The sequence below is a fragment of the Streptomyces sp. NPDC048825 genome, assembly GCF_043198355.1.
Taxonomy (GTDB): domain Bacteria; phylum Actinomycetota; class Actinomycetes; order Streptomycetales; family Streptomycetaceae; genus Streptomyces; species Streptomyces xiangluensis.
Window position 1 is genome coordinate 108406 of record NZ_JBICUR010000013.1, and the last position, 115343, is coordinate 223748.

General features: G+C 70.0%; 90 protein-coding genes, 2 tRNA genes and 2 pseudogenes (2 of these 94 only partly in view). 47 read left to right on the forward strand and 47 right to left on the reverse strand.

Annotated elements, in window-relative coordinates:
* Window positions 1-2530 carry the 3' portion of a BTAD domain-containing putative transcriptional regulator gene (locus ACGFNK_RS29155; RefSeq protein ID WP_393420600.1) on the forward strand. It extends 665 nt beyond the left edge of the window, so only the last 2530 of its 3195 coding nucleotides appear in the window; the start codon falls outside the window, past its left edge; it ends in the stop codon at window positions 2528-2530.
* Window positions 2531-2618: 88 nt separating this feature from the next.
* On the opposite strand, the gene ACGFNK_RS29160 is transcribed toward ACGFNK_RS29155, so the two are convergent.
* Both ACGFNK_RS29160 and ACGFNK_RS29165 read right to left on the reverse strand, forming a co-directional pair.
* Window positions 2619-3434, reverse strand: a complete 816-nt coding sequence (locus tag ACGFNK_RS29160; protein ID WP_393420602.1) for an ABC transporter permease — start codon at window positions 3432-3434, stop codon at window positions 2619-2621.
* A 47-nt stretch (window positions 3435-3481) separates the two neighbouring features.
* The gene (locus ACGFNK_RS29165; RefSeq protein ID WP_386354423.1) at window positions 3482-4441 is read right to left on the reverse strand and encodes an ATP-binding cassette domain-containing protein; all 960 of its coding nucleotides are present in this window, start codon (window positions 4439-4441) and stop codon (window positions 3482-3484) included.
* A 395-nt stretch (window positions 4442-4836) separates the two neighbouring features.
* Here ACGFNK_RS29165 and ACGFNK_RS29170 point away from each other — a divergent pair, with 395 nt between their 5' ends.
* Window positions 4837-5238, forward strand: a complete 402-nt coding sequence (locus tag ACGFNK_RS29170; protein ID WP_393420604.1) for a DUF4234 domain-containing protein — start codon at window positions 4837-4839, stop codon at window positions 5236-5238.
* A 186-nt stretch (window positions 5239-5424) separates the two neighbouring features.
* On the opposite strand, the gene ACGFNK_RS29175 is transcribed toward ACGFNK_RS29170, so the two are convergent.
* The 18 genes from ACGFNK_RS29175 to ACGFNK_RS29260 all read right to left on the reverse strand — a co-directional run bounded on the left by ACGFNK_RS29175 (window position 5425) and on the right by ACGFNK_RS29260 (window position 21622).
* A complete protein-coding gene (locus ACGFNK_RS29175) occupies window positions 5425-5880 on the reverse strand; it encodes a pyridoxamine 5'-phosphate oxidase family protein (RefSeq protein WP_393420605.1) in 456 nt (151 codons plus the stop codon).
* Between the two features lie 48 nt (window positions 5881-5928).
* Window positions 5929-7422 carry an MFS transporter gene (locus ACGFNK_RS29180; protein WP_393420607.1) on the reverse strand — a complete coding sequence of 498 codons (1494 nt, stop codon included), beginning with the start codon at window positions 7420-7422 and terminating at the stop codon, window positions 5929-5931.
* A gap of 97 nt (window positions 7423-7519) precedes the next feature.
* Window positions 7520-8005, reverse strand: coding sequence for a MarR family winged helix-turn-helix transcriptional regulator (locus tag ACGFNK_RS29185; protein ID WP_386354375.1), 486 nt, complete (start codon window positions 8003-8005; stop codon window positions 7520-7522).
* Window positions 8006-8297: 292 nt separating this feature from the next.
* Window positions 8298-8546, reverse strand: a complete 249-nt coding sequence (locus ACGFNK_RS29190) for a hypothetical protein (RefSeq protein WP_393420609.1) — start codon at window positions 8544-8546, stop codon at window positions 8298-8300.
* Between the two features lie 87 nt (window positions 8547-8633).
* A complete protein-coding gene (gene lanKC / locus ACGFNK_RS29195) occupies window positions 8634-11357 on the reverse strand; it encodes a class III lanthionine synthetase LanKC (protein WP_393420611.1) in 2724 nt (907 codons plus the stop codon).
* 46 nt (window positions 11358-11403) lie between these two features.
* On the reverse strand, window positions 11404-13050 hold the full coding sequence (gene mpaP, locus ACGFNK_RS29200) for a daptide biosynthesis intramembrane metalloprotease (protein WP_393420613.1): 1647 nt from the start codon (window positions 13048-13050) through the stop codon (window positions 11404-11406).
* 168 nt (window positions 13051-13218) lie between these two features.
* Window positions 13219-13959 carry an ABC transporter permease gene (locus tag ACGFNK_RS29205; RefSeq protein WP_393420615.1) on the reverse strand — a complete coding sequence of 247 codons (741 nt, stop codon included), beginning with the start codon at window positions 13957-13959 and terminating at the stop codon, window positions 13219-13221.
* Window positions 13952-14749 carry an ABC transporter ATP-binding protein gene (locus ACGFNK_RS29210; protein WP_393420617.1) on the reverse strand — a complete coding sequence of 266 codons (798 nt, stop codon included), beginning with the start codon at window positions 14747-14749 and terminating at the stop codon, window positions 13952-13954. Before ACGFNK_RS29210 ends, ACGFNK_RS29205 begins: the two co-directional genes overlap by 8 nt.
* Before the next feature lie 155 nt (window positions 14750-14904).
* Complete coding sequence (locus ACGFNK_RS29215; protein WP_393420619.1) at window positions 14905-15048, reverse strand: daptide-type RiPP; 144 nt, start codon at window positions 15046-15048, stop codon at window positions 14905-14907.
* A 62-nt stretch (window positions 15049-15110) separates the two neighbouring features.
* Window positions 15111-15254, reverse strand: a complete 144-nt coding sequence (locus tag ACGFNK_RS29220) for a daptide-type RiPP (protein WP_393420619.1) — start codon at window positions 15252-15254, stop codon at window positions 15111-15113.
* A 51-nt stretch (window positions 15255-15305) separates the two neighbouring features.
* A complete protein-coding gene (locus tag ACGFNK_RS29225) occupies window positions 15306-15452 on the reverse strand; it encodes a daptide-type RiPP (protein ID WP_393420621.1) in 147 nt (48 codons plus the stop codon).
* Between the two features lie 118 nt (window positions 15453-15570).
* Window positions 15571-15717, reverse strand: a complete 147-nt coding sequence (locus tag ACGFNK_RS29230; protein ID WP_393420623.1) for a daptide-type RiPP — start codon at window positions 15715-15717, stop codon at window positions 15571-15573.
* A gap of 100 nt (window positions 15718-15817) precedes the next feature.
* Complete coding sequence (gene mpaC, locus ACGFNK_RS29235; protein WP_393420625.1) at window positions 15818-17020, reverse strand: daptide-type RiPP biosynthesis dehydogenase; 1203 nt, start codon at window positions 17018-17020, stop codon at window positions 15818-15820.
* Window positions 17017-18318 carry a daptide-type RiPP biosynthesis aminotransferase gene (mpaD, locus tag ACGFNK_RS29240; protein ID WP_393420627.1) on the reverse strand — a complete coding sequence of 434 codons (1302 nt, stop codon included), beginning with the start codon at window positions 18316-18318 and terminating at the stop codon, window positions 17017-17019. Before mpaD ends, mpaC begins: the two co-directional genes overlap by 4 nt.
* Complete coding sequence (gene mpaM / locus ACGFNK_RS29245) at window positions 18318-19142, reverse strand: daptide-type RiPP biosynthesis methyltransferase (RefSeq protein ID WP_393420629.1); 825 nt, start codon at window positions 19140-19142, stop codon at window positions 18318-18320. The genes mpaD and mpaM overlap by 1 nt, the downstream gene beginning before the upstream one ends.
* Complete coding sequence (gene mpaB / locus ACGFNK_RS29250; RefSeq protein ID WP_393420631.1) at window positions 19142-20212, reverse strand: daptide biosynthesis RiPP recognition protein; 1071 nt, start codon at window positions 20210-20212, stop codon at window positions 19142-19144. Before mpaB ends, mpaM begins: the two co-directional genes overlap by 1 nt.
* A 135-nt stretch (window positions 20213-20347) precedes the next feature.
* Window positions 20348-21346 carry an LLM class flavin-dependent oxidoreductase gene (locus ACGFNK_RS29255; RefSeq protein ID WP_393420633.1) on the reverse strand — a complete coding sequence of 333 codons (999 nt, stop codon included), beginning with the start codon at window positions 21344-21346 and terminating at the stop codon, window positions 20348-20350.
* 66 nt (window positions 21347-21412) lie between these two features.
* Window positions 21413-21622, reverse strand: a complete 210-nt coding sequence (locus ACGFNK_RS29260; protein WP_393420635.1) for a hypothetical protein — start codon at window positions 21620-21622, stop codon at window positions 21413-21415.
* 288 nt (window positions 21623-21910) lie between these two features.
* Between ACGFNK_RS29260 and ACGFNK_RS29265 the strand changes: the two genes are divergently transcribed.
* Window positions 21911-22927, forward strand: coding sequence for a helix-turn-helix transcriptional regulator (locus tag ACGFNK_RS29265; RefSeq protein ID WP_393420637.1), 1017 nt, complete (start codon window positions 21911-21913; stop codon window positions 22925-22927).
* Window positions 22928-23022: 95 nt separating this feature from the next.
* Here ACGFNK_RS29265 and ACGFNK_RS29270 read toward each other — a convergent pair whose 3' ends face one another.
* Complete coding sequence (locus ACGFNK_RS29270) at window positions 23023-23205, reverse strand: hypothetical protein (RefSeq protein WP_393420639.1); 183 nt, start codon at window positions 23203-23205, stop codon at window positions 23023-23025.
* A gap of 426 nt (window positions 23206-23631) precedes the next feature.
* On the opposite strand from ACGFNK_RS29270, the pseudogene ACGFNK_RS29275 reads away from it, so the two are divergent.
* Window positions 23632-24034, forward strand: a pseudogene (locus ACGFNK_RS29275) (site-specific integrase); the annotation flags it as partial.
* 105 nt (window positions 24035-24139) lie between these two features.
* Here ACGFNK_RS29275 and ACGFNK_RS29280 read toward each other — a convergent pair.
* Window positions 24140-24213 (reverse strand) — tRNA-Pro (locus ACGFNK_RS29280).
* Window positions 24214-24435: 222 nt separating this feature from the next.
* The gene (locus tag ACGFNK_RS29285) at window positions 24436-25362 is read right to left on the reverse strand and encodes a metallophosphoesterase (protein ID WP_393420641.1); all 927 of its coding nucleotides are present in this window, start codon (window positions 25360-25362) and stop codon (window positions 24436-24438) included.
* Window positions 25363-25482: 120 nt separating this feature from the next.
* Between ACGFNK_RS29285 and ACGFNK_RS29290 the strand changes: the two genes are divergently transcribed.
* The gene (locus tag ACGFNK_RS29290; RefSeq protein WP_386347278.1) at window positions 25483-25947 is read left to right on the forward strand and encodes a GatB/YqeY domain-containing protein; all 465 of its coding nucleotides are present in this window, start codon (window positions 25483-25485) and stop codon (window positions 25945-25947) included.
* Window positions 25948-26071: 124 nt separating this feature from the next.
* Here ACGFNK_RS29290 and ACGFNK_RS29295 read toward each other — a convergent pair whose 3' ends face one another.
* Window positions 26072-28330: a transglycosylase domain-containing protein gene (locus ACGFNK_RS29295; RefSeq protein WP_393420643.1), complete on the reverse strand. Its 2259-nt coding sequence runs from the start codon at window positions 28328-28330 to the stop codon at window positions 26072-26074.
* Between the two features lie 45 nt (window positions 28331-28375).
* Here ACGFNK_RS29295 and ACGFNK_RS29300 point away from each other — a divergent pair.
* From ACGFNK_RS29300 to wblA, 3 genes and pseudogenes are all read left to right on the forward strand, one after another.
* Window positions 28376-28756: pseudogene (locus ACGFNK_RS29300) on the forward strand (transposase); the annotation flags it as partial.
* 49 nt (window positions 28757-28805) lie between these two features.
* Entirely contained in the window at window positions 28806-29114 is a 309-nt protein-coding gene (locus tag ACGFNK_RS29305; RefSeq protein ID WP_393420645.1) for a hypothetical protein, read from the forward strand.
* A 420-nt stretch (window positions 29115-29534) separates the two neighbouring features.
* Window positions 29535-29873 (forward strand): transcriptional regulator WblA, encoded by a 339-nt coding sequence (wblA, locus tag ACGFNK_RS29310; RefSeq protein ID WP_033321758.1) that lies wholly within the window; start codon window positions 29535-29537, stop codon window positions 29871-29873.
* A gap of 156 nt (window positions 29874-30029) precedes the next feature.
* Here wblA and ACGFNK_RS29315 read toward each other — a convergent pair whose 3' ends face one another.
* Entirely contained in the window at window positions 30030-31334 is a 1305-nt protein-coding gene (locus tag ACGFNK_RS29315; RefSeq protein WP_393420647.1) for an ArsA family ATPase, read from the reverse strand.
* Complete coding sequence (locus tag ACGFNK_RS29320) at window positions 31331-32308, reverse strand: ArsA family ATPase (RefSeq protein WP_393420649.1); 978 nt, start codon at window positions 32306-32308, stop codon at window positions 31331-31333. Before ACGFNK_RS29320 ends, ACGFNK_RS29315 begins: the two co-directional genes overlap by 4 nt.
* A 164-nt stretch (window positions 32309-32472) precedes the next feature.
* Here ACGFNK_RS29320 and ACGFNK_RS29325 point away from each other — a divergent pair, with 164 nt between their 5' ends.
* The 4 genes from ACGFNK_RS29325 to ACGFNK_RS29340 all read left to right on the forward strand — a co-directional run bounded on the left by ACGFNK_RS29325 (window position 32473) and on the right by ACGFNK_RS29340 (window position 34950).
* Window positions 32473-32631 (forward strand): hypothetical protein, encoded by a 159-nt coding sequence (locus ACGFNK_RS29325; RefSeq protein WP_344391265.1) that lies wholly within the window; start codon window positions 32473-32475, stop codon window positions 32629-32631.
* Window positions 32628-33095: a RidA family protein gene (locus ACGFNK_RS29330; RefSeq protein ID WP_393420651.1), complete on the forward strand. Its 468-nt coding sequence runs from the start codon at window positions 32628-32630 to the stop codon at window positions 33093-33095. Before ACGFNK_RS29325 ends, ACGFNK_RS29330 begins: the two co-directional genes overlap by 4 nt.
* Window positions 33096-33253: 158 nt before the next feature.
* On the forward strand, window positions 33254-34123 hold the full coding sequence (locus ACGFNK_RS29335) for an NUDIX hydrolase (protein WP_393420653.1): 870 nt from the start codon (window positions 33254-33256) through the stop codon (window positions 34121-34123).
* Window positions 34120-34950 (forward strand): MBL fold metallo-hydrolase, encoded by an 831-nt coding sequence (locus ACGFNK_RS29340; protein WP_393420655.1) that lies wholly within the window; start codon window positions 34120-34122, stop codon window positions 34948-34950. The genes ACGFNK_RS29335 and ACGFNK_RS29340 overlap by 4 nt, the downstream gene beginning before the upstream one ends.
* Before the next feature lie 320 nt (window positions 34951-35270).
* On the opposite strand, the gene ACGFNK_RS29345 is transcribed toward ACGFNK_RS29340, so the two are convergent.
* Entirely contained in the window at window positions 35271-35945 is a 675-nt protein-coding gene (locus tag ACGFNK_RS29345; protein ID WP_006382668.1) for a Crp/Fnr family transcriptional regulator, read from the reverse strand.
* Window positions 35946-36196: 251 nt separating this feature from the next.
* Here ACGFNK_RS29345 and nth point away from each other — a divergent pair, with 251 nt between their 5' ends.
* The 3 genes from nth (at window position 36197) to ACGFNK_RS29360 (ending at window position 39359) form a co-directional block, all read left to right on the forward strand.
* On the forward strand, window positions 36197-37315 hold the full coding sequence (gene nth / locus ACGFNK_RS29350) for an endonuclease III (protein WP_393420657.1): 1119 nt from the start codon (window positions 36197-36199) through the stop codon (window positions 37313-37315).
* 52 nt (window positions 37316-37367) lie between these two features.
* A complete protein-coding gene (locus ACGFNK_RS29355; RefSeq protein ID WP_393420659.1) occupies window positions 37368-38063 on the forward strand; it encodes an NUDIX hydrolase in 696 nt (231 codons plus the stop codon).
* Window positions 38064-38159: 96 nt separating this feature from the next.
* The gene (locus ACGFNK_RS29360) at window positions 38160-39359 is read left to right on the forward strand and encodes a MarP family serine protease (RefSeq protein ID WP_393420661.1); all 1200 of its coding nucleotides are present in this window, start codon (window positions 38160-38162) and stop codon (window positions 39357-39359) included.
* Between the two features lie 21 nt (window positions 39360-39380).
* On the opposite strand, the gene ACGFNK_RS29365 is transcribed toward ACGFNK_RS29360, so the two are convergent.
* The 6 genes from ACGFNK_RS29365 to ACGFNK_RS29390 form a co-directional block, all read right to left on the reverse strand.
* Window positions 39381-39560, reverse strand: a complete 180-nt coding sequence (locus tag ACGFNK_RS29365) for a hypothetical protein (protein ID WP_386347300.1) — start codon at window positions 39558-39560, stop codon at window positions 39381-39383.
* Between the two features lie 339 nt (window positions 39561-39899).
* The gene (locus ACGFNK_RS29370; protein ID WP_393420663.1) at window positions 39900-40865 is read right to left on the reverse strand and encodes an alpha/beta fold hydrolase; all 966 of its coding nucleotides are present in this window, start codon (window positions 40863-40865) and stop codon (window positions 39900-39902) included.
* On the reverse strand, window positions 40862-41350 hold the full coding sequence (locus ACGFNK_RS29375; RefSeq protein WP_393420665.1) for a phage holin family protein: 489 nt from the start codon (window positions 41348-41350) through the stop codon (window positions 40862-40864). Before ACGFNK_RS29375 ends, ACGFNK_RS29370 begins: the two co-directional genes overlap by 4 nt.
* A 123-nt stretch (window positions 41351-41473) precedes the next feature.
* A complete protein-coding gene (gene nhaA / locus ACGFNK_RS29380) occupies window positions 41474-42877 on the reverse strand; it encodes a Na+/H+ antiporter NhaA (RefSeq protein WP_393420667.1) in 1404 nt (467 codons plus the stop codon).
* Window positions 42878-43081: 204 nt separating this feature from the next.
* A complete protein-coding gene (acs, locus tag ACGFNK_RS29385) occupies window positions 43082-45079 on the reverse strand; it encodes an acetate--CoA ligase (RefSeq protein WP_393420865.1) in 1998 nt (665 codons plus the stop codon).
* A gap of 174 nt (window positions 45080-45253) precedes the next feature.
* A complete protein-coding gene (locus ACGFNK_RS29390; RefSeq protein ID WP_393420669.1) occupies window positions 45254-47671 on the reverse strand; it encodes a bifunctional SulP family inorganic anion transporter/carbonic anhydrase in 2418 nt (805 codons plus the stop codon).
* 293 nt (window positions 47672-47964) lie between these two features.
* Here ACGFNK_RS29390 and ACGFNK_RS29395 point away from each other — a divergent pair, with 293 nt between their 5' ends.
* Window positions 47965-49251 (forward strand): hypothetical protein, encoded by a 1287-nt coding sequence (locus ACGFNK_RS29395; protein ID WP_393420671.1) that lies wholly within the window; start codon window positions 47965-47967, stop codon window positions 49249-49251.
* A gap of 24 nt (window positions 49252-49275) precedes the next feature.
* On the opposite strand, the gene ACGFNK_RS29400 is transcribed toward ACGFNK_RS29395, so the two are convergent.
* On the reverse strand, window positions 49276-50256 hold the full coding sequence (locus ACGFNK_RS29400) for an ATP-binding protein (protein ID WP_393420673.1): 981 nt from the start codon (window positions 50254-50256) through the stop codon (window positions 49276-49278).
* A 101-nt stretch (window positions 50257-50357) separates the two neighbouring features.
* On the opposite strand from ACGFNK_RS29400, the gene ACGFNK_RS29405 reads away from it, so the two are divergent.
* Complete coding sequence (locus ACGFNK_RS29405) at window positions 50358-51182, forward strand: oxidoreductase (protein ID WP_393420675.1); 825 nt, start codon at window positions 50358-50360, stop codon at window positions 51180-51182.
* A gap of 426 nt (window positions 51183-51608) precedes the next feature.
* On the opposite strand, the gene ACGFNK_RS29410 is transcribed toward ACGFNK_RS29405, so the two are convergent.
* Window positions 51609-52433, reverse strand: coding sequence for an HAD family hydrolase (locus tag ACGFNK_RS29410; protein ID WP_386347316.1), 825 nt, complete (start codon window positions 52431-52433; stop codon window positions 51609-51611).
* A 571-nt stretch (window positions 52434-53004) separates the two neighbouring features.
* Here ACGFNK_RS29410 and ssd point away from each other — a divergent pair.
* The 7 genes from ssd (at window position 53005) to ACGFNK_RS29445 (ending at window position 58554) form a co-directional block, all read left to right on the forward strand.
* Window positions 53005-54108: a septum site-determining protein Ssd gene (gene ssd / locus ACGFNK_RS29415; RefSeq protein WP_393420677.1), complete on the forward strand. Its 1104-nt coding sequence runs from the start codon at window positions 53005-53007 to the stop codon at window positions 54106-54108.
* A 371-nt stretch (window positions 54109-54479) separates the two neighbouring features.
* Complete coding sequence (locus tag ACGFNK_RS29420) at window positions 54480-55682, forward strand: TadA family conjugal transfer-associated ATPase (protein ID WP_393420867.1); 1203 nt, start codon at window positions 54480-54482, stop codon at window positions 55680-55682.
* Between the two features lie 32 nt (window positions 55683-55714).
* Complete coding sequence (locus ACGFNK_RS29425; RefSeq protein WP_393420869.1) at window positions 55715-56569, forward strand: type II secretion system F family protein; 855 nt, start codon at window positions 55715-55717, stop codon at window positions 56567-56569.
* Entirely contained in the window at window positions 56566-57339 is a 774-nt protein-coding gene (locus ACGFNK_RS29430; protein WP_393420679.1) for a type II secretion system F family protein, read from the forward strand. Before ACGFNK_RS29425 ends, ACGFNK_RS29430 begins: the two co-directional genes overlap by 4 nt.
* A gap of 108 nt (window positions 57340-57447) precedes the next feature.
* Window positions 57448-57708, forward strand: coding sequence for a DUF4244 domain-containing protein (locus ACGFNK_RS29435; protein ID WP_393420681.1), 261 nt, complete (start codon window positions 57448-57450; stop codon window positions 57706-57708).
* Entirely contained in the window at window positions 57695-58105 is a 411-nt protein-coding gene (locus tag ACGFNK_RS29440; RefSeq protein WP_393420683.1) for a TadE family type IV pilus minor pilin, read from the forward strand. Before ACGFNK_RS29435 ends, ACGFNK_RS29440 begins: the two co-directional genes overlap by 14 nt.
* Before the next feature lie 77 nt (window positions 58106-58182).
* Complete coding sequence (locus ACGFNK_RS29445) at window positions 58183-58554, forward strand: Rv3654c family TadE-like protein (protein ID WP_393420685.1); 372 nt, start codon at window positions 58183-58185, stop codon at window positions 58552-58554.
* A gap of 203 nt (window positions 58555-58757) precedes the next feature.
* On the opposite strand, the gene ACGFNK_RS29450 is transcribed toward ACGFNK_RS29445, so the two are convergent.
* A complete protein-coding gene (locus ACGFNK_RS29450; RefSeq protein WP_393420687.1) occupies window positions 58758-61265 on the reverse strand; it encodes a DEAD/DEAH box helicase in 2508 nt (835 codons plus the stop codon).
* 80 nt (window positions 61266-61345) lie between these two features.
* Between ACGFNK_RS29450 and bldG the strand changes: the two genes are divergently transcribed.
* From bldG to ACGFNK_RS29505, 11 genes are all read left to right on the forward strand, one after another.
* Window positions 61346-61687 carry an anti-sigma factor antagonist BldG gene (gene bldG, locus ACGFNK_RS29455; protein WP_003975386.1) on the forward strand — a complete coding sequence of 114 codons (342 nt, stop codon included), beginning with the start codon at window positions 61346-61348 and terminating at the stop codon, window positions 61685-61687.
* A 143-nt stretch (window positions 61688-61830) separates the two neighbouring features.
* A complete protein-coding gene (locus tag ACGFNK_RS29460) occupies window positions 61831-62271 on the forward strand; it encodes an ATP-binding protein (RefSeq protein WP_393420689.1) in 441 nt (146 codons plus the stop codon).
* Between the two features lie 321 nt (window positions 62272-62592).
* On the forward strand, window positions 62593-64998 hold the full coding sequence (locus tag ACGFNK_RS29465) for a sodium-translocating pyrophosphatase (RefSeq protein WP_393420691.1): 2406 nt from the start codon (window positions 62593-62595) through the stop codon (window positions 64996-64998).
* A gap of 216 nt (window positions 64999-65214) precedes the next feature.
* Window positions 65215-65808, forward strand: a complete 594-nt coding sequence (locus tag ACGFNK_RS29470) for a small secreted protein (protein WP_393420693.1) — start codon at window positions 65215-65217, stop codon at window positions 65806-65808.
* A 136-nt stretch (window positions 65809-65944) separates the two neighbouring features.
* Complete coding sequence (locus tag ACGFNK_RS29475) at window positions 65945-67462, forward strand: methyltransferase (RefSeq protein WP_393420695.1); 1518 nt, start codon at window positions 65945-65947, stop codon at window positions 67460-67462.
* 222 nt (window positions 67463-67684) lie between these two features.
* Window positions 67685-67882: a hypothetical protein gene (locus ACGFNK_RS29480; protein ID WP_393420697.1), complete on the forward strand. Its 198-nt coding sequence runs from the start codon at window positions 67685-67687 to the stop codon at window positions 67880-67882.
* A 341-nt stretch (window positions 67883-68223) separates the two neighbouring features.
* Window positions 68224-71043: a type I DNA topoisomerase gene (topA, locus tag ACGFNK_RS29485; RefSeq protein ID WP_393420699.1), complete on the forward strand. Its 2820-nt coding sequence runs from the start codon at window positions 68224-68226 to the stop codon at window positions 71041-71043.
* A 77-nt stretch (window positions 71044-71120) separates the two neighbouring features.
* Window positions 71121-74303 (forward strand): dTMP kinase, encoded by a 3183-nt coding sequence (gene tmk / locus ACGFNK_RS29490; RefSeq protein ID WP_393420701.1) that lies wholly within the window; start codon window positions 71121-71123, stop codon window positions 74301-74303.
* 85 nt (window positions 74304-74388) lie between these two features.
* Entirely contained in the window at window positions 74389-75594 is a 1206-nt protein-coding gene (locus ACGFNK_RS29495) for a DNA polymerase III subunit delta' (protein WP_393420703.1), read from the forward strand.
* Between the two features lie 143 nt (window positions 75595-75737).
* Complete coding sequence (locus ACGFNK_RS29500; protein ID WP_393420705.1) at window positions 75738-77369, forward strand: alpha/beta hydrolase; 1632 nt, start codon at window positions 75738-75740, stop codon at window positions 77367-77369.
* 102 nt (window positions 77370-77471) lie between these two features.
* A tRNA-Thr gene (locus tag ACGFNK_RS29505) sits at window positions 77472-77548 on the forward strand.
* Between the two features lie 128 nt (window positions 77549-77676).
* Here the strand turns inward: ACGFNK_RS29505 and ACGFNK_RS29510 are convergent.
* The 8 genes from ACGFNK_RS29510 to ACGFNK_RS29545 all read right to left on the reverse strand — a co-directional run bounded on the left by ACGFNK_RS29510 (window position 77677) and on the right by ACGFNK_RS29545 (window position 91413).
* A complete protein-coding gene (locus ACGFNK_RS29510; RefSeq protein ID WP_393420707.1) occupies window positions 77677-78435 on the reverse strand; it encodes a hypothetical protein in 759 nt (252 codons plus the stop codon).
* A gap of 273 nt (window positions 78436-78708) precedes the next feature.
* A complete protein-coding gene (locus ACGFNK_RS29515) occupies window positions 78709-79467 on the reverse strand; it encodes a hypothetical protein (protein ID WP_393420709.1) in 759 nt (252 codons plus the stop codon).
* A gap of 7 nt (window positions 79468-79474) precedes the next feature.
* Window positions 79475-84238, reverse strand: a complete 4764-nt coding sequence (locus ACGFNK_RS29520) for a putative T7SS-secreted protein (protein ID WP_393420711.1) — start codon at window positions 84236-84238, stop codon at window positions 79475-79477.
* 2 nt (window positions 84239-84240) lie between these two features.
* Complete coding sequence (locus ACGFNK_RS29525) at window positions 84241-84897, reverse strand: hypothetical protein (RefSeq protein ID WP_393420713.1); 657 nt, start codon at window positions 84895-84897, stop codon at window positions 84241-84243.
* Window positions 84887-85309, reverse strand: coding sequence for a hypothetical protein (locus ACGFNK_RS29530; protein ID WP_393420870.1), 423 nt, complete (start codon window positions 85307-85309; stop codon window positions 84887-84889). The genes ACGFNK_RS29525 and ACGFNK_RS29530 overlap by 11 nt, the downstream gene beginning before the upstream one ends.
* A gap of 425 nt (window positions 85310-85734) precedes the next feature.
* Window positions 85735-87855 (reverse strand): non-reducing end alpha-L-arabinofuranosidase family hydrolase, encoded by a 2121-nt coding sequence (locus tag ACGFNK_RS29535; RefSeq protein ID WP_393420715.1) that lies wholly within the window; start codon window positions 87853-87855, stop codon window positions 85735-85737.
* 597 nt (window positions 87856-88452) lie between these two features.
* On the reverse strand, window positions 88453-90015 hold the full coding sequence (locus ACGFNK_RS29540; protein ID WP_393420717.1) for a sigma-70 family RNA polymerase sigma factor: 1563 nt from the start codon (window positions 90013-90015) through the stop codon (window positions 88453-88455).
* Between the two features lie 564 nt (window positions 90016-90579).
* A complete protein-coding gene (locus ACGFNK_RS29545) occupies window positions 90580-91413 on the reverse strand; it encodes a ketose-bisphosphate aldolase (RefSeq protein WP_393420719.1) in 834 nt (277 codons plus the stop codon).
* A 124-nt stretch (window positions 91414-91537) separates the two neighbouring features.
* Between ACGFNK_RS29545 and ACGFNK_RS29550 the strand changes: the two genes are divergently transcribed.
* Window positions 91538-92326, forward strand: coding sequence for a DeoR/GlpR family DNA-binding transcription regulator (locus ACGFNK_RS29550; RefSeq protein WP_393420721.1), 789 nt, complete (start codon window positions 91538-91540; stop codon window positions 92324-92326).
* A 206-nt stretch (window positions 92327-92532) separates the two neighbouring features.
* Here ACGFNK_RS29550 and ACGFNK_RS29555 read toward each other — a convergent pair whose 3' ends face one another.
* The 3 genes from ACGFNK_RS29555 to ACGFNK_RS29565 are packed head-to-tail and all read right to left on the reverse strand — an operon-like array spanning window position 92533 to window position 95679.
* Window positions 92533-93453, reverse strand: coding sequence for a carbohydrate ABC transporter permease (locus ACGFNK_RS29555; RefSeq protein ID WP_393420723.1), 921 nt, complete (start codon window positions 93451-93453; stop codon window positions 92533-92535).
* Complete coding sequence (locus tag ACGFNK_RS29560; RefSeq protein WP_393420725.1) at window positions 93453-94424, reverse strand: carbohydrate ABC transporter permease; 972 nt, start codon at window positions 94422-94424, stop codon at window positions 93453-93455. The genes ACGFNK_RS29555 and ACGFNK_RS29560 overlap by 1 nt, the downstream gene beginning before the upstream one ends.
* A gap of 4 nt (window positions 94425-94428) precedes the next feature.
* A complete protein-coding gene (locus ACGFNK_RS29565; protein ID WP_393420727.1) occupies window positions 94429-95679 on the reverse strand; it encodes an extracellular solute-binding protein in 1251 nt (416 codons plus the stop codon).
* A 165-nt stretch (window positions 95680-95844) separates the two neighbouring features.
* On the opposite strand from ACGFNK_RS29565, the gene ACGFNK_RS29570 reads away from it, so the two are divergent.
* The 11 genes from ACGFNK_RS29570 to ACGFNK_RS29620 all read left to right on the forward strand — a co-directional run.
* Window positions 95845-96744: an SIS domain-containing protein gene (locus ACGFNK_RS29570; RefSeq protein ID WP_386347402.1), complete on the forward strand. Its 900-nt coding sequence runs from the start codon at window positions 95845-95847 to the stop codon at window positions 96742-96744.
* Window positions 96745-97059: 315 nt separating this feature from the next.
* On the forward strand, window positions 97060-100095 hold the full coding sequence (locus tag ACGFNK_RS29575; protein WP_393420729.1) for a TIM-barrel domain-containing protein: 3036 nt from the start codon (window positions 97060-97062) through the stop codon (window positions 100093-100095).
* A gap of 130 nt (window positions 100096-100225) precedes the next feature.
* On the forward strand, window positions 100226-102097 hold the full coding sequence (locus tag ACGFNK_RS29580; RefSeq protein WP_393420731.1) for a glycoside hydrolase domain-containing protein: 1872 nt from the start codon (window positions 100226-100228) through the stop codon (window positions 102095-102097).
* Between the two features lie 44 nt (window positions 102098-102141).
* Window positions 102142-105762, forward strand: a complete 3621-nt coding sequence (locus ACGFNK_RS29585) for a beta-galactosidase (RefSeq protein WP_393420733.1) — start codon at window positions 102142-102144, stop codon at window positions 105760-105762.
* The gene (locus ACGFNK_RS29590) at window positions 105762-107771 is read left to right on the forward strand and encodes a glycoside hydrolase family 31 protein (protein WP_393420735.1); all 2010 of its coding nucleotides are present in this window, start codon (window positions 105762-105764) and stop codon (window positions 107769-107771) included. Before ACGFNK_RS29585 ends, ACGFNK_RS29590 begins: the two co-directional genes overlap by 1 nt.
* 8 nt (window positions 107772-107779) lie before the next feature.
* The gene (locus ACGFNK_RS29595; protein WP_393420737.1) at window positions 107780-109000 is read left to right on the forward strand and encodes an SGNH/GDSL hydrolase family protein; all 1221 of its coding nucleotides are present in this window, start codon (window positions 107780-107782) and stop codon (window positions 108998-109000) included.
* A 9-nt stretch (window positions 109001-109009) separates the two neighbouring features.
* Window positions 109010-111163, forward strand: coding sequence for a GDSL-type esterase/lipase family protein (locus ACGFNK_RS29600; RefSeq protein ID WP_393420739.1), 2154 nt, complete (start codon window positions 109010-109012; stop codon window positions 111161-111163).
* A gap of 12 nt (window positions 111164-111175) precedes the next feature.
* Entirely contained in the window at window positions 111176-112624 is a 1449-nt protein-coding gene (locus tag ACGFNK_RS29605) for an alpha-L-fucosidase (RefSeq protein ID WP_393420741.1), read from the forward strand.
* A gap of 5 nt (window positions 112625-112629) precedes the next feature.
* On the forward strand, window positions 112630-113574 hold the full coding sequence (locus ACGFNK_RS29610) for a hypothetical protein (RefSeq protein WP_393420743.1): 945 nt from the start codon (window positions 112630-112632) through the stop codon (window positions 113572-113574).
* Complete coding sequence (locus tag ACGFNK_RS29615) at window positions 113571-114467, forward strand: beta-glucosidase (protein WP_393420745.1); 897 nt, start codon at window positions 113571-113573, stop codon at window positions 114465-114467. The genes ACGFNK_RS29610 and ACGFNK_RS29615 overlap by 4 nt, the downstream gene beginning before the upstream one ends.
* Window positions 114468-114557: 90 nt before the next feature.
* Window positions 114558-115343, forward strand: the beginning of a protein-coding gene (locus ACGFNK_RS29620; protein WP_393420747.1) for an alpha-N-acetylglucosaminidase TIM-barrel domain-containing protein. Its footprint extends 2337 nt past the window's final position; only the first 786 of its 3123 coding nucleotides appear in the window; it begins with the start codon at window positions 114558-114560; its stop codon lies beyond the right edge, outside the window.

Sequence of the window (115343 nt, forward strand, 5' to 3'; positions counted from 1 at the left end):
CGACGACGAGTTAGGCATCGATCCGTCGGGCGAGTTACGGGAGATCCATCTGGCCCTCCTGCGAGGAGAGTTGAAGACGCCCGCCGAGCGGGCCGAGGCCACCCCGAGCCGCCTCCCGGCCCGGCTCACCAGCTTCGTCGGCCGTGACGGTGAACTGGACCGGCTCGCCGGGCAGTTGGCCCGCGGCCGGCTCGTCACCATCGTCGGACCCGGCGGCGCGGGCAAGACCCGGCTCTCCCTCGAAGCGGCCACCTGGGACCGCGCCCACGCGCGCGGCCGGGTCTGGTTCGTGCCGCTCGCCGGTGTGAGCGCACCGGACCAGCTGGCCGACGCGGTCCTCGGCGCCCTCGGCTCCACCGACGGCCGCCTCTACGACGCCGGCCAGGGGCAGCGGGCCACCCCGGTCGAGCGCATGGCCGGGCTCATCGGCAGCGGCGACGCCCTGCTCCTGCTCGACAACTGCGAGCACCTCGTCGAGGCGGCCGCGGAACTCACCGCCGAACTCCTCGACCAGATCCCGGAGTTGCGGATCCTCGCCACCAGCCGCGAGGCCCTCGCCATCACCGGCGAGTCCCTGTGCCACCTCGGCCCGCTCGACATGCCGATGGGATCACCGGAGCCCACCGAGGCCGCGCAGTCGCCCGCCGTCCGCCTCTTCGTCGACCGGGCCGTCGGCGTCCGCCCGGACTTCACGCTCGACGACTCGACCCTCGACGCCGTGGTCGAGGTCTGCCGACGGCTCGACGGCATGCCGCTCGCCCTCGAACTGGCCGCGGCGAAGCTCCGCTCGATGAGCGTCGAGCAGATCGCGCGCCGCCTCGACGACCGCTTCCGCCTCCTCTCCTCAGGCAGCCGCACCGCCCTGCCCCGCCAGCGCACCCTGCTCGCGCTCGTCGAGTGGAGCTGGGACCTGCTCGACGAACCCGAGCGGATCCTCGCCCGCAGACTGTCGGTGTTCCCGGGCGGCGCGACCGTCCTCGCGCTCGAAGCGGTCTGCGCGGACCCGTCGCTCCCGGCCGCCGACATCCCGTACGTCCTGGACGCCCTGGTGGAGAAATCGCTGGTCGACGCCGTCGACGAAGGGGCGGACGAGCCGCGCTACCGGATGCTTGAGACGGTACGCGCGTACGCCGCGAGGCAGCTCGCCGACGCCGAGCCCGGGGACGCCGTCACCAAGCGCTATGCCGCGTACTTCCTGGCCCTCGCGGAAGAACACGAACCCCGCCTTCGTACCGGCGAACAGCTGCGCGCGATCGAGGTCTTCGACGCCGAACACGACAACCTCGTCCTCGCGCTGCGCTCGGTCGTCGACGCCCGGGACGGGGACCTGGCAGCACGCTTCGCCGGGGCGATGTTCTGGTACTGGGGGGTCAGGGGGATGAGCACCCAGCTCGACACATATATGGCGGAGGTCGCCGGGCCGGATTCCGTACAGGTACGGGATTCCGTACGGGCAGGGGATTCCGTAGGGGCACGGGATTCCGTACGGGCAGGGGGGCGCGAACGTCCGGCCGCGGACGGCGAGTCGGCGACGGCACGTGAGTTCCACCCGGCCGCACTGCTCCTTCGGATGTCCCAGGTCTCCCTCCCCACGAGCGCATCAGGACCGGGCAGAACCGCGGACCAGGACCCCCTCGACTCGCCCGACCCCTGGGTGCGGGCCAGCGCCCACCTGGCACGGGACTTCGCCCTCACCGAACAGGGCGACCTGGTCACCGGGGCCGAGTCCCGGATCGAGGCCCTGCGCGGCTTCGAGGAGGTGGGCGACCGCTGGGGGCTCGTGATGAGCCTGCTCCCGATCGGCCGCGACCACTCCCTGCGCGGCGAGTACCCCCAGGCCATCGCCACCTTCGAACGGACTGTGGCACTCAGCTCCGAACTCGGCACCGAGGACTACCTCTACATCAGCAAGGCCAGACTCGCCCGCGAACGCCGGCGCAGCGGCGACCTGGAGGGCGCCTTCCGCGATCTGCACGCCGCACACCGGCAGGCCCGCGAGCGCGGACAGCTGCGCCTGGAGGCCAACATCCTCGTGGGCCTGGCCAATGTGCACCGCAGGGCCGGTGACCTGGTGCAGTCCGACGCGACCCTCGACCGTCTCGAGGCGCTGAGCGCCCGGCGCCCTTCCCTCAGAGAACTGGCCCGCGACCTGATCGTCAGCACCCGCATGGAAAACCGTCTCGCCGAGGGGGACGCCGTGCAGGCCAGGGCCCTGCTGCCGGAGGCGGCCGGCGCCCTGTTCAGCCAGGGCGCGGGCGCAGCGCTCGCCTGGGTGGCCGAACTGCTCGGCGGACTACGGGCATTGGAGGGCGATCCCGAAGCCGGCGCCAGATCGCTCGGCATGAGCCAGGTGATGCGCGGCGCCTTCGACTGGGGCGAGCCGGAGTGGCGCGAGCTGGTCGACCGCATCGTGGCGACGCTGGGTGAGGAGGGCTTCAAGAAGGCGTTCGAGGAGGGGGCTGCGTACTCCCGCGAGGACGCGCTGCGGTGGCTGGAGGCAGAGACCCTGCGGGCGGTGTCACGGATGTGACGAGGTGCGCGCGGTCATGCGGACAGCCGGACGGGGTCCGCAGCACTGTGGGTGCGGACCCCGCCCGGCCGGGCTTGTCACCGGAGGATCATCCGGCGTTCTTGCGGTAGGCGCGCAGGGCCAGCGGGAAGAAGACCGCGATCACGCCGGCCATCCAGGCGAGGCTGCCGGCCAGGGGACCGGCGACCTCGCCGCCGTTGAGCAGGCCGCGGACCGCGTCGGACACCAGGGAGACGGGGTTGACGTCGGACCAGGCCTGGAGCCAGCCGGCCATGCTGTCGGTGGGGATGAAGACGTTGCTGGCGAAGGTGAGCGGCAGGATCAGGATGGTCATCAGGCCCTGCACGGAGGCGGGGTTCTTGATCAGCATGCCGAGGAACACCGAGAGCCAGGAGAAACTGAGGGCGAAGCCGATCAGCAGGGCGAGCGCGGCGAGTGAGGCGATCGGACCGGTCTCGAAGCGGTACCCCATGACCAGGGCGAGGACGACCAGGGTGCCCAGGCAGACGACATAGCGGACGATGTCCGCCAGCACAGCGCCGATCAGAGGGCTGGATCGGGCGATCGGCATGCTGCGGAACCGGTCGAAGATCCCTGTACTGGCGTCCGCGCTGAGCGAGGCGCCGATGCCGACGCTGGCCTGGAAGACGGCCATGACCATGACGCCCGGGGTGATGAGCTGCAGGTAACCGTCGATGTCGCCGCCGGACATGGCGTCCCCGAAGAGGTAGGCGAACATCAGCAGGCTGATGATCGGGGTGAGGATCACATCGACCAGCTGGATGGGCGACTTCATGAACTTGGTGACGCCGCGGCCGGCGAGGGCGAGGCTGTGCCGGGCGGTCTGCGCGAGGCTGATACGGCTGGGGAGCTCGGCGTGGGCGCTGAGGGTCTGGGTGCTCATGACGGGGTCCTCTCGGGAAAGTCTGCGCGGAACGGGGGAGCTGGGGATCAGACGGCGACTGGCTGTTCGTCGGTGACGGCAGGCGCGTGTCCGGTCAGGGCGAGGAAGACCTCGTCCAGGCTGGGCAGCCGCAGGCCGAGCTCGTCGGCGGTGATGCCGGCGCCGTCCAGGCGACGGGCGACCGCGGCGACGAGCAGCGGGTCGTCGACCGGGACGGTCAGCACGCCGGAGTCCTGCACGGGGGAGTGGCCGGACAACTCGGCGACCAGCTGCGCGACCCGCGGCACATCGGCGGCCATGGCGGGCCGGACCTGGAGGATCTGGCCGCCGACGCGGCGCTTGAGCTCACCGGGCCGGCCTTCGGCGACCTTGCGGCCCTTGTCGAAGACGGTGATGGAGTCGGCGAGCTGGTCGGCCTCTTCGAGGTACTGCGTGGTCAGCAGCACCGTGGAGCCGTCCGCGACCAACTTCCGTACGACATCCCAGACTTCCTGCCGGGCGTGCGGGTCAAGGCCGGTGGTGGGCTCGTCCAGGTAGAGCACCTGGGGCCGGCCGACCAAGGAGGCGGCCAGGTCCAGACGCCGCCGCATGCCGCCGGAGAAGGTGGCGATCGGCTTGCGGGCCGCCTCGGTCAGGGAGAAGTTCTCCAGGAGCTTGGCGGCCCGCGCCTTCGCATCACGCCGGGACAGGCCGAGCAGCCGCCCGATGAGCACCAGGTTCTCGGCGCCGGACAGGGTCTCGTCCACGGAGGCATACTGACCGGTCAGCCCGATCAACTGCCGGACCTTGACCGGGTCCTTGACGATGTCGTGGCCGCCGATGGTGGCGTGTCCGGCGTCGGGGCGCAGCAGCGTCGCCAGGATGCGCACGGTGGTGGTCTTGCCGGCACCGTTGGGGCCCAGGACGCCGACGACCTTGCCGGCCGGGACCTCCAGGTCGACGCCGTCCAGGGCGGTGAAGTCGCCGTACTTCTTGACCAGTCCCTCGGCCCGGATCGCGTACGCCATGTTCAACAACTCCTCGTCAGGTCCTTCGTCGTTCTCGATGACCACGACGATGCCGGGCCCCGCTGACAGCCCGCGGCCCGCACGCTGACAGCGGTCGCCGACAGCTGTCAGGCGGTATCAGAGGACTCGGTGAACAGGCCCGGCACGCGCTTCCTCAGGAGCGTGTGCCGGGCCGAATGAGCCGGTGGTGATCACCAGAGACACAGGAAGGGCCTGATCCTCAATGAGGATCAGGCCCTTGACCCAACCGAGACCGTTCTCGCGGCTGTCAGGGAATGGCTCCCTGCTGCTGACGCACGACGCGCACGACGCGCGCGACGCGCACGACGCGCGCGACGCGCACGACGCGCGCGTTGCGGCTGGTCGTGATGCACTGGCTTTATGGGAGGTGTGTCATGTCTGGTCGTGCCGGCAAGACCCGCAACATCTTTCTCGTTTGGCTGATCTGGCCGCTGATCACGCTGGGCATCTACCACCTGGTCTGGTATTACAAGGTGAATCGCGAAGCTCGGGACTTTGATGAGCGGATCGAGGTCAATCCGGTGTTGGCTCTTCTGGCCCTCACGGTCGGATGGCTGGTGATCGTTCCCCCGTTCGTATCGGTCTACAACACCGGTCTGCGCATTGCCCGTATGCAGCAGTCGGCGGGGATGCAACGGACCTGCAACCCCTGGATCGGGGTCATCCTCATGATCGTCGCCGGTCTGTACCCGCTCTACTACCAACACGAGCTGAACCAGATCTGGGCCCATTATCAGATCCCAGCAGAGGGCGAACAGGTGCCTCTTGCGGCTTGACGTGTGCAGAAACACGGCTCTGGAAGGGCGTTCAGTACGGAGCGTATGCCCAGGTTGCCGTGCCGGTCGCGGCCGCCGGTGGTGATGGCGGCGGAGGCGAAGCCGTCGTAGTGGGGGCAGATACGGAGCCCCGCTCAGCCCTGCGCGACATCGATCCCTCCGCGATCCGGCGAACGTACTGAGTCCTCAGTCCTGCGCGGGGATGTCCAGGGCGGTCCCGTACAGGCGGGAGACCCGGATCAGGATCACCACGCGCCGGTCGGGCAGCGGCTGCTCGCCGGGGGCCGCCCCGTCGGCCGGGTCCACTATTTCCGCCTCGCCCTCCGCCACGGCGAACGACCAGATGTCCGGACCGCTGACGTGCAGTGAGGTGTGCGGGTCGCGGCGCAGCTGGCGGACCTTGAGGCGGTCGGCGGTGGAGGAGACGCGCAGTACGTGGTCCTCGGCGTTCCAGTCGTAGAGGACGGTCGACAGGTGCGGGTGGCCGGTGCTCCTGACGCTCGCGAGTACGCCGAACTGCTGCTGCCGCAGCAGCTGGGAGAGCTCCTGGTCGGTAAGCACTCGGGGGGCCGGGCCGTCGTTCTTGGTGGTGCCGGTGGTCTCGGTGCCGGTGGTGGTCTCGGTGGCGGTGTTCTCGCTCATGGGGATCAGCCTTTCGGCGGTCGGGGTGTGGGTGGGGGTGAGGGCTGGTCAGACGGCTGCGGTGTGGGCGGGAGCCGGCGTGTCGGTGGCCGCCTCCTGGGCGGCCTGGCGCTCGGGGCGGCGCAGCATCGTGAAGGCGACGGCGAAGGCGATGACCAGCAGCCCCGCGCCCACCGCGAAGGCGAGCCGGTAGCCGCCGGTCAGTGCCTCGGCCGTCGTCCGGCCCTCCGTCGCGAGGCTCTCGGTGCGGGAGGCGGCCAGGGTGGACAGGACCGCGACGCCCAGTGCCATGCCGATCTGCTGGGTGGTGTTGAACAGGCCGGACGCGAGACCGGCGTCCTCCTCGTTCGCGCCGGACATACCGAGTGTGGTCAGCGCCGGCAGCGCGAGGCCGAAGCCCGCGGCGAGCAGCATGACCGGAAGGAGGTCGACGGCGTAACTGGCCTGCACGGGGACGCGGGCGAGGAGGGCGAGGACGCCGATGAGGAGCACGATGCCCGCCAGCAGGACGTTGCGCTCACCGAAGCGGCCGTTGAGACGCGCGGAGACTCCCAGGGAGACGGCACCGATGACGGCGGCTGCCGGGAGCATCGCGAGGCCGGTCTCGGCGGCGCCGTATCCGAGCACCTTCTGGAGGTACAGGGCGACGAGGATCTGGAAGGAGAAGAGCGCGGCGACCATCAGGATCTGGACCAGGTTGGCGGCGGAGACGCTGCGTGAGCGGAAGATCCGCAGCGGCATCAGCGGGTTCTTCGCGGTGGCCTGACGGACGAGGAACGCGGCGAGCAGTACGGCGGCGAGGGCGCCCAAGCCGAGGGTGCGGCCCGAGGTCCAGCCGTACTCCTCGACCTTGACGACGGTGTAGATGCCGAGCATCAGACCGGCGGTGACCACAACCGCGCCGAAGACGTCCGCGCCCGCCCTGAGGCCCAGACCGACGTCACCGGGCAGGACGCGGACGGCGATCGCGAGGGCGGCGATGCCGATCGGCAGGTTGATGAAGAAGATCCAGTGCCAGTTGAGCGCGTCGGTGAGTACGCCGCCGAGGACCTGGCCGATGGACGCGCCCGCCGCGCCGGTGAAGCTGAAGACGGCGATGGCCTTGGCGCGCTCCCTGGGCTCGGTGAACAGCGTCACGAGGATGCCCAGGCTGACGGCGGAGGCCATGGCGCTGCCGATGCCCTGGAGGAAGCGGGCGGCGATCAGTACGGCGGGTGAGGTGGCCACGCCGGCCAGCAGCGAGGCGGCGGTGAAGACAGCGGTGCCGGCCAGGAACATGCGCCTGCGACTGATCAGGTCGCCGAGCCGGCCGGCCAGCAGGAGCAGGCTGCCGAACGCGATGAGGTAGGCGTTGACGACCCAACTGAGGCCGGCGGGAGTGAACCCCAGGTCGTTCTGGATGGCCGGCATCGCCACGGTCACGATGGAGCCATCGAGGATGATCATCAGCATCCCGGCGGCGATGACGCCGAGGGCGAGCCGGCGTGAGCGAAGGGCGGCGGGAGAAGCGGGCGACGACGCGGAGTCGGATGCGGCAAACATGCGATCTCTCCTGTCAGTTGAGGCGACAGGAGAGACCGTAACAGATAGTTTCGTTGCAGACTATTTTTTTCGGGATTGCTTTGACCCCGCTCCCCGCCTACCTGGACTGGCGCGCCCGGCGGGCGGTGCGCGGGGCCTCGACAGGAGTCGCCAGACCGTCGTCGACCAGGCGATTCAGGGCCCGCAGGAGAGCCTCCCTGTCCCCCTCGGGAAGCGTGACCAGGGCGTCGCGATGTACTTGGTCGACGATCTTCTGGCTCTGCCTGGCGACGCGGGCACCCTCGTCGGTGACGGCGATGATCCGGGCCCGCCGGTCCGTACTGGAGGGGCGGCGCTCGGCCAGACCCGCCTTCTCCAGGGCGTCCACCGTCACCACCATCGTGGTCTTGTCCATGTCGCCGATCTCGGCGAGCTGGACCTGGGTGCGCTCCTCCTCCAGGGCGTGGACGAGCACACAGTGCATGCGGGCGGTCAGGCCGATCTCGGCGAGGGCGGCGGACATCTTGCTCCGCAGGACGTGACTGGTGCGGTCGAGGAGGAATGACAGGTCCGGTTCGATGCGCGCGGGCGTCATGGCGGTCATACCTGCCAGCGTAGAGCAGATCGATCCGAGGCGGATTATCCAGAAGAGACCTTAATGGCCGCTTGACGAGATCTCCCGGCTCGTCGGCCTTTCCGGTACGGCTGTGACCGAGGAGGTCTACCGGAAGCGGATCCGGCCCGTGGTCCAGACCGGCGCCGTGGTCGTGGACGGCATCTTCAAGTGGGATCCGGAGCGGTAGTCACGCAGACAAAACAGGTCAGGCACCTACTCACGTGAGTAGGTGCCTGACCTGTCGTTCAGGACACCGTACGCTTGCCCGGCACGTCGGGGCTCAGCCGCGGATCCAGCCCCGCATGGGGGGAGTGGAGAGGGCCTCGTCCACCGTACGCAGGGCCTGGGGTTCCGGAGTGTCGCTCGGAGCCGTGACGGCCAAGGTGGCGGTGCTCGTCGTCGTGCTGGTCGGTCTCACCACCCAGTTCCCGGGCAGTACGGAGACGAGGCGGACGACCGCGGTCTCCGGTGCCGCCGAGGGCAGAGCCTCCTCCGTCTTGCGGATGCTGACCAGTAACTGCGTGGGCATGAGAACTCCGGGGTCGGGCTGTGCCGGCGCACGGCCGGTGACACAGCGGTCAATGGTGGGACGGGGGTGGCGGAGGCGCCGGAGCGGTCACCGGCTGGCCACGGCCGGGATCGCGTCCGGCCCGGTGAGCTCGGACGGAGCGCCCGGCGTCAACGGTACGCAGGGCAGGGCGCCGGTTCCGGTGCGGGCCGCGGTCAGTGCGGCCAGGACTCCCGCGGAGCCGGTGGCGAGGTCCGTGGACAGCCGGAGCAGGTGGTCGCCGAGGAAACCGGTGGCCCCGCCCTCCTGCTCCACCGCGAACAGGTCCAGGCCGGCGGTCAGGGCACGGATCGCCCGTCGGGTCGCGTCCGAGCCGTCGTCGGTGTGGACCAGAGCCGCGAGCGCGCCCGCCTTGCCGGTGAACAGGCCGCAGGCCGGATGGAACTCCGAGGTCAGATCGGTCAGCAGGGCGTCCTGCACGGCGGTGAGCCTCGGGTCCCGGCGATGGGCCAGGAAGGCATGGACCGCGATGGCCTGGCCCGCTCCACCGTACGCCAGTTGGTGCCCGTGCCAGGGTGCCGGCGGCGGGGTCTTCGGCCCGCCGGGCAGCCGGCCGGAGATCAGCAGGTCGTGGGTGAGGGCCGCATGGGCGGCGTCGAGCAGGTCGTGGTCCGGGCCGTGGGCGGTGAGAAGGAAGAGTGCCTCGCCCGAACCGCCGCGCAGCAGACCGGGACGTCGGCCGGACGCCGGATCGAGCGATACCTCTGACGATGCGTCAGCGGTGAGCCGGGCGGTCAGTTCGTCGGCGAGCCGGTGTGCCTCCCGGGCCAGGGAGTCGTCGCCGCGGCGGTCGGCGAGGTGGAGCAGCGCCATGCCGAGCCCTGCCGTGCCGGCCGCGAGGCTGTGGTCGGGGCTGCCGTCCCGGTGGTGTTCGCGGGGTCGGGCGAGGGCGCGATCCAGCAGTTCGGCGGCCTCGTCGGGGCGGCCCAGGTCGTGCAGGACACAGGCGATTCCGGCCAGCCCGTCGTAGAGCCCGGGGCGGGCGGTGTCCAACCGGCGGGCGGCTCCGGCCAGCCAGTCGACGTGCGGCTCGGGCACTTCGACCCCCGCGCCGTGCAGCGCCCACAGCACTCCCGCCGCGCCGTTGGCGATGTTCAGACCGCCGTCCGGATGGCTGAACTGGTCGGCGTCACCGGGGAAGAGACGATCCGTCCGCTCGGGCGTGGCGGAGGCAAGCACGCCCGCACTGATCCGCCCGACGGAAACCAGCGGGCCGTCCACGGGTGCCGCAGATCCCGCAGACAGCCCGGACTTCCCGAGTGTCGCGAGGGCCGCGGGCGCCGATGCTGCGAATGCTCCGGACTCCCTGCGTGGGGCCGCTGCCGCGGGTGCCACGGGTGTCCCGAATACCCTGGTCTCAGGGCTCAGATCCGCGCGCACCTGCGCTCCGAACGCCTCCGGCACCGGAAAGTTTTCCATGATCCGGGCGATCAGTTCCTCGGCCCTCTGGGGTGCCCACGACAGCAGCGCCGTCAGGGGGAGGAAGGTGCTGAGGCGGAGGCAGCCGAGAGCGTAGCGGTCGACGGCCGGACCGGTGGTGCCTGCGGGGGCGGCGAAACCGGGGGCGCCGATGGCCTGACCGGTGTGGCCGCCGACGGGGCGGGTGGTCTCCAGGTCGATGAAGGCGACACTGCCGTCGGGGCGTATCAGGACGTTGTTGGGGTGCAGGTCACCGAAGACCAGGTCGCGTTCGTGCATGGAGGTGACGGCGGCCTCGATCTGGTCGAGGACGTCCAGCGCCCAGCGCGTGTACTCGGCGACGGGCATCGCGGTCTGCCTCGCGGTCACGGCGTGGACCAGCGGATTGCGGGCGGTCACCTCCTTGCCGAGCGGCTCGCCGTCCACGTACTCCCGCGTCAGGAACCAGTGTTCGTTGCCCTTGCGCCAGTCCAGGACGCGCGGGAACGCGGGGAGTCCGTCGAGTGCGGCCAGCGCGTCGTGCTCATGGCGGAGCCGGGCGACCGCGTCGGCGCCGGTGTCGTCCAGGCCGGCGTGCGGCCGGCCCTCCTTGACGAGCACCGGCCGGCCGTCGCGGGTGTCGGTGGCCCGGTAGACGCCGCCGCCGTTGGAGAAGTGCAGCGCCTGCGTGATCTTGAAGGGGAAGGAGCCGAGCCCGCCGCCCTTGTTGCGGTCGGCCAGTGCCTGCGCGATGAACGGCGGCAGCCGCACCCACGCCGGGGGACGGAAGGCGGGGCCGCGTACGTCGGGGACGAGGTTGCCGTCCGGGTCCTCGATGCAGGGGACGGACTCGCCCGACGGGCCGCGGCCCATACGGAGCGTGAAGCCGCCGTAGCGGACGTACAGCGGACCGCGGCGCCAGCGCAGGTCGCTGAGGATGGCGGGACCCGGACGGCCGCCGACAAGGGCGTCCAACTCCTCCAGCACACAGTGGAGTTCGGCGTCGTCCTGGGGGTAGACGGTGATGAACTTGCCGCTGCTCCCCCGGTCCCCGTACTTGCTGTTGCGCAGCATCAGCATCCCGGGGCTGGTGAGGAACTTGAACAGCAGCGACCGCCGGAAGCAGTAGTCGCGGACGGCGTCCAGCACCTCGGGCGCGCTGTCGGTGGTCGCCGAGACGTGGATCTTCCAGCCCTGTGTGGGGAGTTGGGGATCCGCGGGCGTCAGTACGGTCCACTCGCCCATGGCCGTACGCGTCCAGCCGGCGGGCGGTTCGGCCGCCGCGAGGGGGAAGACCTCCTCACCGGTGACGGCGGCGGGGCGGTCGTAGAAGGGGGTGCCCGGCGGGCAGTGGGCAACATGGCGCAGGGACATGGCGGGGTCCTCCGGGGCGGCGTACCAGAAGTCGGGGAGTGGAAGTTCAGGGGAGAAGCGGGCCGAGGTAGGAGACCGCGAACCACTTCCACAGCGGGTGGTCTCCGGCCCGCACCTCGGCGATGCCGGTCCCGTCGGGACCGCTCGCGGCGGGCGTCGTGGCGCCGCGCTCCAGTGGGTACGCCCGCATCGCGAGCCACGGGCGGTCGTTGTCGACCGGGAGCATCGCGGTCAGCGGCGCCAGTGTCTTGTGACCGACGGGCTCGCCGAGCCGGGCCGTGCCGACCTCGGGGCGGCTGAACAGGCCCGAGCGGCGCAGGGTCACCGGGGTGCCCTCCTCGAGCTCGAAGCCGGCACCGCCCTCGGGGACCAGCAGGCTGAGGCTGCCGTCGCTGTTGGTGGTGTAGCCGGCCGAGACGGTGGCGGGAACCTGGACGAGCGTGGCGGCGAGGCCGAGCGAAACCGCCGCGAGCAGTCCGGCGGCTGCGATGCGGAGCGGACGGGCGCCCGCCCGGAGAGCGTCCTTGACCAGGGTGGCGGTGCCCTTGCCGAGCCGCCACAGCAGGTATCCGAGACCGCATACCATCAGCACCGATCCGGCGATGCCCAGCCGCTGGAGGATCGAGGACCACAGGGTCAGGGCGGTCGACACCAGGTACAGCGGGAAGAGCAGGCAGGCGATCCCGTATGGAACGGCCCAGCGGCGCCCGGACAGTTCACGCCCGTAGTCACGGCCGCCGAACAGCAGCCGGGCGACGAACCGGCGGGCGTCGGTCATGGCCTTCTCCCGCAGGTGGGATATGTCGAGGTGGCTCATCAGCGCGATGTAGCCGTCCAGCTTCACCAGCGGCAGCAGATTGACCGCGCAGGTCATGTAGTTGACGAGGGCGACGAGCAGCAGGGTGTCGCGCGGCGGTCCGGCGGGCACGAGGAGCGCTGCGAGGGCGGCGGACCCGGCGGCCACGGCCTGTACGGCGATGCCGGCGAGGGCGACCTGGACGCGCTGGCGGGGGCTGGGCAGCCGCCAGCCGTCGGACACGTCGCAGAAGAAGGCCGGCGACATGTAGAAGAGCATGAAGCCCATCCGGCTGGGCCGGCCGCCGTGGTGGGTGAGGACCGCGCCGTGCGCGATCTCGTGGACGGCGGTGGTGAGCAGGACGCCGAGCATCACCGCGGCGTACGACCACAGCGGCATCGGGCGGCTGAGGGCCGCTCCGAGGGTGGGACCGGAAGCGGCGAGGGCCAGAACACCGAGCAGGATGACGGCCGCCGCACCGGCGAGGACCGCGCGGTGGGCGAGCGGCCGGATCAGCGGGGTGAGACGGCGGAGCATTCGCTCCGGCTTGAGCAGGGTGAACTGGATGGTCAGCGGCCCGGCGAAGCGGACCCGGCGCACGCGCTGGGCGGGCCTGCCGTCGTCGAGCAGTTGGGAGTCGGCGAGGTTGCGGATCGCGCGGTCGACGTGGTCCGGCGTCCAGGGCCGGCCGAGGTCGGCGGCGAGCTGGTCGTGGTCGCGACTGCCGTCGAGGAGGCGGACCAGCCGGGCCAGGTTCTCGCTGGTGCGGAAGTGCTGGTGCTCGCCGCGCTGGATCACCCAGGGGGCGCCGTCGGTGAGCGGCTCGTGCACGGCGACGTCGCCGGCGGTACGGGGCCGCTCCAGGTCGGGTGCGGCGGCGGTCTTGGTTGCGGGCATGGTGGGAGCACCTCGGATCGGCGGACGGCGGACACGGCAGCGGCGGACACGCCACGGGCGGCGGACCGGCGGGCGGCCACACACGGGAGGCGGGCGGCACGCGCGGCGGGCCCGGCGAGGGAGACCGGCCGCGGCACCGGCGTGCGATGTCCGCGCGGTGGCGGACGGTCAGGCGATGTCGCGGGTACGGACCAGGCGGCGGCCGACGAAGAAGGCGGCGGCCAGCCAGGCGGCGATCACGGCGTACGCGATGGGCAGCGAGAGCAGGTCGGGCTTCACGTCGCGGTAGACCGAGCTCATCGCGATGGTGAGCAGGTACTTGGCCGCGTCGGGCGCGATGCGCTGCAGCCCCGGGTCGACGAGGAGGGTGAGGCCGAGCAGCGTGACCACGGCAGCGGTCTGGTTGCGTACGATCCAGCCGACGAGCGCGCCCCAGGGGCCGGCCAGCGTGCAGCAGGCGAAGACTCCGAAGAGGATCAGGGCGGTCTCGCCGTCCGCGGCGGCCTCGAAGCCGAACGGCCTCGGGGCGAGGTAGACGCTGGCGGTGCCGAGCGCCGCGGCGAACAGGCCGAACAGGGCGCCGGCGCCGGTCGCGACGATCAGCTTGGCGCTGAAGAGGCGGGTCCGTGAGCCGGCCAGCAGGACGGAGCGGACCATCGTCCCGGAGCCGTAGTCGCGGGTGACGGCGACTGCCCCGAAGACGGCGGCCAGCAGGAACATCATCATCCAGGCGCGAGCGACGTCCTGGCCGACGGCGAGAGCGCTGGAGCCGGACGCGAGGGCCGTCTCGCCTTCGGAGACGTATCCGAAGGTGGTGATCAGGCAGAGCCACGCGCCGGCGAGCGGCAGGTACCACCAGAGGCGTCCGGTCAGGGCCTTGCGGGCTTCACCGGCGACGAGGTTACGCACGGGACGTGATCCTTTCCGGAGTGCGGGCCGCGGTCGGAGCCGCGGTGGTGGAGGTGCGGGACGCAGGGGCCGTAGCGGCGGGGTCGACCAGCTCGAAGAAGCGGTCCTCCAGGCGGGTGGCGCCGTAACCGGTGAGGTCGGCGAGTGTGCCCGCGTACCGCAGCGTGCGCTGCATGATCACCACGTCGTCGACGGTCTGCTCCAACTCGGCGAGCTGGTGGCTGGAGACCAGGACCGTGCGGCCCTCTCCGGCCAGGGCGCGCAGGGTGTCGCGCAGCCAGCGGATGCCGTCCGGGTCCAGACCGTTGGCCGGCTCGTCGAGGACGAGCACCTCGGGGTCGGCGAGCAGCGCGGCGGCCAGGGCCAGGCGCTGGCGCATACCGGTCGAGCACCCCTTGACCGGACGGGTTGCGGCGTCGGCGATCCCGGTGATCTCCATGACCTCGTCGGCGCGGGTGGCGGGGAGCCCGAGCACGGTGCACCAGATGCGGAGTTCGCCGCGAACGGTGGCGCCGGGGATGCCGCCCATGCCGTCCATGCTGACGCCGACCCGGTGGGCCGCGTCGGGCAGTTCGGCGTACGGCTTGCCGAGGATGGTGGCGGTACCGGTGGTCGGGGTGGCCAGTCCCAGGAGCATCCGCAGGGTGGTGGTCTTGCCGGCTCCGTTGCGGCCCAGCAGACCGGTGACGCGACCGGCGCGGATGTCGACGCTCAGGTCGTCGACCGCGGTGACGCCCTTGTATGTCTTGGTGAGGCCGCTCAGCGAGACGGCGGTGTCATTCGTGGTCATCGCTGCCGCTCCTGTCATGTCGGGTCATGTGGTGCTCCGGAAGTTCTGGTGGTGCGTGGGGGGAGGGGTCAGGGCCGAGGGCCGGGCCCCGGCCGGGAGTTCTCCCGGCCGGGCCCGATCCACTCGATCCGTCCCGGCGGGTGCCGGGGGGTGGATCAGGTGGCGATGGTGACCGTGCTGATCGCGATGCCGATGGAGACGCCCTCCCAGAAGCCCGGGGCCTCGAGGGCCTCCAGCTCCTGCAGGCCGAGCTCCAGGCTGTCCGTGTCGACCGCGACGGTCTCGAACTTCTCGTTCATGGTGATTTCCCTTCGTCGGGTGGTGCGTTGAGGTGAGGTGAGGAGCCGGTGATCCGGGTGGATCAGGTGGCGATGGTGACCGTGCTGATCGCGATGCCGATGGAGACGCCCTCCCAGAAACCGGGGGCCTCGAGGGCCTCCAGCTCCTGCAGGCCGAGCTCCAGGCTGTCCGTGTCGACCGCGACGGTCTCGAACTTCTCGTTCATGGCGATTTCCTTTCGTAGATGGGGTTTGGGTGGCCGGCTGATCCGGGTGGATCAGGTGGCGACGATGGAGACGATGGAGATGCCGACGACGACGCCACCGGTGGTCCACCAGCCCGGGGCCTCCATGGCCTCCAGCTCCTGCAGGCCGAGCTCCAGGTTGTCCAGGTCGTTCGTGACGTTCTCGAAGCGCTCGTTCATGGCGGCTTCCTCTCGTGAGGGGTGGTGTGTTGTGGGGTTGGGCGCTGACCAGGTGGGACCGGTCGGATCCGGTGAGGACCAGGTGGGACCGGTCGGATCCGGTGAGGACCAGGTGGGATCAGGTGAGGACCACGGAGACGAGGGACACGCCGACGACGACACCGCCGGTGGTCCACCAGCCCGGGGCCTCCATGACCTCGAGCTCCTGCAGACCGAGCTCCAGGCTGTCCGCGTCGACGGCCGCGTTCTCGAACTTCTCGTTCATGACATTTCTCCTTCGTCGGGTCGGCTGAGTGCCGAGAGGTGGTGCGTTCCCCGCGCCGGGCCGGCGCGGAAGTCTGTGTGGTGGAGCGGGTCGGGCCGGCTCAGGCGGCCGCGTTGAGCAGGGCGCTCACGTCCGCTGCCCGCAGCCCGCCGAGCATCGGGAGCCCGGCACCCCAGGTGCGTACCGTCCGGCGGGCCACCGTTTCGAGCAGCGGCGGCGTGAGGGTGAGGTTCCGTGCCACGCCCCAGCGGTCCATCAGGGCGGTGATGCCTGCCGCCGGCTCGGCGGGCAGCGGGTCGCCGCTGCTGTCGGCCGAGCGCAGCAGGTCCCAGATCCGCCGTAGGCGGGGGGCGGAGCCGAGCCGGGTGTCTCCGGCGAGGACCGCCTGCCACAGGTGCGGCAGGAGGGCCGCCACCGCGGTCATCTTGCGGGTGCCGAGCGCGCTGGACAGCTCGTTCGCGATCATCCAGCCCTCGGTGCTGAACAGGTCGCGGCCGTACGAGAGCCAGGTGGACTGGGTGAGTCCGCTGAGCCGGGCGAGGTCCGTCCGCAGTACGGCGTCGGGGGTGTGTCCCGCCGCGAGCTGCCGGGCGGCCTCGCCGCCCAGCCGGGCCAGTTGGACCGCCGCCGTCTCCGCGAGGGCGTCCTCGACCGGACGGTCCAGGAGGTTGCCGACGTAGGGTCCGACGGTGCGGAAGAGGGCTTCCAGCACGCCTTCGACCAGGAGTTCCGCCGGCAGTGTCTCGGTTGCCGCGGGATCGAGCAGGGCCGCGTCCGGTGCCAGCGCGTCGCTCATCACGAGCCGTTTGCCGCTGTTGTGCGGGAGGCAGGCGACCCGGCTGAGTTCGGCGCCGGTGCCGATGGTGGTGGGCACCGCCAGCAGGGGCCGGGCCCGGCGGGTGCGCGGGTCGAGGGTCAGCAGTCCGCTGCGGCCGGTGGTGCGCAGGTCGGCACGGGCCCGCGGGTCCTCGTGAGCGACCGCGAGCAACTTCGCCCGGTCGATCACGGATCCTCCGCCGACGACGGCGATCAGGTCGGCGTCGGCGGTGGCGTCGGCCAGGGCGAGGATCTCGTCCGGGCCGCCGTCACCTTCGGGGACGATGCGCCGGATGGTGTGGCCCGCCCGGTCCAGTTCCTCGGTCACCAGGGCGGTGACAGGGCTCTCGGTAACGGCCGGGTCGAGCAGCAGGGCGGTGTCGGCGGAACCGACGGTCCCCCGGGCGTCCTCGAAGTCGTCCAGCCAGTCGGCGAGTCCCGCGGAGCCGATCAGCAGCCGGGTGGAACCGGACCAGGCGATGTTCACCGGATGCCTCCCGCGAACTGCTCGACACCGGTGCGCACGGCCTCGATCAGTTCCTGGATCTCGGCGTCGGTCGCAGTGAGCGGCGGCATGAGCTGCACACCGTGGATGCCCGCGTGGACGATCGCGCCCGCTTTGCGGATGGCGGCGATCTGGCCGAGGACCTCTGCCTGCGGCAGGACTTCGCCGTCGGCGGTACGGATCCGCAGGGACCGGAAGAGCCCGAGGCCGTCGGCGGAGTCGAACAGAGGGTGCTCGGCGACGAGCCGGTCCAGAGCAGCGCCGAGGACCTCGGCCGCACGCCGGCCGTGGGCCACCGCGTCCAGCCGTCGCATCTCCTCGATGGTGGCGAGGATCGCGGCACAGGTCACCGGGGTGCCCGCCTGCGTCTCGCCGTGGGTGAGCGTGGCGTCCTCGTCGCGGAAGACGTCGGCGATCTCGCGGGAGACGACCACGGCCGCGGCGGCGCAGGTCCCGTTGGTCAGTCCCTTGGAGGTGACCAGCAGATCGGGTCGTCGGCTCCAGCGCTGGGAGGCGAACATGTCTCCGGTGCGGCCGAATCCGGTGGCGACCTCGTCGGCGGCGAGCAGGAACCCGTACTGGTCACGCAGTCTCAGCAGGGTGTCGAGGTACTCGTCCGTGAGGGGTACGGCTCCGCTGCCGAGCACCGGCTCGACCACGACGGCGGCCACCTGTCCGCCCTGGGCGCGCATCAACTTCTCGATGTCGCCAGGGTCGTTGGGGGTGACGTGACGGACCAGGCGCTGGTCGACGCCGTACACCTGCTGGCCGAGGTTCTCCCCGGTGAGGGCGAACCCGCCGAAGGTGAGGCCGTGGTAGCTGCCCCTGAGCCCGACGACGAGCTTGCGGGAGGGCTGCCCCCGGAGGGCGTGGTAGTGCCGGGCCGTCTTCATGACCAGGTCGTTGGCGGCGCCCCCGGAGGTCGAGAACAGCACCCGGGCGAAGTGGTCGGAGCCGCAGAGTTCGACCAGGGCCTCGGCGGCGCGCCGGGCGTAGGTGTGCTCGTAACGGAAGATGCTCAGGTACGAGGCGTCGCGGAGGGCTTCGTAGGCGGCGCGGGCGATGTTCTCGTTGCCGTGGCCGAGGTTGGCGTTCCACAACCCGGAGTCGCCGTCGAGGAGTTCGGTTCCGTCGGCGAAGCGCACGCGCATGCCCTGTGCGGAGACGGCACAGATGCTCTCGTCGTCGTGGGCGGACGGGGGGAGGAGGGAGGTCCACAGCGCGGGGTGGGTCTGCGCGCCGGTCCTTTCCGCCGGGGTCGTCATGGTCGTCTCGGTCATCACAGGGCCTCCGCTTCGAGCAGGACGTCGTGGTGGCGTCCGCCGCCGGGGACGGGGGTGAGGGAGCGGACGGCGTAACCGGCCTGCTCCAGCTCGGCGATGAGCTGCGGTGCCGGCAGGACACCGATGGTGGTGGTGGCGACAGTGACGGAGCCCTCGGCGGGCGGCTCGGCCGGGATCATGGTGACCGCGCGGGTGCTGGCTCCGGCGGTCCACTGCTCGATCATGCGGTAGGTACGGCCGCTGTGGCCCTCGGCGAGGATCTCGGACTCGTCCGTGCCGTCGGAAGCCGGATCGACCTCGACCGTGGTGAGCAGGAAGCGTCCCCCGGGGGCGAGGTGCTCCCGTACGCAGTGGTAGAGGCCGGGGCGGGCGTCAGGCGGCAGCAGCGAGATCGAGGTGGTGCCGAGGACGACGGCTCCGAAACGGTGGCCGAGGGCGAAGTCGCTCATGTCGGCCTGGACCGGCGTGCAGCGCTCGCGCAGCGAGGGCGGGGCGGCGGCCAGCCGTTCACGGAGCAGCCCGATCATGTCGCCGGACAGTTCCAGGGCGGTGACCTCGCGGCCGAGGCCGAGGAAGGGGAAGGTCAGCCGGCCGGAGCCGGCCGCCAGATCCAGTACCGGGCCGGGCAGCCGGCGCAGGGCCGCGAGGAGTTCGCGCACCTCGTGCGGGGTGGTGCCGGCGATGTCGTGGTAGATGGGGGCGCCCGCCTCGTCGTACAGGTCGCACAGGACGGCCCGTTCTCCGAGTTCGGCGACGGCCCCGGCGGCGCGGCCAGTGAGCGGGGTGCCCGCGAGGGCGGGGCTGAGCAGCATGGCGCCCATCAGACGATCACCTTCTCGGAGACGGTTCGAGGCTCCGCGGATTCGGTGAGGGGCAGTCCGATGCCGGCGAAGTAGGCGGCGACGGCGTCGACGGCGTCCGGGGCGGCGTACCGGGCGGCCTCCTGCGCGGAGCCCGTGACCAGCAGTGCCTCGGCGGCGAGGGCCGCGTCGGGGGAGAGGGCGACGGTGCGGCGGTCCACGGTGTGGTGGATCAGGGCGCGTTCGTCGTTCCAGAGGAGCAGCGGGGCGGTGGCGGACTGGTCGAGGGGGTCGGCGACGTCGTTCAGCGCGGAGAGCATGCGGCCGCCGAATCCGGAGACGCGGGGCTGTTCCATGCCGCGGGTCACGGCCTCCCTGATGGCGCCCACGGCTGCCAGATAGCGGCCGATCCGGGGCCGGGCGGCCAGCCGCTCCGTACGGGAGGCACTGTCCGGCAGTGCGCCAAGGGCGTCGGCGGACTCCCGCCAGGCACGGTGCAGTTCGTCGCGCGGGGTACCGACGGGCCCGAGCGGGGCGCCGCTGGGAGAGACGCTGACGGTGCCGTCGGCGGCGACGTACAGCCGCAGGCCGGGGCCGTCGCCCTCGTGTTCGCCGCCCAGCGCGGAGAGGTCCCCGAGCTGTACCGCGGGATGGGTGAGAAATTCGGAGAACTCACCCTCGTTCAGGGCCCGTTCGGCGTCGTCGAGGTATGCCTGGAAGTCGGCCTCCTCGGCGATCCGGACCAGCGTTGGGCCCAGCACCGAGAGATACGGGGTGATCGAGTAGGCCTGCACCTGGAGGTAGAAGTCGGGGTGCAACCCCGCCTCCGCGCCGGGCTCGCCGAGCGAGCCCTGCCAGGTGATGACCTCCGCACCGGTCGCCTCGTGACGCACGGGCTCGGCGCTCGGCTCGTCACCCGGGACGAGGACCATGGTGCCGGGACCGGCCACACCCGAACCGAGCAGGGCGTCGAGGTGGGCTGCGTCCTCCAGGACGACGGTCGAGGTGTACGGCGGACGGGGGGCGAGGGCGGCCACGGGGCGTCCCGTGCCCCACTGCAAGGCGTGGGCCTTGACGGATCTATATGTCATGAGCATGCCTAACGTGAGAGCGTGACGAGCCGACGGCAGGAGGCTGCCTGCGAAGTTCGGGTGGTGAGGCGCGTGCTTGCGAAGTCAGGTGGCGGAGACGTGCCCGCAAGTGGAAGGGCCGGGCGTGCCGCGACGTCAGACGGCCAGGCCGAGCAGGGTCAGCAGGGTGCGCAGCTCCTTGGTGGCAGCCTGCGGCCCGAAGAGTTGGGCCACACCGGTGACATTGAGGACGATCTCGTCGACCCCCGCCTTCCGGTAGGCGTCGAACTTGGCCAGCAGCTCGTCCGGTCCGCCGTACAGGAAGGCGTCGCCGACGACCAGGGCCTTGCCCTGCACGGCTTCGTCGGCGCCGGGCGGGCCGGTGCCCTCCGGTACGTCGTCCGGCAGGTCCACACCGCCGCGCCGGAGCATGTCGCGGTAGTGCTGTGCGCGCAGATGGTTCCGGTTCGAGGCGAGGGCGAGCTGTACGGGGTCGCGGTCGGGGGCGGCCAGGGCGACGGGCACCATGGCCACCACGCGGGGAAAGGGCCGGCCGGCCTTCTCCGCGCTCTCGCGCACCGCGGGCACGATGTGGTCCCGCAGATAGCGGGCGGGCGTCAGCCAGGTGATGGCCGCGTCGGCCACCTCGCCCGCCACCCGGGCCATACCGGGGCGCAGCACACCGACTCCGAGTTCGACCTTCGGCCCGGGCACGGCCCGTAGCACCGCCTCCTGATGCACGTACTCGCCGTCCAGCACCTCCAGGCTCCCCGTCAGTGCGGAGCGTACGGCGGTCAGGTACTCGCGGGCCGCGGTGAGCGGACTCCGGTACGGGGCGCCGAGCAGGGCCTGTTGCACACTCGGGGCCCCGGGACCGTACCCCGCCAGGACCGGTTCGCCGGTCATCAGGGAGAGTGACCGTGCCTGGAGCGCGGCCTCGGTGGGGTGCCGCAGGGGCATCAAGGTCACTCCGAGTCCCGCCGGCACCCGGAACCCCGCACCGGCGGCGTGGGCGAATCCCTGGTGGGACTCGGTGGCGAGGCTCTGCCCCTGCCACAGCCGGTGGGCGCCGGTCCAGTGCACGAGTCCCGCGAACGGCAGCATCTGCTCGGGTCTGCTCGGGACGAACGGTACGAGGACCGAGTAGGCGGTCATCGGGAGTTCCCTCCTTGTTCCTTGGCCAAGGCCTTGGCTGACGGACGGGCGACGTCGCTTGCTCGGCTAGTTCCAGTCGTGGATCAGGCGGGTGGTCGACACCACCTCGTTCAGGATCAGCCTGGGGAGGGATGACAGGTCGGGATGGGCGGAACCGGTGGTCGGAGCGGCGGTGGAAGCCACCTGGGCCGCAGGCCCGGCCGCCTGGGCGGTGCCGGCGCCGGCGAGGCCGAGCAGGGCAGCGGCGACGAGCGAGGTGGCGAAGCGCTTCTTCATGACGGTTCCCCCTGGTCGAGACGTGTGGAGCTGGAATCCGGCCCGGTCCGGCCGGGATTCCGGTGAGCTTCCGGGGTGTTCCCGGCGGCTCCTTGTGACCACAACTCTGCCGTTTGGGAAGCCCGAGTTGGAGGGGTCTTGCGCGCAGCTTGCTGCGCGCGGCGGTGTCACTTGATGCGCATGTTCTGCCACCAGTCTGAACGGACATGTCGATCTACATGGTTTTTCTCCGGTTGGCCAGGTAGATCTATGAAAGCGACTGACCACCGTAGGTCCTTGGGGGGAGCCATGCCGCACACGAGTCTTGAGTTTCTGGGCGTCAGACCGGAGGAGGAGGCGTTCTACCGCATGCTGCTGCGGACAGGGGGCGCCGGCCTGAAAGAGCTGGCCGAGCACTGTTCCTCGGACGAAGAATCGATGCAGTCACTGCAGAAGCGGGCCCTCGAACTCGGGCTCGCCACCCTTGCCGACGGCCTGCTGCGCCCCGTCGCTCCGGCCAAGGCGATCGAGGCCCTCATCGAGCACCGGGTGGCCCTGGCCCGGGAGGAACTGGAGAACTCGGCGGCCGAGAACGACATCGTCGCCTCCCTGCTCGCCGAGCGGAACGCGGCACAGGCGAGCGACTCCGTCGCCGGAACCGACCGGCCCACGATGGAGCGCCTGGAGGGAATCGACCGGGTCCGTGCCGCAATCGACGAACTGACCTTCTTCACCCGCTCGGAGAGCCTGACCACCTGGCCGAGCGGGCTGATCCCCCCTCAGGTCGTCGCGACGTCCCGGCCGGCGGACGAACGCATCCTGCGCCGCGGCATACGGATGCGGAGTCTGATCGGGTCCGCCGCGCTGGACGACCCCGGCACCATGGCGTACCTGCGTGAACTGACCGCCAAGGGAGCGGAGGTCCGGATCTCCCGGCTCCCGCTGGAGCGTGTCCTGATCTTCGACCGGGCCGCCGCGCTCACCCCGATCGACCCGGCCGACAGCAGCCGCGGTGCCCTGCTCGCCCGGGAACCGGGGCTCGTAGCCACGCTGGTCTCGCTCTTCGAGCGGATGTGGGGCCAGGCCCATGAACCTCCGCCGCCGTCGGGCGGGGGCGGGCTGGAGCCCGCCGACGACCGCCCCGGCGAGATCGAGCGCAGGATACTGGAATCACTGTGCACAGCGGACAAGGATGAGACCGGGGCCCGTGACGTCGGCATCTCGGTCCGTACGTACCGCAAGTATGTGGCGTCCCTGATGCAGCAGTTGGGCGCGTCAAATCGCTTCCAGGCCGCGCTGCTCGCCCGCGAACGCAGCTGGATCTGAGCCCGCCCGGAACTGACACGACGGGGGTCGGAGCACCGTGAAGCAGGTGCTCCGACCCCCGTCGGACGAATGCTGTCGCGCCTACCGCCTACCGCCTACCGTCTGGCGGCCCGCGCCAGCGAACGGGCACTGACCAGCGCCCCAAGAGCGAACGCGGACACCATCACGATCTTCGTCGTACCGTCGAAGATCACGAGAGAACAGGCGAGAGCGATCAGCAGGCCGGTCAGCCCGGCCAGCGGATTCCTCGTACTCCCGCCCGTGGATTTCTGGGCCATCGTGCCGGCTCCTTCTGCAAGGGGGATTGGTCATATCACTGTCCCAGGCCTCCTCCCCCACTCGCCCCGAACGACGTGCAGCTTCCTGCGAGCCACCTCGCAGCATCCTGCGAACCCGATGCCGAGCAGGCGGGAATCACCAGGCCGGGGCGGCCTGGAGGCACAGGACTGTTGGTGGCGGCCACCGGTCCGGTTCAGCCCTGTCGGCATACGGGCGTGTGCCTGCCGCTGAAAGCAGTCCCGCACGATCTGCCCTCACGCGTCTCACTGCACCGGATGGCCGACCTCGCCCCGCGTGTGCTGCTGCTCTCGCACGGGCCGAGCCTCGCCGACCCCGGTGCGACATTCGCCACCGCACCGCACCGCACCGCACCGAACCGCACCGCGTCGCGCCCAGCGCCTCGTCGACGACCCGGCCGGAGCCGTCGGCTGGACTTCGACCCGCCGCAGCCTCCACACATCGCCGTCTGGCGGTCGGTCCGGCGGAGCGGAGACACCAAGACCCGGAAGCCCCGTCGCACGCTTGCTCTGCCGATGCGTTGCGTCGAAGCCCTCTGGCAGCGATTCGAAGAACAGGGCTGGGACCGGCTCGCCGCCGACGACAAGTGGGAGGAACACCGGCTCGCCGTCCCCTCACCTGTGGGCAAGCCGCTTGACGCGGCCAACGTCCGCCGGGCCTTCCGACAGGCGCTCAAGGACGTCGACGGGATCAGCTGACGAGTGGACGTCTCGGGAGCTCCGGCACAGCCTCGTGTCTCTGCTCTCCGACCGGGGCGTCCCGCTGGAGGAGATCTCCCGGCTCTTCGGGCACTCCGGGACCGCCATGACCTAGGGGGTCTACTGGAGAGTCACGCAGGAATCGATAGTCACGCAGCAACGCCAGAGGGCCCAGTGCAACTTGCACACTGGGCCCTCTGATCTGCATTTTCAGCTGTCGGGGTGGCGGGATTTGAACCCACGACCTCTTCGTCCCGAACGAAGCGCGCTGCCAAGCTGCGCTACACCCCGATGTCGCTTTGAGCAGGCCACTTCAAGTGGGCTGTGTCGTGGCGACGTCGTTTACTTTAGCCCACCGGTGGCTGGAGGCGAAATCCGGTTTTCCGGGGGCCGGCGGTGTGGGCCCGGGCGGGTCAGCAAGAGCCAGTGCAGTGCTGCCGGTGCTGCCGCCAGGGAGCGCCGTGTGGCCGAGCTGGTTCCAGGGATCTCCCGGCTTCGGGTCGGGAGAGCACTTCAATCCCGCCCCGTAAGCGTCAGCAACGTAGCCTCCGGCGGGCAAGCGAACCGTGCCGGCGTGTAGCGATTCGTGCCGCAGCCCGCCGAGACGTGCAGGTACGCCGTCCGCCCGGCGGACGTATGCGTGGACAGGCCCTTCACCCGGTCCGTGTCCAGGTCGCAGTTGGTGACGAAGGCGCCGTAGAAGGGGAGGCAGATCTGGCCGCCGTGGGTGTGGCCGGCCAGGATCAGGGGGTAGCCGTCCGCGGTGAAGGCGTCTACGACGCGCAGGTACGGGGCGTGGGCGATGCCCATCGAGAAGTCGGCCGACTCGGAGGGGCCGCCGGCCACGCGCGCGTACCGGTCGCGTTTGATGTGCGGGTCGTCCAGGCCGGTCAGCTCGATCTCCAGGCCGTCGATCTTCAGCGAACCCCGGACGTTCGTCAGGTTCAGCCAGCCTGCCGCGTCGAAGCCGTCGCGCAGGTCCTCCCACGGGTTGTGGATGGCGCCTACGACGGGCGGGTTGCCGTTGAGCCCGTGCCGTCCCTGTGCCTTTTCCAGCAAGTACCGGGCGGGGTTGCGGGGTTTGGGCCCGTAGTAGTCGTTCGAGCCGAAGACGTACGCGCCCGGGAACTCCATCAGCGGACCCAGCGCGTCCAGCACCTCCGGCACGCCCTCCGTGTCGGACAGGTTGTCGCCGGTGTTGACGACGAAGTCGGGGCGCAGTCCGGCCAGGGAGCGCAGCCAGCGCTGCTTCTTGCGCTGGCCGCTCACCATGTGGATGTCGGAGACCTGGAGGACGCGGAGCGGGCGCATGCCCGGCGGCAGCACTGGCACCGTCACCCGCCGCAGGCGGAAGGACCGGGCCTCGAAACCCACCGAGTAGAGCAGACCGGCGGCGCCGGCCGCCGTGATTCCCAGGGGTACTCCGTATCGCGCGCGCATGGGCCCATCGTCTCAGACGGCGCGCACGGCCGAAGCCGACCGGCCCGCGCCGGGCAACCCAAGACGTGCCGCGGGAAATCAACAGGCCGCTGTCGCACCACACCTGCGACAATCGACCCCATGACCAAGCTCAAGTCGAAGCTGCAGGAAGACCTCAATGCCGCGATCAAGGAGCGCGACGAGCTCCGCTCCTCGACGCTCCGGCTGACCCTCGCCGCGATCACGAAGGAGGAGGTCGCGGGCAAGCAGAAGCGCGAGCTCTCCGACGACGAGGTGCAGAAGGTGATCGCCAAGGAGGCGAAGAAGCGCCGTGAGGCGGCCGAGGCCTTCGCGCAGGGTGGTCGCGCCGAGTCGGCCGAGCGGGAGAAGGCGGAGGGCGAAATCCTCGCCGACTACCTGCCCAAGCAGCTGTCCGACGACGAGCTCCAGCAGATCGTTGCCCAGGCGGTCGAAGAGGCGAAGGCGGCCGGCGCGGAGGGCCCGCGCGCCATGGGCCAGGTCATGAAGATCGTGAACCCGAAGGTGGCGGGCCAGGCCGAGGGCGGCCGCGTCGCCGCCGCGGTCAAGAAGCTGCTCGCGGGCTGAGGGCTGAGGCCCGCACAGCTATTTCGCGGATACGCGGATACGCGGATACGCGGATACGACGGTGGGGGCGCCCCTTTCTGCAAGGGGCGCCCCCACCGTCGTACGGCATCAACTGCCTGGTGTCTTACGGGAAGCGACCGCCGTTCCCGTTCCCACCGTTCCCGTTCCCGCCGATCGTCCACTCCTCCGGGATCGAGAAGGACGGGTCGGGGATGTCACCGATGCCGCCGTCCTCGTTCCCACCGTTGCCGTTCCCGTTCCCGGGGTCGTCGTTGTCATCGTCGTCCCGGCGGTCCTTGTCCTCCTTGGGAGGGTCGGGGATGTTGACCAGGTTGAAGCCCGGGGACTCCTTGCCCTCGAGGGCGCCGGACATGGCGTCCTTCCAGATCGGGCCGGGCACCTGGCCGCCGTAGACCTTTTCGTGCCAGACGCCGCCGATCGTGATGTTCGACATCTTGACGGCCTGGGTTGCGCTGCCGACCCAGACGGCGCCGGACATGTTCGGCGTGTAGCCGACGAACCAGGCGTTCCTGCGCTCGTCGGTCGTACCCGTCTTACCCGCGTTGGCACGGTCGGTGAGGCCGGCCTGCTGTCCCGTACCGGAGTCGACCACGCCGCTCAGCAGCGTGTTGATGGTGTCCGCGGTGGTCTCGGACATCGCCCGGCTGCACGTCGACTTCGGCACCGCCAGCGACTTGGTCTCGCCGCCTATCCTCCGGTTGATCGACTCGATGGCGATCGGCGTGCAGTACGTACCGCGGTTGGCGAAGGTCGCGTACGCGCTCGACATCGTCAGCGGCGAGATACCGGTGGAGCCCAGGGTGAGGGACGCGGGCCGCTCAGGCAGCTTGTCGCCGTTGCCCTGCACCACGCCCATCTTGTCGAGGATCTTGGTCACCGGGCACATGCCGATGTCCTCGAGCATCTGCACGAAGTAGGTGTTGACGGATTTCTCCATCGCCTCCTTCAGGCGGTACGGACCGACCTCGGACTCGTCCTCGTTCTCCACCTTGGCGCCGTCCGTGTTCCGCCACGGACTCGAGTCACAGGTCTCCACCGTTTCCGGATACGGCATTTCGTACGGTGCCGGGTACGACTGGATCGGCGGGGTGCCCTCCTCGAGGGCGGCCGCGGCCAGGAACGGCTTGAAGGTCGAACCGGTCGGGAAGCCGAAGTTCGAGCCGCCCCTGCCCTGCTCGACCGAGTAGTTGATCTCGGTCTCGTTCTTGCCGTAGCCGTACGGCTTCGACTGGCCCATGCCGAGGATCTTGCCGGTGCCCGGCTCGACCAGCGTGGCTGCCGTGGCGACCTTGTCCGACTTCTTGACGTGGCTCTTGATCGAGGCCTGCACCGATTCCTGGGCCTGCGGGTCGAGCGTCGTACGGATCGTCAGGCCGCCCTGGTTCCAGACCTTTGCGCGGGCCTTCTTGGTCTTGCCGAAGACCTTGTCGTTCAGCACCAGTTCGCGGACGTAGTCACAGAAGAAGCTCGCGCCCTTGACCGCCGTGATGCAGCCGTTGTTCGGCTTGCTGACCTTCAGGCCGAGCGGCTTCTCCTTGGCCTCGTCGGCCTCCGCCTGGGAGACGTTGCCCAGGTCGGCCATGCGCTGGAGGACCACGTTGCGCCGCTGTATGGCCTCTTGCTCGTCGTTGACCGGGTCGTAGCGGGTCGGCGACTGGACGACGCCGGCGAGCAGTGCGGCCTGCTCCAGCTTCAGGTCCTTGGCGGACGTGGAGAAGTAGCGCTGGGCCGCGGCCTCGACGCCGTAGGCCTGCTGGCCGAAGAACGTGATGTTCAGGTAGTTCTCGAGGATCTTCTTCTTCCCGAGCTCTTCCTCTACCTGAATCGCGTGCTTCAGTTCCTTGATCTTGCGGCCGAGGGTCTGCTGCGTGGCCTGGGCGACCAGCGTCGGGTCGTCGCCGGCCTCCTCCACGAAGACGTTCTTCACGTACTGCTGCGTGAGCGTGGACGCGCCCTGGGACACTTCGCCGCTCTGCGCGTTCCGGTTGAGCGCGCGCAGGACGCCCTTGAGGTCCACCGCGCCGTGCTTGTAGAAGCGGGAGTCCTCGATGGCGACGATCGCCTGCTGCATGTACGGCGAGATGTCCTTGAGCTCGACCACGGTGCGGTCGCGCGAGTAGACCGTGGCGATCCGCCCGCCCTGGTTGTCCAGGATCGTGGTGCGCTGACTCAGTGGCGGACGCTTGAGGTTGGCGGGGATCTCGTCGAAACCTTCCACCGAGCCCTTGGCCGCCAGCCCCAGCGCACCGGCCGCGGGCAGGGCGATGCCCGCCGCGACGGCTCCCGCGAGCACGCTGACACCTAGGAACTTGGCGGCCTGCTGAATTGGAGACAGGCCGCCACCCGAGCGCTTGTTTGCCATGAGGGCAGCCTAATCCCTAACTAAGGGCGTCCCGAGGGGCAGGTGCTTCTGGGGACGTTCGAGTGCCGGACCGTGACATCTGAGGGCAGCCGGGCGGGTGACGCCCGCGGTTTGAAGGCTTACGCCGGCGCCTCGCCCGTCACCAGAGCCTCAGGGAAGAAGTCGTCCATCACCCGGCGGTGGGTGAAAAACGACCGGCTCAACCACTCCGGCTACCTGCGGGCCTTCTCCTCGCTGAGGGCGTCCGTCGGTGCCAACGCCCATTACCGGCGACGACGCGAGCACGGCGACTGGCACGCAGCCGCCCAACGCAACCTCTTCTACCGCATGATCGGCCAGCTTTACCACTGCCTTCAGAAGCGTGAACTCTTCGATGAGCAGTCGGCGTTCCCCGTGCCGTCGCCGGCAGAGGCAGCAGCCGCGTGACCAGTGAAGACGCCTTGCTCGCGGTGGCACGGAAGCCGATCATTCGCCCATGAGACCCGAAGTGCAGACGTTCGTCGCCAACGGCCCGCTTCCTGACTGGGACGCGAGCGAAGAAGAGATCGACAGACGCGACCAGCAGCTCAACGCGATCCCGAAGCCGGTCACGGGAGAGGAAGCCCAGGCGCTCGTCTCCTGCTTCGGCCCGGACGACTGCTATGGCGTCGCCTGGACGCTCCTCCACCTCATCGAGACCGGTCCGAACCCCGTGCTCACCACCCAGCCCGCACCCGACGCCAACGAGTGGCACCAGCGGCTCTACGACCGCGCCGTGAACGGAGGACTCATCCTGAGAACTTGACGGCATAGCAACGTGAGGTGTCCACGTTCTCATTCGCCGGACACGCGTATAGGCCTTGGCCTAAGCTGCTCACAACTGTCACAGCAGCAGGGCTACGTATCAATACGGCTGGCGACCCCGAATCGTTCCAGTCGATTCCCAACTTTTTTGTTGGGCTCGTGCCCGAATCCGCCTCATGTGTCACTTGGCGTCCGTTGTGACGCAGCTCAACTGTCCTGGTTTGCCAGGAAGGTTACGTATGCCGTCAGGTCACTCCGTTGGGTGATCTGCCGCGTACCCATAGTCCATTCGGGCCATTCAAGATTGGGCCCGCAGGGGCTGGTTGACTGTGCCCACCTTCCGTAACGTCCTCAACTGGCGGCGGTGAATATGCCGCTGCCGCCGTGGGGGAGCCTCGATTCGGGAGAGGACGGCGCCGGTATGGGCTGGGTAACCGACTGGAGTGCGCAGGCGGCCTGTCGCACTACCGATCCGGACGAACTGTTCGTTCAAGGAGCAGCGCAGAACAGGGCGAAGGCAGTGTGCACCGGATGTCCGGTGCGCACGGAATGTCTTGCCGATGCGCTGGACAACCGCGTCGAGTTCGGCGTGTGGGGAGGGATGACGGAGCGGGAGCGCCGCGCACTGCTGCGCAGGCGGCCAACCGTCACCTCCTGGCGCAGGCTGCTCGAGACAGCGCGTACTGAGTACGAGCGGGGGGCGGGCATTCTGCCCCTCGACGAGGAAGAGGTGTACGAGCACTACGCGGCGGTGGGCTGACCGCTCGCCGCGGCCGCACACCACACAGACGCACCGTACAAAGCCGTATACGACTGCCGTACGGCCTTACACGACGCCGTCTGCGACCAGGGCCCGCGCGGTCCGTACACAGCAGGGGTCCACGCGACCCCGAGAGGCTCACGCAGCTCCGGCCGGCTAGGCACCGGCCGCGAGCCGGTCCCCGATGTCCCGCAGCCCTGCGAGGTCGTGCACATCGCCGGGCAGCGCGGCCACTTCTGCCACTGCCACCTCGGGGTGGAGCGCGGTGAAGCGGTCACGCGTGCGCTGTTCGCGGAAGAGCAGCCGCATGCGCTCGGCGTGCAACCTCAGCAGGCCCGCGGTGAGTTGCTCGACGGTTCGGGCCGTCCCTGCTCCTTCGGCGTCGATCCGGTCCGCGGCGGGGGAGCCTGCGTCGGGTGCGGGAGCCTCGGGAACGGCGGAAGCGGGAGATTCTGAACTGCCATACGTGTCGGGAGAGTTACGAACTCCAGCTTTCCCACCCTCCTGATCGACAATGCGGGCTTCCGCAAGATTTTCCGCGGCGGCGAGCGCCCGCTCGGCGGACAGCTGGGTGGCGCCGCTGCTGTGCACCCGGTTCAGCACCAGACCCGCGAGTGGCATGGCCTCGGCGGCCAGCCGTTCCACGAAGTACGCGGCCTCGCGCAGCGCGTCGCGCTCCGGGGCCGCCACCACCAGGAAGGCCGTGCCGGGCGCCTGGAGGAGCTTGTACGTGGCGTCCGCGCGCGTACGGAAACCACCGAAGGTGGTGTCCATCGCGGCCACGAACGTCTGGACGTCCTTGAGGAGCTGGCCGCCGAGCAGCTTGCCCAGGGTGCCGGTCATCATCGACATCCCGACGTTCAGGAACTTCATCCCGGCCCGGCCGCCCAGCTTCGCCGGCGCGGTCAGCAGCCGGATCAGCCTGCCGTCCAGGAAGGACCCGAGCCGTTTCGGGGCGTCCAGGAAGTCGAGCGCCGAGCGGGAGGGAGGCGTGTCGACGACGATCAGGTCCCATTCGTCGCGGGCCCGCAGCTGGCCCAGCTTCTCCATCGCCATGTACTCCTGCGTGCCCGCGAAGCCCGCCGAGAGCGACTGGTAGAAGGGGTTGCCCAGGATCGCGGCGGCCCGCTCGGGGTCCGCATGCGCCTCGACGATCTCGTCGAAGGTGCGCTTCATGTCGAGCATCATCGCGTGCAGTTCGCCGTCCGCGGAGTCGTCGATGCCCTTCACCCGGCGCGGGGTGTTGTCGAGCGCGTCGATGCCCATCGACTGGGCGAGCCTGCGCGCCGGGTCGATGGTGAGGACGACCACCTTCCGGCCGCGCTCGGCGGCACGCAGCCCGAGGGCCGCCGCGGTGGTCGTCTTGCCGACGCCGCCCGCCCCGCAGCAGACCACGATGCGGGTCTTCGGGTCGTCGAGCAGCGTGTCGATGTCCAGGACGCGGACCGGGTCCAAGCTCATGAGATCCCCTGCCGGCGCAGTTCGGTGGCGAGTTGGTACAGGCCCGCGAGGTCCAGTCCCTCGGCGAGCAGCGGGAGTTCGTGCAGCGGGAGGCCCAGCTCCTGGAGTGCGGCCCGCTGCTCACGCTCCAGTGCGTACCGCTCGGCGTACTCGTCCGCCTGGGTGAGCAGCGGTTCCACGAGCCGCTCGGCGACCCCGCCGCGGCGGGCGCCGCCGAGTCCGGCAGCGGAGAGCGACCTGGCGATGGCCGCACGCGGCGCCTCGCGGGTGAGTTCCAGGTCGGCCTCGTCGAGGGCCGTGGGCCGCACCATGTTCACGATGATCCGGCCCACCGGGAGCTTCGCGGCGCGCAGTTCGGAGATGCCGTCGACGGTTTCCTGGACGGGCATCTCCTCCAGGAGGGCCACCAAGTGCACGGCCGTCTCACGGGACTTGAGGACCCGCATGACGGCCTGGGCCTGATTGTGTATCGGGCCCATCTTGGCGAGGCCCGCCACCTCGTCGTTCACGTTCAGGAAGCGGGTGATGCGGCCCGTCGGCGGGGCGTCCATGACGACGTAGTCGTACACGAACCTTCCGGTCTTGTCCTTCCTGCGGACTGCCTCACACGCCTTCCCGGTGAGGAGTACGTCCCTGAGGCCGGGCGCGATCGTCGTCGCGAAGTCGATGGCGCCGAGCTTCTTGAGGGCCCGTCCGGCGCCCCCCAGTTTGTAGAACATCTGGAGGTAGTCGAGAAGCGCCAGCTCGGGGTCTATGGCGAGGGCGAACACCTCCCCGCCCCCGGGTGCGACGGCGATCTTCCGTTCCTCATAGGGCAGCGCCTCCGTCTCGAAGAGTTGCGCGATGCCCTGCCTGCCCTCGACCTCGACCAGGAGGGTGCGCTTGCCCTCCGTGGCGAGGGCGAGCGCTAGGGCTGCGGCGACCGTCGTCTTGCCGGTACCGCCCTTGCCGCTGACGACCTGGAGCCTGCTCACATCTTCGAGCCTAACCAGTCGGCGGCCGGGCTACGCAGGTGGCTGTGGACAACGGGTGGCGGAGGCTGTGGAGAACGTGCGGGGAGGCCGGGTGCACGGTGCAGCGGGGGGCAGGGTGCAAGGCGCGCGGAACGCCGTGCGTGGCAGCGGATACAGTCGGCCACATGACCAAGTGGGAATACGTGACTGTGCCGCTGCTCGTCCACGCCACGAAGCAGATTCTGGACACCTGGGGCGAGGACGGCTGGGAGCTCGTCCAGGTGGTGCCCGGGCCGAACCCCGAGCAGCTGGTGGCCTACCTGAAGCGCGAGAAGCAGGCATGAGCGCCGTCGAGTCCAAGCTGGCCGAACTCGGGCTGACCCTGCCCGAGGTGGTGCCGCCGCTGGCCGCGTACCAGCCTGCCGTGCAGACCGGGGTGTACGTCTACACATCCGGCCAACTCCCCATGGTGGACGGCAAGCTCGCGGCCACCGGCAAGGTTGGTGCGGAGGTCACTCCGGAGGCGGCCAAGGAGCTGGCCGCCACCTGTGCGCTGAACGCCCTGGCCGCGGTCAAGTCGATCGCGGGTGACCTCGACCGTGTCGCGCGCGTGGTGAAGGTCGTCGGCTTCGTGGCCTCGGCCGCCGACTTCACGGGCCAGCCCGCCGTCGTGAACGGCGCGAGCGAGCTGCTGGGCGCGGTCCTGGGCGACAAGGGCGTACACGCGCGGAGCGCGGTCGGGGTGGCGGTGCTGCCGCTGGACTCGCCGGTCGAGGTCGAGATCCAGGTGGAGCTGACGGAGGCGTAGTCCGGTCCTCTGGGGGCCTGACGGAGGCGTAAGCGGGCTCGGGGGCGCCGGTCGGTCGACGATCGGGCTCCCCAAGGGCATTGGTTCCTCCGGGCGGCCCCCGGAGCAGCCGATTGTTGCCTCTCGAACATCAGCTCTCTACGGGATAGCCTCCGCGCATGGCGAATGGGCAGTGGTATCCACCGGAGTGGCCGGACCGTATCCGTGCGCTCACGGAGGGCAGGCTCACACCGGTCGTCCCCAAGCGGGCGGCCACCGTCATGCTGCTCAAGGACACCGACGGCGCCCCCGTCGTGCACATGCTGCGCAGACGCGCCTCCATGGCCTTCGCCGGAGGCGCGTACGCGTATCCCGGGGGCGGCGTGGATCCCAGGGACGACGACCGGCAGATTCGCTGGACGGGTCCCACGCGCGCGTGGTGGGCGTCCCGGCTCGGCGTCGACGAGACCTCCGCCCAGGCGATCGTCTGCGCGGCGGTGCGCGAGACGTACGAGGAGGCGGGCGTGCTGCTCGCCGGCCCCACGCCGGACTCCGTGGTCGGTGACACCACGGGCGACGACTGGGAGGCGGACCGTGAGGCCCTGGTCGCCCGGGACGTCTCCTTCGCCGAGTTCCTGGACCGCAGGGGGCTCGTGCTGCGATCCGACCTCCTGGGGGCGTGGACGCGCTGGATCACCCCGGAGTTCGAACCGCGCCGCTATGACACGTGGTTCTTCGTGGCCGCCCTCCCGGAGGGCCAGCGCACCCGCAACGCCTCCACGGAGGCCGACCGCACCGTCTGGATCCGCCCCGGGGAGGCGGCGGACGCGTACGACAAGGGCGACCTCCTGATGATGCCGCCCACCATCGCGACGCTGCGCCAGCTCCGCTCGTACGACACCGCCGCCGAGGCCCTCGCCGCCGCACCCGGGCGCGATCTGGCCCCCGTCCTGGCCCAGGCCCGCCTGGAGGACAGCGAGCTGGTGCTCTCCTGGCCGGGACACGACGAGTTCACCAAGCACATCCCGACCGGTGGAGCCCCCGCATGACGGACGCAGCAGCCCTTCCCGGCCAGCCGCGGGGCGGGGTTCTCGACGGCCCCGCCACCGAGCGTGCGATCAACGTCCTCGCCCCGAACGCGTCCCCGATGACGCTCGACGGGACGAACACGTGGATCCTCTCCGAGCCGGACTCCGAGCTCGCGGTGGTGATCGACCCGGGGCCCTTGGACGACGTACACCTGCGCAATGTCGTGGACACCGCCGAGAAGGCGGGAAAGCGGGTCGCGCTGACCCTGCTGACGCACGGGCACCCCGACCATGCCGAGGGGGCCACGCGGTTCGCGGAGCTGGCCGGCACGAAGGTGCGGGCTCTCGACCCCGCGCTGCGGCTCGGCGACGAGGGCCTGGCGGCCGGAGACGTGGTCAGGACGGGTGGCCTGGAGCTGCGCGTCGTACCGACCCCCGGCCACACCGCCGACTCGCTCTGCTTCCATCTGCCCGCCGACCGGGCCGTCCTGACCGGCGACACGATCCTCGGCCGGGGCACCACGGTCGTCGCCCACCCCGACGGCCGCCTCGGCGACTATCTGGACACGCTGCGTCGACTGAGGTCCCTGACGGTCGACGACGGCGTACACACGGTGCTGCCGGGGCACGGCCCCGTCCTCGACGACGCCCAGGGCGCCGTCGAGTACTACCTTGCCCACCGCGCCCACCGCCTCGCCCAGATCGAGACAGCGGTCGAGGACGGCTACCGCACCCCGAGCGAGGTCGTGGCCCACGTCTACGCCGACGTGGACCGCTCCCTGTGGCCGGCGGCAGAACTGTCGGTACGGGCACAGCTGGACTATCTGCGGGAGCACGGCCTGATCTAGGCCCGCCTGCCGCTGCGGGCGGGCCACCCGCGTCCCGTCCCGTTCCGCACGTGGCCGACCGGGGTGCGCCCCTTCAGGGGCGCGGGGCTGTGACATATGCGGCTCCGCCGCGGGGCGCGACCAGCCACAACGGCCCCGCAGCCGCAACACGACTGTCACTCCCCACCCCCCTGGCGGGGTCCCGGGGCGCAGCCCCAGGGATGGGACGGGTAGGGGCGGCGGGGGCGAGAAACATCCAGGCACGTCTCCCGCTGGCGACAACAAAAGGGTCCCGCCCTCCGAAAGGCGGGACCCCATCGACGTACGGCCAAGACCAGGCGTCAGCGCGACCGCTTGGCCAGCCGCTCCACATCCAGCAGGATCACCGCACGCGCCTCCAGACGGAGCCACCCACGACCGGCGAAGTCGGCGAGCGCCTTGTTGACCGTCTCACGGGAGGCGCCGACCAGCTGGGCGAGCTCCTCCTGGGTGAGGTCGTGCACCACATGGATGCCCTCTTCGGACTGCACGCCGAAGCGGCGCGAGAGGTCGAGCAGGGCACGCGCGACACGGCCGGGAACGTCCGAGAAGACCAGGTCGGACATCTGGTCGTTCGTCTTGCGCAGGCGCCGCGCGACGGCGCGCAGCAGGGCGGCGGCCACCTCGGGCCGCGCGTTCAGCCACGGCTGGAGGTCGCCGTGGCCCAGGCCCAGCAGCTTGACCTCGGTCAGCGCCGTGGCGGTCGCCGTACGCGGACCGGGGTCGAACAGCGACAGCTCGCCGATGAGCTCGCCGGGGCCGAGGACGGCGAGCATGTTCTCGCGGCCGTCGGGGGACGTGCGGTGGAGCTTGACCTTGCCCTCGGTGACCACATACAGGCGGTCACCCGGGTCACCCTCATGGAAGAGCGCGTCGCCGCGCGCGAGGGTCACCTCACTCATGGAGGCGCGGAGCTCCGCGGCCTGCTCGTCATCGAGCGCCGCGAAGAGCGGGGCGCGCCGCAGAACGTCGTCCACGAGTTCTCTCCTTGTCGACCTGCTCAGGGGATCTTGCTCCCCCGTGTACCAGGGGACGGTGTTCCCCATATTGCCGGACGGTCCAAACAGTGTGATCAGTCACAAGTCTGCCGCACGTACGTCCCGGGCAGTGTGGCAGGGGCCCAATTGGTGGCCGATCCCGGAGGGCCGGGGCGGATGTCAGTGGGGGGCTTTAGGCTGGCCGGGTGTCCAAATCGCCGGTGAGAGCACAGGCCAAGGGAGCTGGACGGGTGGCAGTACGTCGCGATTCCGCTGTGGGCGAACAGAGCCCCGACGGGACGAAGAAAACGGCAAAGGCGGCACATCCGGCACCGGTCGAGCGGACGTCGGGGGTCGCGAAGAAGGCGACGGCTCCGACGAAGAGGGCTTCAGCTACGGCGAAGAAGGCCGCGCCCGCCAAGAAAGCCGCCCATGCGGCGACCAAGGCCCCTGCCAAGAAGGCTGCCGTCACCAAGAAAGCGGCCGCCGCAAAGAAGGCCGCCCCTGTGAAGAGGACCACAAAGAAGGCCGCTCCGACCGAAGCACCCGCGGTCACCCCTGGCCGTAACGAATCCCGTACTGCCCTGGTCCGTCGCGCCCGCCGTATCAACCGCGAGCTCGCCGAGATCTACCCGTACGCCCACCCGGAGCTGGACTTCGAGAACCCCTTCCAGCTCGTACTCGCCACCGTGCTCTCGGCCCAGACGACCGACCTGCGGGTGAACCAGACGACGCCGACGCTCTTCGCCAAGTACCCCACCCCGGAGGACCTGGCCGCCGCGAACCCCGAGGAGGTCGAGGAGATCCTGCGGCCGTGCGGGTTCTTCCGGGCCAAGACCAAGTCGGTGATAGGGCTCTCCAAGGCTCTGCGGGACGACTTCGGGGGCGAGGTCCCCGGACGCCTGGAGGACCTCGTCAAGCTCCCCGGAGTGGGCCGCAAGACCGCCTTCGTGGTGCTCGGCAACGCCTTCGGGCGGCCGGGAATCACCGTGGACACCCACTTCCAGCGGCTCGTCCGCCGCTGGCAGTGGACCGACGAGAAGGAACCGGACAAGATCGAGGCGGCCATCGGCCTGCTCTTCCCCAAGAGCGACTGGACGGACCTCTCCCACCACGTGATCTGGCACGGCCGCCGTATCTGCCACGCCCGCAAACCCGCCTGCGGTGCCTGCCCCATCGCCCCGCTCTGCCCGGCGTACGGAGAGGGCGAGACAGATCCGGAGAAGGCAAAGAAGCTCCTGAAGTACGAGAAGGGCGGCTTCCCGGGCCAGCGCCTCAAGCCACCGCAGGCGTACTTGGACGCCGGCGGCCTCCCCGCGCCGCCGCTGGGGGCGCCCGTGCCGAGCGCGTCCGCAGCGGATCAGGCATGACGGAACGATCAGGTGGGCCACGGGCGTTGAGATCAGCAGAACGGGGGTGTCGATGACGCACGCGAGCGATATGCACAACGGCCGATTGAGCCTGAGCAAGGACGGCCTGCCCGGCTGGCTGGACACGGTGGTGCACGCCGTCGAGACGGTGGAGCCGCTCCAGCTGAGCCGCTTCCTGCCGCCGGCGAACGGCGCGGGCCGCCAGTCCGCCGTACTGATCCTGTTCGGCGAAGGGGAGCGCGGCCCCGAGCTGCTGCTCATGGAGCGGGCCAGTTCGCTCAGATCGCATGCGGGGCAGCCGTCGTTCCCCGGTGGCGCCCTCGACCCCGAGGACGGCGACCCGAAGGCCGACGGGCCGCTCCGGGCCGCTCTCCGCGAGGCCGAGGAGGAGACCGGGCTCGACCCGCGCGGCGTCCAGCTCTTCGGCGTACTGCCCGCGCTCTACATCCCGGTGAGCGGCTTCGTGGTCACCCCGGTGCTGGGCTGGTGGCGCGAGCCGACCCCGGTGTGTGTCGTCGATCCGAACGAGACGGCCCGGGTCTTCACGGTCCCCGTGGCGGATCTCACGGATCCCGCCAACCGCGCCACGACCGTCCACCCCAGCGGCCACCGAGGTCCGGCATTCCTGGTCGAATCCGCCCTCGTCTGGGGCTTCACGGCCGGCATCATCGACCGCCTCCTGCACTACTCGGGCTGGGAACGACCTTGGGACCGCGATAAGCAGGTCCCGCTGGACTGGCGCGCATGACAGGGTGGCGTTCGTGCTGTGTCTTCCCGGGGGACGACCCCCGGACCCCCGGCCGGGCTATGGCGAACGCGAAGTGACAAGGCGAGGCTTGAATCAGTGAACGTGCTGGACATCCTGCTGTTGGTCGCCGCCGTGTGGTTCGCGATCGTGGGTTATCGCCAGGGGTTCGTCGTCGGCATCCTGTCGGTAATCGGCTTCCTGGGCGGCGGTCTCGTCGCCGTCTATCTGCTGCCCGTCATCTGGGACGCCCTGACCGATGACGCGGAGGTGGGCACCACGGCCGCCGTTGTCGCGGTGGTCGTCGTGATCGTCTGCGCCTCCGTCGGCCAGGCACTCACCACCCACCTGGGCAACAAGCTGCGCCGGTACATCACCTGGTCCCCGGCCCGCGCCCTGGACGCCACTGGCGGCGCCCTCGTCAACGTCGTGGCGATGCTGCTGGTCGCCTGGCTGATCGGCTCGGCCCTCGCCGGTACGACACTGCCGACGCTCGGCAAGGAGGTCCGTAACTCCAAGGTGCTGCTCGGCGTGTCGCGGGCCCTGCCCGCACAGGCCAGCACCTGGTTCGCCGACTTCTCCTCGGTTCTCGCGCAGAACGGCTTCCCGCAGGTCTTCAGCCCGTTCTCGAACGAGCCCATCAACGAAGTGCAGGCCCCCGACCCGGCCCTCGCCAACAGCCCGGTCGCCGCCCGCGCCCAGCGTTCCATCGTCAAGGTCACCGGTACCGCCCAGAGCTGCGGCAAGGTCCTCGAAGGCACCGGCTTCGTCTTCGACCAGCGCCGCGTGATGACGAACGCGCACGTGGTGGGCGGCGTCGACGAGCCGTACGTCCAAATAGGCGGCGAGGGCAAGCGGTACGCCGGGAAGGTGGTGCTCTACGACTGGGAGCGCGACATCGCCGTACTCGACGTGCCCGATCTGCGCGCGCCCGCCCTCCAGTTCACGTCCCAGGACGCCGCGGGCGGCGACAGCGCGATCGTGGCGGGCTTCCCGGAGAACGGCCCGTACACGGTCGGCTCCGCGCGCGTACGCGGCCGCATCACGGCCAACGGCCCCGACATCTATCACCGGGACACCGTGCGCCGCGACGTCTACTCGCTCTACGCGACCGTGCGCCAGGGCAACTCCGGCGGCCCGCTGCTCACCCCGGACGGCAAGGTGTACGGAGTGGTCTTCGCGAAGTCCCTCGACGACCCGCAGACGGGGTACGCGCTCACCGCGGACGAGGTCCAGGAGGACATCGCCAAGGGCCGCACCGCCGTCCAGCAGGTGGACAGCGACAGCTGCGCGCTGTGACCGGGTGTGTCGCGAGCGGGGTCAGCCGCGCGGATGGCGCAGGCGCGCCGAGACCCAGCGGGCCCGGCGCCTCAGAATGTGCGGGATGCCCAACCGGGGGTCCGTGCCCTGCATCTGCGGGGCGCCCCTCTGGTGGGAGCTCAGCCCACCGGCCGAGCGGCGGTTGCGTGCTGCGTCACTGTAGTCGTGCGTCCAGCCCATACCCCGACGTCTGCCCCTGCCCCAAGGTCGATAACCGCCCCCATGGCCCCCAATTGGCCTATGCGCCAGGCATTGGCCGTTCGTAGGACAAGCGTTCCCGTGAGGGCCTCGGCGGTCCGGCTCGAAGCGGACTTACCGGGGTCCGGCGCGATGCGGCGCCCCGAGGGGCCGCAGGCCCCCAAGGGGCGCCGGGCAGTGACATATGCGGCTCCGCCGCGATGGGGGTCCCCCGCTCGAGCGAAGCCGAGAGTGGGGGAGCGACCAGCCACGACGGACCGCAGCTTCCAACCGCTCTTCCAGCGGAGCGCTTGGCTTCAAACCTCATGTCCAGCCGAGCGCTCAGCGATCCGGCTCGGGGTCCTTGAGCCAGTTGATGAGTTCCGTGGAGAACGCCACCGGGTCCTCCTCGTGCGGAAAGTGCCCCAGCCCGTCGAACAGCCGCCAGCGGTACGGGGCTTCGACGTACACCCCGGAGCCCGCCGCGCTGCGCGTGCGCATCACCGGATCGAGCGAGCCGTGCAGATGCAGCGTCGGCACCCGCACCGGCCGTTTCATCCGGCGGTTGAACTGGATGCCGTCCGGCCGCGCCAGCGAACGCACCATCCAGCGGTACGGCTCGACCGAGCAGTGCGCCGTCGACGGGATGCGCATCGCCTGCCGGTACATCTCCACGGCCTCGTCGTCCGGCAGTCGCGGACCGGACCAGTCCCGTACGAGACGGCCCACCAAGGCGGCCTCGTCGGCGACGAGTTGGCGCTCCGGGATCCAGGGCCGCTGAAAGCCCCAGATGTACGAGCCCGCCCTGGTCTGCTTCATGTCCGAGAGCATCGCCGTGCGCCAGCGCCGGGGATGCGGCATCGAGGCGACCGCGAGCCGGCGCACCAGCTTGGGGCGCATCAGGGCCGCCGTCCACGCCAGGTAGCCGCCGAGGTCATGCCCGACCAGGGCCGCGTCGGGCTCGCCGAGGGACCGTACGACCCCGGTGATGTCCAGCGCGAGGTTCGCCGGGTCGTAGCCGCGGGGCGTACGGTCGCTGCCGCCGACGCCCCGCAGGTCCATCGCGACCGCGCGGAAGCCCGCGTCGGCGAGCGCGACCAGTTGATGTCGCCAGGTCCACCAGAACTGCGGGAAGCCGTGCAGCATCAGGACCAGTGGCCCGTCGCCCAGCTCGGCGATGTGGAAACGCGCGCCGTTGGCGGCGACGTCCCGGTGACGCACCTCTTTCCCGCCGGGCACGTCGAGCCGTACGACCGAGGTGGACAGCGCCGAGGGCGATTGCCCCGCAGGGATGGAGGAGCCCGTCATGAGGACGAGCGTGCCACAGCCTTGACGCCCTCACCGACCCGGTCGGCCTCGGTCACCTGACGGGGGTGCGGCTTCGCGTTCTGCAGGACGGACGCGCTCTCCCTGACCGAGGCCGCTGTCTTCTGCGTGCCCTTGCCCTTCTTCGCCTTCTTCGCGAAGACGACGCCGATCAGTGCGAGCACACCGGCGACCAGCACGTTCGCGGCGAACGACAGCAGGAAGCAGACCGCGAGGTTCCAGTCGCTCCAGGTGCGGATCCCGTACGCCAGCGCGAAGCTCAGCATCGGCAGGGAGAAGATCAGCACCGCCCCGGCGGCCGCGAAGGCGCCACCGCCCACCGCACCGCGTTTGACGTCGCGCTTGAGCTGGGCCTTCGCCAGCGCGATCTCGTCGTGCACCAGCGCGGACATCTCGGTCGTCGCCGAGGCGAACAGCTGGCCGATGCTGCGTTCGGCGCCGACCGGGCTGCCGTCGGGTGCGCTCATCGCGTTCTCCCTGTTCTCTTGGGACGTTCTCTTGGTGCGTTCTCTTGGTGCGTTCTCTTGGGCCTCTCGGCCCCTGGGCTCTTGCGCTCTTCGGCACTTGAGGCGTTTTGCGTGTGTGTCAGATCATGCCGGACCGTTGTTCTCCTCGCTTGCCCCGGCCGTGACTTCGGCAAGCCTGCGATGTTCGGCGGCCTTCCGCTCGTAGATGTCGGCCATCCGCAGGTGGTACTCCGGGTTGTCCTGCTCGTAGATGTCGGGGATGCCGTCGAGGTCCTCGTCCAGTTCCTCGGCCTCGCACAGCTTGCGGTACTTGGCGTTCCGTACCTTCAGCAGGACGCTCGCGAGAACGGCCGCGATCAGGGAGCCTGTCAGGACGGCGGCCTTGACCTCATCGGTGAGCACCTCGTCGCCCTCGAAGGCGAGCTCCCCGATGAGCAGCGAGACAGTGAAGCCGATGCCCGCGAGGGAGGCCACCGCGAAGACGTCCGGCCAGGCCAGGTCCTCGGAGAGTTCCGCCCGGGTGAAGCGGGCCGCCAGCCATGTACCGCCGAAGATGCCGACCGCCTTGCCGACGACCAGTCCGAGCACGACACCCAGCGTCTCCGGCCGCGTGAACACCTCCCCGATCGCGTCGCCCGACACCGCGACCCCCGCGCTGAACAGCGCGAACAGCGGCACGGCGAGACCCGCCGACAAGGGGCGTACGAGATGCTCGATGTGCTCGCCGGGGGAGTGAGCCTCGTCCTCATGGGTCGTGCAGCGCAGCATCAGGCCCAGCGCGACACCGGCGATGGTGGCGTGGATGCCGCTGTTGTACATCAGCCCCCAGATGACCAGGGCGAGTGGGACGTACACATACCAGCCGCGTACGCCCTTCCTGAGCAGCAGCCAGAAGACGGCGAGGCCGACGACGGCGCCGCCGAGGGCCGCGAAGTCCAGGTCGTCGGTGAAGAACACCGCGATGATCAGGATCGCGAAGAGGTCGTCGACGACCGCGAGGGTGAGCAGAAAGGCGCGCAGGGCGCTCGGCAGGGACGTACCGATGACGGCGAGGACGGCGAGCGCGAAGGCGATGTCGGTCGCGGTCGGCACGGCCCAGCCGGCGAGCGAGCCCCCGCCGGTGACGCCGACCAGCGTGTAGACGAGCGCGGGCACGGCCATGCCGCAGAGCGCGGCGACGACCGGGAGTACGGCGGCCCTGGGGTCCTTGAGATCGCCGGCGACCAGCTCGCGCTTGAGCTCGATACCGGCGACGAAGAAGAAGACCGCGAGCAGTCCGTCGGCGGCCCAGTGCCCGACGGAGAGGTCGAGTCCGAGCGAAGCGGGCCCGAGATGGAAGTCGCGGACGGACTCGTAACTCTCCTTCACGCCGGAGTTCGCCCAGACCAGCGCGGCGATCGCGGCGAGGAGCAGGAGCACTCCGCCGAGGGTTTCGGTGCGCAGGGCGTCCGCGACGAAGTTCCGCTCGGGGAGCGAGAGCCGTCCGAGGACCTTGCGGCCTTTGGTGGCGGTGGTGGGAGCGGGCACGTGGTTCGGACCTCCGGTCGGTAGGCAGGGCAGAGCACATGCCGACCAGACTTCCCGGCGCACCTCAGGTTTGTTGTCGCGTTGTTGACGCTTTCCTTAGCTTACGTAAGAAGGGCACCCGGCGCGCTGCCGGGTGCCCTTCTCGTCGTACGGACGACGCTCAGGCCGTACGTACGACTGTGACTGTCTTTGTCCGTACGACCGTCAGTCCTCGCTGGCCGCCGACGGGAGCTTCGTCTGGATCAGGTCCATCACCGTGGAGTCGGTGAGCGTGGTGACATCACCGAGCTCGCGGTTCTCGGCGACGTCGCGCAGCAGACGGCGCATGATCTTGCCCGAGCGGGTCTTGGGCAGCTCGGCCACCGGCAGGATCCGCTTGGGCTTGGCGATCGGGCCGAGGGCCTTGCTGACATGGCTGCGCAGGTCGCCCACCAGGTCCGCGGTCTCCGCGGCCGAGCCGCGCAGGATCACGAAGGCCACGATCGCCTGGCCGGTGGTCTCGTCCGCCGCGCCCACGACCGCCGCCTCGGCGACAGAGGGGTGCGAGACGAGCGCCGACTCGACCTCGGTGGTGGAGATGTTGTGCCCGGAGACGAGCATCACATCGTCGACCCGGCCGAGCAGCCAGATGTCGCCGTCCTCGTCCTTCTTGGCGCCGTCACCGGCGAAGTACCTGCCCTCGAACCGCGACCAGTAAGTGTCGAGAAACCGCTGGTCATCGCCCCAGATGGTGCGCAGCATCGACGGCCACGGCTCGGTGAGGACGAGATAGCCGCCGCCTCCGTCCGGCACTTCGTTCGCCTCGTCGTCGACGACCGTCGCGGAGATGCCGGGCAGCGGGCGCTGCGCGGAGCCGGGCTTGGCCTCCGTCACACCCGGGAGCGGCGAGATCATCATCGAGCCGGTCTCGGTCTGCCACCAGGTGTCCACGACCGGGCACTTGTCGGCGCCGATGTGCTTGCGGTACCAGATCCACGCCTCGGGGTTGATCGGTTCGCCCACCGACCCCAGCACGCGAAGGCTGGACAGGTCGAACTTCGCGGGGATGTCGTCGCCCCACTTCATGAACATGCGGATCACGGTGGGCGCGGTGTACAGGATCGTCACGCCGTACTTCTGCACGATCTCCCAGAACCGCCCCTGGTGCGGGGTGTCCGGCGTGCCCTCGTACATCACCTGCGTCGCGCCGTTCGCCAGCGGTCCGTACGTGATGTAGGAGTGGCCCGTCACCCACCCGATGTCGGCCGTGCACCAGTAGACGTCGCTCTCCGGCTTGAGGTCGAAGACGGCGTGGTGGGTGTACGCGGTCTGCGTGAGGTAGCCGCCGGAGGTGTGCAGGATGCCCTTGGGCTTACCCGTCGTCCCCGAGGTGTAGAGGATGAACAGCGGCTGCTCGGCGTCGAACGCCTCGGGCGTGTGCTCCGCCGGCTGCTTCTGGGTGATCTCGTGCCACCAGATGTCGCGGCCCTCGGTCCAGTCGACCTCCTGGCCCGTACGGCGCACGACCAGCACCTTGTCGACGCCGTCGACCCGGGCGACCGCCTCGTCGACGGCCGGCTTGAGCGCGGAGGGCTTGCCGCGGCGGTAGCCACCGTCCGCGGTGATGACCAGCTTCGCGCTGGCGTCCTCGATACGGGTGGCGATGGCGTCGGCCGAGAAGCCGCCGAAGACGACCGAGTGGGCGGCGCCGATGCGGGCGCAGGCCAGCATCGCGACGACGGCTTCGGGAATCATCGGCAGGTAGATGGCGACCCGGTCGCCCTTCTCGACTCCGATCTCCGTAAGGGCGTTGGCGGCCCTGGAGACCTCGTCCTTCAGCTCGGCGTAGGTGATGGCCTTGCTGTCGCCGGGCTCGCCCTCGAAGTGGATCGCGACCCGGTCACCGTGCCCGGCCTCCACATGGCGGTCGACGCAGTTGTACGCGACGTTCAGCTTTCCGTCCGCGAACCATTTGGCAAAGGGCGGATTCGACCAGTCCAGCGTCTCGGTCGGCTCGGTGGCCCAGGTCAGCCGGCGCGCCTGCTCGGCCCAGAAACCGAGCCGGTCAGCCTTGGCCTGCTCGTACGCCTCCGCAGTGACGTTGGCGTTCGCGGCCAGGTCGGCGGGCGGCGCGAACCTGCGCTCCTCACGAAGCAGGTTGGCCAGGCTTTCGTTGCTCACGACATCTCCCTTTCCCAGGGTGTCCGTTGTGTCCCAGGCCAGCTCATCAGACGCGGACCCCTGGTGACAAGGGCCGTCGCCGAAATTGGTTTAGACCTGTTGGGGGCAGTGGTGGCCCCCGCGCACGGGGGGCCACACGTTCTCACGGACGGGGGAGCCTTGCGGTTCAGGCTCCCAGGTGGGGGAGCCTGGTCGGGATGGGGCGTTTGCGGGCGGTCAAGGGCTGTTTGCGGGGTGGGTCGAGGCCCCGACTTCGTACAGCGCTCTCGCCTCGACCCGGTCGAAGACCTTGCCGCCGGACTGGGATTCAGGCTCGGCTTCGGAACGGTCGCCGGGCACCGGTCGGCTGTCGGCTGCCTGCTGGTTGTCGGGCGCGTCCGTCAGCAGATACGCCTGGGCCTCGCCCACGTGGAAGTACATCCCGTGCAGTTCGAGCGCGCCCTCCCGCAGAGCTCGTGCCACGGACTCGTGGGCCTGCAGATGCTCCAACTGCTGCACCACGTTGGTCAGGCAGAGCTGCTCGACGGCGTCGGCGGGCGCCCGTCCGGCGATCCGCACCCGCGGCCGGTCCTTCGCGGCCATCTCCTCCAGGCTCGGCAGCCCATGCCGCAGCCACCGCTTCAACGGCGTCCGCGCACCGGTGGGTTCGGTGTGCAGCAGCGCCTGCATCGCCCCGCAGCCGGAGTGCCCGCACACGGTGATGGATCTCACCTTCAGCACCTCCACCGCATACTCGATCGCGGCCGCCACCGAGTCGTCACCGCTCTCCTCGCCGGGCGGCGGCACGAGATTGCCGACATTGCGTACGACGAAGAGGTCGCCGGGGCCGCTGGAGGTGATCATCGAGGTGACCAGCCGGGAGTCGGCGCAGGTCAGGAAGAGCTGCGAGGGCCGCTGCCCCTCCCGTGCGAGCCGGGCCAGCTCGCCGCGCACCAGGGGAGCGGTGTTGCGCTGGAACGCGCTGATGCCACTGGCCAGTTCGCCGGCGCCCCCGTCCGACGGCGCGGTCCGTGACGGCTGCTCGCACTGGTGGTTGCGCCAGGGCGTCCAGGGCCGGCAGTGGCACTGGGCGGCGCCCGCGGGTTCGGTGATCCGCGTGCCTCCCCGCCCGGTCAGCTCCACCGACCCGCCCTGCGCGGTGTGCGAACTCTGCCAGTCATGCAGTGACTCGTACGCCGCGTGGTCCATGAACGAACCGTCCAACTCCACGACCGCATCGGCCCCTTGGGGCACCAGATGCAGCGCCCGGCTGAGCCGCGGCACGGCGAGAAACGTCAACTGCCCGCGTACGCGAACATGGTGGACGCCGTCCTGGTCCTCCTCGTGGGTGATGCGCGTACGGGTCAGCCGGTGCAGCGCGACGGCCACCGCCATGGCGACGCCGATCCCCACGCCTTCGAGGACGCCGAACAACACCACGCCCGCCGTCGTGGCCGCGTACACCGGGATCTCGCGGTGGCGGGTGACGGTGCGAATGTGGGTGAGCGACACCATCTGTACGCCGACCGCTGCCACCAGCGCGGCGAGCGCGGCGAGCGGGATGAGGTCCAGTACGGGCACCAGCAGCAGTGCGGCGACCACGATCCACAGGCCGTGCAGCATCGTGGAGTTGCGGCTCACGGCGCCCGTCTGGACGTTGGCCGCGCTGCGCACCGCGACGCCCGTGACGGGCAGCCCGCCCAGCGCCCCGGAGACGATGTTCGCCGAGCCCTGGCCCCGCAGCTCCCGGTCGAGGTCCGCGCGCGGGATGCGCGGCCCCTCCTTGCGGGCGGCGGCCAGCTTGTCCACGGCCACCGCGGAGAGCAGCGACTCCACGCTGCCGACCAGTGCGACGGTCAGCACGGCCGCGGCGATGCCCAGTACGGGCCCTTCCGGCAACCCGGCGAGGGTGTGGCTGCTCCAGGAGGGCAGGTCGACCCGGGGCAGCCGCAGCCCGGCGACCGCTGCTGCGGCCGTGGCCACCGCGACCGCGGCGAGCGCCGCCGGTACCGTACGGACAACTCGGCCCGCCCGCCCGGGAACGCGCGGCCACAGCAGTAGTACGGCCAGCGTCAGGGCGCTCGTCGACAGCGCCGCCAGATGCGGCTCGGCCAACTGGGCGGGCAGCTCGCGGACGTTGTCCACGACGGAGCTGTGCGGTGAGCCGCCGAGCACGATGTGCAACTGGGCGACGGCGATGGTGATGCCGATGCCGGCGAGCATGCCATGCACGATCGCGGGGCTCACGGCGAGCGCCGAGCGCGCCACCCGCAGGAAGCCCAGGCCGAGTTGGGTGAGCCCGGCGAGTACGGTGATGGCGCAGGTCGTACGCCAGCCGTACTGCTGGATGAGGTCGGCGGTTACCACCGTGAGTCCGGCAGCGGGCCCGCTCACCTGGAGTGGTGCGCCGCCGAGCCGGCCCGCCAGGAGCCCGCCGGCCGCGGCGGCGACGAGGCCCGCCTGCAAGGGCGCCCCGGTCGCCAGGGCGATGCCGAGGGACAGCGGCAGGGCGATCAGGAAAACGGCGATCGAGGCGGACAGGTCGGCGACCGCGATCCGGGGACCGCGGCGGCGGGGCGAGGGCGGGCTGTGAGGCCGCCCCTCGTCGGGCAGATGCGAAGAGTCGTCGCTTCGGGTGGTGGTGCAAGTAGACATGGGGTTCCCGTCTCCTCCGGGGCTACGCGGTCGCAAAAGGGCTTCTGGGTGCGGCCGTGGGTCACGGCGTGACAGCGGCGGGATTTTTCAACTCTCAGTAAATGAATGGTAATGGAGAGTAAAGGCCTCGTGGGGGAAACTAGAGCAAATGGGCTATTGATTCACTCTGGCGAGTTAATGAGTACATTCATCGGCTTGTCGCACTAATTCCTTCCGATCTCCGTGCGACCTTGGCGGCGCTGTCGGTGTTCGCCCGGGTTTTCCCGGATCTGAAGGAAGTAGGTGGGCGGATGATGGGTGCCACCCAGAGAATCGCCATGGGCGTCACGGTCACCGCGGTCTGCGCGGCAGCGCTCGCGGGTTGTACGACCGGCGACGCCGGCGCGAAGAAGACAGCGGGCGCCCGAGCGTCCAAAGGCGGCGCGGGGGGCGCCCAGGCGCCCAAGAGCGCGCTCCGGCTGATCGGCGACGGCTCCACCGCCTTCACCGGCGCGCAGCCGCATCTGCCGCGTCCCGAGCGGCTGAGGCCCGGTCAGAAACCGCCGCAGTTCGTGGTGTTCTCATGGGACGGCGCGGGCGAGGACAGCCAGAAGCTGTTCTCCCACTTCCGCGAGGTGGCCCGGGACAACAAGGCCACGATGACGTACTTCCTGAGCGGTGTGTACATGCTGCCGGACGAGAAGCGCGACCTCTATCGCCCGCCGGGGCGCTCAGCCGGCCGCTCCGACATCGGTTTCAATGACGAGCGGGGCGTCCGGGACACGGTGGCGCAGCTGCGTGGCGCCTGGCTCGAGGGCAATGAGATCGGTACCCACTTCAACGGGCACTTCTGCGGCAGCGGCGGCGTCGGTGAGTGGTCGGTCGAGGACTGGAAGAGCGAGACCACCCAGGCCAAGGCGTTCGTGAAGTCCTGGAAGACCAACACGGGCGCACAGCAGGCCTCCCCGCTGCCCTTCGACTACGAAAAGGAACTGATCGGCGCCCGCACGCCATGCCTGGAGGGCCGGCAGAACTTCTTGCACGCGGCCAGCGAGATGGGGTTCCGCTACGACACCAGCGGCGTCAACGACCAGGTCTGGCCCAAGAAGAAGCAGGGCCTGTGGGACCTGTCGATGCAGCTCGTGCCGGTACCAGGACGCGCCTTCGAGACGCTCGCCATGGACTACAACTTCATGGTCAACCAGTCGGGCACCACGTCCCAGGGCGACCCGGCCAAGCACGCGTACTGGGGCGACCAGATGCGTGACGGCCTGCTGAGGGGCTTCGACCGCGCGTACCACGGCAACCGCGCGCCCCTGATCATCGGCAACCACTTCGAGTCCTGGAACGGCGGCACCTATATGCGCGCCGTCGAGGAGACCATCGAGCGCGTCTGCACCCGGAGTGAGGTGCGCTGCGTCTCCTTCCGGCAACTCGCCGACTGGCTCGACGCCCAGGATCCGAGGACCCTGGCCAAGTTCCGTACGCTCAATGTCGGGCAGGCCCCGGAGCAGGGCTGGACGTCGTTCCTCACCGCTCGATCAGCACAGCCCGCCCCCGTCTCGAAGGGCGTCCCGGGCGCCACGGCAGCCAAGCCGTAGCGCCCGGTCGGCCGACGTGAGCCGTCACGCCGTGGCGGTCTCGGCCTCACGCAGTACGAAGGCGGGGTCGACCTGGGCGGCCAGGTCGGCACCCGTCCGCTCGTTGCCCCAGGACTGTGCGTTCTTCAGGTGGAAGTGCACCATCTGACGCGTGTAGTGCTCCCAGTCGCGCAGCTCGTACGTGGCGTCCACCGCGGACTGAAGTGCCTGAAGCGCGCGGCGGTTGGCGTCCTCCAGGTGCTCGAAGCGGGGCGGGCGGCCCTTCTCCATGGCGCGCACCCAGTCCGAGTGCCCGACCGTCACCAGGAGGTCGTCACCGACTTCGGCGCGGAGGAAGTCGATGTCGTCCTGGCCCTGCACCTTGTTGCCGACGACCTTCAGGGTGACGCCGAAGTCGCGCGCGTACTCCTTGTACTGGCGGTAGACGGAGACCCCCTTCCGGGTCGGCTCGGCGACGAGGAACGTGATGTCGAAGCGGGTGAACATGCCGGACGCGAAGGAGTCCGAGCCCGCCGTCATGTCGACGACGACGTACTCGCTCTGGCCGTCGACGAGATGATTCAGGCAGAGCTCCACTGCACCGGTCTTGGAGTGGTAGCAGGCCACTCCCAAATCGGCCTCGGTGAACGGGCCGGTGACCATCAAACGGACGGCGCCGCCGTCGAGTTCCACGGCTCGCGCACAGGCGTCGTAGACCGGGTTGTTCTCGACCACCCGCAGCAGCCGGGAGCCCTCGCCGGGCGGAGTCGTCTTGATCATCGTCTCGGCGGAGGCGATACGCGGGTTGGAACCGCGCAGGTAATCCTTGATCAGCGGAAGCCGGTCGCCCATCGCGGGCAGTGCGGCGGCGTCTGCCTCGTCGAGTCCGAGCGCGGGCCCGAGGTGCTGGTTGATGTCGGCGTCGACCGCGACGACCGGCGATCCCGTGGTCGCGAGGTGACGGATGAAGAGCGAGGACAGGGTGGTCTTGCCACTGCCGCCCTTCCCAACGAAAGCAATTTTCATGTTCAGTAAGCCTAGTGGTCGAACCACGTTCGGTCGTCGCCAAACGTGAAGAAGACCACTCCTTCGTGGGGATGGTCACAGTGGTGCGTAGGGTCGTACTCATGAGTACGACAGGTGCGAACGCCGACCCGCTCGCGACCCTGGGCTCGCTGCCCGGCGTCGCGGAAAGCGTGGAGTCAGTGCGCAAGGCTGTGGACCGGGTGTACGGGCATCGCATCATGCGGCGCCGCAGCAACGAGATCACCTCCGAGGCCGCGCTGCGCGGTGCGCGAGGCTCCGCCGCGCTGTCCGGTGCCGACTGGGCCCTCGAGGAGGTGCGCCGGCGCACCGACTTCAGCGGTGACGACGAGGCCAGAGTGGTTGGCGCGGCCCTCCGGTTGACCGCCGAGGCTGGTCAACTCCTGTCCATCTGGCGGCAGTCACCCCTTCGGGTGCTGGCGCGGCTGCACTTGGTGGCGGCCGCGGACAAGGGGGACGAGGTCGGTCGGCCGCGGCAGGACGGCGAACCCGTCGACGAGCCGCTGGTCGAACTGCCGCTGCCCGACGCGGCCGAGGTCGAGGGTCGTCTCGACGGTCTCGCGCAGTTGATCATCGCGGGCAGCTCCGCCCCCGCCCTGGTGACTGCCGCCGTGGTGCACGGCGAACTGCTCGCTCTGCGCCCCTTCGTCTCCCACAACGGCCTGGTCGCGCGCGCGGCCGAACGCATCGTCCTGGTCGGCAGCGGCCTCGACCCGAAGTCCGTCTGTCCGGCCGAGGTCGGCCAGGCGGAACAGGGCCGCGCGGCCTATCTGGCGGCCTTCGAGGGATACGTCTCCGGCACCCCGGAGGGCATGGAGACCTGGATCGCCCACTGTGGCAAGGCGGTTGAGCTGGGCGCGCGGGAGTCGACGGCGGTGTGCGAGGCGCTGCAGCGAGGGGCGGCGTGACGTCCGGCCTCACGGCGCGGGGCTTCTGCGCTCCGGGCTCGAAAATGGGCCTCTTGGGAGGGCGAAAAACTCCCTGAACAGGGTTGCGGCGGTACGAGGGTTCGTACCGCCGCTGGCATGTTCACCCGGGTTACCAAGCGTCCTCGAAATATTGCCCATCAGGTCGGGAACTTTGCCCGTGGCCTGGTGCGGCTGGCCCGTAATCGACGGGTCGACGTCGCGTGGGTGCCCAGTGTTCATGCTCGGTCCGTGGGGCCTTGGTTGCGGTTAAAGGTGATCCTTTCGGATGATCCTTGGTCTCGCGGGCCGTTAACTTCTTTGTACTCCAGGACTGGAGGAAGCGGAAGCCCTTGCTGCGCTTCTTTACTTTTGGGTTCAAAAAGGAGTGAATCGGTCACCCGTATCGTCACGGGTCATTCGGGAGGCTCAGCCCACCACTGAACGGCGCCGGCTCGCGTACCAGACCAGGCCCGCGGTGGCCGCCGCCGCACCTATCGCCGCCGCGGCGACCAGGGCCGGGCGGGGCGGCACGGACAGCCGCTGCTTCAGCCGCACCGGATGGTGGAAGTCGAGTATGGGCCAGGCGCGCGTGGTGGCCTCGCGGCGCAGCGCACGGTCGGGATTGACGGCATGGGGGTGGCCGACGGCTTCGAGCATCGGGATGTCGGTCGCCGAGTCGCTGTAGGCATAGCAGCGCGAGAGGTCATACCCCTCGGACGCGGCCAGCTCCTTGATCGCCTCGGCTTTCGTCGGGCCGTACGCGTAGTACTCCACATCGCCCGTGAAGCAGCCGTCGTCGCCCACGACCATGCGGGTCGCCACCACCCGGTCCGCGCCGAGCAGTTCACCGATCGGCTCGACGACCTCCGTCCCGGAGGTGGAGACGATCACGACATCGCGGCCGGCCAGGTGGTGCTCCTCGATGAGTGACGCCGCCTCGTCGTAGATGATCGGGTCGATCAGGTCGTGCAGCGTCTCAGCGACGATCTCCTTGACGTGCTGGACGTTCCAGCCGCGGCACAGCGCGGACAGATACTCGCGCATCCGCTCCATCTGATCGTGGTCGGCGCCGCCCGCGAGGAAGACAAACTGGGCATATGCGGTACGCAACACAGCCCGGCGGTTGATCAGTCCACCTTGGTAGAACGACTTGCTGAACGTGAGCGTGCTCGACTTCGCAATGACCGTCTTGTCCAGATCAAAGAAGGCCGCTGTGCGGGGCAAGGAGTGGTTTTCCACGAGCCTGAGCATAGGCGCCCACCATTCGGCGTAAGGTGAGGCGCATGGGTTTGCCTGAGAAGGCTCTCGGGTACACCATGGAAGTCACGGATCGTTCGCGACCGTGCTAACCCGGTCCGGCTCCTCCCCCCCCGAGTCGGCCGTGGGGACGACCCCCGCTCTCCCCCCCGGCGGGGGTCGTCGCATGTCCGGGTGGGTTTTCTCTCTTCCCTCGCTGAGCACCGGGCCCGTTGTGCGGGCTTCGGTGCTTCTTCGCGTGTACGCATAATCCGTCACCGTACGTAGTCGTTGCGCTGCTCTGTGGAAGTCCTGCACGGTCAGCGGTTTGGGTGAACGCGATATTCACAACCATCGAGTCGTCCACAGTTATCGAGCAAGATCCACACGATTTCCGGGATCGCTGCACCGTGATTCCAGCGCGTGCCGCCGGGTGCGAGTTCATGGCCGGTTCGGTTTGTCCGGCGGCTATGGCCGGTTCGTATCGGCGGTTCATATGGAGGACCGGTTGCCGGTTCTTGTGCGCGGGCGGGATTCACGGGGCCGCGGGGGCTTCGCGAGGAAGCAGCGAAGGGGGATGGAGATCGTGGCTGGAGCCATCACACACGACCGGCCGTCGGCCGCCGAAGGGCGGCAGGGCAAGCCGTTGATCGTCACGGAGGATGTGGAACTGCTGGACGACCTGCTGCGGCTGTGCGCCGCGGCGGGCGCCAGGCCAGAGGTCCACCATGGGGTGCCGGAGCGCGGAGGCGGATGGGAGACGGCGCCCTTGGTGCTGGTCGGCGATGATGCCGCGCGTCGGGTGCGCGGGGCCGTGCGCAGGCGCGGAGTGGTGCTGGTAGGGCGGGATCAGGACGACTCGGGGGTGTGGCAGCGGGCCGTGGAGATCGGCGCCGACCATGTCCTGTTGCTGCCCGATGGCGAACAATGGCTGGTCGACCGGATCGCCGATGTGGCCGAAGGAGTCGGCCCGCCCGCGCTCACCGTCGGCGTGATCGGCGGCCGCGGCGGGGCCGGTTCGTCCACGCTCGCCTGCGCGCTCGCGGTCACCTCGGCGCGCGAGGGGCGGCGCACCCTGCTCGTGGACGCGGATCCGCTGGGCGGCGGACTCGACGTACTCCTCGGCGGCGAGACAGCTGAGGGCCTGCGCTGGCCGGCCTTCGCCGGCTCGCGCGGCCGGGTCGGCGGCGGCGCTCTGGAGGAGTCGCTGCCCGAGCTGCACGCCTTGCGCGTCCTCAGCTGGGATCGCGGCGACTGTGTCGTCATCGCCCCCGAGGCCGTACGCGCTGTGCTGGCCGCGGCCCGACGACGAGGCGGCACGGTGGTCGTGGACCTGCCGCGCCGGATCGACGAAGGAGTCGCAGAGGTTCTCGCCCAGCTGGACCTCGGACTCCTCGTGGTCCCCGCCGAACTGCGCGCCGTCGCGGCGGCAGGGCGGGTGGCGTCCGTGGTCGGCATGGTCCTGCGCGATCTGCGGGTCGCGGTACGAGGGCCGTACGCGCCAGGCCTGGACGACAAGGAGGTGGCCCGACTCCTCGGGCTGCCCCTGGCGGGCGAAGTCCCCGTGGAAGTGGGACTGCCGGTGGCCCAGGAACGCGGTGCTCCGCCCGGAGCCGACGCACGGGGGCCGCTTGCCCGCTTCTGCTCGGCGTTCTGGGAGCGGGCCGCGATGGCGGGAGGGGGCGTATGAGCGGGGGCACGCGCCTGCGTGGCGAAGGGCTCGGTGGACGTACGGGTGTTGCGGGGTTGCCTGTGGATGCTGGGGCGTTGGGCGGGCGTGCGGGTGTGGATTCGTCTGCGGGCGCGAGGCCGACGGATGGTCGTACCGGCGTGAACTGGCCTGCGCATGCGGGGGCGACCAGCGGGCGAGCGGGAGTTGGGCCGTCTGTGGTTGCGGGGCCGGTCGGTGAGCCTGCGGGTGTGCGTTTGCCCGCGAACGCGAGGTCGGCGGGTCGTCGTACGGGCGTGGGCTGGTCTGTGGATACGGGGCCGGCCGGCGGGCGAGCAGGAGTGCGGAGGCCTGCTATTGCGGGGCCGGTCGGTGGACGTGCGGGCGTGGGATTGCCGGTGGACGCGAGCCGGGGCGGGCAGGCTGACGCGAACTGGCCTGCGGATGAAGAGCTGTTGGACGGGGTGCGGCAGTGGCTGGCCGAGAGCGGGGCCGAGCCGACTCCGGCGCGGGTGGCGCAGGCGTTGCGGGACCAGGGGCGGGTGCTGGGGGACGCCGAAGTGCTCGGTGCGGCCGAGCGATTGCGCTCCGAGCTGGTCGGAACCGGTCCGCTGGAGCCGCTGCTCGCCGATCCCTCGGTGACCGATGTGCTGGTCTCGGCGCCCGACCGGGTGTGGGTGGACCGGGGCGGCGGTCTGGAGCTGACGGCCGTCTCCTTTGCGGACGCGGCGGCCGTACGACGGCTCGCGCAGCGCCTCGCGGCCGTGGCCGGGCGGCGGCTCGACGACGCGCACCCGTGGGTCGACGCCCGGCTTCCGGACGGTACGCGTCTGCATGCCGTGCTGCCACCGGTCGCGGTCGGCTCGGCGTGCCTGTCGTTGCGGGTCGTACGGCCGCGGGCGTTCACCCTCGACGAACTGGTGGCCGCGGGGACCGTACCCCCGGGCGGCGACCGGGTACTCAGGGCACTGCTCGATGCCCGGCTGTCGTTCCTGATCAGCGGCGGTACGGGCAGCGGCAAGACAACGCTCTTGAGTGCCCTGCTGGGGCTCATCGGACCGGGTGAGCGGATCGTGCTCGCCGAGGACTCGGCGGAGCTTCGCCCTGACCATCCCCATGTCGTACGCCTCGAATCCCGACCCGCAAATCAGGAGGGCGCCGGACAGGTCACGCTCCAGGACCTGGTGCGCCAGGCCCTGCGGATGCGGCCGGACCGTTTGGTCGTCGGCGAGGTGCGCGGGCCCGAAGTCGTACATCTGCTGGCCGCGTTGAACACCGGCCACAACGGCGGTGGCACCGTCCACGCGAACGCCGCGTCATTGGTGCCCGCCCGCCTGGAGGCGCTGGGCACGGCGGCGGGGCTCGACCGGGCCGCCCTGCACAGCCAGGTGGCGGCCGCCCTTTCGGTGGTGCTCCATCTTGCACGCGACCGGGCTGGGCGGCGGCGGATCGCCGAAGTGCATGTTCTGGAGCGGGACCCGGCGGGGCTCGTTGTGACGGTGCCGGCGCTGCGCTGGGGCGCTGAGGCCTTCGCCTATGAGCGGGGGTGGGAGCGGCTGCGGGGGCTGCTCGGTGAGAGGAGTGAGGGCTTGTGACGGGGGTCGGTGAGGTATCGGTGGGTGCGGCGATGGTGTGTGCCGGAGCGGCGGCCTGGTTGATGTGCGGCCAAGGGCCAGGCGCTCGGCGGGCTCAACTGCTGTATGCGGGTGGCGGGGTGGCAGGGACCGGACCGCCGACGCGGGAGCGAAGGGCGCGGGAGCGGGTCGCGCCGGCCGTGGAGTGGCTACGGCGACTGCATCGGCTTCGGGGCGAGTGGTGGTCGCTGGTCGCCGGGGTGGTCGTTGCTCTGCTGGGGGCTTCCGTGGTGCCGCTTGTCGTGGGCGCGCTCGGGGTGCCGCTGGTGAGGCGGGCTCGACGGGCCGGTCAGGCGCGGCGCACCCGGGAGCGGTGGGCCGATGCGGTGATCGCGTTGTGCGGGACGCTCGCGGGGGAGGTGCGCGCCGGGCGGCAGCCGGGCGAGGCGCTGCTGCGGGCCGCTCGTGACTCGGGCGGGCTCGGCGATGCGCAGGCGGTGGTGCTGGCGGCGGCGCGGTTCGGCGGGGATGTGCCCGCCGCGCTCACCGATGCGGCACGCCGGCCGGGCGCCGAGGGACTGCTGGGGCTCGCCGCGTGCTGGCGGGTCGCCGTGGACCGGGGTGCCGGACTCGCGGCCGGGCTCGACCGGCTGGAGGCGGCACTTCGCGCGGAGCGGGACCAACGGGCCGATCTGCGCGCCCAGTTGGCGGGGGCACGGTCGACGGCGGTTCTGCTCGCCGGTTTGCCCCTGCTGGGTCTGCTCCTCGGCACCGCGCTCGGCGCCGATCCGCTGCACGTCGTGCTGCACACCGGAGCGGGCCTCGGCTGTCTGCTGGTCGGCGGGGCGTTGGAGGGCGCCGGGCTGTGGTGGGCGCTGCGGATCGTACGGCAGGCGGAGGCGGGATGAGCCCGGAGGCTGTCCACAGGCTGGGGGTGGCCCTGTGCCTGCTGGCGGGGCTGTGGTCGCTCGCGTGGGTCCTGGGGGCGGCGCGGCGGGAGCGGAGGGTGCGCAGGCGCCTGGGAGCGGTGCTGGCCGTGGAACCGGCGCCGACCGGACGACGCTTCGACGTACGGGCCCCGATGCGGAAGTGGCTGCCGATGGTGGGCGCCGTCAGCGCCTGCTGGGTGTTCGTCGGCGGCGTTCCCGGGATCGTCGTGGGGCTCGTGGCCGGGTTCGGGGTGAGGCGGTGGCAGCGCAGGCCGACTCCGGCGGAGGAGTCCGACTCGGGACTGGCCGAGCGGCAACTGCCCCTGGCTGCGGATCTGTTGGCGGCCTGCATCGTGGCGGGCGCCAGTCCTGTAGCGGCGGCCCAGGCCGTGGGGGAGGCGCTGGAGGGGCCCGTGGGAGAACGGCTCGCGCGGGGCGCGGCCGAGGTGCGGCTCGGCGGTGAACCGGCCGAGGCATGGCGGGGGCTGGCCGCGCTGCCCGGCGCCCGGGCACTGGCCCGGCTGCTGGAGCGGGCGGGCGAGTCGGGCGTACCGGCGGCGAGTCCTGTCGGGCGCCTTGCCGCGGAGGCCCGCGCGGAGTGGGGACGTACCGCCACCACTCGTGCGCGGCGGGCGGCCGTCATGGTCACCGCACCTGTGGGGCTGTGCTTCTTGCCCGCGTTCATCGCGATCGGGGTGCTGCCTGTGGTGATCGGGCTCGCGGGCGGGGTGTTGGGAGGTGGTGGATGACGGGCGAGGCGTGGTGAAGGGCGAGCGATGAACGGAACAGGTCCGGCTGAGCTGGACGAAGTGAATGAGTCGAACGACTCGACAGAGCGGATCTACACGGGGGTTCGAATGAGCAAGGCAATGCGGGTACGAGTGCGGGCCGGCCGGGTGCAGTCGCTGGTGGGCAGGGCGTGGGAGGTGCCTACGGCCTGGGCGGTACGGAGGACTTCGGCGACGCGGAGGGATGCCGGAATGGTGACCTCCGAGTACGCGATGGGGCTGATCGCGGCGGTGGGGTTCGCCGCGCTGCTCTACGAGGTGCTGACCAGTGGGCAGGTCAAGGGGGCTCTGCAGGACATCGTGGAGCGAGCGCTCAATGGCCAGTTCTGAGGAGCGGGCTTCCCGCCCGGCACGAGGCCGGGGTCGGGTCCCGCGTCTGGCCGGCGACCGAGGGTTCGTGACGGCGGAGGCGGCCGTGGTGCTGCCCGTGCTGATCGCGTTCACGTCGGCACTGGTCTGGGCCCTGATGGCCGTGTCCGCGCAGATCCAATGCGTGGACGCGGCCCGCGCGGGGGCACGTGCGGCGGCCCGCCAGGACCCGCCGGGCACGGTGACGACGGTGGCCCGGCAGACGGCGCCGGACGGGGCGCAGGTCACGGTTCGGCGCGAGGGCGACCTGGTGCGCGTGCGAGTCACGGCGAAGCCTCCGGGTCCCGACGCGCTGGCGCTCGACCTGGAGCACGAGGCCGTCGCCCTGGCCGAGGAGACGGTGGGGGCGGGCGGATGACGAGGTGGAGCGAGCGATGGTGGGGTTCGCGCCGGAGAGCGTTCTCCTCGGACCGGGGTTCGGCGACCATTTCGGCGGTGGGCGTCATCGCGGTGCTGTGCGTCTTCTTCGGCGCCATCCTCGCGATGAGCCAAGCGGTGATGACCCGTCACCACGCGGGCGGTGCCGCCGACTTGGCGGCACTCGCTGCTGCGGACCACTGGATGGAGGGCGGTACGGCGGCCTGCGCCCAGGCTGACCGGGTGGCGCGGGCCCAGGGCACCCGCATCGTGCGGTGCGCCGTCTACGGCGAGATCTCGGACGTCAGGGTCGCGGCGGGGCGGGGGCCATTCGCCGCGGAAGTCAGGTCTCGGGCTGGACCGGCGGGGCCGAAGCCTCCGGCGGAGCCTGAGGGGGTGATGGCGCCGCCTCACCCCGCGGGCGAAGCAGCGGAGCCGGAGAGGGGGTGAACCCGTGGAGGGACCCGGCGTGTGGCGCCCGGCTCGCCGGCTTGGAACCGGAGGTCGGCCTCGCACGGAGCTCGGGAAGAGTGCACCCTGCACCCGGGAGTGAGGCCGGCTCCGCACCGGAGGTGACGCCATAACTCCGCTTCCGGCCGTCGGCTCAGGCGCGCCCCGCTTGGGCCGGCGGCAGGGCCGGCGCTCTGGCCGAGCTACTCCTCCGCCCCCTCACCCCCGGCACCTGCCGTCGAGGCGGCCCCAGCCTCTCGTCCCTCGGGCGCCCCCTGCAGCAGGACCGTCAGCAATCGCACTGCCCCTCGCTTGTGCAGTGGGTCGTTGCCGTTGCCGCACTTGGGGGACTGGATACAGGACGGGCAGCCGGCCTCGCACTCGCAGGAGGCGATGGCCTGGCGGGTGGCCGTGAGCCACTCGCGAGCCGTGTGGAAGGCGCGCTCGGCGAAGCCCGCCCCGCCGGGGTGGCCGTCGTACACGAAGACCGTCGGGAGGAGGGTGTCCGGGTGCAGGGGGATGGAGACGCCGCCGATGTCCCAGCGGTCGCAGGTGGCGAACAGCGGGAGCATGCCGATCGAAGCGTGCTCGGCGGCGTGCAGGGCGCCGCCGAGGATCTCCGGGGTCACACGGGCGGCGTCGAGCTGGTCTTCGGTGACCGTCCACCACACGGCGCGGGTGCGGAGCGTACGAGGAGGGAGGTCGAGTTTCGTCTCGCCGAGTACTTCGCCGGTGATGACCCGACGACGCAGGAAGGAGACGACTTGGTTGGTGACCTCGACGGAGCCGTAGCACAACCGGCCCTCGCCCCAGGGGACTTCGATGTCCGTTTCCAGGACGGAGATGGCCGTGGTGTCGCGGGCGACCGTCGAATACGACGGGTTGGCCTCCTCGACCAGGGCGACCGAGTCCTCGAGGTCCAGTTCCTTCACCAGGTACGTACGGCCCTGGTGGAGGTGGACCGCCCCGTCGTGGACGCTGGTGTGCGCGGCGCCGGCGTCGACCGTGCCCAGTAGCCGCCCTGAACCGGCCTCGACGACCTGTACGGGACTGCCGCCCCCGCCGCGGATGTCCGTGAGGTCGGCGGCTCGTTCCCGGCGCGTCCAGTGCCATGCCTTCGTGCGGCGGCGCAGCAGCTTCGCGGTCTCCAGCTGCGGAAGCAGATCGGCGGCGGCCGGGCCGAAGAGCGGCAGGTCCTCGTCCGTCAAAGGCAGTTCGGCGGCGGCGGCGCACAGGTGGGGAGCGAGGACGTACGGATTGTCGGGGTCGAGGACGGTGGACTCCACAGGCTGGTCGAACAGGGCCTCCGGGTGGTGGACGAGGAAGGTGTCCAGTGGGTCGTCGCGGGCCACCAGGACCGCGAGGGAGCCCTGCCCGGAGCGTCCCGCGCGGCCTGCCTGCTGCCACAGTGAGGCCCTCGTGCCGGGGTAGCCCGCGATGATCACGGCGTCCAGTCCCGAGACGTCGACGCCGAGTTCGAGGGCGGTGGTGGCGGCGAGGCCGAGGAGTTCGCCGGAGTGGAGGGCCTGCTCGAGGGCGCGGCGTTCCTCGGGGAGGTAGCCGCCGCGGTACGCGGCCACGCGCCGGGCCAAGGAGCGGTCGACCTCGGCGAGCCGTTCCTGGGCGATCACCGAGATCAGCTCGGCGCCGCGGCGGGAGCGTACGAAGGCGACTGAGCGGACGCCCTGCACGGTCAGGTCGGTGAGGAGGTCGGCGGTCTCGGCGGTGGCGGTACGGCGGACGGGGGCGCCCTTCTCGCCGTGGAGTTCGGTGAGCGGAGGTTCCCACAGGGCGAACACCAGTTCGCCGCGCGGTGAGGCGTCGTCCGCGACCTCGACGACCGGGAGGCCGGTCAGACGGCGAGCGGCCACCGACGGTTCGGCGGCGGTCGCGGAGGCGAGGAGGAAGACGGGCGAGGAGCCGTACCGCGCGCACAGGCGGCGCAGCCGGCGCAGTACCTGGGCGACGTGTGAGCCGAAGACGCCGCGGTAGGTGTGGCACTCGTCGATGACGACATAGCGCAGGGCGCGCAGGAAGGAGGACCAGCGGGGGTGTGAGGGCAGTATCCCGCGGTGCAGCATGTCGGGGTTGGTCAGGACGTAGTTGGCGTACTGGCGCACCCACTCGCGTTCCTCGACGGGAGTGTCCCCGTCGTAGACGGCGGGACGCACCGCGTTGCCCAGAGGATGTGAAATTTCCTTCACGGCTCGGCACTGATCCGCCGCGAGCGCCTTGGTCGGAGCGAGGTAGAGGGAGGTCGCACCGCGGCCGTTGGCGGCTTCGGAGCCGTCGAGCAGACACGACAGCACAGGTGCGAGGTACGCCAGCGACTTGCCCGAGGCGGTTCCTGTGGCGACGATCACTGATTCGCCGTCCAGGGCATGCTCGGCGGCTTGTGCCTGGTGGGCCCAGGGGTGCTCGATGCCCGCTGCCTGCACCGCCGCGATCACCTCGGAGCGGATCCGGTCGGGCCAGACGGCATGGCGGCCCTCACGTGCGGGCAAGTGCTCCGTATGAGTGATGCGCGAAGCCCGGCTCGGCCCCGAGGCGAGCCGGTCGAGAACCGTGCCCGGAGCGGGTCGGGAAGCGGTGTCCGTCGAGGGTCGATCGGACCTGGGATTCTTGGCCATCGGCATCGAGTGTGTCACTGGCGTGACGGACAATGGGCCTAAGGCGTCGTGCACGCCTGCCGGTAAGTGATTGAATGCCATCGCGGCTGGCGAACAGTCCCGGGGGCGCCGCCGAGGTGTCCCGAGGGGCGACCGCTCGATAGCAAGGTGCTGGAGGATCCGTGGACCTGTCCCTGTCGACACGTACCGTCGGCGATCGTACGGTCGTCGAAGTCGGTGGCGAAATCGATGTATATACCGCGCCCAAGCTGCGCGAGCAGCTGGTCGAGCTGGTGAACGACGGCAGTTTTCATCTTGTCGTCGACATGGAGGGCGTGGACTTCCTCGACTCCACCGGACTCGGCGTGCTGGTAGGCGGCCTGAAGCGGGTGCGTGCCCATGAGGGCTCGCTGCGACTGGTCTGCAACCAGGAGCGCATTCTGAAGATCTTCCGCATCACCGGTCTCACCAAGGTGTTCCCCATCCACACCTCGGTCGAGGAAGCGGTAGCGGCCACAGACTGAGCGGTCCTCGGTCGCGACCGAGCGGCCCTTGGCCGAAGGCCGGTTCCGGGCCTGGGTCCGGGACGGAAGAAAGTCAACGAGGGGGGTTCGGGCTTCGGCGGCCCGGCCCCCTGACAGCACGCCCGTAGTCCCGAGGGGGATGCATGGCCACCGTTGAACTCCGCTTCAGCGCGCTGCCCGAGCACGTCAGGACCGCCCGACTGGTGGCGGCAGCGGTGGCGCGCAGGTCCGGAGTGGACGAGGCCGTCCTCGACGAGGTCAGGCTCGCCGTTGGCGAAGCCTGTACGCGGGCCGTCGGACTGCACCAGAGCGGCGGCATTTCGGCGCCGGTGCGGGTGCTGCTGATCGAGGAGGAGAAGCAGTTCTCCATCGAGGTCGGCGACGAGGCGCCGCATACGGCTCCCGGCGACGTGCCGGGAGTCCAGGGCGGAGCCGACGAGCCGGACGCGGAGACCGAGGAGGACGAGATGGGCCTCGCGGTCATCAGCGGCCTCGTCGACGACGTGGAGGTCACCGCCGGTGAGAACGGCGGCCTGATCAGGATGAGCTGGCCCACCACGCCGCCGGCCACGCTCGTTCCCTGACCCCTCACCCACGCAGTACGGAAAGGGCCCTGCTCAGCGGGGCCCTTTCTCGTGCGCGCTCGTGCACGTGGATTGCGCGCGCGTTATCGTGAATGAATTCACGAACAGCCTTATGATCGGGTTTACTGCCTCTCGCGCGTCAACGGATCAAGCGTCAATGCTTTTGGGGCATTACCACTTTCGGGTTCCATGCTGGTCCGTGGATCATTTACTGAAGAGCATGTGAAGGCCGATTCCGCTTACCGCGCACTGTTTTGATCAGGTTCCGGTACCTACAATCCGTCCACATCTTGAGCTCAGCACAGGCGTCAAGGAGGACGAATGGCGGGGCTTTCTACCCCTCATCAGTTTGACCAGCCCACAACCTTCGCAGCCGCAGTACTGACCGACGACAACCGCCTCATCGTGATGGTCATCGCGGCCGTCGCCCTTGCGGCGCTTGTCGTCGCCGGGATCTTGGTCCGCCAGGTCCTCGCGGCCGGCGAGGGCACCGACAGCATGAAGAAGATCGCGGTGGCGATTCAGGAGGGCGCGAATGCCTACCTGGGACGGCAGATGCGCACGCTCGGCGTATTCGCCATCGTGGTGTTCTTCCTGCTCATGCTGCTGCCCGCGGACGACTGGAATCAGCGCGCCGGACGATCGGTCTTCTTCTTGATCGGCGCGGCGTTCTCGGCGACCACCGGCTATATCGGCATGTGGCTCGCCGTACGCAGCAATGTCCGCGTGGCCGCCGCGGCACGGGAAGCGACCCCGGCGGAAGGTGAACCCGAAAAGGATCTCACCGCCGTCTCGCACAAAGCCATGAAGATCGCTTTTCGCACGGGCGGCGTAGTCGGCATGTTCACGGTGGGACTCGGTCTGCTGGGCGCCTCCTGTGTGGTGCTGGTGTACGCGGCCGATGCGCCGAAGGTCCTGGAGGGCTTCGGTCTCGGCGCCGCGCTGATCGCGATGTTCATGCGTGTCGGCGGCGGCATCTTCACCAAGGCCGCCGACGTCGGCGCCGACCTGGTCGGCAAGGTCGAGCAGGGCATTCCGGAGGACGATCCGCGCAATGCTGCGACCATCGCCGACAACGTGGGCGACAACGTCGGCGACTGCGCCGGTATGGCCGCCGACCTCTTCGAGTCGTACGCCGTCACGCTCGTCGCCGCGCTGATCCTCGGCAAGGCGGCGTTCGGCGATTCAGGGCTCGCGTTCCCGCTGATCGTGCCCGCGATCGGCGTGATCACCGCGATGATCGGCATCTTCGCGGTGGCACCGCGCCGGGCCGACCGCAGCGGAATGAGCGCCATCAACCGCGGCTTCTTCATCTCCGCGGTGATCTCGCTGGCGCTGGTGGCCGCGGCCGTCTTCATCTACCTGCCGTCCTCGTACGCCGATCTGGACGGCGTCACGGACACGGCCATCCTGGACAACGGCGGCGATCCGCGGATCCTCGCGCTCGTCGCTGTCGCGATCGGCATTGTGCTGGCCGCGCTGATCCAGCAGCTGACGGGCTACTTCACCGAGACGACCCGCCGTCCCGTACGGGACATCGGCAAGACCTCGCTGACCGGCCCGGCCACCGTCGTCCTCGCCGGTATCTCCGTCGGTCTCGAATCGGCCGTCTACACCGCCCTGCTGATCGGGCTCGGCGTGTACGGGGCGTTCCTGCTCGGCGGTACGTCGATCATGCTGGCGCTCTTCGCCGTCGCGCTGGCCGGTACCGGACTGCTCACCACGGTCGGCGTCATCGTCGCCATGGACACCTTCGGGCCGGTCTCCGACAACGCGCAGGGCATCGCCGAGATGTCCGGCGACGTCACGGGCTCGGGCGCCCAGGTGCTCACCGACCTGGACGCGGTGGGCAACACCACGAAGGCCATCACCAAGGGCATCGCCATCGCCACGGCCGTACTCGCGGCTTCGGCGCTCTTCGGCTCGTACCGCGACGCGATCCTCACAGCCGCGAACGAAGTGGGCGAGCGGGTCAGCGGCGAGGGCGCTCCGATGAACCTGATGATGGACATCTCACAGCCCAACAACCTGGTCGGGCTCATCGCGGGCGCCGCGGTCGTCTTCCTCTTCTCGGGGCTGGCGATCAACGCGGTGTCGCGGTCCGCCGGGGCCGTGGTCTACGAGGTGCGGCGGCAGTTCCGTGAGCATCCCGGGATCATGGACTACACCGAGAAGCCCGAGTACGGGCGCGTCGTCGACATCTGCACCAAGGACGCGCTGCGCGAACTGGCCACACCAGGCCTGCTCGCGGTACTGACGCCGATCGCGATCGGTTTCACGCTCGGGGTCGGTGCGCTCGGCTCGTTCCTCGCGGGCGCGATCGGCACGGGCACGCTGATGGCGGTCTTCCTCGCCAACTCCGGCGGCGCCTGGGACAACGCGAAGAAGCTCGTCGAGGACGGTCACCACGGGGGCAAGGGCAGCGAGGCTCATGCCGCGACGGTGATCGGCGACACGGTCGGCGACCCCTTCAAGGACACCGCGGGACCCGCGATCAACCCCCTGCTGAAGGTGATGAACCTGGTGGCGCTGCTCATCGCGCCCGCGGTGGTCGAATTCAGCTACGGCGAGGACAAGAGCGTGGGCATGCGCGTCCTCATCGCGGTGCTCTCGATCGCCGTGATCGTGGGCGCGGTGTACGTGTCCAAACGGCGCGGTATCGCCGTAGGTGACGAAGACAACTCCGAACCGGTCTCCAAGTCGGAGGATGCGGCGGTGGTTTCCTAGGCGATTGCTCCACGGCTTGGCCTTACGGCTGGTCAGGTTCCGCTCAACGAGCGGGCGGGCGGCGCGTCTTGACGCGCTGTCCGCCCGCTCTCGGGTTTTCACGCCGGGTTCGTGAGCCTTCTCTCGCTTGGTACAAATGGCTACGATATTTTACAAATCGGACTTCCATCTCGTGGGTGTCGCCCACTTGGCGTGTATGTTCCGGGGCCGAGAGCCATGGAAGGGACCAATCCGGTGAACAAGAAGCTCGCGGCCGCACTGTCCGGCGGTGCGGTACTGGTACTGGCGCTGTCGGGATGTGGCGGAGACGACGACAGCAGCGAAAAGCTGAACTCCTGGGCCAAAGAGGTCTGTGACGAGGTGCAGCCGCAGGCGAAGAAGATCGAGGCCGCCAACACCTCCATCCAGAAGCAGACCTCGGACAACAGCACGCCGGCGGACGTCCAGAAGACGGACTCCCAGGCCTTCCAGGACATGTCCGACGCCTACAAGGCGATCGGCGCCGCCGTGAAGAAGGCCGGGGCGCCGGATGTCGAGGACGGAAAGAAGAAGCAGGCGGACGCCGTCAAGGAGCTCGACGGCATCTCCACGTCGTACGCCGACCTCAAGAAGCAGGTCGACGCGCTCGACACGAAGGACCAGGGGAAGTTCGCGGACGGGCTCAAGGACATCGCCACCGAGCTGGACAAGCTGGGCCAGAGCGGCAACGTCGCCCTCAACAAGCTGCAGGAGGGCGAGGTGGGCCAGGCGATGGCCAAGCAGGAGAGCTGCAAGTCGGCCTCCGGGTCGCCGTCGGCGACCAACGGCTGACAGAGGAGCCCGATCGTTCGTCAGCCAGGAGATGGCCCGGTACGCGCGCATGCCGGGCCATCGGCATGTTGTCCACAGGCGGCATGTTGTCCACAGGGACACGCGTCCGGTCGGCGGGAGCGGCAACAATGGAGGCGTGAGTAACACCAGCCTGGCAACGCTGCCCTCTACCGACCGCTCCGACGTCACCGCCCGGCTGCGGGACGCCCTCCTGGGCGCCTCCTTCAGCGCCGACGGCCTGCTCGATCTGCTGGGCGCCTCTGCGTATGCGGCGCTGGCCCGGAGCGAGACCGTGCCCGCGCTCCGCGCGACCCGGGGCGACACGCCGCTGGAGACACTCGTACGGCTGTTCCTGTTGCAGCAGCCCGTGCGGCACGTGCGCGTGGCGGACGTACTGCCGGTTCAGGACTGCCTGGAGGGCGGCTGGCTGACCCGGACCGGCGGCGACGAGGTCGCGGCGACGGTCGATGTCCGGCCGTTCGGGGGACCCGGCGGCGAGGACTGGTTCATCGTCTCGGACCTCGGATGCGCGGTCGGAGGAGCCGGCGGCATCGGCAGTCATGATGAACGGGTCGTACTCGGCGTGGGCGGCGCGTCCACGACCCTGGCGGGCGTCACGGTGCGTACGCCCGTCGCGTCGGCGCTCGATCTCGGCACCGGCTCCGGAATCCAGGCGCTGCACGCCGCACAGCACGCCACGCGTGTGACTGCGACCGACGTCAACCCGCGCGCGCTGCACATCACCGCGCTCACGCTCGCCCTGTCCGGCGCCCCGGGGGCCGATCTGCGCGAGGGCTCGCTGTTCGAGCCGGTGGGCGAGCAGACGTACGACCTGATCGTCTCCAACCCGCCCTTCGTCATCTCTCCCGGCGCCCGGCTCACCTACCGGGACGGCGGGATGGGCGGGGACGATCTGTGCCGGGCGCTCGTTCAAGGGGCGGGAGCTCATCTCAACGAAGGGGGATATGCGCAGTTCCTTGCCAACTGGCAGCACGTGGAGGGGGAGGACTGGCAGGACCGGCTGCGCTCGTGGGTGCCGCGCGACTGTGACGCGTGGGTCGTGCAGCGCGAGGTGCAGGACGTCATGCAGTACGCCGAACTGTGGCTGCGGGACGCCGGTGATCACCGTTCGGATCCGGTGGGGTACCAGACGCGGTACGACGCGTGGCTCGACGAGTTCGAGACGCGGAAGGTCAGAGCCGTGGGCTTCGGGTGGATCACCCTGCGCAAGTCGGGGGCCGCGCAGCCCTCGGTCGTCGTGGAGGAGTGGCCGCATCCCGTCGAACAGCCGCTCGGCGAGACGGTGCGCGCGCACTTCGACCGCGTGGACTATCTGCGCGCGCACGACGATGCGGCGCTGCTCGCCGGGCATTTCAAGCTCGCGGGCGAGATCGTTCAGGAGCAGGTCGGGCTGCCCGGCGCAGAGGATCCGGAGCATGTCGTGCTGCGCCAGAACCGCGGGATGCGGCGGGCCACCAGGGTGGACACGGTGGGCGCGGGCTTCGCGGGTGTGTGCGACGGCCAGCTCAGCGCTGGGCGGATTCTGGATGCCATCGCCCAACTGATCGGCGAGGACCCGGTGTTGCTGCGGGACCGTACGCCTGCGCAGATCCGGCTGCTGATCGAGCAGGGATTTCTCGAGCCCGCCGGGTGAGCAGCCGGGTGGGCGGAAGCCCCACGACCGCCGAGCCGTCATGGATGGCGCGAAATCGCTCCGGCCGCGCATTCGAACCGAGCCGGCACGGCGCTGGGCGTGTGGTGTGCGCGGCGAGCCGCACGGGTCTGTCCGCCGTGCGTTCACCATGGGTTCGCGTGCTCGCTTCCCGGAGGTGTCAGTCTCCCGTCCTTGGGCACTCAAGGGCGAAGGGAACGAACCATGGAGAACGGACCGGCGGTCTTCGCGGGATCGGTGTTCGCCCTGTTCGGAGCCGGACTGCTGGTGTGGACCGCGGCCCGGCTGCGGCACCGCGAACCCGTCGCCGACGGGATGAGCCCGGCCGCGTCCGCGATGGTCGCGAGCTTCGCCGGGACGGCCGCGCTGTTTCTCGCGGTGTGGTGCTTCACACGCATCTGAACAGGCGCGTGTTCCGGTGTGACTCCCGTTCCCTGAGCGATGCCCTCCGGTGAACCGGAGTTGTTGCCTCAGAAAGGTCGGAGGCAAGATCTCCAGCCGTCATGATTCCGCCGTTTCCGTAACTGAGAACTCACCCTCCGTTTAGGGCTGAACCAGCAGGTCCACACTCCGGGCGGCAGGAATGCCGGGAGTCGGGTTACCGTTCGAGTGGCCGTTGCGGGCTTTTCCCGTTTGACACGGGGGCGGGATGTACCGTCACACTCCGCAGCGTCAGCACGACCCGACCCCTGGGACCAGCGCCTGGGGCGAACCCCCTGCGTCGACCGGAGAGAAGAGCGAAGTTGTCCCCGACCAGCGAGACCGCACACGGCGGCCGCCGACTCGTCATCGTCGAGTCGCCTGCCAAGGCGAAGACGATCAAGGGCTATCTCGGCCCCGGCTACGTCGTCGAAGCGAGCGTCGGGCACATCCGCGACCTCCCCAACGGCGCCGCGGAGGTGCCCGAGAAGTACACCGGCGAGGTACGCCGCCTCGGCGTGGACGTCGAGCACGACTTCCAGCCCATCTATGTCGTCAACGCCGACAAGAGGGCCCAGGTCAAGAAGCTCAAGGACCTGCTGCGCGACTCCGACGAGCTCTTCCTCGCCACCGATGAGGACCGCGAGGGCGAGGCCATCGCCTGGCACCTCCAGGAGGTGCTCAAGCCCAAGGTCCCGGTCAAGCGGATGGTCTTCCACGAGATCACCAAGGCCGCGATCCAGGCCGCCGTCGCCAACCCGCGCGAGCTCAACCAGAAGCTCGTCGACGCCCAGGAGACCCGCCGCATCCTCGACCGCCTCTACGGCTACGAGGTCTCGCCGGTCCTGTGGAAGAAGGTCATGCCGCGCCTGTCGGCGGGCCGAGTCCAGTCCGTGGCGACCCGCCTGGTCGTCGAGCGGGAGCGCGAGCGCATCGCGTTCCGTTCCGCCGAGTACTGGGACCTGACGGGCACCTTCGGCACGGGCCGCGTCGGCGACAAGAGCGACCCGTCCTCCTTGGTCGCCCGCCTGACGACGGTCGACGGCAGGCGTGTCGCCCAGGGCCGCGACTTCGACTCGCTCGGGCAGATCAAGAGCGCGAACACGCTCCACCTGGACGAGGCGAACGCTCGCGCGCTCGCCGCCGCCCTGGAGAACACCGACTTCTCCGTACGGTCCGTCGAGTCCAAGCCGTATCGTCGCTCCCCGTACGCCCCGTTCCGTACGACGACGATGCAGCAGGAGGCCTCGCGCAAGCTCGGTTTCGGCGCGAAGGCCACGATGCAGGTGGCACAGAAGCTGTACGAGAACGGCTTCATCACCTATATGCGTACGGACTCCACGACCCTCTCGGACACCGCGGTCGCCGCGGCCCGCGCGCAGGTCACGCAGCTGTACGGCGCCGACTATCTGCCGGCGCAGCCGCGGACGTACGCCGGGAAGGTCAAGAACGCGCAGGAGGCGCACGAGGCGATCCGCCCCTCCGGGGACCGCTTCCGTACGCCTGCCGAGACCGGACTGACCGGCGACCAGTTCAGGCTCTATGAGCTGATCTGGAAGCGGACCGTCGCCTCCCAGATGAAGGACGCGACCGGGAACTCCGTCACGGTGAAGATCGGTGGCCGCGCAGCGGACGGCCGGGACGCCGAGTTCAGCGCGTCCGGCAAGACGATCACCTTCCACGGCTTCCTGAAGGCGTACGTCGAGGGCGCGGATGACCCGAACGCCGAGCTGGACGACCGCGAGCGCCGGCTGCCCCAGGTCAACGAGGGCGACGCGCTGTCCGCCCAGGAGATCTCGGTCGACGGCCACGCGACCAAGCCTCCGGCCCGCTACACCGAGGCCAGCCTGGTCAAGGAGCTCGAGGAGCGCGAGATCGGCCGCCCGTCTACGTACGCGTCGATCATCGGGACCATCCTCGACCGCGGCTATGTCTTCAAGAAGGGCACGGCCCTGGTGCCCTCCTTCTTGTCCTTCGCCGTGGTCAACCTCCTGGAGAAGCACTTCGGGCGGCTCGTCGACTACAGCTTCACCGCGAAGATGGAGGACGACCTCGACCGCATCGCGCGGGGCGAGGCGCGCGCCGTGCCGTGGCTGAAGCGCTTCTACTTCGGTGAGGGCGCGGGCGGCGACAGCAGCGCCGCCGAAGCCGGCAACGGCGACGGGGACCACCTGGGCGGCCTCAAGGAACTCGTCACCGACCTGGGCGCGATCGACGCCCGCGAGGTGTCGTCGTTCCCGGTGGGCAACGACATCGTGCTGCGCGTCGGGCGCTACGGCCCTTACGTCGAGCGCGGCGAGAAGGACTCCGAGAACCACCAGCGCGCGGACGTCCCGGACGATCTGGCTCCGGACGAGCTGTCGGTGGAGTACGCGGAGGAACTGCTCGCCAAGCCGAGCGGCGACTTCGAGCTGGGCGCCGACCCCGCCACGGGCCACCAGATCGTCGCCAAGGACGGGCGCTACGGGCCGTATGTCACCGAAGTGCTCCCCGAGGGCACCCCGAAGACCGGCAAGAACGCGGTCAAGCCGCGTACGGCCTCGCTCTTCAAGTCGATGTCCCTGGACACGGTGACGCTGGAGGACGCGCTCAAGCTGATGTCGCTGCCGCGCGTCGTCGGCAAGGACGCCGAGGGTGTGGAGATCACCGCGCAGAACGGGCGCTACGGGCCGTACCTGAAGAAAGGCACGGACTCGCGTTCGCTGCAGTCCGAGGACCAGCTCTTCACGATCACGCTGGAAGAGGCCCTCGCCATCTACGCCCAGCCCAAGCAGCGCGGGCGCGCCGCGGCCAAGCCGCCGCTGAAGGAGCTCGGCGAGGACCCGGTCAGCGGGAAGCCGGTCGTCGTCAAGGACGGGCGCTTCGGGCCGTACGTCACCGACGGCGAGACCAACGCGACCCTGCGGTCCGGCGACAGCGTCGAGGAGATCACCCCGGAGCGGGGTTACGAGCTGCTCGCGGAGAAGCGCGCGAAGGCACCCGCCAAGAAGACGGCCAAGAAGGCCGTCGCGAAGAAAACGGCCACCAAGAAGGCCCCTGCCAAGAAAACGGCAGCCAAGAAGACGACGACTTCGAAGACGCCTGCCAAGAAGGCTCCGGCCAAGAAGGCAGCCACCAAGAAGGCGACGGCTTCGGAGGGCTGAGCGCCCCGCGGAGGCCCCTCGTCCGCATGTGGTGGCCGCCCTTCGGGGTTGTCGGTGCCTCCCGATAGGCTGAACGCATGACGCGAGCGGAGCAGCCAACGGCCCACACCCCGGCCCCAGACGACGCCCTGGTCGCAGATTCACGAGAGCGTGCCGTCCGCGCGCTGCTGCGCGTACCGCAGTTGAAGCGGCTGTGGAGCGCTCAGCTCGTGGGCAGCGTCGGCGACGCCCTCGCGCTGCTCGTCCTGGTCGCGCTCGCGCTCCAGGCGGCGGTCGCGGCGGGGTCCTTCGGGGGGAACTACCGCGGGGTGGCCTTCGCCGTCTCGGCCGTCTTCGGGGCGCGGATACTCGCGACGCTGCTCTTCGGAGCCGTACTCCTCGGACCGCTCACCTCCCTGACCTCCCAGGAGGGGCCGCTCAACCGCCGCTGGACCATGGTCGGCGCGGACGGTGTACGGGTCGTGCTGCTGATCATCGCGCCCCTGTGGATCGACTGGACGCCCGACGACGCGCTGGCCGTGATCCTGGTGACCGCGTTCGTCACCGGAGTCGCCGAGCGCTTCTGGACGGTGTGCCGGGAGAGCGCGGCGCCCGCCCTGTTGCCCGCGGCGCCCCTGGAGGGCGCGGCAGTCCGCCCGCTGCCGGACCACACGGAGACGCTGCGCCGCCTGTCGCTGCGTACGGGATTCGTGGCAGTGCCCCTCGCGGCCGCCGCTCTCGTCGTGGCCGGGCTCCTCAACAACCTCCTGGGCGCCGGAATCGCCTGGTTCGACCAGCATCAGGCGGCGCTCGCGTCGTACGTCGCGGCGGGCCTGTTCGCCGCCTCGCTGACGGTGCTGACCGTCCTCGAACTCCCCGACGCACGCACCCCGCGCGCGCGGTCACCGCTCGAGGGCCTGCGCCGCCCCAAGTCGGGCACCGGCGTCGACAAGGGACGTACGGGCTCGCTTCCGCTGCTGGTTCTGGCCTGCGCCGCCGTCGCCGCCGCAATCGCCGCCGCGGTGGCCGTCTCCGTGCTGCACGCCAAGGACCTGGGCGGCGGGCCGGTGATGTACGGGCTGCTGGTGGCGGCCCTGACGGGCGGCGTCGTCGTAGGCATCCGTACGGCTCCGAAGGTGCTGCCTCCGCTGTCGCGGCGCCGGCTGCTCTCGCTGGCCATCGCGTTCACGGGCCTCGCGCTGCTCGCCGCCGGAATCGTCCCGGACGTCACCATGGTCATCCTGCTCTCGGCGCTCGCGGGCATCGGCGCGGGCACCGCCGCGAACACCGGGCACACGCTGCTCGACCAGGAGGCCGAGGACTACCGTCGGGCGCGTACGACGGAACATCTCCACGCGGTCGTACGGGTCTACGTCGCCCTGGGCGCACTCGTGGCCCCCGTGCTGGCGGCGGCGATCGGGCCGCACCGGCTGGAGAACGGCAAGTTCGTGTTCGCGCACGGGGGCGCGGCGTTCACCCTGATGCTGGTCGGCGCGCTCCTGCTGCCGGTCGCCGCGCTGGTGCTGGCCAAGGTCGACGACCGTTCCGGCGTACCGCTGCGGCACGACCTGCGGGACGCGCTGCGGGGCGGGGACGAGCCCGCGACGGCACCGGCTGCGAACGGGTTCTTCATCGCCCTGGAGGGCGGTGACGGGGCCGGGAAGTCGACGCAGGCCGAGGCGCTCGCGGAGTGGATCCGGTCCAAGGGACATGAGGTCGTGCTGACGCGCGAGCCGGGGGCCACACCCGTGGGCAAGCGGCTGCGGTCGATCCTGCTGGACGTGTCGTCGGCCGGGCTGTCCAACCGCGCGGAGGCGCTGCTGTACGCCGCCGACCGTGCCGAGCACGTGGACACCGTGGTGCGGCCCGCGCTGGAGCGGGGCGCGGTGGTCGTCTCGGACCGCTACACCGACTCGTCCGTGGCGTACCAGGGGGCCGGTCGCGATCTGTCCCCGACCGAGATCGCGCGGATCTCGCGATGGGCGACCAATGGGCTGGTGCCTCATCTGACCGTGCTGCTCGATGTGCCGCCGGAGACCGCGAGGGAGCGATTCACGGAGGCGCCGGACCGGCTGGAGTCCGAGCCCGCCGAGTTCCACGCGCGCGTGCGGGCCGGTTTCCTGACGCTCGCCGCCGCCGACCCCACGCGCTACCTGGTGGTCGACGCCGGGCAGGAGCCCGAGGCCGTCACCACCGTCGTCCGGCACCGGCTCGACATGATGCTGCCGCTCTCCGAGGCCGAGGTGAAAGCCCAGGAGGAGGCCCGTAAGGCGGCCGAGGAGGAGGCGCGGCGGCGCGCCGAGGAAGAGGCCGCCCGCAAGGCCGAGGAGGAGCGCCTGGAGCGCGAGCGGCAGGAGCAGCTCGCCCGGCTGCGAGCGGAGGAAGAGGAACGCAAGCGGCGCGAGCTGGAGGAGGCCCAGCGGCGCGAGCTGGAGCGGCAGGCCGAGGTGGCCCGGCAGCAGGCCGAGGAGGCGCGTCGGAGGGCCGAGGAGGAGCGGAAGCGACGGCTCGCGGAGGAGCAGGCCCGCGCGGCCGAGCAGGAGCGCCTGCGCAAGCAGGCCGAGGAGGAGGCGCGGCTCCGGGCGGAGGCCGAGGCGCGGCGCCTGGAGAAGCAGCGGAAGGCCGAGGAGGCGTTGCTCCGGGCGGAGGAGGCCCGCAGGGGGGCGGCTGCGGCAGCCGAGGCTGCTGCCGCGGCGGAGGGTTCGGGTTCCGGTTCTCCGGCGACCACCCCCGACAACGAGGTCACGGTGCCGACGCCCACGCCCGTCGTGCCGCCCACGAACGCGCCCGCTGGGCCGGCGGACGACGAGACCACAGTGCTGCGTCCCGTGCCGCCCGGCGACGCTCCCGAAACTGGGCCCGACGCGGAGGAGACAGCCGTGCTGCCGCAGCCTCCGGCGCCGGAGGGGGCCGCGGACGAGACGGCGGTGCTTCCTCCGGTGCGCCCGGACGCGGACGAGACGGCCGTCCTTCCTCCCGTAAGGGAGGACCAGGCCGTACGGGACGACCGTGGCGGCGAGCAGCGGGGCAGCGACCCGGGGCGCCGGGTGCCTCCGGGGTACTTCCGCGACGAGCGGCCGGCGCCCGACGGCTCCGACGACCGCACCCGTGAGCTGCCCCAGGTCGAGGCCGAGGGGGGTTCGCCTCGGCGGCACCGCTCGGACTGGGCAGAGGAGACCCCGCTGGACGATCTCCCGACGCTGGCGGACGAGTTGCTGGGCCCGCGTGAGGACGATGACCTCGACGAGGGGCGTGGCCGGCGGGGGCGTCGCGGGCGCTGACGTGAAGGCGTGAGGCCCCGTTGTCGGTGCCCTCCCGCACAATGGGACGCGGCAAGGCAGATGTGCGACGGAGGGGCGGCAACCCATGCCCGTATGGGACGACCTGGTGGGTCAGGAGAAGGTGAGCGAGCAGCTCGACGCCGCCGCCCGGGACGCCGACGCGCTGGTCACGGCCGTGGCCGCCGCCACCCCACTGCCCGAGACGTCGAAGATGACGCACGCCTGGCTGTTCACGGGGCCGCCGGGCTCGGGCCGTTCCACGGCGGCGAGGGCTTTCGCTGCGGCTCTCCAGTGCGTGAGCCCCGACCGCGCCCTCGGCGGATCCCCCGGCTGCGGGTTCTGCGACGGCTGCCATACGAGCCTGATCGGTACGCACGCCGATGTGGAGATCGTCCGCACCGACCTCCTGTCGATCGGCGTCAAGGAGACCCGTGACCTGGTGCGCCGTGCCCAGATGTCGCCCGCCACGGGCCGCTGGCAGGTCATCGTCATGGAGGACGCCGACCGCCTGACGGAGGGTGCGGGCAACGTCTTGCTGAAAGCCGTGGAGGAGCCCGCCCCCCGTACGGTCTGGCTCCTGTGCGCGCCCTCCCTGGAGGACGTCCTGCCGACCATCCGCTCCCGCTGCCGCCATCTCACGCTGAGGACGCCTCCTGTGGCGGCGGTCGCCGACATCCTCGTACGCCGCGACGGCATCGAACCGGATGTCGCGGCCGTCGCCGCCCGTGCCACCCAGGGTCACGTGGGCCGCGCCCGCCGCCTGGCCACGGACCCGAGCGCCCGCGAGCGCCGCGCCGCCGTCCTCAAGCTCCCACTCCGTGTCGACGACATCGGCGGCTGCCTGAAGGCGGCCCAGGAGCTGATCGACGCGGCCTCCGAGGACGCCAAGCAGATGGCCGAGGAGATCGACGCCAAGGAGACCGAGGAGCTGAAGGCGGCGCTCGGCGCGGCCCAGGGCGGCCGGATGCCGCGCGGCACAGCGGGCGTGATGAAGGAACTGGAGGACAAGCAGAAGCGCCGCAGGACCCGTACGCAGCGCGACAGCCTGGACCTCGCCCTGATCGACCTCACGGCCTTCTACCGCGACGTCCTCGCCCTCCAGTTCGGCACCAGCCGAGCCCTTGCCAACACGGAGATGCAGGACACGCTGGAGCGCCTCGCCCGCGGCACGACCCCAGAGACCACCCTGCGCCGCATAGAAGCGATCGCCGCCTGCCGCGAGGCCCTCGACCGCAATGTGGCGCCGCTGCTTGCGGTGGAGGCGATGACGATGGCACTGCGGGCGGGGTGAGGGCCAGGGGGCAGTGGGCACAGAGGCAGGGGGCTGGCATGCGGCACGTTGACGGGTCACTCGTATGAGGCGCGAGGGCGACCTTCGGTGGCCGATTCATCGCACAGGGTTACGCTCGCTTGATGTGCAACAGGCGCCATTTCATGACAATCCGGACTAGAGCAACTCGTTCCCGCCCTTCCTGGCATCAGGCTCATTCATCCCCTTCTCGCCGGTTCCTTCGCGTGTGCGGCACTCTGCTCGCGCTCGCCGGGCTGCTCATCTCCGCCTGTTCCGTGGGGAGTTCGACGACTTCGGCCAGCCGGGCGGTGGCCTCGGCGCTGAACGCGCTGCCCAAGGCCACACCGGCGGCGCTGGCTCCGTACTACGGCCAGAAGCTGAAGTGGCGCGGCTGTGATGCCCCCGGCTTCCAGTGCGCCACGCTCAAGGCCCCGCTCGACTATGCCAAGCCGGCCTCCGGCGACATCAGGCTGGCCGTCACCCGCAAGAAGGCCACGGGCCCGGGCAAGCGAATCGGTTCGCTGCTGGTCAACCCGGGAGGCCCGGGCGGCTCGGCGACCGGTTACGTCCAGTCGTACGCGGGTGTCGGATATCCGGAGGAGGTCCGCGCGCGCTACGACATGGTCGCCGTCGACCCGCGCGGCGTCGCCCGCAGCGAGCCGGTCGAATGCCTCACCGGCCGGGAGATGGACGAGTACACGCAGGCGGACCTCACCCCCGACAACCGTCGCGAGAAGGGTCAACTGGTCGACGCCGTCAAGGAGTTCACGGAGGGCTGCGGGCGGCGCTCGGCCAGGGTGCTGCGGCATGTGTCCACGGTCGAGGCGGCCCGCGACATGGACATCCTGCGGGCGGTGCTGGGCGACGAGAAGCTGACGTACGTCGGCGCCTCGTACGGAACGTTTCTGGGTGCGACGTACGCGGGCCTGTACCCGGACCGGGTGGGACGGCTGGTCCTGGACGGCGCGATGGACCCGTCGCTGCCCGCGCGCCGGATGAACGAGGACCAGACGGCCGGCTTCGAGACGGCGTTCCGGGCCTTCGCGAAGGACTGCGTACGCAGGTCCGACTGCCCGCTGGGCGGCGCGCGCACCACACCGGACCAGGTCGGCAAGAACCTCAAAGCCTTCTTCCGGCAGCTCGACGCCGCGCCCATCGAGGCCGGCGATGCGGACGGCCGCAAGCTCGGGGAGTCGCTGGCGACGATGGGCGTCATCACGGCGATGTACGACGAGGCGGCCTGGCCACGACTGCGGGAGGCCCTGACCACGGCCATGAGGAACAAGGACGGCGCGGGCCTGCTCACCCTCGCCGACACCTACTACGAGCGCGGCCCCGACGGCCAGTACGCGAACCTGATGTCCGCGAACGCGGCGGTCAACTGCCTGGACCTCCCGGCCGCCTTCTCCTCCCCCGAGGCACTCGAAGAAGCCCTTCCCTCCTTCGAGAAGGCCTCGCCGGTCTTCGGCGAGAGCCTGGCCTGGGCCTCCCTGAACTGCACGTACTGGCCGGTCCACCCGACCGGCGAACCCCGTCGCATCGAGGCGAAGGGCGCCGCCCCCATCGTCGTGGTCGGTACCACCCGCGACCCCGCGACCCCCTACGCCTGGTCCCGGTCCCTCGCCGCCCAGCTCTCCTCCGCCACCCTCCTCACCTACGACGGAGACGGCCACACGGCATACGGCCGCGGCAGCAACTGCATCGACTCCACACTCAACCGCTACCTCCTCGCAGGCACCCCTCCACCCCAGGGAAAGCGCTGCTCAGCCGCCTGATCACGAGGCCCATCGGGGGTGCCCCCAGGGCGCGTACGGAGCACCCCCGGAAACTGTGTAGACTTACCGGCGTTGCCGATCGCACCATAGTGCGGGCAGCCCGCCGCCTTAGCTCAGATGGCCAGAGCAACGCACTCGTAATGCGTAGGTCTCGGGTTCGAATCCCGAAGGCGGCTCCATCCAAGCCCAGCTCAGACAATGTCTGAGCTGGGCTTTTGCGTTCAGCGGATGCGGCGTCGGCGGCGGGCGCGGGCCGCCTCGTGCCCGTGGTCTCAATTGCGGGCCGCTCAGCTTCGTCGGCTTGCCGTCACCAGTTTCCGTAGTCCTCGACCAGGTTGCCGATGAGCGAGAGCAGAGCGTCGGCGCGGTGTCGGTCCTCGTGCTGGTTACGAAGGGCCTTGGCGAGTGCACGGAGGCGGGCCAGGGTGGCCGGGTTCCGGTTCTTCACCTCGTCGAGCAGAGGCGTGGTGATCAGTTCCAGGCATTCGGTGAGCAGGCGACGGGTGGCTGGAGCGGGCGGGTTGGGGTCGGGGACGGCGAACCTTGTGGTCAAGTACCGGGCAGGGTCGGTGAGGCTCCAGCCGACGACGGTGCCGTGCTGGACGAGGAGTGCCACGTCGGGGGCGATGCCGATACGGGCCTCCAGCGGTTCGTCCAGGACGTCGAGGTCGCGCAGGCAGGTCAGTACGGTGTCCCCGGGGGCGCGGCATAGCTCCGTGGTCACCTCCAGGCGGAAGTCCCGGGCCTCGTCCGCGCGAAGGCCGCCCGGATGGACGGGGGGTGTGGTGGGAACGCGGGCACGGCTCTCGGCAGAGGCGGACTCATAGGGCAATCGGAAACCGGCGCCGACCAGTCCCCGGTCGGCCTGGTCGAACCGGAGTTCGTCGGGATCGTCCCACAGCCACTCCTGGCTGCCGAAAGTGTCAACGAGGAACCGCTGCCATTCCTGCACGTCTGCGTACTCGGCAATGCGCACACATTGGCCCGGGAAGTCGAAGCGCGGGGTGATGCGCAACGGATACTCCGTCACCGTCGCATGCCAGTCGCCGTCGAGGGTGAGTCTCATGGTGAATGCCACCTCATCGCATCCGCATTGAGGGAGCCATATAGCCGTTCTTGGCCGGAATCCCGCCTTCCTCCACGTCCGCGTGCGTGATCGCCCCACCGGGAGGGGTGGGGAGGCTGCCCAGCGCCGTGGCTCCGGAGTCTCTCCCCATGCTCGACGGGCCGTACGCCGTGATGACCTTGCCGCAGTGTCACGGTCGGCGCCCGCCCGTCGATCCGCACGGACCGCACCGCACCCAGGCCCGCCGCCCAGTTCCTTGGTCTTCGTCCTCGTTTACCAGTTCCCGTAGTCCTCCACGTAGGTGGCGATCAGCTCGAGCAGGGTGTCGGCCCGGTGCCGGTCCTCGCGCTGCTCGCGCAGGGCCTTGTCGGCGGCCTGGAGGCGGGCCAGGGCGGCCGGTTCGCCGTCCACCACGTCGTCGACCACCGGCGTGGTGATGAGGTCCAGGCATTCGGTGAGCAGGCGGTGGGTGGAGGGGGAGGGCGGGTTGGCGTCGGGGTCGGCGTACGCGGGGGTGAGGTAGCGCGCGGGGTCGGTGAGGCTCCAGCCGACGACGTTGCCGTGCTGGACGAGGAGTGCCACGTCGGGGGCGATGCCGATGCAGGCCTCCAGCGCCTCATCGAGGACGTCGAGGTCGCGCAGGCAGATCAGCGCGGTGTCCCCGGGAGCGCGGCACAGCACCGTGCACATCTCATGCCGGAAATCCCGGACCTCGTCCGCGCGGAGCCCGCCCCGGCGTACGGCGGGCATGACGGGAAGGCGGGTGGAGGTCTCGGCGGCGGCGTACACGTACGGCAGCTGGAGTTCGGCCCCGACCAGCTTCCGGCTGTCCGGGGCGAACCGGAAGACATCGGGCGTGTCCCACAGCCAGTGCTGGCTGCCGAAGGTGTCCGCGACGAACCGCTCACGCTCGCTCACGTCCGCGTACCGCGCGAGATCGACGGAGTCGCCGGTGAAGCGGGGGGTGATGTGCAGCGGATCGTCCGTCACTGTTGCGCGCCAGTCGCCGTCGAACGACAGTTTCGTGGTCATTCCTGCCTCATCTGATCTGCACTCCTGGGGCCAGGTTGCCGAACTTGCCGGGGATCCTGCCCTCCACGACGTCCTCGTGGGTGACCGGCTTGCCGGGGTCCGACGGACTGCCGCCGAGCGCCTGCGCACCGGAGTCACCCTTGATACCCGACTCTCCGTACGCCGTGATGGCCTGGCCCTGCTTGGAGCCGGGCCCGTAGACCACGGCGATGTCATTGTCCTTGCGGAAGAGGAAGTTCCCTGACTGGCCCTGTGACTGGTACACGGCATCGGGATTCTTCAGGATCTCCAGGACCCGTTCGTCGGTGAAGCCGTGCGATGTGTCCCCGTGGTAGTCGGCGTGTTTCTTGAACTCGCCGTTCTGTGCCCTCCCGAGGACCTCGTCCACGACCTTGTCGATCCGCTTCTGCGCCTTCTCCTCCTTCGTGTACTTGGGCATCAGGCCCAGCGGGTCGCACCCGCTGTACGGGTTGTCCACGTACGCGACAGGATTCGGCGCGGGAGCCAGGCCCAGCGGGTCCGGTGAGGTGTAGCGGCCGGTCTCGGGGTCGTAGTGGCGGAAGCAGTTGTAGTGCAGGCCGGTCTCGGGGTCGTAGTACTGGCCGGGGAAACGCAGCGGGGTGTACGCGCTGCTGTCCCGGGACCAGGCCGTGGTGCCCCAGAGCGTGCTCCGGGTGCGCCAGGCGATGTCGCCCGTCTCGTCGATGAGTTCGGTCGGCGTGCCGACGAGGTCGGTGGCGATGGCGAAGAACCGCCGGTCGATCTCCTCCTGGCGGTCGTCGGCCGTGAGGATGCGCTCGGTCTGGGCCAGGGGGACGACATCCCGGTGATCCCAGGTGAGGGCGACCGTGTTCGGAACGTCCGGCCGGTGGCTGGTCTGTTCGCACAGGGTGAGCCCGTCCCAGGTGAACCGGACCTCCTCGACCACGCTCTCGCCGTCGGCCGCCAGGCGCTGTTTCGCGGTGCGGCGGCCGAGCGGGTCGTAGCGGTACCTCCACCGGGTCCCGTCGGGGGTGGTCACGGAGGTGAGGCGGTTCTCCGTGTCCCATGTGTAGCGCCAGGTGTCCGGCTTGCGGGAGAGGCGGGTCTTCTGCCGCAGGGTGACCCGGCCGAGGGCGTCGTACTCGAAGCGGACGTCTCCGGCGCGGGTGAGGGTGGTGCCGGTGTAGGAGCGCGGTCCGGTGGCCTCGCGGCCGGGGTGGCCGGAGGGCCAGGACGCCGAGGTCTGGTTGCCGGTGTCGTCGTAGGCGTACCGCTCCGTCCAGCCCTGGGCGTGGACGGCGGTGACCCGGCCCACCCGGTCGAGGTCGAAGGTGCGGGAGCCCGACAGCCGGTCCGCTACGGAGGTCAGATGACCGTCGGCGCGGTAGGAGTAGGCGCGGCTGTTGACGTCGCGCCCGCCGACGGTGATGTGCTGCGTGGAGAGCCGTCCGGCTTCGTCCCAGGCGGAGGCCATGGTGATCGTATTGCCGAAGACGCGGGCGAGTTCCCGGCCGGCGGCGTCGTGCGTGAAGTCGATCCGGTGACCGCCGCTGGTCAGGTGGTGGGGCAGTCCCTCGGAGCCGTAGGAGTAGGAGGTGACGTGACCGGTGGGCGTGGTGCGGCGCGTACGGCGGCCCAGGACGTCGTGGGCGTACAGGATGGGGCGGCCGTCGACGAGTTCCGCCTTGGTGTGTCCGCGTCGGTCGTACTGGTAGCGGAGTTCACTGTCCGGTCCGGCCGCCTCCAGCAGACGTCCTGCCCTGTCGTAGGCGTAGGTCGTCACCTGGCCGTCGACGTCCTTGCGGACCACCTGGCCGAGCTGGTCGCGCTCGAACGAGATGGTCCCGCCGAGCGCGTCGGTGCGGGCGGCGAGCCGGCCCGCGGCGTCCACCCGGTAGGTGAGGGTGCGGCCGTCGAAGTCGGTCTCGGAGACGACGTCGCCGGCGGCGTCGTACGCGTAGGTCCAGGTCAGCCCTTGCGGGTTGGTGACGCGGGTGAGGCGCAGCTCGGCGTCGTGCTCGAACTCGTAGCGGGCGCCGTCGGGCCGCGTGCGGGCGACCGGCAGGTCGAAGTGGGTGTACTCGAAGCGGGAGACGCCACCGGACGCGTCGGAGTGGGTGACGCAGTTGCCCTCGCCGTCGTAGGTCCATGACTGAGTGGCGCCGTCGGGGCCGGTGCGCCGGGCGAGCTGCCCGTCGGCGTGCCACTGCAGGCGGGTGACGCCGCCCACAGGATCGATGATGCGGACCGGCCTTCCCAGGGCGTCCCGCTCCGTGCGGGTGATGGCGCCGGCCGGGTCGGTCACCTCCACGGGCAGCCCTGCCGCGTCGCACACCACGCGTGTCGTGGCTCCGAGGGCATCGGTGACCGAGGTGAGTCGGCCTGCGTGGTCGTAGGTGTAGCGGGTGGTGGAGCCGGCCTGGTCGGTGACCGCCGTGCGGTTGCCGCGTTCGTCGAACTCATGGACCATGCGGGCGCCGTCCGGCCCGACGACCTCCATCGGCAGACCGAACGGGCCGCGCACGGTACGCAGTTCGCTTCCGTCGGGGCGGATGGCGGAGACGGCCCGGCCGTCCTCGTCGTAGCAGAAGGCGGTGGTGAGGCCCAGCGGATCGGTGCGGGTCAGAAGGTTGCCGCGCGGGTCGTAGGTGAACCGGGTGGTGTGGCCGAGCGGGTCGGTGACGGCCAGGAGTCGGCAGCCGGGGCCGAACACGTGGCGGGTCGCGTGCCCCTCGGCGGTGGTGAGCGTGGTGGTGCGGTGGCCCGTCTCGGGGTCGGGTTCGGTGTAGGCCAGGGTGATCTGGACGTGGCCGGCCTCGCCGCCCTCCGCCACGACGCGGTCGCGGTCGTCGTAGACGTAGTCGTAGCGGCTTCCGTTGGAGTCGATCCAGGCGATGACACGGCGGCGGTCGTCGTAGATGAAGGCGGTGGTGGCGCCGGAGGGCTTGGTGACGGCGGTGAGGTTGTCCTCCTCGTAGCCGTAGCTCATCAGGGGCAGGTCCGCGCCGCCCTCGCCCGCACCGGCCAGGGACAGGGCGGTGACCAGGCCGTCGGTGACGGACAGCTTCACCTGGTGGCCCGCCGAGTGGACCAGGGCCAGCGGCAGGCCGTCCTCGCCGCGGTCGACGGTGATCGTGTGGCCGTTGCGTTCGGTGATGCCCGACAGCCAGGCCGTACCGTCGCCTCCCGGCTCGCCACCGGACGGGGCGGTGAAGTGGAAGGTGAGCCCGCTGTCGGGGTCGGTGACCGTGTAGTCGCCGTCGGCGTCGCGGGCCAGCAGGGTGCGGGCCCTGCTCGTTTCCGGGGTGGTGGGCGCGCCGGGGACCGGGTGCGGGTACGGGATCAGGAGCCCGTCGGCGGTGACGTGGACGACGCCGATGGCGTCGATCTGCAGACGCTCGTCCACGGTGGACGTCCAGGCGGGCCCCAGGAAGCGGCCGACCGTGCAACCGGACTCGGTGCGGCGGGTGAAGACCAGCGGCAGGATGCCGGGCAGTTCGACGTCGGTCTGGGGCAGGTACATCCGGCCCGTGGCGAGGTCCACCGGGTCGCCGCCCTGGTTGCGATCGCCGTCCGGGGTGTTGTGGGTGCCGTCCGGGTCGTCGTCGATCAGCTTGCGCGCCTGTGCGGCGTCGGCGGCCTCCTCGGCGATGCGCACACCCTTCACCGCGGCGCCGCCGCCGCCCGTGGCCACGGTCAGTGCGACATCCGGCAACAGACGGCCGAAGCCCTCGGCCGGGTCCTTCATGAAGTCCTTGACCATCTGAGTACCGGTGCCGATGGGGTCGTTGGCGGCGACCACCAGACCGGCGGCAAGGCTGTTGAGGGACGTGGCGTACTCGGCCGGGTGCGTGAGGTTGTACGGGTCCATGGGGTTGATGCCCCGGACGAAGTTGAGGATCCCCGCCGTGCCCTTGATGATGCCGCCGCCGACGTGGTCGCCCATGATCTGCAGTTCCTGGACGCCGTCGCTCAACTGGTCGGCGTACGACGGCTTCTCCGGGGCCATGTCGCGGGCGGCGCGGACCGCCGTACGCGCGGTCTCCGCCGCCGAGTTCCGCTGCTTGCGGGCCTCGGCGAGGATGTCCTGGGCATCCTGCATCAGCTGCTTGCCGGGGTCGTGGAACGTCTCCGCGGGCCTGGGAGGGAGCGAGGACGGGTCGCGCTCGTCGGCGGGCTGGGCGTTGTAGCGGTCGACGGCGGCGTTGTAGCCGTCGACCTTCGTGCGGTGGGCGTCGGCGGCGTCCTCGGACGCCTTGACACCCTCCTTCCACTTGTCGATCGCTGCCTGCGCCTGTCCCTGCGCCCAGGTGACGGTGTCGGCGAACGCGTCGAGCGCGCCGAGCGCCTTCGCGCAAGCGTCGGCGGCGGCGTACCACTTGGGCGGTTGGGTGCTCACCGCGGTGCGCAGCGCTTCGGCCGCCTCGCCCTTGAGCCGGGAGGAGTCGAGGCCCCTGAGACCGTCGCCGGTGTCGTCGAAGGCCGACTGGAAGGCCCGGAGTTTCTTGGCGGTGGCGTCGAGCTCGGCGGGGCTGCCGTAGATCAGCTTGGTCTTGTCCTCAGTCTGCCCGAGGTCCATCTCGTCGACCTCGGCGCCCATCCGGTTGGCGACCGAACGGGACTGCTCGCGCACCCAGTCCGCACCGGACTCCCAGCCGACGTCATCCAACCGGTCGGCGGTCCAGTTCCCGGCGTCCTCGACCCGGTTGCCGGTCCACTCGACGCCGTCCTCGACCGCGTTCTCGACCGAGTCGGGCGTGATGTCACTGATGAAGTCGCCGATACCCACAGTCAGTTCCCCCCGGACTCACCCTGCTGCTGCGCCTGCTGGGCGCGTTCCTCCGGCGACGGGCCGAAGGTGTCGTCCAGTGCCTGGTTCCACTGGTCGTCGGAGATGCCGAGCGCGTCGTTGAGCATCTCCGACCGCTGGCCGCCCTGACCCTCGGTGAGGACGGTGCGGCCGGTGTCCTTCCACGTCTGCTCCATCTCCTGACCGGCCTGCTCCCACGACTCGGCGCTCCAGTCCGGGTTCAGGGCGTCCGGCGTGGCCACCTCGCCCCAGTCCTGCTGGGTGATCTCCTCCTCGGTGGCGTGCGGGTTGCCGCCCATCACGGAGTTGACGCCCACCTTCAGTGAGCCCTCGACGTACTGGTCGTGCTCCCACTGGGTGCCCGCCGCCAGGCCGAGGCGGTTCGCGAGCGCACTGGCATCACTCACCAGGGCTCGCACACCCCACTCCCAGCGCTCGCAGAAGTCCTCGAAGTCGACCGAGAGTCCGTGGTGCCCGGCCTCCATCCCGGTCATCGACAGCTCCGAGAATCCCTTGCCCATCACCGAACCGGTGGCGCCGCCGAGTTCACCGAGCTGGTCGATGGTCGCGCCCACGCCCTGCGTGAACTTCGCGACAGACGCCTTGTCGAATTGCAGGTCAGGCCCGTCACCGCCCAAGGTCGCGCCCCTCCTGTGCCTCGCCGGAGTCGACGGCGACGCGGTCCGGGACGATGCCGACGACCGGCGGGAAGAACATCGACCCGTCCTCGGTGGCAATGTCGACGGCAAGGCCGGCGGGCTCGTCCAGAGACGGCACGACCTCGTCGACGATGCGGGCGCCCAGCAGCGTCGCGTAGTCCATGGGCTGATCACCGTATGAGTGATGCAGCGCGAACCGGGCCAGCGCGGCCTCGTCGGTGAACCCGCAGATCCACCGCACCCCGCCCGACCGCGCCGACCAGAGGCCTCCGCCGGCCGTCGGCACCAGGAAGACCGAGCGCCGCATCTCACCGACCAGCGCACGAGGGTCACCGATCCCCCTTCTCCGCTCGGCAATTCGCTCGGCGAGCGCTGTCCTTGTCTGCTCCACGGACCCTCCCCGTCGTAGGTGACTGACGGCACCGTAGATCAAGACGCGCGGCATGACAGGGTCGGTTCTCGTGAAGGTCTGCTCGGGCCGGGGCGGAACCCTCTTCCGCTCCCGGGGGACGACGGCGACGGTCGCTGCGGCGGCTTCCCGCTCAACCTCTTCCAGCACGCTGGTGTGGATGTCGGAGGTGACCCGAATCGAGGAGTGGCCGAGCCTGCGCTGCACCGCGACCATGACCACGCTGCCGGCCGGAACGGCCAGGGTGGACGCCGTCGTCATGAACATCGACCGCCGACGGCAAGGGCCGCGCTACGGCCCGCGGCCACCACGCGATCTTCGGGAGTTCACACAACCCCCGTCGATCACGCGGTGGCCGTTCCGTTCCTGTCCGGGCCGACGCAAGACCGCGAAGCCGGACCGGAGTATCAGCAGGTGGAGTTGGATTGAGTCAATAGCCCGAGTCTCCAGGGCAGGCTGTTGTAGTCGGTGCTGGAGTTGGGGTCTCTGCCTTGGTACAGGTACTGCATCTTGCAGGGGCTGATGGTCAGGGTCTGGTCGTACCCGGCCCGGATCATCTCCCCGTGGCTGATGTCCTTGGACCACGCGCCCGCGGGGAAGGTGACGTTGGCGGCCCCTGCGAACGGGTTGCTCTCACTGGCTGCCAGCGCGGTCCACGAGCCGTCGATGCTGCCCGATGTCCAGGATCGGAAGTAGCGCCGGCCGTCCGACCCGATCGCCTCCACGGCCAGCAGGTACTGGTTCTTGCCCTGGACCTTGTAGACGTTGGCAGCCTCGAAGAGGTTGTTGCGGTTGGCGTCCTGCAGGGCGATGACGGTGTTGGTCATCCCGTTGGGGAACTGCGACAGCGTGGTCTGCGACCGGTACAGCTGTCCGTTGTCGTCGGAGGAGAACAGGTAGCAGTTCGCCGAATCGCAAATCACCCACATGTCCACCCAGTACCCGTTGCCGATGTTCTGCGAAATGATCGTCGGCATTGAGGAGTAGAAGCCCTTCGGGGCACTCCACCCGTTCGGGTTGCTGATATCCGCATTGGTCGAGTACGACGCGTTATCACCGGTCTGGTACACCAGGTACCACAGGTTCTGCGGTGCGAAGTAGAACACCTGCGGCGCGGCCCGATACCCCTTGCCGATCGGCGATTGGTCCAGGTAGTGATGGGTGGCTGAACCCGCCTGCGACCAGTCGGTGAAGCTCAGGTACACCATGCTGTACCCGGACGCGTCGGCCACGCTGGCGAACACGTGGTACTTGCCGTTGTAGTGCACCACCGACGGGTCCTTGATCCCGGCGATGTTGTGGCTCGCATCCGACTTCGGCGCGATCAACGCACCGCTGGAAGTCCATTGGAACGTCGACGGCAGGGAGCCGGTGGCGGACGTGGAGGAGGACGCGGAGGGGGACGTGGTGGTCCCGCTGGCCGTTGGGCGGACTCGTCGGGGCTTTGTGCGCGGTTGATCAGTCGACGACGAGCTGGCGGACGGGCTGGCGGACGGGCTGGCGGACGCGCTGGTGCCGGCGCCCAGGGTGCTGATCACGGCGTCGTAGGCCGGCTTCGGGTTGCCGCCGCTGTCGAACAGCAGCGGGTTCTCCGCGCTCCGCCACGAGTCGCTGTCGCGGATGCCCCACACGGTGATGCCCGTGCACCGCGACACGTTCAGGCACGCCTTGACGGTGTTGGCGTACGCGGTCGGCGGGGCGGTGGTGATGTCCAGCTCGGTGATCTGCACGTCCACGCCCAGCGCGGCGAAGTTCGACAGCGTGGTGCCGAAGCTGGCCGGCGGCCCGCCGGCGCCGAAGTGGCTCTGGAGCCCGACACAGTCGATGGGTACGCCACGGGACTTGAAGTCGCGCACCATCGCGTACACGCCCTGCGTCTTGGCGTCGGTCCAGTTCTCGATGTTGTAGTCGTTGTAGCAAAGCTTGGCCGCCGGGTCGGCCGCCCGGGCGGTGCGGAACGCCTCCTCGATGAACCCGTCGCCCAGCACGTTCTGGAACACCGAGCTGCGGTGCTGGGTGGATCCGTCGGCGAACGCCTCGTTGACCACGTCCCAGGAATGGATCTTGCCCTTGAAATGGGTCATCTCGGTGGTGATGTGGTTGTTCATCACGCTGCGCAGCGTGGCAGCGTCGGTGATGCCGCTGACCCAGTTGGGCAACTGGGAGTGCCACACCAGAGTGTGCCCGCGCAGCTGCTGCCCGTGGGAGGTCGCGTGGCTGACGATCTGGTCGGCCGGAGCGAAGTTGAACGATCCCCGGGAGGGTTCCGTGGCGTCCCACTTCATCTCGTTCTCCGGGGTGATCATGTTGAATTCCCGGTCCAAGATCGTGGAGTACGTCGAGTCACCGAGCCTTCCGGCGGCCACAGCGGTGCCGAAGTACCTGCCCGAGGGGGCCGCCTGCGTACCCAGGGTGGCGGCTCCGGCGGAGCTGGGGAGGAGCGTCACGACACCGGCCACGGCCGCCGCGGCCGACAGTCCTATCACCACTGCTCGGCGACGCCGGCCGAGTCGGTGCAGGCCCTTCATGATTCTTCTCTTCGAGGGTCGCGGGTCACCCTGGGTGCCGTGATCGTGCGCGCATCGGCCGGTACGGCCTGATCCGCCGCGGGCTGGGTACGGCGCAGGACGTGGGGTTGTTCCTGCGTACCGGTCGCCCGGGGTTCGTGGGTGTGTCGCGTCATGGGAGCGGCTTTCTTCAGGGGATACGTCAACGTGGGAAGTCGGGGAACCTGCCACGCCGGCACGTCATGGTGAGCGGCGGGAAGGGCGTCCCACGAAGTGGAGGCTCCGATCCCGCATCCTCGTAACAGAAAAGTCGCACCGTCCGGACGATTGCTCAGTGATGCATCTCGCGGGCAAAAAGCGTTATGCCAAGCCCCGCAGTCCGGTCGTCCCTGTGGAAAGGCGCGCCGCCCTGATCATCAGTGACGGTCTTTGGAGTGATATCGGTGGCGGTTGCGGTGATCAGCCTTCAGGCCGGTGTCGGCGAGGCAGCCGTCGATGAATGCGGATCGAAGCCGGCTTCGGCGCAGCACTCGGCTCACCGCCGGGTTGAGAACGGCGTGGTGCGGGATCACCAGCTGTCACTGCGCGACTCGGTCCACCATGCTCAAGGAGCGGTTCTCAAGCCCAGGCCCTGCGCATGATGAAGGAAGCCTGGCCGGCGAAGGCCCTCGTGCCGTCGGAGCCATCCAGCCAGATGCCACCGTCGCGGTGGCGGATGACCGATCCGGGATAGTTGTGCGCGTGCAGGGTCACCGATCCGGTGACCGCCCCCGGGCGCGGGCAGAAGGTGGCGTCTTCACGGAACAGTTCGCTGCCGTCGTTGGCGGTCATCTGTAGCCGCAGGTCACGATGGCGCAGATAGCGGCCGTCGGCGGCGCGGAAGGTGACGCACCGTGTGTCGGCCAGCCCCCGGACAACCGTGAAGGTGACCCGCTGCCGTGTCTTCGCGCTGCCGGACGCGGAGACCCGGCCGAGCGTCGCGAAGTCGCCGGCATACGTGAGGTACAGGGCGGGCTTGTCCACGGACTCCAGCGACTGTGCGCCCAGCGGAACAATGCCCGCGACGGCGGACGGACTCACCGGGGACGGTCCGGCCGACGTGGTGGTGCGCGACGGGATCGGCGTGGGATGGCCGACCGTGGGAGCGGCGGTGACGCCGGGCCCCCGATGCGCCGGTTCGGGCCAGGTCACGTAGGTGGCGGTCCCGGTGATGAGCACCGCGCCGGTGGTGAGGCCCACCAGCGGATGGGCGGTCACCGCGTAGAGTTTGCCGATCAGCGAGCCGTGCAGACTGAGACTGCCTCCCGCCGACGCTGCCGCCGTGCCGACGGCGACGTGTGCCGTGGCCAGCCCGGCGGCGCTCGCGGCCGTACCCGACAGCAGGCCCTTGGCGGCCAGCGCGGCGATGAGCCCGGCCGGGACGGCCAGCGGCGCGAGGCTGAGGAGCAGTTGTTCGGCCGGAACCCGTTCTGTCGTCGTCGCCGTGCAGACCGGGCAGCCGCGGGTGTGCCGCGCGATCCGCTTGCGCCACACCGATGTACGGAGACCGTCCCAGCCGACGACGGTCTCGTCCAACTGCGGACAGCGCGGGTCGGCCTCCAGCGCGGCGACGATCGTCCGGCTCAGTTCCAGCTGCTCGCGCATGCGTTGCAGGCTCACTCCGACGTGGGCGACCGTGAGCCCCGTCGCGGCGGCGATGTCGTCACGGCTCAGAGAGCCGGCGCATTCCTGCCACCACAGCGACAGCAGCACCCGATGGTCCGGGTCGAGCCACCGGCGGGCTTCGACAACCTGACGGCGCTCGTCCGACACATGCAGACGCAGGATCGTCATGTCCTCAGGTACGGCGCCGGGGTCCGGTATCTGGCGTGCCTCGTCGATGACCGTTGTCCGGCCGGCGAAGGCGCGTTGCCGGTGCCAGTGGTTACTGATCTGGCGGAGCGTGATCGACACCAGCCAGGACCGGAAGCTCTCCGGGGCACGCAGGGCAGGCAGGTCGCGCACCACGCGCAGCAGGGTTTCCTGGACGACGTCGTCGACGTCGGCATGTCCGCTCAGCGCTCGCCCGACGATGTTGTAGAGCAACGGCAGGTAGGCGGCGATCAGCTCCTCGCGCGCCCGATCGTCACCGGCCTGCGCCGCGACTACCAGCCGCGCGTGGTCCGCATCCATGAGCCTCATTCCCACCCTCCCTCAGGAGAGGGATCCGCCGAGTGCGGCGCCACACCTTAAGCGTCGGCAAACGTGTGCGGCCAGAGCCTGTGCCTTGAGTCACTGGACCGGCCTGCGCCGACTTGGAGGGCCGGTACCGCGCGTTGTGGGCTTGTCGGCGGCGTTCCATGGCCGACTCCCACAGATCATCCGGGCTGCGTTCGGGTAGCCGGCGGCCAACTCGTGGACGGCCCCTTCAAGACCGACGATCTCGGAGGGAGACAGCTCCGACCTCGGAGACGGCGTGCCGTGCAGACGCCGCTTCGGTCTCGCGCGGGCCTCCCACTTCCGGTGGGCGTTGCTGTGTGCCCAGGAGGCCATGTCGCAGCGCGCCCAGCGGGGCTGCGGCTGGACACCACACCCTCCCTCTTTCTGCCCCGGACCGCCGAGCCGGCCGCACTTCTGCGCGAGGAACTCACCGCGGCACAAGGCTGAGACCCGCCGCCCATCGCGGTGGAGAAGGAGCACCCGGCGGGTACTTCTCCGTGACGGGCTCCTTCGGCTCCATCGGCCACCGCTGTCAGTGGGCCACCATCAGCCGAGGACCCGCAGCAGGTGTTCCACTGCCTCGGCCATGCGGGTGCGGGCAGTCGCCAGGTAGGCCCGTGGGTCGACGGTGTGCGTGTCCTCGGCGATGAAGTCGCGAATCGCCTTGGTGAAGGCGATGTTCAGCGCCGTACCTATGTTGATCTTCGTCATGCCGCCCATGGCCGCTCGGCGGAGTTCGTCGTCGGGTACGCCGGTCGAACCGTGCAGGACCAGCGGGGCCGGGACGGCGTGCGCGAGCCGGGCGATGAGTTCGTGGTCGAGTTTCGCGGTTCTGGTCGTCATCGCGTGGGAGCTGCCGACCGCGACGGCGAGTGCGTCGACGCCGGTGGCGGCCACGAAAGCGCGCGCTTCGTCGGGATCGGTACGGACTCCGGGGGCGTGTACGCCGTCCTTGCCGCCGATCTCGCCGAGTTCGGCCTCCAGCCACAGACCCTGGGTGTGGGCCCAGTCGGCCGCGGCGCGGGTGGCGGCGACGTTCTCGTCGTGCGGCAGCGCCGAGGCGTCGTACATCGCCGAGCCGAAGCCGAAGTCGCCGGCGCGGCGCAGCAGCGCCTCGTCGGTGACGTGGTCCAGATGCAGGCCGACCGGGACGCGGGCGGCCTCCGCCACGGCGGCCGTGGCGGAGGCGAGGGGGCCGAGGGAGCCCCCGTGGAAGCGGACCGCGTTTTCGCTGATCTGGCAGATGACCGGTGCTCCGGCAGCCTCGGCGCCCGCGACGATCGCCTCGGCGTGCTCGAGTGTGATCACATTGAACGCGCCGACGCCGCGGCCGTCGGTGCGGGCGGAGCGGACGAGTTCGGCGGTGGAGATCAGGGGCATGGGGTAGTAGTGGCCTTTCCTGGGCTGAGAAGCCGTGCACGAATTCGCTTGTTTTGGCGAGATAAAATGCTCAAACAGGCATCAGCCTTCACTGGGCCCGCACACCACGAACAGGGGACAACGCATGGCGGCACCGCAGGCCAGATGGAGCGCGTTGCTGGAGATGCTGACGCGCGACGGGCGGATCGAGGTCGACGCCGCCGCGGACGAACTGCGGGTCTCCGCCGCCACGATCCGGCGTGATCTGGACGAGCTGGCGCGCCAGCAGATGGTCACCCGCACGCACGGTGGCGCCGTGATCAACGCGATCGCGTACGACCTGCCGCTCCGCTACAAGGCCGCGCGCAACGCTCCGGAGAAGGAGCGGATCGCCGACGCGGCGGCGGGCCTGGTGAAGGCGGGTGCCGTGGTGGGTCTGAACGGCGGCACCACGACCACCGCGGTGGCCCGGGCGCTGGCCGTCAGGCCCGAGCTGAGCACGGAGGGCGCCGGTCCCTCGCTGACGGTCGTCACCAACGCGCTGAACATCGCCAACGAGCTGGTCGTACGCCGCCATGTGAAGCTCGTCGTCACCGGGGGTGTGGCACGCCCGGCATCGTACGAACTCACCGGGCCGCTGGCCACCGAGGTGCTCGCACAGATCACGCTCGATCAAGTCTTCATCGGCGTCGACGCGATCGATGTCAGGCACGGGGCCACTGCCCAGGACGAGGGCGAGGCCGGCATCAACCGGGCGTTGGCCCTCCGCGCCGAACAGGTGATCGTGGTCGCGGACTCGTCCAAGCTGGGCCGACGGGCCTTCGCCCGGATCTGCCCGGTGGAGGATGTCCATGTGCTGGTGACCGACAAGGCGGCGCGCCCCGAGCTGACCGAGCCGTTTGCCGCGGCGGGCGTGGAGATCGTCCGGGCCTGAGGGTCTTCGCATGTCCCGGGCCGGGGCCGGCGGGCGTGCGACCGGGCCCGGGGCCCGAGTCCCGGCCGGGGCCCGAGTCCCGGCCGAGGCCCGAGTCCCGGCCGAGGCCCGGGTCGAGGCCCGAGTCCCGGCCGAGTTCTGGGCCGGGGTCGGAGTCCTGACCCCGTCCCCGGCCCCGACCCTGCCCCATGGGCCTGCCCGGCGGATCACTTGATGCCGCCGGCCGTCAGACCGCTGATCAGATAGCGCTCCACGAAGATGAACAGGACGACGACCGGCACGATCGCGATCAGCGAGGTGGCGAAGAGGTACTGCCACTGCTCCTGGTACGCCGTGACGAATCCCGGGATGGCCTTGGTCAGCGTCGTCCGGTCGCCGGACGAGGTGATGGTGAGCGCGACGACGTACTCGTTCCAGGCTCCGATGAACGTGTAGACGAGCGCGGTCACCACTCCCGGCAGCGCCAGCGGCAGGGTGACCCGGGCCAGCGCGCCCAGCCGTCCCGCCCCGTCCATGTACGCCGCCTCCTCCAGCTCCTTGGGGATGCTTGCGAAGTACGCGTTGAGGATCCAGATGCAGAACGGCAGGTTGAACGCCGCGTTGACCAGGATCAGCCCCTCCGCGGTGTCGGTCAGATCGAGACTGACCATCTCCCGGTAGATGCCCACCAGCAGCGCGGTCGGCGCGAACATCTGGGTGACCAGCACCAGCAGCAGGAAGGCGCCGCGCCCGCGGAACCGGTTGCGGGCGGTGTAGTACGCGGCGGGCAGGCCCACGGCCAGTGCGAGGAGCGTGGACATCCCGGCGACGTACAGCGAGAACCAGAGCGCGTCGCTGACGGGCGGATCCTTCAGCGACCAGACGTCGGCGAAGTTGGACCACTCCCACTGTGACGGCAGATAGGACGGCGGTGACTTCATCAGTTCCGGCGTCGGCTTCAGGGCCGTGAGCAGCATCTGAAGGTACGGCGCGAGGAACGTCAGGGCGACCAGCCAGCCCACCGCGGTCAGCAATACGGTGCGCAGCCGGGGCGGGCGCCGCCTCCGGGCTTGTGTCGCTGCGCCTTTGGCCGCGGTTCCGGCCGCGGTTTCGGCTGTGGGTGCTGTTTCGGCCGTGGCGGCGGACATCAGCCGGTCTCCTCTCGGCGGCGGACGACGCGCAGATACACCAGCACCACCAGGAGGATCAGCGCGAAGTTCACCACGGCCATGGCGGCCGACTCGCCGACGTCCTGATTGTCGAACGCGAGTTTGTACATATAGGTGGTGGTCGTGTCGGTGGAGAAGCCGGGGCCGCCTCGGGTCATCGCCCAGATGACCGGGAACGAATTGAACACATTGATGACGTTGATGATCGCGGCAACCAGCAGGGACGGGCGCAGCAGCGGGAGTGTGATGCCGAGATAGGTGCGGACCGGTCCTGCGCCGTCGAGGCGGGCCGCCTCGTAGACCTCGGCCGGGATGGTTCCCAGCCCGGAGAGGATGACGAACGCGGTGAACGGCAGGGAGACGAAGACCGCCGCGGCCATCATCCAGACGAACGCCTGGACGGGGTCGGCGAGCCAGTTCACCGGCTTGTCCAGGATTCCGACGTCCATCAGTACGCGATTGACGACGCCGTAGACGTTGTTGAGCATCCAGCGCCAGGTGAGCGCCGTCATCAGCACCGACGCCGCCCAAGGCACGATCAGCGCCCAGCGGACCAGCCGACGCCCCGGGAAACGGGCGTTGAGCAACTGTGCCAGGCCCAGGGAGACGGTGATGGTGACCGTCACCACGCCCACCACCCAGATCAGGGTGCGCAGTACCACGCCCGGCAGGTCCGGCTCGGCGAACAGCTCGGTGTAGTTGGCGCCGCCCGCGAAGCCCTGGGTCAGTCCGGTGGAGCTGATGTCCATCAGGGAGGTGCGGACCATCTCGACGACGGGCCAGACGACCACGGCCAGGATCAGTACGAGTGCGGGGCCGAGCCACAGCAGCGGTTCCAGCGCCCGCAGACGGCGCGCGGGCCCAGGGCGGGGGGAGCCGCGTTCCGGTGCCGCGGGGGTCCGGTCCTTCTTCGCCCCGACGGAGTGTGCGGTGACGTTCTGTACGGCCACCCCGTCAGCCGTCCTTCTCAGCGGTCTTCTGGATTTCACTGAGGACCTTTTCGGGCTCGGCACTCGATACGCCGGTACCGATGCGCTGCTTCACGGCGCCCTCGACGGTCGCCCAGTTCGGGTTGTCGGTGGGTGCGAACCGCGCGTCCGACAGCGCGTCGACGAACGGTTTGTAGTAGGCGGAGTCCGAACTCAGCGCATCACCGGCCGACTTGGTGACCGAGAGGAACCCCTCGGTGGACAGGAACTTCGAGGCGTTCTTCTTCTGGTAGAAGAAGTCGAGGAACTTGTTGACGGCCTCGCGGTTCTTGTCCTCGTCCTTCTTGAAGGCCACCAGATAGTCCTGGACGCCGAGCGTGTTGTGCGTCGTACCGTCCTTGCTGGGCAGGGGCGCGACGCCGTAGTTCAGGTTCTTGTCGACCGTGTCGATGAAGCCCTTGCGCATGAAGACGGCGCCGTTGATCATGCCGATCTTCCCCTGGGCGAACTGGTTGAAGACGTCCTTGCGGTTGGTGGCCTCGGGGTTGGGCTGGGTCAGCCCGGCCTTGGTGAGCTTCCGCAGGAAGTCCAGCGTCTCCACGTTGGCCCGCTGGTCGACGGCCCACTGTCCCGACTTGTCGGTCCAGCCGCCGCCGTTGTTCATCGCCCAGATGTAGAACTCGGCCTGGGCCTCCTCCGCGCCGAGCGGCAGGCCCAGCGGGATGTCCCCGGCCTTCTTCACCTTCTCGGCGGCGTCCTCGACCTCGGCCCAGCTTGACGGCGGCTTGGAGATCCCGGCCTTGTCGAAGATGTCCTTGTTGTAGAAGAAGAGCCGCGCGCTGGAGATGAACGGCAGGCCGTACTGGACGCCTTCGTACTGCGCCTGGTCGGCGAAGAGCGGCAGGAAGTCGTCGAGCACCCTGGGCGACACGACGTCCTTGGCCTGGTAGATCAGGTCGTCGCGCGCGAAGTCGGAGAACTTGTTGTAGTTGAGGACGTCGGGCTGCTGCCCGGTCTGGGTGTACGTCTTGACCTTGGAGTCGATCTGCTCCCAGTCGACGACCTCCAACTCGACCTGGTAGCCGGGGTTCTCGGCCTCGAAGTCCTTGATGAGGTTCTCCCAGTAGGGCTGGGTGTCATCGTCGTACTTCGCGGCCACGAATCTGATCGTCTTTCCGTCGGCGTCGCCGCCGCCGGACGAACCTCCCTTGCCGCATCCGGTGAGGACCAGGGCGAGGGCCACACCTGCTGCGATACCTACGAGGTGCCGTTTCACGGGGTACCCACCTTCACTGCAACCAAGTGATTGTTTCTGCTTGGAAGTGGCTAAGATCAAGCATCAACGTCCATCATGCCCAACAAATCGCGCATGATGTCAAGGGCTGACGGTTACCACTCGGTTGTGCCGCGGCCCCATGAGCACTGAGACGGGAGCCCCTTCATGAGTCGGACCGAGATCGAGATCGCCACCCAGCCCGAGTGCTGGCGCCGCGCCACCGAACTGGCACGGCGGCCGGACGACCCCGCGTACGCGGCCATGCCCAGGCCCGGTGAGCGGGTCGCCGTCGTGGGCTGCGGCACCTCCTGGTTCATGGCCCACGCCTATGCGGTGCTCCGGGAATCCGGGGGCCACGGGGAGACGGACGCCTTTCCGGCCTCCGAGATGCCGGCCGGCCGGGCCTACGACCGGGTGGTCGCGCTGACCCGGTCCGGCACCACCTCTGAGGTGCTGGAACTGCTCGGCCGGCTCCGCGGCCGGACGCCCACCGTCGCGGTCACCGCGGACCCGGCGACCCCGGTCATGGACATCGCCGACGCAGCCGTCGTGCTCGACTTCGCCGACGAGACGTCGGTGGTGCAGACCCGGTTCGCCACCACCGAACTGGTGCTGTTGCGCGCCCTGCTCGGTGAGGACCTCGGCCATCTGGAGGCGCAGGCCGCCTCGGCGCTGGTCGAGCCACTGCCCGAAGAGCTCCTGGGCGCCGAGCAGTTCACCTTCCTCGGGCGGGGCTGGGCGTACGGGATCGCCCAGGAAGCGGCCCTGAAGATGCGCGAGGCGGCGGGCGCATGGACGGAGGCGTACCCGGTGATGGAGTACCGGCACGGGCCGATCAGCATCACCGGACCGGGCAGGGTGGCCTGGTGGTTCGGCGATCCGGCGGCCGTTCCCGGCGGCCTGCCGGAGGAAATCGCGCGCACCGGCGGCCAGTTGGTCGCCCTCGGGCGTGACCCGGTGGCCGACCTCATCGTGGTGCAACGGCTGGCCGCGGCCCTCGGCGGGGCGCGCGGGCTCGACCCGGACAACCCCCGCCATCTGACCCGCTCGGTGATCCTGGCCTGACCCCGGCCGGGCCTCGGCAGCCCTTGGCCGCCGCCGTCGGCCACCAAACCCGCGTACAGGAATCGGAACCGCCCGAATCGGGCGCGGTTCACATGGAATTTACAGCCGATTTCCCAGGGTCCGCGGCCTCCCGAGGCAGGGCGCGGACCCGGGAAACAAACCGTCACCAGGGCCGACAGTGGCCAGTGGTGCTGCTGATAAATCATGGAGGTGAGTGTTGACAGCTGACGTTTATCGCCAGAACATGAACAGAAATACGCATGATCTTGCAGTGCTGCTCCATCACGCCATGCCCCGCCCCGCAGGAGGACGTGAGTGCGCACCCAACCGCTCAGACCGCGCAGCCTCGGCACACTTGTGGCCGCCGCGCTGGCCCTGACGCTCATCCCGCCCGTCGCCGAACCCCTCACCACACCGGCCCGGGCAGACACCGCAGCCCGGGCAGAGGCCGCAGCTCAGCCGAAGGTGACCGAGAGCGCGGACGGCCTCACCCTGTCCGTGCCGGGCGCCGGAAAGGCGCCCGGCTACACCGTCGACATCGCCACCGACGAACTCGCCCTCACCACCGAACGCGCCGGAAAAACCGTGCTCGGCACCGCGGGCGGCGACACCGGAGGACTCCGGTTCCGCTCCGACGACAAGTGGCAGCACGCCACCGCGGTCACCGACTGGACTTGGCGGAGCGGCGTCCTCACCCTCACCACCGACACCACCCTCGACGGCGCCACCATCGAGGCCCGGCTCACACCCGAAGCCGACCGCTACGACCTGAGCTGGGACGTCGAGGGCGGCAGCCCCGACCAACTGGGCCTCGCCTACGACCTGTCGTCGGCCGGCCACTGGTATGGCCACGGCGAGGCGGAGACCCCGCAGGGCGGCCCCGGTGTCAACCAGCCGTGGCCGCTCGATGCCGGCGAGGTCGACCACAAGGCCTTCGGCCCGGCGTCGTACAACATGATCGACCCGTTCTGGTACACCTCCACGGCGGCCGGCCTTCGCGTCGACACCGGGGATGTCATGGACGTGGCAATCAACAAGGGCAAGGACGGCCTCGGCCGCTTCACGGTCGAGTCATCGGACACCTACAAGGCCACCGTGTTCGTCGAGTCGACCCCGCTGGAGGTCTACCGCGACTACGTCGGCATCGTCGGCAAGCCGACCAAGAGCGACGCCCCGTACGAGCAGTACGCCAAGCCGCTGTGGAATTCCTGGGCGCAGTTCTACACCAAGATCGACCAGGAGAAACTGCTCGACTACGCCACCGACCTCTCCGACAACGGTCTGGACGGGCACACCATCCAGCTCGACGACAAGTGGGAGTCGAACTACGGCAATCTGACCTGGGATCCCAAGACCTTCCCTGATCCCAAGGGCCTGTCCGACAAGATCCACGACATGGGGTTCGACTTCGGTATCTGGGTCACCCTGTGGATCAACCTGGACTCCGACAACTACCAGTACGCGGTCGACAAGGGCTATCTGCTCATGGACGCCAAGGACACGAGCAAGCCGTGTGAAGTGACCTGGTGGAACGGCCAGGCCGGGATCATCGACCTGGCGAACCCCGACGCCAAGGCCTGGTACGAGGGCAACCTCAAGACCCTGATGGACAAGTACGACATCGACGGGCTGAAGTTCGACACCCGCTTCTTCGACGAGAAGTGCGCACCGCGCGAGGGACACCAGGCCACGGACTACCAGAAGCTCGGCACGGAACTCGCCGACGAGTTCGACCTCCAGGGCGCGGGCATCCGGGTGCACTGGAACAAGACGGCCCATGAGGCGGGCTTCGTCACCCGCCAGGTCGACAAGGGCACCGGCTGGGACTCCCTGCGCGCCTCCGCCACGCAGAACCTGGCCATCTCCACCATCGGCTACCCGTTCGTCGAGTCCGACATGATCGGCGGCTCCGGCGGCCAGCCGGCACCGACGAAGGACGTACTGGTGCGGTGGGCGCAATCCGCCTCGCTGATGCCGCTGATGTACGCCTCGACATCCCCGGTGGACACCAACGACACCACCACCGGGCAGAAGGTGGACTACGACCAGGAGACGGTCGACCTCTACCGGGAGGCGATCGAGACCCACGAGAAGCTCGCCCCCTACATCTGGGACCAGGTGCAGAGCACCCTGAAGACCGGCGATCCGATCATGCGGCCCTTGTTCTTCGACTTCCCGAAGGACAAGCCGAGTTACACGGTCACCGACCAGTGGATGCTCGGTCCGGCCGTGCTGGCCGCGCCCAAGCTGAGCACCGGCTCCACCCGGAGCGTCTACCTGCCCTCCGGCACCTGGTACGACGTGAACCAGGGCACCGTGATCCGCGGTCCCAAGACCCTCAAGGGGTACGCGGCGCCGCTCGGCGTCACCCCGGCCTTCGTCAACCTCAAGGCCCAGGGTGCCGCCAAGGCCGTCAAGGCGCTCAAGCGCGACGACGCACCGGCGGCCTCCGTCCTGATCACCCCGGACGCCCCCTCCACCGACGCCGGTAAGCCGTTCGAGGTGACCACCGAGGTGACCAACTGGGGCACCCGGACCCTCAAGAACGCCACGGCGGCACTGGACCTGCCCGACGGCTGGACCGCCAAGGCGGCCGGTCCGACCACCGCGCAGTCCCTCAAGAACGGAGCCACACTCACCACCACCTGGACGGTGACCCCGGCCGACGACGCCCGATGGGGCAGTCACGACCTCACCGGCACCGTCACCTACACCGGTCAAAACGGCTCGCAGAAGGTGTCCGACACCGTGCCGGCGCAGGTGAAGGCCGCCCCGGGCAGCGTGCAGGAGCCGTACCTGACGGCTGACACGACCTCCGGGGGCGCCCAATACGCCCAGGGCGGCGACCAGTTCGCCATCTGGGCCGGCGGCCAGGATCTGTCCGGCTGGAAGGACGAGAAGGGCGTCATCTACCGCGACGACGCCGCCGGGGAGAAGGCCACCGTGCAGGCCCAGTTGGTCTCCCAGGACAGCGCCTCACCGGTCGGCAAGGCCGGCGTCGCCCTTGCCAACGACCTGACGGCGCCGGAAAAGGGCGGTTACGCGGTGCTGGTCATGACCGAGAGTTACGGCCTCGAGTTCATGACCGACAGCGACGGCGACGGGAAGCTCGACACCTGGGCGGGCGGTGGCTCCACCTACCACCCGGCCCATCTCAAGCTGACCCGGGACGGCGCCACCTACACCGCGTACGCCAGCAAGGACGGCGAGACCTGGTCGCAGGTCGGCACCGCCCAGGTGCCGTCGGCCACCGGCACCGGTGACGCCGGGATGGTCGCCAGCGCGGCCAACGCCAACTACCCCGGCGAGAACATCGAAGCCGTCTTCAGCGGATTCTCCGTCACCTCCTGATCCCCAGGCGCCAGTTGCACCACTGGCATCACTGGCGTCCCCAAACCCGCTTCCCGGCAGGCCTCCCACTCCCGTGGGGGCCTGCCGGGGACCAGTCCCTGCACGTCCATGAGAGAGGGAACCCACCCCCATGGCACGTACGTCCTCAGCTGTCGCCGGCTTCGTCGCGGGCGTCGTCGTGGCCGCGAGCACCACCGCGATCGCCGTCACCGGCACGGCGACCACCGGCCCCGACCTCAATTCCAAGGCCACCACCACTTGGCTGACCGTCAAGGTCGCCGACGCCATGGGCACCAGGGACACCATCACCTGGGTTCCCACCGGCTCCTTCGCCGGCTCCGCGGAGGAACGTGTCCCGCGCTACCCGATGACCGCCATCAAGGGCAAGGACACCAAGGAGCTGAAGCTCTCCGCCGTGCGCAACGAGCAGGTCTCGGCGCAGTTGGCGATCGCCTCCGGCAAGAACCTGGACAACGTCAAGGCCGTGGTCGGCGACCTCACCGGGCCCGGCGGTGCGAAGCTCTCCGGCGACGACACGCAGGTCCGGTTCGTCAAGTACGTGCCCGTGCAGCGCTCCAAGAGCGAGGTGGACTGGTCCGCCACCATCGACCAGGTCAGCTCCGGCAAGGAGGTCTCCGGCGACCGCAACCCCGATGTGGTCGGCGACGCGCTCGAGGAGCGGTCCTCTGTGGACGTGCCCGCGTACGCGGCGCAGCCGCTGTGGTTCACCTTCCAGATCCCCGAGAAGGCCAGGCCCGGCACCTACACCGGCACGGTGAAGGTCGACGCCGACGGCCGTACCCAGGCCAGCTACCCGCTGACGATCGAGGTCGCGGACGCGAGCGTGCCCGACCCGGGGGACTACGACTTCTTCCTCGACGTATGGGCGCAGCCGGAGACGATCGCCAAGAACCACGGCGTCAAACTCTGGTCCGACCAGCACTGGAAGCTGATCGAGAAGTACAACCGCGATCTGGCGTCGCGCGGCCAGAAGGTCATCAACACCACCATCGTCGACAACCCGTGGCACCACCAGTGGTCGCTCGGCACCCGGGAGTCGCAGACGGCCACGCCGTACACCAGCATGGTGGGCTGGACGTGGGACGGTGACGAGTTCGCCTTCGACTTCTCCCGCTGGGACAAGTACGTCCAGACGGCGAGACGGGCCGGGCTCGGCCCTGACATCGGTGCCTTCTCCATGCTGGCGTTCCAGGACCAGGAGCACCTCACCTACACCGACACCCGCACCGGCAAGACCGTCTACGAGAACGTGGATCTGGGCGGGGAGCGCTGGCGGGAGGCGTGGGGAGCGTACCTGCCCGCCTTCGAGGCCCATCTGAAGAAGAAGGGCTGGCTGGAGGACACGTGGCTGTCCTTCGACGAGCGGCCCATCGACACCATGACGGTCGTCAAGGACTTCGTCCACGAGGTCGCGCCGGTCTTCGACGACCGTATCTCCGTGGCCGGGTCGATCAGCACGGAGGGCGTCGCATCCAACCTGTCCGTCGACTGGGGCGGCATCGACGCGATGACGAAGGAGAAGGTCGCGGAGCGGCGTAAGGCCGGCAAGACCACGACCTTCTACGTGTACGGCGCGCCGGCCCACCCCAACACGCTGTCGTTCTCGCCCGCCGTCGAGTCGCGGATGCTGCCGTGGATCTCCGCCCAGCGGAATCTGGACGGTTTCCTGCGCTGGTCGTACAACAGCTGGACCAGCGACCCCTTCAAGCAGCCGGTGCACGTCTTCACTCAGGGCGACGAGTACCTGGTCTACCCGGGCAAGGACGGCCCGATGTCCAGCATTCGCTGGGAGCAGCTGAAGGAGGGCATCGAGGACTACGAACTCATCGCCCAGCTGCGGAAGAAGGAGGGCGGCGGCACCGACAGCGACGCGCTGACCGAGGCCCTCACCACCGCGACGCGGGACCTCGACGGCCGGACGAAGGACGTCAGCGACATGGAGACCGCGCGGGCGGCCGTTGTGAAGGGGCTGACGACATGAGGGGTAAGTGGAGATCTCTGGTGCTCGCCGGAGCCCTGTCTGTCATGCCCCTGACCAGCACGGGGATCGCGACACCGGCCCAGGCGCAGCCGCAGGCCGAGGCCAAGGCGCCGCACACGGTCACCTACGACCAGTACTCCGTGCGGGTCGACGGCAAACCCCTCTACGTCTGGGGCGCCGAGTTCCACTACTTCCGGCTGCCCAGCCCCGACGCGTGGCGCGATGTACTGCAGAAGATCAAGGCGGGCGGATTCAACGCCGTCTCGCTCTACTTCGACTGGGGCTACCACTCGGCCAAGCCGGGCTCGTACGACTTCACCGGCACCCGTGACGTGGAGCGGCTGCTGGACGAGGCCGAGCGCGCGGGCCTGTACGTGATCGCCCGGCCGGGCCCGTACATCAACGCGGAGGTCTCCGGCGGCGGCATGCCCGCATGGCGGAAGACGCAGGCCGGCGTGAACCGCACCTCCGAGCCGGAGTACATGAAGGCGGCCCGGGAGTGGATGAGCCGGATCAACCCGATCATCGCGCGGCACCAGCTCACGCGCGGCACAGGCAACGTGATCCTCTATCAGGTCGAGAACGAGTACCAGGGCGGTCGTCAGGACGCCGACTACATGCAGACCCTCATCGACTGGGCGAAGGAAGACGGCATCGACGTGCCCACCTTCGTCAACGACGGCGGTGCCAACAAGAACTGGGTCAGCGGCAAGGGTGCCCCGGACATCTACGGCTTCGACGCCTACCCGCAGGGCTTCGACTGCAAGGACCCCGACACCTGGAAGAACCTGCCCGACTACTCGTACGTCAATGAGTGGAAGCCCGAGTCCCCGTTGATCATCCCGGAGGCTCAGGGCGGCGCCTTCGACCCCTGGGGCGGCACCGGATACCAGGACTGCGCGAAGCTCACCGGCACCGACTTCACCCGGGTGTTCAGCAAGATGAACATCGCCGCCGGGGTGAGCGGTCAGTCCTTCTACATGACGTACGGCGGTACCAACTGGGGCTGGCTCGCCGACCCCAACGCGGTCTACACGTCGTACGACTACGGGGCACCGATCAACGAGTCCCGCCAACTGACGGAGAAATACCAGGAGTTCAAGCGCCTCGGATACATGGTCAACTCCGTCACCCCGCTGGCGCGCACCGACAAGGCCGAGAGCCCCGTCCCGTCCGACGACGCCCTGCGCATCGACCGGCGCGTCAACCCCGACGACGGCACCCAGTTCTTCACCGTCCGGCACGCCGACACCCGCGTGAAGGACAAGGACGAGACGACTCTGTCGCTGAAAGGCGCGGACGGCGACTACCCGCGCGTACCGCAGCAGGGCACGATCACCGTCGACGGCCGGGACGCCAAACTCCTCGTCGCCGGCTACGACTTGAGCGAGAGCCAGCGGCTCGTCTACTCCACCTCGGAGATCATGACGCACGCCCGGATCGGTGACCGGGACGTGGCGCTGCTGTACGGGCGTGAGGGCGAGGCCGGCGAGACCGTGCTGCGGTATGCAGAGCGGCCCGAGGTCACCGTCCTCGACGGCGATGTCACCACCACCTGGGACGCCGAACGTGGCGATCTGCGGCTGAACTACACGCACAAGGGCATGGCCCGGGTTTTGGTGAACGGCCTGGAACTGCTCATCGCCGACACCGCCGAGACGGCCCACTGGTGGCGGCAGAACACGGCCGCGGGCCCGGTCCTCGTACGCGGCCCGTCCCTCGTCCGCACGGCCGAACTGGCGAGCTCCACCCTGAAGTTGACCGGTGACTCCACCAAGGCCGCGAAGATCGAGGTCATCGCGGACGCCAAGAAGGCCAAGAAGATGACCTGGAACGGCCGCACGGTCGCCGTCACCCAGGCACCGCGCCCGGTCGAGCTGCCTGAGCTGACAACGTGGAAGTACAAGGAGGGGGCACCGGAGTCCGCCCCGGACTTCGACGACTCCACCTGGACCACCGCCGACCACCTCACCGCCAAGAACCCCGATCTGGACGGGTCGCTGCCGGTCCTTGCGATGGACGAGTACGGCTACCACCACGGCAACGTCTGGTACCGCGGCCGGTTCAGGACCACTGGCCGGGCGACCGCGCTTGCGCTGAACGCCAACACCGGCCCGACCGGCCAGTACGCGGTCTGGCTCAACGGCAGCTACCTCGGCAGTTCCGGCGACGGCGCGCACACCTTCGACATCCCGGCGGGCACGCTGAAGGCCGGCGGAGACAGCGCAGACAACGTGCTCTCCGTCCTCGTCGAGAACGCGGGCCACAACGAGGAATGGGGCCACGACTACTCCAAGGAGCCGCGCGGCCTGCTCGGCGCCGAGGTTGTCGGCGGGGCCTCCACCCTCACCTGGAAGATCCAGGGCAGCCGGGGCGGCGAGGACCCGGTCGACACCGCCCGGGGCCCGTACAACAACGGCGGGCTTTACGGGGAGCGGGCCGGCTGGTCGCTGCCGGGCTTCCCCGACGGCGGCTGGAAGCGCACCACCCTCTCCGAGCAGACCGGGAAGACCGGGCCCGGCGTGCGCTGGTACCGCACCTCCGCCAGGCTCGACCTGCCGCAGGGCCAGGACAACGCGATCGCACTCGATCTCGCCGAAGCCGAGGGCGGCAGCACCGGCTACCGTGCCCAGATCTTCGTCAACGGCTGGCTGATCGGCCGCTATCTGCCGGACACCGGACCCCAGACACGGTTCGTCATCCCCAAGGGCATCCTGCGCGAGCAGGGCGACAACTCCATCGCCCTGGCCGTCTGGTCCACCGAGGCTGACGCGGGCCCGGGTTCGGCGAAGCTCGTGGACCTCGGAGCCTCCGCCGGCGGTATCGACGTACGCCCCGTCGCCGCGCCCTCGTACAACGCGAAGACGTATGCCATGCCGGACTCGGGCGCTCACGTCACCGTCGACGCCGAGCCGTTCCTGAGCACCGGCACCGCCGCCGAGGTCCCCGTCACCCTGAGCGTGCCGAAGGACGCGCCGACCGCCCGGAACGTCAAGCTGGCGCTGAAGGCCCCGGACGGCTGGACCGCGACCACCGACGACACCACACGCTTCGACCGGGTGCGGCCCGGCGACACGGTGACCGCGACCTACACCGTGACCCCGCCCGGCGACCCGGTCCACTACGCCGTCCTGTCCGCGACCGCCACGCTCACACAGCCCGGCCGTCCGGGCACCGTCACGGGTGTGCGGGCCGTGCAGGTGCCTCCGCCGGGGCTGTCCGCCGACGCTTATGTCAGCGACCTGACCCTGGTCAAGGCGGTCAACGGCTGGGGCCCGGTGGAGAAGGACGCCTCCAACGGCGAGTCCGCGGCGGGCGACGGGCGGACGCTCTCGGTCGGCGGCACCTCGTACGACAGGGGTCTCGGCGTGCACGCGAACAGCCAGGTCCGGGTCTATGTCGGCGGCGGCTGCACCCGGTTCACCGCGACCGCCGGGGTGGACGACGAGGTCGGCGACAACGGCAGCGTCTCCTTCGAGGTGATCGCCGACGGCCGCACCCTTGCCACCACCCCGGTGCTGTACGGCTCCGACGGCGGCGCCGCGATCGACGTGGACGTGACCGGCGCCCGCTGGCTGGACCTGCTGGTCGACGGCGACGGCGATGTGTCCACGGACCACGCGGACTGGGCCGACGCCAAGCTGACGTGCCGCGGCGGTGCCTGATGCCCGTGCTGAGACCGACCTTCCGACACGGCGCGGCGGCGCTGCTCCTGGCCGCCCCGCTGCTCGGCACGGCGGCCCCGGCGACCGCCGCCGAAACCGGGCCGATCACCTTGGCGACACCGCGCTACGAACTGCGCGTCGCGACCGGCCGGTTGGCCCTCACCACGGTACGGGCGGGCCGGACCGTGCTGGCCACCGCGCCTGCGGCGTTCCGGTTCCGGATCGGCGCCGACTGGCACCTCGTCCGGGAGGTCACCGGCAGTACCCGTGACGGCAACACCCTGGGCGTCACCGCCGCCACCGACCTGCCGGGCGTCACCGTGGATCTGCTGATCACCCTGCGCTCCGACCGGTACGACATGAAGTGGTCCCTGTCGGGCGCCCGGGCCGACGCGCTCAGCACGGCGTACGACCTGAGCAGCGCCGGGCACTGGTACGGCCACGGCGAGAACAGCGACCAGACAGTCCAGCCATGGCCGCTGGACTCCGGGCAGCTGGTGGACACCGGGTTCAGTCCGGCGTCGTACCAGGTGGTCGCCCCCTTCTGGTACACCTCCAGCGCCACCGGGCTGAGGGCGGACACGAACGACCCGATGGACGTGCGGATCAACTCCGGTGGCAACGGGCTCGGCGAGTTCACCGTCACCGGCGAACGGCCCTCCGCCTCCACGGTGTTCGTCGAGGACACCCCCGCCCAGGTGTACCGCGACCACATCGCGCTGGTCGGCAAGCCCGAGCGCTCCGACACCTCCTACGAGCAGTACGCCACCCCGCTGTGGAACTCCTGGGCCCAGCTCTACGGCGAGCAGAACCAGGAGAACGTCCTCACCTGGGCCCGTTCGCTGGCCGGCGCCGGGCTCGGCGGACACGCGGTGCAGGTCGAGGAGAGCGTGATCGCCGCCGACTTCGGCGAACGCTTCCCCGATCTGCCCGCCCTGTCCGAGCAACTCGGCCGCCTCGGCTTCGACCTCGGCATGTGGACGGGCCTGTACATGCCCGAGACCGCCGCCAACTTCTCCGAAGCCGTCGGCAACGGGTATCTGCTGAAGGATCCGTCCGACCCGTCCAAGCCGTGCCTCTTCACCTGGTGGAACGGCCGGCAGACCGGCCTGATCGACCTGGCGAACCCCGCCGCCCGGCAGTGGTACACCGACGATCTCAAGGCGCAGACAAGCGAGTTGGGGGTTTCCGGGTTCAAGTTCGACACCGCCTTCTTCGACGACCGGTGCGCCCCCTATCCCGGGGCCACCCGCGCCGACTACGTCAAGTACGGAACCGAGCTGGCCGACGAGTTCGACCAGCAGGGCGCCGGGCTGCGGGTCGCGTGGAACGCCGCGCAGGACAAGGGCTTCGCCACCCGCACGGCCGACAAGCCGACCACTTTCGCGGGGCTCCGCGCCGCGGTCTCGGCCAACCTGGCGGTTTCCACGATCGGTTACCCGTTCGTCGAGACCGACATGATCGGCGGCTCGCTCAGCTATCCGCCGCCCACCAAGGAGGTCCTGGCCCGCTGGGCGCAGGCGGCGTCCCTGATGCCGCTGATGTACGCCTCGACCTCGCCCACCGGCGTACGGGACGCGACGACCGGCGAGTGGGTCGGCTACGACCGGGAGACGGTCGAGCTCTACCGGTCGGCCATCGCGACGCACGAGCGGCTGGCCCCGTACATCTGGGACCAGGTGCAGCAGACGCTGAAGACCGGTGATCCGATCATGCGGCCGCTGTTCTTCGACTCCCCGATGGACGCGGCGAGTTACACGGTCACCGACGAGTGGATGCTCGGCCCGGCCGTGCTCGCCGCGCCCAAGCTCGACGAAGGGACCACCCGGGACGTCTTCCTGCCGTCCGGGACGTGGCGCGACGTCACCGACGGAAAGGTCGTCCGCGGTCCCGTGACGCTCAAGGGGTACGCGGCCCCGCTCGGGGTGACCCCGGCGTTCGTGAACCTCAAGGCCAAGGGCGCCACCAAGGCGTACCAGGCGCTCGCCCGCACCGGCGCGGAACGGTAGGGGGCGGGATGCGTTCCATAGGGCGCGGGCTCGCGGCGTTGACGCTGGTGGTCGTGGCTGTCCTGGCGGGGCCGGCGGCGTCGGCCGGGGCAGGACAGCAGGTTGGTCAGCGCGGCTGGACGGGGACGTGGGCCACGGCACCGAGCGAGCACTTCGAGGTCTCGGGCATGTCCGAGGTGACGGTACGGATGCCGGTGCGCACCAGCGTCGGCGGTTCATCCGTACGGATTCGGCTGACCAACGCCTACGCCACCGACCCCGTGACGATCGGGCACGCGACCGTGGGCCTGCGCGACGGCGGTTCCGCCGTGGCGCGCCCGTACGACCTGCGGTTCGGCGGGAAGCGTGAGGTGACCGTCCCGGCGGGTGGCGAGGCGGTCAGCGATCCCCTGCGCCTCTCCGTACCGGCCCTTGCCGACCTGGTGGTCAGTCTCCATCTGCCCGGCGAGGTCACGCACATCACCGATCACTGGTGGGCGCAGCAGACCGTGTACTGGACGGACTACGGGGCGGGCGACCACGCGGCCGACACCGCCGGTGACGCCTTCACCTGGACCACCACCAGCTGGCCGTTCCTCAGCGGCGTCGATGTGACCGCGCCGAAGACCGGATCGGTGGTGGCGCTCGGCGACTCGATCACCGACGGTTCCTTCTCGACGCCCGACACCAACCAGCGCTGGCCCGACCTGCTGTCCGCCCGCCTCAACGCCTGCCGGCCCGGCGCCGGGGTGCTCAACGCGGGCATCACCAGCAACCGGATCACCGCCGGGACCGCGACCAACCCCTCGGCCCTGGACCGCCTCGAACGGGACGTGCTCTCCCAGCCGGGGGCCAGGACCCTGATCCTCTTCGAGGGCATCAACGATCTCGGCGGGGCTAGTGCCGAGCAGATCATCGCCGGGATGACGGAGATCGCGGACCGGGCGCATCAGCGCGGGATGCGGGTCGTCGCCGCCACGATCACCCCGTACAAGGACTTCACCTGGGGCGGCTGGAGCGAGGAGACGGAGGCCCGGCGGCAGCAGGTCAACGCGTTCGTGCGGGACTCCGGCGGGGTCTTCGACGACTACGCCGACTTCGACAAGGCGGTACGGGACCCGGCGGATCCGCGGCGGCTCGGCGCGGCATACGACTCGGGCGACCATCTGCATCCCAACGACGCCGGGATGAAGGCTTTCGCCGACTCCATCGACCTCGCCGCGCTCGGGCTCAGCCGCGGCTGTTCCTGAGGAGGACCCGTGCTTGGACATCTACGTGGACACCTGCGTGAACGCCGAAGATTCGCAGCCCTGACCGCGGCCGTGGCGGCCGTCCTGGCGGCCCTGCTCCCGGCGACTCCGGCCGCGGCCGAGACCAAGCAGCCGGAGTGGACAGGGACTTGGGCGACCGCACAGCACGCCTCGTACGACCCGGGCACCTCGGAGGTGACCGTACGGATACCGGTGCGGGTGAGCGCCGGCGGGTCGAGCGTACGCATCCGCCTGACCAACGCCTTCACCACCGAGCCGGTGACGATCGGCCACGCGACCGTGGGGCGCGGTGACGGCGGCTCGGCCGTCGCGAAGCCGTACGAGCTGCGCTTCGGCGGCCGGGACGAGGTGACCATCGACGCCGGGGAGCAGGCGGTGAGCGATGCCGTCCGGTTCCCCGTGCCGGCCCGCGGCGACCTGGTCGTCAGCCTGTACTTCCCTGGCCGGCTCACTCACATCAGCCAGCACTGGATGGGCCTCCAGACCGTCTACTGGACGCCCGACGGCGGCGGCGACCACGCCTCGGACGCCGACGGGGACGCCTTCACCCGGACCGACTCCACCTTCCCGTTCCTGACCGGCGTCGACGTGCGGGGCGGTGACGCGGCGGGCGCCGTGGTGGCGCTCGGCGACTCCATCACCGACGGGGCGTCCTCCACGGCCAACGCCAACCGGCGCTGGCCCGACTATCTGGCGGGGAGGCTGTCGGCCTGCTCGTCCACCGCCGGGGTGCTGAACGAGGGCATCAGCGGCAACCGGATCACGGCCGGCGTCGACGGCAACCCGTCGGCGCTGGACCGGCTGGAACGCGACGTGCTGTCGCAGCCGGGTGCCCGGACGGTGATCCTCTTCGAGGGCGTCAACGACCTCAGCTGGGGCGGCGCCACCGGCGATCAGGTGATCGACGGCATGAAGGAGATCGCGCGGCGGGCCCACGCCCGCGGGATGCGCGTGATCGGCGCGACCGTCGTCCCGTATCGCGGCTGGGGCGACTGGTGGACCGAGGCCAAGGAGGCCGACCGGCAGAAGGTCAACGCGTTCGTACGCGACTCCGGCGGCGTCTTCGACGACTACGCCGACTTCGACAAGGCGGTACGGGATCCGGACGACCCCACCCGCTACGCCGCCGCGTTCGACTCCGGCGACCATCTGCACCCCAACGACACCGGGATGAAGGCGTTCGCCGACGCCGTCGACCTCACCACCCTCGGGGCGGCCGGCGACTGCCCGTCGGCCCGCGTCCGGCTCACCCCCTACCGGCCGAGCCTGGAGGCCGGCGGCGACGGAACGGAGATCACGTCGACCGTCACCAACACCGGTCCCACGAAGGTCACCCAGGTCAGCACCCGTCTCGATCTCCCCGACGGCTGGTCCGCCGAACCGGCCGGCAGCACGCGGATCCGCTCCCTCGCCCCGGGTGACAGCGCCACCCTCACCTGGACGGTGACCCCCGCCGCCGACGCCGTCTGGGGCACCCACGAGATCGGCGTACGCACGTCCTTCGTCCAGGACGGCCGCACACGGCACGACTCCGACAGCGTGGCCGCCACGGTGACCCCCACTCCCTCCGAGGTGCGGGCGCCGTACCTGACGACCGCCACCACCACCGAACAGCCCCAATACGCGCAGAACGGCGACCAGTTCGCGATCTGGGCGGGCGGCCAGGACCTGTCCGGCTGGAAGGACGAGAAGGCGGCGGTCTACCTCGCCGACGCCGCGCCGCCGTCCGGCACGGTGACCGCCCGGGTCGCCGGTCAGACCGGCAGCGGCCCGTCCGCCAAGGCGGGGATCGCCGTCGCCAACGACCTCACCGCACCGGAGGCGGGCGGCTACGCCGTGCTCACCATGTCCGCGCAGTTCGGCCTGGAGTTCCTGACCGACAGCGACGGCGACGGGAAGCTCGACACCTGGGCCGGCGGCGGCAGTTCGTACCACCCCGCCTGGCTGAAGCTCGTCCGCGACGGCTCCGCCTACACCGCGTACGCCAGCTCAGACGGCACCGCCTGGCAGCAGGTCGGCACCGCCACCGTGCCGTCCGCGAGCGGCACCGGGGACGCCGGGATGGTCGCGAGCGCCGTCAACCTCAACTACCCCGGCCAGACCACGACCGCACTCTTCGACTCCTTCTCCACCCACGAGTGAGAGGCACATTTCATGGCAGTCGACCGCAGGCACTTCATGACCACCGCGGCCGCTCTCGGCGGCGCGGTGCTGCTCGCCCCGCCCGGCACCGCCCAGGCGCTCGCGCAGGGCGCTGTGTCCGGGACCCCGGGCATTCCCGACTACCAGCCCACCAAGGCGTCCCTCGACACCCATCCCGTGCCGCGCTGGTACAAGGACGCCAAGTTCGGCATCTTCGTCCACTGGGGCATCTACTCGGTGATCGCCGGCGCGACGCCGAGAAGCGCCTCCGAGTGGTACCTCTGGTACCAGAGCACCAAGGACACCGCCGAGTGGAAGTACCACCGCGACACCTACGGCGAGGACGTCACCTACGACGACCTCATCCCGCAGTTCAAGGCCGAGAAGTACGATCCCGACGCCTGGGTGAAGCTGTTCGAGCAGGCGGGCGCCGAGTACTTCGCGCTGACCAGCAAGCACCATGACGGATTCGCCCTCTACCCCAGCAAGGTGACGGACCGTCACTCCGTGGCGTACGGCCCGAAGCGCGACCTCGTCGGTGAGCTGATGACCGCGGCCCGCAAGCGCGGCACCGTGCGGCCAGGCCTGTACTACTCGCTCGGCGAGTACTTCAACCCGGCGATCGGCCGGCCGATGCGCAACTTCTACACGGACAAGGAAATCCCGATGACCGGCTACAAGCCGGTCGAGGACTACATAGGCGACTACGAGCTCAAGCAGCTCTACGAGATCATCGACCGCTACGACCCGGAGCTGCTGTGGGCGGACGGACAGTGGTTCCGGCCCACCGGCAACCCGCCGTGGCGCAGCGAAGAACCCATGGCCCACTACTACAACCAGGCCAAGAACCGTAAGTATCCCAAGGGCGTGGTGATCAACGACCGGTTCGACACCCACTTCGACTTCGCGACGTACGAGCAGCGCACCAACCCCACGATGGATCCGCAGAAGTGGGAGTGCTGCATGACCATGGGCTACTCCTGGGGCTACAACAAGCACGAGCCGGACGAGGACTACAAGACCTCCGAGTTCCTGATCCAGCTGCTCGCCGACGTGGTCAGCAAGAACGGCAACCTGCTGCTCAACATCGGTCCCAGGCCGGACGGCACGATCCCCGAGATCATGCAGGAGCGGCTGCGGGACATCGGCGCCTGGCTGACGGTCAACGGCCCGGCGATCTACGGGTCGACGCCCTGGGTGCGGGCGGAGGAGGAGGGCAGCTCGCTCGGCATCCGCTACACCGTCTCGCCGGGCAAGTTCAACATCATCGTGCTGGGCGCGCCCACCGGCACCCTCTCGGTGCCCGGCGACATCCCCATCAGCGCCACTTCCCGGATCCGGCTGCTCGGCAAGAGCGGCAGTCTGCGGTGGACCCGCGGTGACGGAAAGATCAACATCACCGTCCCGTCCTCCCTGCCCAGCGATATCGCCAACGTCTTCACCGTCGACTGGGCCCGGTGACCGGCATGGGAATCCGTAACGGTACCGAGTTCGACACCCTGGGCCCCACCCTCACCGTGACCACGCAGCCGGCCGAGCCGACCGGCGGTGACACGGTCACCGCCACCGCGGTCCTCACCAACGACTGCCCCTTCCCGCTCCGCAACGCCGTGCTCCACCTGGTCAACCCCGGCGCCACCACGGCGGCGAAGACCATCCCGCTCGGTGACCTGCGGCGCGGCGCGAAGACAACCCGGCGCTGGGAGACGGCGATACCGGCCGACGTGGCCGGGAACGTGTCGTTCACCGCGCATGTGGTCTTCGACGTCGACGGCCGCAGCAGCGACTGCGCGCGGTCCGCGAAGACGGTCACGGTGCCCTACGAGCCCAACGGGGTGCGGGACCCGTACCGGACGTTCGCCACCACCGACGACGCCAAGTTCGGCCAGTACGGCAGCCAGTTGGTGATCTGGGCGGGCGGCCGTGACTTCTCCGGCGGCACCGACGAGAAGGGGGGCATCCTCCGTCCCGGCTCCGCCGCCGAGTCGAGCGTGGTGCAGGTCAAGACGGTCAGCCTCACCGGCAGCGACAACCCCTCCGCCAAGTACGGCATCGCGGTCGCCAACGACCTGACCGCGCCGGAGAAGGGCGGCTACGCCGTACTCACCATGTCGAAGTCGTTCGGCCTGGAGTTCATGACCGACAGCGACGGCGACGGACGGCTCGACACCTGGGCGGGCGGCGGCGGTTCGGCCCACCCGTCCTGGCTGCGGCTGGTCCGCGACGGCACCACCTGCACCGCGTACTCCAGCACCAACAACGGCCTTTCCTGGACCGAGATCGCGAGCGTGAACGTCCCCTCCGCGAGCGGCGCCATGGACGCCGGCGTCGTCGCGAGCGCGGTCAACGTCAACTACCCCGGCACGACCGTCCAGGCGGTCTTCGACCACTTCTCGGTGGAGGAAGCATGAGTCCCTACCGCTCCGACGAGGACTTCCTCACCCCGCCCGTCTCGATCACCGTCGAGCCGTCCGCCCCTGAGCCGGGTCAGGCGGTGACACTGACGGCCAAGCTCACCAACACCACGCGGATCGCGCTGCGCGGCACGGTGCTGTATCTCGCCGTGGACGGCGCCGGCCAGACGGCCTCCGTCCTCGGCAAGGTGGCGCCCGGCAAGTCGGTGACCCGCACCTGGAAGACCCGGCTCCCCGACGACGCCGAGGGAGTGGTCCCCTGCATCGCGCACGCGCTCTTCGACGTGCACGAGGAGGGATCCGACTGCACCCGCGCGACCTCGTCGCTGAAACTGCCGTACAGGTCGCTGGCCGGTGCCTTCGACAACGCCGGCATCTCCTCCGACGACGCCACCACCACCGCCGACATCGACGCCTCACGTTCCAGCCTGTCCGCCGAGGCGCTGGCATCGGTCGGACTGACTCCCGGGGCCTCGGTCACGTACGGCGGGACGACCTTCACCTGGCCGGACACCGAGCCCGGGGCCAAGGACAACGTGGTGTCCTCCGGGCAGACCGTACGGCTGTCCGGCACCGGCTCGCGGCTGGCCTTCCTCGGCACCTGCACATGGGGCGACGGCAAGGGGCCCGGGAAGGTCGTGTACGCGGACGGCACGGAGCAGGCCTTCTCCGTCGAGGTCCCCGACTGGTACTGGGCGAACCCCGCGGCCGTGGTGGTCCTGCCGTACCGCAACACCCCCTCGGGCCAGGACAGGAACCCGATCAGCCTCTACACCTTCGGCGTCGAGCTGGAGGACAAGGAGCTGCACTCCGTCGTGCTGCCGAAGGTCAGCGACGGCCTGACGAGCGGTGGCCCCGCTCTGCACATCTTCGCGATGACCGTCGCCTGAACCGAGCCGCGATGCGGTGCGGTGCGGTGCGGTGCGACCACCACATCGCATCGCGGCTCGGAAGATCCGAAAAGTTCTGAGAGGACGTTCATGACAAGCAATCAACCCCTCAGCCGCAGACGCCTGCTGACCGGAGCGGCCGCGTTCGGCTCAGTGGTGCTGCTGACGCCGCCGCCAGGTGCCCACGCCGCACCAGCGGCTGCGGACACGGTCGCGAAGCCGTTCAACACGACCCCCGCATCGGTCGCGCTGCGACGACTGCTGCCCGACCACCACCGGCAGGTGACGCTGCGCGCGCTGGGCTCCGGCAGCGCCGACCGGTTCAAGGTCACCGGCCGGGCCGGGGCGATCACCGTGGAGGGCACCAGCCCGGCGGTGCTGCTCACCGGCCTCAACACCTATCTCGCGCGGGTGGCGAAGGCCGACATCTCCTGGAACGGCGAACAGCTGAACCTCCCCGGGCTGCTGCCCGCCCCCGACGGGGAGATCGCGGGATCGGCGAACGTGCCGCACCGCTTCGCCCTCAACGACACCAACGACGGCTACACCGGCCCCTACCGGGACTGGGACGCGTGGGAGCGCGAGCTGGACGTGCTCGCGCTGCACGGCATCAACGGGGTGCTGGTCTACACCGGCGGCGACGCCGTCTACTACGACACCTTCCGGCAGTTCGGCTACTCCGACGCCGAGATGCGGGCGTGGATACCGGCACCGGCCCATCAGCCGTGGTGGCTGCTGCAGAACATGTCGGGGTTCGGCGGTCCGGTGTCCAGGCGGCTCATCGAGAGGCGCGCCGATCTCGCCCGGAAGATCACCGACCGGGTGCGCGAACTGGGCATGACACCGGTGCTGCCCGGTTACTTCGGCACCGTGCCG

What these genes read in the sequence shown, in the direction of transcription:
- ACGFNK_RS29535 (WP_393420715.1), bottom strand. Translation starts at nt 87,855, where the DNA reads ATGAAGGGCCTGCACCGACTCGGCCGGCGTCGCCGAGCAGTGGTGATA.
- ACGFNK_RS29590 (WP_393420735.1), top strand. Translation starts at nt 105,762, where the DNA reads ATGCCCGTGCTGAGACCGACCTTCCGACACGGCGCGGCGGCGCTGCTC.
- ACGFNK_RS29515 (WP_393420709.1), bottom strand. Translation starts at nt 79,467, where the DNA reads ATGACCACGAAACTGTCGTTCGACGGCGACTGGCGCGCAACAGTGACG.
- ACGFNK_RS29395 (WP_393420671.1), top strand. Translation starts at nt 47,965, where the DNA reads ATGGGTGCCACCCAGAGAATCGCCATGGGCGTCACGGTCACCGCGGTC.
- ACGFNK_RS29390 (WP_393420669.1), bottom strand. Translation starts at nt 47,671, where the DNA reads ATGTCTACTTGCACCACCACCCGAAGCGACGACTCTTCGCATCTGCCC.
- ACGFNK_RS29170 (WP_393420604.1), top strand. Translation starts at nt 4,837, where the DNA reads ATGTCTGGTCGTGCCGGCAAGACCCGCAACATCTTTCTCGTTTGGCTG.
- ACGFNK_RS29570 (WP_386347402.1), top strand. Translation starts at nt 95,845, where the DNA reads ATGAGTCGGACCGAGATCGAGATCGCCACCCAGCCCGAGTGCTGGCGC.
- ACGFNK_RS29610 (WP_393420743.1), top strand. Translation starts at nt 112,630, where the DNA reads ATGGGAATCCGTAACGGTACCGAGTTCGACACCCTGGGCCCCACCCTC.
- lanKC (WP_393420611.1), bottom strand. Translation starts at nt 11,357, where the DNA reads ATGTCCCTGCGCCATGTTGCCCACTGCCCGCCGGGCACCCCCTTCTAC.
- ACGFNK_RS29410 (WP_386347316.1), bottom strand. Translation starts at nt 52,433, where the DNA reads ATGCTCAGGCTCGTGGAAAACCACTCCTTGCCCCGCACAGCGGCCTTC.
- ACGFNK_RS29225 (WP_393420621.1), bottom strand. Translation starts at nt 15,452, where the DNA reads ATGAACGAGCGCTTCGAGAACGTCACGAACGACCTGGACAACCTGGAG.
- ACGFNK_RS29425 (WP_393420869.1), top strand. Translation starts at nt 55,715, where the DNA reads ATGGTGTGTGCCGGAGCGGCGGCCTGGTTGATGTGCGGCCAAGGGCCA.
- ACGFNK_RS29190 (WP_393420609.1), bottom strand. Translation starts at nt 8,546, where the DNA reads ATGCCCACGCAGTTACTGGTCAGCATCCGCAAGACGGAGGAGGCTCTG.
- ACGFNK_RS29160 (WP_393420602.1), bottom strand. Translation starts at nt 3,434, where the DNA reads ATGAGCACCCAGACCCTCAGCGCCCACGCCGAGCTCCCCAGCCGTATC.
- ACGFNK_RS29355 (WP_393420659.1), top strand. Translation starts at nt 37,368, where the DNA reads ATGACGCACGCGAGCGATATGCACAACGGCCGATTGAGCCTGAGCAAG.
- ACGFNK_RS29375 (WP_393420665.1), bottom strand. Translation starts at nt 41,350, where the DNA reads ATGAGCGCACCCGACGGCAGCCCGGTCGGCGCCGAACGCAGCATCGGC.
- mpaM (WP_393420629.1), bottom strand. Translation starts at nt 19,142, where the DNA reads ATGGGCGCCATGCTGCTCAGCCCCGCCCTCGCGGGCACCCCGCTCACT.
- ACGFNK_RS29295 (WP_393420643.1), bottom strand. Translation starts at nt 28,330, where the DNA reads ATGGCAAACAAGCGCTCGGGTGGCGGCCTGTCTCCAATTCAGCAGGCC.
- ACGFNK_RS29175 (WP_393420605.1), bottom strand. Translation starts at nt 5,880, where the DNA reads ATGAGCGAGAACACCGCCACCGAGACCACCACCGGCACCGAGACCACC.
- ACGFNK_RS29550 (WP_393420721.1), top strand. Translation starts at nt 91,538, where the DNA reads ATGGCGGCACCGCAGGCCAGATGGAGCGCGTTGCTGGAGATGCTGACG.
- ACGFNK_RS29430 (WP_393420679.1), top strand. Translation starts at nt 56,566, where the DNA reads ATGAGCCCGGAGGCTGTCCACAGGCTGGGGGTGGCCCTGTGCCTGCTG.
- ACGFNK_RS29435 (WP_393420681.1), top strand. Translation starts at nt 57,448, where the DNA reads ATGAGCAAGGCAATGCGGGTACGAGTGCGGGCCGGCCGGGTGCAGTCG.
- ACGFNK_RS29615 (WP_393420745.1), top strand. Translation starts at nt 113,571, where the DNA reads ATGAGTCCCTACCGCTCCGACGAGGACTTCCTCACCCCGCCCGTCTCG.
- ACGFNK_RS29365 (WP_386347300.1), bottom strand. Translation starts at nt 39,560, where the DNA reads ATGGGCTGGACGCACGACTACAGTGACGCAGCACGCAACCGCCGCTCG.
- ACGFNK_RS29335 (WP_393420653.1), top strand. Translation starts at nt 33,254, where the DNA reads ATGGCGAATGGGCAGTGGTATCCACCGGAGTGGCCGGACCGTATCCGT.
- ACGFNK_RS29210 (WP_393420617.1), bottom strand. Translation starts at nt 14,749, where the DNA reads ATGACCACGAATGACACCGCCGTCTCGCTGAGCGGCCTCACCAAGACA.
- ACGFNK_RS29460 (WP_393420689.1), top strand. Translation starts at nt 61,831, where the DNA reads ATGGCCACCGTTGAACTCCGCTTCAGCGCGCTGCCCGAGCACGTCAGG.
- ACGFNK_RS29165 (WP_386354423.1), bottom strand. Translation starts at nt 4,441, where the DNA reads ATGGCGTACGCGATCCGGGCCGAGGGACTGGTCAAGAAGTACGGCGAC.
- ACGFNK_RS29580 (WP_393420731.1), top strand. Translation starts at nt 100,226, where the DNA reads ATGGCACGTACGTCCTCAGCTGTCGCCGGCTTCGTCGCGGGCGTCGTC.
- ACGFNK_RS29180 (WP_393420607.1), bottom strand. Translation starts at nt 7,422, where the DNA reads ATGTTTGCCGCATCCGACTCCGCGTCGTCGCCCGCTTCTCCCGCCGCC.
- ACGFNK_RS29230 (WP_393420623.1), bottom strand. Translation starts at nt 15,717, where the DNA reads ATGAACGAGAAGTTCGAGAACGCGGCCGTCGACGCGGACAGCCTGGAG.
- ACGFNK_RS29185 (WP_386354375.1), bottom strand. Translation starts at nt 8,005, where the DNA reads ATGACCGCCATGACGCCCGCGCGCATCGAACCGGACCTGTCATTCCTC.
- mpaD (WP_393420627.1), bottom strand. Translation starts at nt 18,318, where the DNA reads ATGACCGAGACGACCATGACGACCCCGGCGGAAAGGACCGGCGCGCAG.
- ACGFNK_RS29480 (WP_393420697.1), top strand. Translation starts at nt 67,685, where the DNA reads ATGGAGAACGGACCGGCGGTCTTCGCGGGATCGGTGTTCGCCCTGTTC.
- mpaP (WP_393420613.1), bottom strand. Translation starts at nt 13,050, where the DNA reads ATGCCCGCAACCAAGACCGCCGCCGCACCCGACCTGGAGCGGCCCCGT.
- ACGFNK_RS29405 (WP_393420675.1), top strand. Translation starts at nt 50,358, where the DNA reads ATGAGTACGACAGGTGCGAACGCCGACCCGCTCGCGACCCTGGGCTCG.
- ACGFNK_RS29315 (WP_393420647.1), bottom strand. Translation starts at nt 31,334, where the DNA reads ATGAGCTTGGACCCGGTCCGCGTCCTGGACATCGACACGCTGCTCGAC.
- ACGFNK_RS29370 (WP_393420663.1), bottom strand. Translation starts at nt 40,865, where the DNA reads ATGACGGGCTCCTCCATCCCTGCGGGGCAATCGCCCTCGGCGCTGTCC.
- ACGFNK_RS29215 (WP_393420619.1), bottom strand. Translation starts at nt 15,048, where the DNA reads ATGAACGAGAAGTTCGAGACCGTCGCGGTCGACACGGACAGCCTGGAG.
- ACGFNK_RS29290 (WP_386347278.1), top strand. Translation starts at nt 25,483, where the DNA reads ATGACCAAGCTCAAGTCGAAGCTGCAGGAAGACCTCAATGCCGCGATC.
- ACGFNK_RS29595 (WP_393420737.1), top strand. Translation starts at nt 107,780, where the DNA reads ATGCGTTCCATAGGGCGCGGGCTCGCGGCGTTGACGCTGGTGGTCGTG.
- ACGFNK_RS29285 (WP_393420641.1), bottom strand. Translation starts at nt 25,362, where the DNA reads ATGCGCGCGCGATACGGAGTACCCCTGGGAATCACGGCGGCCGGCGCC.
- ACGFNK_RS29220 (WP_393420619.1), bottom strand. Translation starts at nt 15,254, where the DNA reads ATGAACGAGAAGTTCGAGACCGTCGCGGTCGACACGGACAGCCTGGAG.
- ACGFNK_RS29495 (WP_393420703.1), top strand. Translation starts at nt 74,389, where the DNA reads ATGCCCGTATGGGACGACCTGGTGGGTCAGGAGAAGGTGAGCGAGCAG.
- mpaB (WP_393420631.1), bottom strand. Translation starts at nt 20,212, where the DNA reads ATGACATATAGATCCGTCAAGGCCCACGCCTTGCAGTGGGGCACGGGA.
- ACGFNK_RS29585 (WP_393420733.1), top strand. Translation starts at nt 102,142, where the DNA reads ATGCCCCTGACCAGCACGGGGATCGCGACACCGGCCCAGGCGCAGCCG.
- ACGFNK_RS29305 (WP_393420645.1), top strand. Translation starts at nt 28,806, where the DNA reads ATGAGACCCGAAGTGCAGACGTTCGTCGCCAACGGCCCGCTTCCTGAC.
- ACGFNK_RS29470 (WP_393420693.1), top strand. Translation starts at nt 65,215, where the DNA reads ATGGAAGGGACCAATCCGGTGAACAAGAAGCTCGCGGCCGCACTGTCC.
- ACGFNK_RS29555 (WP_393420723.1), bottom strand. Translation starts at nt 93,453, where the DNA reads ATGTCCGCCGCCACGGCCGAAACAGCACCCACAGCCGAAACCGCGGCC.
- ACGFNK_RS29265 (WP_393420637.1), top strand. Translation starts at nt 21,911, where the DNA reads ATGCCGCACACGAGTCTTGAGTTTCTGGGCGTCAGACCGGAGGAGGAG.
- ACGFNK_RS29545 (WP_393420719.1), bottom strand. Translation starts at nt 91,413, where the DNA reads ATGCCCCTGATCTCCACCGCCGAACTCGTCCGCTCCGCCCGCACCGAC.
- ACGFNK_RS29260 (WP_393420635.1), bottom strand. Translation starts at nt 21,622, where the DNA reads ATGAAGAAGCGCTTCGCCACCTCGCTCGTCGCCGCTGCCCTGCTCGGC.
- ACGFNK_RS29465 (WP_393420691.1), top strand. Translation starts at nt 62,593, where the DNA reads ATGGCGGGGCTTTCTACCCCTCATCAGTTTGACCAGCCCACAACCTTC.
- ACGFNK_RS29400 (WP_393420673.1), bottom strand. Translation starts at nt 50,256, where the DNA reads ATGAAAATTGCTTTCGTTGGGAAGGGCGGCAGTGGCAAGACCACCCTG.
- ACGFNK_RS29270 (WP_393420639.1), bottom strand. Translation starts at nt 23,205, where the DNA reads ATGGCCCAGAAATCCACGGGCGGGAGTACGAGGAATCCGCTGGCCGGG.
- ACGFNK_RS29325 (WP_344391265.1), top strand. Translation starts at nt 32,473, where the DNA reads ATGACCAAGTGGGAATACGTGACTGTGCCGCTGCTCGTCCACGCCACG.
- ACGFNK_RS29500 (WP_393420705.1), top strand. Translation starts at nt 75,738, where the DNA reads ATGACAATCCGGACTAGAGCAACTCGTTCCCGCCCTTCCTGGCATCAG.
- ACGFNK_RS29510 (WP_393420707.1), bottom strand. Translation starts at nt 78,435, where the DNA reads ATGAGACTCACCCTCGACGGCGACTGGCATGCGACGGTGACGGAGTAT.
- ACGFNK_RS29440 (WP_393420683.1), top strand. Translation starts at nt 57,695, where the DNA reads ATGGCCAGTTCTGAGGAGCGGGCTTCCCGCCCGGCACGAGGCCGGGGT.
- ACGFNK_RS29255 (WP_393420633.1), bottom strand. Translation starts at nt 21,346, where the DNA reads ATGACCGCCTACTCGGTCCTCGTACCGTTCGTCCCGAGCAGACCCGAG.
- ACGFNK_RS29340 (WP_393420655.1), top strand. Translation starts at nt 34,120, where the DNA reads ATGACGGACGCAGCAGCCCTTCCCGGCCAGCCGCGGGGCGGGGTTCTC.
- ACGFNK_RS29605 (WP_393420741.1), top strand. Translation starts at nt 111,176, where the DNA reads ATGGCAGTCGACCGCAGGCACTTCATGACCACCGCGGCCGCTCTCGGC.
- tmk (WP_393420701.1), top strand. Translation starts at nt 71,121, where the DNA reads ATGACGCGAGCGGAGCAGCCAACGGCCCACACCCCGGCCCCAGACGAC.
- ACGFNK_RS29330 (WP_393420651.1), top strand. Translation starts at nt 32,628, where the DNA reads ATGAGCGCCGTCGAGTCCAAGCTGGCCGAACTCGGGCTGACCCTGCCC.
- wblA (WP_033321758.1), top strand. Translation starts at nt 29,535, where the DNA reads ATGGGCTGGGTAACCGACTGGAGTGCGCAGGCGGCCTGTCGCACTACC.
- ACGFNK_RS29540 (WP_393420717.1), bottom strand. Translation starts at nt 90,015, where the DNA reads ATGAGGCTCATGGATGCGGACCACGCGCGGCTGGTAGTCGCGGCGCAG.
- ACGFNK_RS29450 (WP_393420687.1), bottom strand. Translation starts at nt 61,265, where the DNA reads ATGGCATTCAATCACTTACCGGCAGGCGTGCACGACGCCTTAGGCCCA.